Source organism: Camelimonas sp. FR25 (assembly GCF_059740505.1).
Map to the genome: position 1 here is coordinate 1 of NZ_JCAWFG010000045.1, position 115,343 is coordinate 115,343.

Below are 115,343 nucleotides of genomic sequence, written 5' to 3' on the forward strand. Positions count from 1 at the left end.
CATGGTGTTACAACCAGCGGGACTGGAGGCGTCAAAAGACATTATCACCGCCAATTACCTGAAAGATCCGACTGATCCGCAGTGGAAAGACGATCCGGAAACCAATGAATGGCGCGCCTTCATGGCCAGGCACCATCCAGACGGCAATCTGCTCGATTCCGGCAATGTCTACGGCTATGTCGTCGCCGCAACCGTGACCCGGATGCTGGAGAAAGCCGGCGACAACCTGACCCGTGACGGCATCATGAAACAGGCCGCCAGCCTCGACTTCCGCGTGCCGATGCTGCTGCCTGGCATCAAGCTGCACACCACGCCCACCGATTACTACCCGCTGAAGAGCCTGCAACTGCAACGTTTCAATGGCAAAGTGTGGGAGTTGTTCGGTGAAGTAATCACCCCCTGACGCCAGGATGCGACGATGCTGACGCATCCGCATCCTGCCATGCTCAGGCGCCGCACGGGCCTAACCAGAACCCAATGGGTCATACGCATCGGGTTCTGGTTTGACGCAACAACCGCGCGCGGTTGGACTGGCGAGCCGCCCGCGCCTTATTGGCCATGTGCATGACGCGGCCTTGCGCCTGAAGACAGGCGGATCGGCCTCCCACAGGATAATGAATACTTCGCCCCGCCTGGACACCCGGCCCTGTCGCGACATCCACCCGAGGCGCCCATCGCCACCCCGTTTCCGAAGAAGTGACGGCGCGTGATCACCGTTACTCAAGTCGTCCGGCTGATCCCGGCGCGCTGTTTGCGACGACGCAAGCATCAACCTCGTACAGGCGGCATAGCGCGACCGGCGCCGTGAACATTTTGCCGCAAATACAATGTTCAAGGCTTTTAAATTTTCGGGCGATACGAAAAATACGCGCAACAACTGGACATTCGCGGCCATCGGCCATTAGATCGGGCGCACACCACAACTGGGCGTTAATTTAACAGGCCCAGTATTGTCTCACCACGCCAGCTTTCCTGCAGACAGCGCCGATTGTCGGCGGCGCCAGGGATTGGCGCATGCGCGGCTCGTTGAGCACGCCAGCCTGATGTTCGCGTCCATGTCACATGCCTCCCCCCTGGTTTATCGGCCCGATATTGATGGTCTGCGCGCTGTCGCCGTGCTGTCCGTCGTGGTGTTTCACGCTTTTCCGGCGATCGCGCCAGGTGGTTTCACCGGCGTCGACGTGTTCTTCGTCATCTCTGGCTTTCTGATCTCGAGCATTATTTTCCAAGGTCGGGATAGCGGCGATTTCAGCTTCGGCATTTTTTATGCCCGACGCGTGCGGCGCATTTTCCCGGCCCTCGCTGTGGTGTTGCTGGCGAGCCTTGTCGCGGGCTGGCTGCTGTTGTCAGCCGACGAGCTCAATCAGCTGGGGCGCCATGTCGCCGCTGGCGCTGTATTCCTGTCGAATGTCGCGCTGATGGGTGAGGCCGGATATCTTGACCGCGCCGCCGACATCAAGCCATTGCTGCACTTGTGGAGCCTCGGCATTGAAGAGCAGTTCTATATTTTCTGGCCGTTACTGCTGTGGGGCGTGTGGAAAATCAGGCGGTGGGCGCTCTGGCTGATCCTTGTCGTCGCCGCGCTGTCATTCTACGCCAATGTTTATCTGATCACGCGCGAGCCCGTGGTGGCGTTCTATGCGCCGTTCACCCGCTTCTGGGAGCTGATCTGCGGCGGCCTGCTGGCCTGGGTGATGCGGTATCGCCAACCGCAATTGAGCGGGCGAACGGCAGACATTCTGTCAGCCGCCGGTTGCGCCCTGCTCGTCTTCGCCTATGCCGGCATTCGCAAGGACATGCATTTCCCCGGTTATTGGGCGGCGATCCCTGTCGCCGGCGCGGTGCTGATCATCGCCGCCGGACCTGGCGCATGGCTCAACGCCCGCATCCTGTCGTCGGCGCCAGCGGTGTGGATCGGCCTGATCAGCTACTCGCTGTATCTGTGGCACTGGCCGGTGCTGACCTATTTGCGCATCATCTACGGCAAGGCCCCGCCTGTCAGCGTGCGCCTGCTGGCGGTGGCGGCCTCCATCGGCCTGGCGTGGCTCAGCGTTCGCTACATTGAATCGCTGTTCCGTCGCAGCGAACTGGGCTGGCGACGCACCGTGGCGGCCCCGTGCCTCGCCCTGGCCAGCCTCGCCTGCGCCGGTCTGCTGGCAAGCAGAGTGGACCTGATCGCCAGCCATGGCGCCGAGCAGCTGGCGCACGTGCGCCGCGGCTACCAGCACGCATTGGGGCCATCGCTTTACTGGTTTGAAGGCAAGAACAACTGGCTGTTTTTGGGCGACGGCCATGACAATACGGTCGCCAAACTGAAGCTGGCGCTGGAGCCCGACCCGGCGCAGCTTACGACGCTCGCCAGTCAGTTGCAGCAGATCACCGCGACGGCCGCGCGCTATGGCGCAGGCGTGGCGCTGCTCATTGGCCCCAACAAGTCCAGCATCTACCCGGAGCATCTGCCGGACCGGCTGCGCCCTTCGCCTATCCGCTACATCGACCTGGCGCTGGCCCCGCTGCGGCAGATCGCCAATTTGCGCATCCATGAGCCCACCCAGGCGCTGCACGCCGGCAAGGGCGATGGCCTGCTCTACTATCAGACGGACACGCACTGGAACCCGAAAGGCGCGTGGCTGGCGTTTCGCGGCCTCGCAGAAATGGTCGGCGCCCCGACGCCGCAAGTGACCTTCACCCCGGCGGCGCCGCGCCCTGGCGACCTCATCGACATCTCCGGCCGCAAGGATTTTCCGCCAGGCCACAATGACAGCTGGGGCGTGAATTTTGATCCACCTGCGCACTGGCAGGAACAGCCGCTGCCTGGACCTGCGGGGACCCCGTTCGGCCCAGTATCTCTTTCGCGCAATGACAACGCCCCGTCAGACACGTACGTCTGGATGGTCGGCGACAGCTTGACCACCGGGCTGCGGCCCTATTTCAACGCGACCTTCCGGCAGGTGCGCTATGTCGGCCACTGGGGGCACAGCCTGGCGTCCCTGCCTGACATGCTGGAGAAGGCAGATCGCAAGCCAGACCTCATCGTCATATGCCGGGTTGAGCGTTCCTTCTGACGATGCGGCCCGGGCGCGGTCGCTCGTGGCCATAAGGGGCCAGAAAGTGGAAAGGCCCGCAGCGAACTGCGGGCCTTCACTATGCATCAGCCGTAAGCTTTCGCGCCAGCTGCTCCCGGGTAGGAGCGGACGCTGCGCCAACCTCAGACGAGATCGAAGCGGTCGGCGTTCATCACCTTCGTCCAGGCCGCCACGAAGTCCTTTACGAACTTCTCGGCGTTGTCGTCCTGGGCGTAGATCTCGGCATAGGCGCGCAGGATCGAGTTCGAGCCAAACACGAGGTCGGCGCGGGTCGCCGTCCACTTCACTTCGCCGGTCTTGCGGTCGCGAATGTCATATTTGTTCGCGCCGGTCGGAACCCAGCTGTAGTTCATGTCGGTCAGATTGACGAAGAAGTCATTCGTCAGCGCGCCGACACGATCGGTGAACACGCCATCCTTGCCGCCGGCGTAATTGGCGCCCAGGGCGCGCAGGCCGCCGACCAGCACGGTCATCTCGGTGGCGGTCAGCCCCAGCAGCTGGGCCTTGTCGAGCATCAGCTCTTCCGGACCAACGATGAAGCGCTCCTTCTGGAAGTTGCGGAAGCCATCAGCCACCGGCTCCAGCACGGCGAAGGATTCGACGTCGGTCTGCTCCTGGGTGGCGTCGCCACGACCCGGCGCGAATGGCACGCTGACATCGAAGCCAGCAGCCTTTGCGGCCTGCTCGACGGCGACATTGCCAGCCAGCACGATGACGTCAGCAATGCTGGCGCCCGTGTCGGCGGCGATCGGCTCCAGCGCGGCGAGCACGCGGGCCAGACGCGCCGGCTCGTTGGCGGCCCAGTCCTTCTGCGGCGCAAGCCGGATACGGGCGCCATTGGCGCCGCCGCGCTTGTCGGACCCACGGAAGGTGCGGGCGCTGTCCCAGGCGGTGGCGATCAGATCAGCCGCCGGCACGCCAGCCGCCAGGATACGGGCCTTGACCGCGACGACGTCGTAGTCGGTCGCGCCTGCCGGCACCGGATCCTGCCACAGCAGGTCTTCAGCCGGCACGTAAGGGCCGACATAGCGCGACTTCGGACCCATGTCGCGGTGGGTCAGCTTGAACCAGGCGCGGGCGAACGCATCCGAGAACGCGTTGAAGTCGTTGCGGAAGCGCAGCGAGATCTCGCGATAGATCGGGTCAACCTTCAGCGCCATGTCGGCGTCGGTCATCATCGGGTTGTGGCGGATCGCCGGATCTTCCACGTCAGCCGGCTTGTCGGCGTCGGCGATGGCCACCGGCTCATACTGCCATGCGCCCGCCGGCGACTTGCGCAGCTCCCACTCGTGGTTGAACAGCATCTCGAAGAAGCCATTGTCCCAGACGGTCGGATGCGTGGTCCACGCGCCCTCGATGCCCGAGACCACCTGGTCGCGGCCAATGCCACGGCCCTTGGTGTTCATCCAGCCGAGGCCCTGGAACTCCAGATCCGCGCCTTCTGGCGCAGGGCTGAGGTTGGCGGCGTCGCCATTGCCATGGCCCTTGCCGATGGTGTGACCGCCAGCGGTCAGCGCCACGGTCTCCTCATCGTTCATGCCCATACGCGCAAAGGTCTCGCGCATCATGGCGGCGGTCTTCAGCGGGTCAGGCTGGCCGTTGACGCCTTCCGGGTTGACGTAGATCAGGCCCATCTGCACGGCGGCGAGCGGGTTCTCCAGCGATTTGGCGTCGTTGACGTCGCCATAGCGCGTGTCGGACGGCGGCAGCCATTCCTTCTCGTCGCCCCAATAGGTGTCCTTCTCGGGGGCCCAGATGTCTTCGCGGCCAAAGGCGAAGCCGAAGGTCTTCAGACCGGCCTTCTCATAGGCGACGGTGCCGGCGAAAGCGATCAGATCGGCCCAGCTGACGCGGTTGCCGTACTTCTTCTTGATCGGCCACAGCAGGCGACGCGGCTTGTCGGTGTTGGCGTTGTCCGGCCACGAGTTCAGCGGGGCGAAGCGCTGGTTGCCCGTGCCGGCGCCGCCGCGGCCGTCGGTGTTGCGGTAGGAGCCGGCGGCGTGCCAGGTCATGCGCGCCATGGCGCCTACATAGCTACCCCAATCGGCCGGCCACCAGTCCTGGCTGTCGGTCATCAGCGCCAGAAGGTCAGCACGCAACGCCTCAACGTCGAGCTTCTTCAGCTCTTCGCGGTAGTTAAACTGGCCGCCGAGCGGATTGGTCTTGGCATCGTGCTGATGCAGGATGTCAAGGTTCAGTGCATTCGGCCAGAAAGCGGTGACGGAGGCGCCGGTGGTGGTCATGCCGCCGTGCATCACCGGGCATTTGCCCGCGTTGCGGTTGTCCTGGTTGTCCATGTTCATCCCCTTCGTCAGGCCGCGGCCAAGAACCGCTGGCTTCGCTGTGCCGTGCTTTGTCTGGAGCGGTTCTAGCCCACGCGACCAATAATAGGAACTTGAATTTTCAAATCAGCTTGATAAGCTTACCTTATGATTTCGCTCAAGCACCTGCGCTACTTCGCCGCCCTCGCCCAGCACAGGCATTTCGGCCGGGCAGCGGAGGCATGCGCCATCAGCCAGCCGGCGCTGTCCCTGCAAATCCGCGATCTGGAGGAGCAACTGCAGGCGCAGCTGGTTGAGCGCGATCACCGGCAGATCCGGCTGACCAGCCTTGGCGAATCCTTCGCCATTCGCGCCGGCGAGATCCTGCAATCGGTGGATGAGCTGGAGGACCTGGCGCGCGCCTCCGGCCAGGGGCTGATCGGCAAGCTGCGCATCGGCATGATCCCCACCGTGGCCCCCTACCTGCTGCCGTCGGTGCTGAAGCAGCTGATGACGCTGTTTCCGGGCGTCGACCTGCGCCCGCGCGAGGCCGTGACGCAAAAACTCATCCGCGATCTCAATGACGGCGTGCTTGACTGCGCCGTAGTGGCACTGCCGGTCTCCGAGCCGCTGCTGCACGAGCACCGGCTGTTCGACGAGGAATTCATCCTGGTGCGCCCGGCCGCCGACAGCGACATGCCGCCACCTGATCTGGAGGAACTGCGCGAGATGCGCCTGCTGTTGCTGGAAGAGGGGCACTGTTTCCGCGCCCAGGCGCTGAGCTTCTGCAATATCCGGCCGGGGGTGGTGAAGGATCTGATGGAAGGCTCGTCCCTGTCGACGCTGGTGCGCATGGTCGACGCCGGCATCGGCGTCACGCTGATTCCTGAAATGGCCGCCCCCAGCGAAACCGCCAGCGCCGACGTCCACATCACCCGCCTGCCCGCCCCAGGTCCCAGCCGCACCATCGGCATGATCTGGCGCAAGACCAGCCCGCTGGCCGATCACTTCATCCGCATCAGCGACGTCATCTGCGAAGAATACGCAACCCTACGCCGCGCCGCCGCCTGAGCGCCTGACAGGAGGCCTGGTTGCGCGACGACAGGCGATGAAGCCAGGCCAAACGCCCGGACCAACCAATCAATTTGTGGAATTGATACAACCGCTTCGCCAGCACAACGATCACACGCGCCGCCATATGGCGACCGGATCAAGCAAGGCGCGTGGCGCTCCCAAGGGGACTCGAACCCCTGTTTTCGCCGTGAGAGGGCGACGTCCTGGACCGCTAGACGATGGGAGCCGCTGCGGTGAGATGGCGTATAGCCAGCCTTTCGCGTGGTTTCAAGCGGTTTCCGCGTTTTCCTGTGCACAGGCGGCGCTCTGACGTTGGGATAAGAGCGCAGGGACCGCGATTTTGCTCAACATTTCCGTGGCTTGCCGTTGGCTGCGCAACACGCAGGTGCGCTGGCGCCCGACAGCCGCATGCCGCATGTGCATTGCGCATCGCTGCGGCAACGGTGGTCGCGGCTGCTGTTGCGGGCGGAGCCAGGGCGGCGGCGGACATCAGGCTACACGTTCAGGTTCAATTCCTGCGCCGCATGCTCTAATGCTGCGGCTCAATGGCGGTCGCCCTCAGGTGACGCCAGCGGCGTCCACCAATAGCGGCGGCTTCCGCTACTCCGATAAATGCACGTCACGATGCCGCCTGATCCAGGCTGGCGCGGGGCTCCGAGCAAAGCTGGAACTTACCTTGGCGAGCCGACGCAAGACGATCACTGAGGCTGACGACAGGCAGGATGCGGCGCCGGCTGCAGCGCGCAACGCGCCAGCGCCCACCGATATCGCGCCTGGTCAGCAAGTCTGCGTGACGGTGGAGGAAGCGGGAAGGCTTGACCGCCTGCTGGCCAGCCATTTCCCTGAGCTGTCGCGCAGTCGTTTGCAGCAGGTTGTGCGGGCTGGCGGCGTGTCAGTTGATGGCGTGGTGGTGGCGACGCCGTCGGCCAAGGTGACCGCAGGGGCGACGCTGGCGCTGGCGCTGCCCGAGCCGGAGCCGGCGCTGCCTGTCGCCCGGGCTATACCGCTCGACATTCTCCATGAGGACGCGGACCTTATCGTGCTCAACAAGCCGGCGGGCATGGTGGTGCATCCGGCCGCCGGGCACCATGACGACACGCTGGTCAACGCCCTGCTCGCCCATTGCGGCGACAGCCTGTCGGGCGTCGGCGGGGTGCGTCGGCCTGGCATCGTCCACCGACTCGACAAGGACACGTCCGGCGTGATGGTGGTGGCCAAGCATGATCGCGCCCATCAGGCGCTGTCGGCGCAATTCGCCGACCATGGTCGCAGCGGGCCGCTGCAACGCGCCTATCTGGCGCTGGCCTGGGGCGCGCCGCAGCCGGCGCGTCTGACCATCAGCAAGCCGCTGGCGCGCAGCGTGCACAATCGCGAGAAGATTGTCGTGGTCAAGGAGGGCGCGGGCCGCGAGGCGATCACCCATGTCAGCGTGGAGCATCATTACGGGCCCTTCGCAAATGACGCCAGCAAGCAACGGGAACCGGTGGCGTCGCTGGTGCGTTGTTCACTCGAGACCGGTCGCACCCATCAGATTCGCGTGCACATGGCGGCGATCGGCCACCCCCTGCTCGGCGACCCGCTGTATGGGGCCGGCTTCAGCACCCGCGCGAACAGATTGCCGACAGAAGCGCAACAGGCGCTGCAACTTCTGGGTCGACAGGCGCTACATGCCTGCCTGCTCGGTTTCGCCCATCCGACCAGCGGCGAGACCATGACATTTGAAGCGTCGCCGCCTGACGATCTGGCGACGCTCATCGCCATACTGGACGCTGCGCTTTCGGATTGATCCACGCCTGCCGAGCAAGGCGTGTGCAAAGACCGCGAGCCCAGAGCGGGCCAAAGCCACCCACCTCGTCGGCCGCCGCGGCGGCCCGCGCACGATCCGTGAGGTGCGGCAGCGCACCGCACAGCCGCCGGCAATCGCTAGGTTTAGAGCGGGCAGACGGCTGCCAGCGCCAGCGTCACAGCTGACGCCGCAGAACGCACGACCTCGACGGTCCAGGGCCTGCGCCACGTTATGGTGGCGATCCGGTCAATTTTCAGCCATTCTGGACGGAGACCATTACGTTCTGCGGTCGGCCACAACGGCGACCGTACATGCGCCTGCCCGAAGGGGGGCGCGAAAGGAGTGTGCTATGGCCACCACATCGATGCCAGTTCTTGCGAACGAAGGCGGACTTTCGCGCTATCTCGACGAAATCCGCAAGTTTCCGATGTTGCAGCCCCAGGAAGAATATGACCTCGCCAAACGCTGGCGAGATCAGGAGGATCGTGAGGCTGCGCACAAGCTCGTTACCTCACATCTTCGCCTGGTCGCCAAGATCGCCATGGGCTACCGCGGTTACGGCCTGCCGGTGGCTGAGGTGGTGTCCGAGGGCAATGTCGGCCTGATGCAGGCGGTGAAACGCTTCGAGCCCGAGAAGGGCTTCCGGCTGGCCACCTACGCCATGTGGTGGATCAAGGCGGCGATCCAGGAATATATCCTGCGCTCCTGGTCGCTGGTGAAAATGGGCACCACCGCCAATCAGAAGAAGCTGTTCTTTAACCTGCGCAAGGCCAAGAGCCGCATCTCCGCGCTGGAAGACGGCGACCTGAAGCCTGAACATGTGGCGTATATCGCGACCCAGCTCGGCGTGCCTGAGCAGGATGTAATCGACATGAACCGCCGCCTCGGCGGCGACGCCTCGCTCAACTCACCGCTGCGCGCCGGCGGTGAAGGCGATGGCGAATGGCAGGACTGGCTGGTGGACGACAGCGCCAGCCAGGAACATCTGCTGGTCGAGCAGGAAGAGAAGGACAATCGCCATCTGGCGCTGACCCAGGCCCTCGACGTGCTCAATGAGCGCGAACGGCGCATCTTCGAGGCCCGCCGCCTCGCCGATGATCCGATCACGCTTGAGGAGCTATCCGGCGAGTTCGGCGTCTCCCGCGAGCGCGTGCGCCAGATCGAGGTGCGGGCGTTTGAGAAAGTGCAGGAGGCGGTCAAGCGCTCACTGGCCGGCATCGAAGGCGGCGACGTCCGTAAGCGTCCGCAGCTGGCGACGCGTTAACCGGGACCGCCTGGCAGACACGACTATTCGGCGACACACGCCCAGCAAAAAGCCCGCCAGTCGCGGGCTTTTTTTCGTGGATCAAGCTGGGCGGCGCGCAGATCGGCGTGGAGAGCTAACGCTGACAAGGCGATAGCCTCGCCCTGCGCCCGTAAGCAAACCTCGCGGCGACGCAGGTCCGGCGTCGGGCTCAAGCGCCCTGAAACCTTATTGCGCTGGCGCCCAGGAGCCGAAGGCTTCGTTCAGCACCCGCTGACCTTCCGCGCCCTTTTCGAGGGCGATCACCGCGCGGCGGCCATTGTCATAGCGAACCGGCAGATCAATCCACGGGCGGTTGCGGATCAGGTCGACGTTGCGTTCGATATCGTTGGGCAGATTGGACAGGCCGACCAGGAACACCGATTCCGACACCGCCACCGGCAGGCCGGCCAGCGGCACCCCACGGGCGTTCTCTTCGGTCTTGAACTGAGGCACGCCGACGTCACGGATCACGCGCCCCTCGCCTTCGGCGGTGCGGCGGAAGGTCAGCTCCATCAGATGCGAGGCTGGCAGCGCGGCGTCATTGTTCTTTCGCATGGTGATCAGCAGGTCGAGACCGGCCTCGGGGATGCTGACATCAGCCCGGACCACGTTGTCTAGCGGCTTGTTGTCGCCAGGATTCTCCGAATCCATGCGCCATTTCACCGAACCCTGCAGCACGCGCGGCGTCTGCGGATTGTCAGGCGATTCCTCATAAAGGATGGCGCGTTGCACGCCTTCCACCGCCTGGCCGGGCTGGGCGGCAGGCTGGTTCTGCGTGGCGCCATCCACCCGCTGGGCGAATTTCTGATCCGACGACGGATCCGTCGGGGCTGCAGGCGCCGGATCGGCGACCTGCGGCGTCGGGGCGTTCACCTTGTTGGCCCAATAAGCGACGCCAGCGACGCCGAGCAGGGCGACAGCGAGCACGCCGCCAATGATGAGATTGCGGCGGCCATTGCCGGAGGCGGCAGGGGCCGGGGCGCGCAAGCCGGTCTCTTTACCTGCGGCGTCGCTGCTTGCGGCGTCAGAGCCAGAACGCGCCGGGGCGGCGACGTCAGCGGCGGGGCGCGGCGCAGACGCGGCTGAGGCTGCCGCAGCAGCAGCCCCGGCAGCAGCCGGAGCTGCGCCCGATGGACGAATAGCGGTATGCCCCAATTGCGACGGCGGCGGCTTTACGCCTGCCTCGGACACCGTCTGCTGGGCGGGCGGCGAGCCTGCGCCGGACAATGGGGCGGCGACGCCAGGGCGCGCGCCAGGCGTGGCGACTGTAGGACCGTGCGTAGCGCCAGCTCCAGCAACGCCCGGCTGGGTCGCCGGTGACGGCGTAGCGGCGGGCGGCGCCGGCGGCGGCGCAGGGCGCACCGGCGGCGTCACGGACGGCGCGGATTGGGCTTGCGGCGGCGTGGCGGCAAGTGGCGACGAGGCAGCAGGAGGCGGCGCGGCGGCAAGCGGCAGCTGGGGGGCAAGAGGCGGCTGGGGGACCTGCGGCGACGCAGCGGCGGCGGCAGGCGAAGGCGCAGCAACCTGCGCCGCCTGCTCACGCTCGATGCGGGCGATCACCTCATTGAGCGCCGACAGCTCGTGGGCGATATCCTCCTCGGCCAGCGGCGGGTCGATGCCCCGCAGCTGGGCGATAAGCACATCCCTAGCGCGCGCAAACAGGGCGTTGCGCGCTTCAGGTGTATTGTCCGGCAGGCCGCGGATGGCCCGATCCAACAGAGGATAAAAGTCCGCCATGGCTGCTGGAATCGCTCCCGCCTGTCAGGATGTCAACCCTCGAATGGATTGTGCACCAGGATGGTATCATCGCGCTCAGGGCTGGTCGACAACACCGAAACCGGCGCGCCGACGAGCTCTTCAATGCGGCGGACATATTTGACCGCCTGCGCAGGGAGCTCCGCCCAGCTGCGGGCGCCGGCGGTCGATTGGGACCAGCCTTCGATCTCTTCATAGATCGGCTTCACGCGCTCCTGCTCGGCCTGACCAGCCGGCAGATAGTCGATTCGCCGACCGTCAAGATCATAGCCCACGCAGACCCGGATAGTCTCAAATCCATCCAGAATGTCCAGCTTGGTCAGAGCCAGGCCGTGGATGCCCGACGTGCGCACGGTCTGGCGCACGAGGGCTGCGTCGAACCAGCCGCAGCGACGCTTGCGCCCGGTGTTGACGCCGAATTCCTTGCCGCGCGTGCCGAGCAGCTCGCCGATCTCATCGTTGAGTTCGGTCGGGAACGGGCCGCCGCCGACGCGGGTGGTGTAGGCCTTGGCGATGCCCAGCACATAGCCGATTGCCGACGGGCCAAGACCCGAGCCGGTCGCAGCCTGGGCGGCGACGATGTTCGAGGAGGTGACGAAGGGATAGGTGCCGTGGTCGATATCGAGCAGCGCGCCCTGGGCGCCTTCGAACAGGATGCGGCGGCCATCGCGACGCATGGCGTCGAGGCGGGCCCAGACGGTGTCGACGAAGGGCAGGATCTTCGGCGCGATCTCGGCCAGGGCGGCGATCAGCTCGGCGCCGTCGAGTTCGGCGATGCCAAGGCCACGGCGCAGCGCATTGTGATGCGCCAGCAGGCGCTCCACCTTGGCCGGCAGCGCGCCGATGTCGGCGAGGTCGACGACGCGGATGGCGCGACGGCCAACCTTGTCCTCATAGGCCGGGCCAATACCACGCTTGGTGGTGCCGATCTTGAGGCCTTCGGAAGCGCTCTCGCGCAGCTCGTCCAGCTGGCGGTGCAGCGGCAGAATCAGCGTGGCGTTGTCGGCGATCTTCAGATTGTCCGGGGTGATCGCCACGCCCTGGCCGGTGAGCTTGGCGATTTCCTCGACCAGGTGCCATGGATCGACCACGACGCCATTGCCGATCACCGACAATTTGCCCTTGCGCACGATGCCCGAGGGCAGAAGCGCCAGCTTGTAGGTCACGCCGTCGATGACAAGGGTGTGGCCGGCATTATGGCCGCCCTGAAAACGCACGACGACGTCGGCCTGCTCCGAGAGCCAGTCAACGATCTTGCCTTTTCCTTCGTCGCCCCACTGGGCGCCCACCACCACGACATTGGTCATCGCGAACTCTCTGATTGTCCGATCGTCCGGAGGTCCATGTGCTAATGGCCTCCACAAAAAAACCCCGGCGCAAGGCCAGGGTCTTGCACCTCCCTTTCCTTCATTCGGCCGCCGAGGTCAAGGGCGGATGCGCCGAGGCGTCGCCACCGCCATTGCGCGGCGACGTCCCATCGGTGGTCGCCCCGGGGCAGCGCAGGGCGCCGCCATGCAGAGGATTTTTCGGGCGCCGCTGGCGCGGATTGCGCCGCGCCGCGCCCCGGGGACGCAAGGCTACGCCCGAGGACGGCGGCGCCGGGCGTAGCTGGGGCGATCTTCCGTGCGGCGGCGACGTGGCCGAACGCGCTCTCCTGCCGGCAGTAGCGCCAGGGCGAAAGCATGCGCCTTATGGCGGCGCGCGCCCGAGTGTGCGACGTTCTGCCCGAACCCTTTCCGAGCTAACACTAAACCTGCGCCCAACCACACGTCGAACACCGCCGGGGTCATGTCGTCATCAGTCGCCGCCCCGCCAACATGTCGCCAGCCTGTCGTCAACAGCGTAAGCCCGGTGCTGCGAAACCACAGCCAAAGGCGCTGCGCGGCTCGCAACCCTTAGGCTGCGACATCCAGGCATGCAGCCGATCGGTACATGTTTGAGACAGGAGCCTGGCCACATAAGTTCGAAGCCCAGCCACATGTTGGGTTCGAGCGGTCGCGTGATGGCCTGACCGCCACCGCCAAACCATTGTCGCGCTCTCGCCCAGCCCCCCTTGCCCAGCTCTCTTGCCTCCGCTCTCTTGCCCCAGCTCCTCGCCAAGGCCTTGCCCATGACCGCCCTCCGCCGCATCGGCGCTGCATTCTATTCCAACGGGCCGCTGCTGCTCGTCATCACCACGCTGATCTGGGCGGGCAATGCGGTGGCGAGCCGCCTGGCCCCTGGGCACATTTCGCCGATGCTGCTGACCTGCCTGCGCTGGACCATCGTGCTTTGCCTGATGGCGACGTTTTTCCGCGGCGCAATTATGCGTGAATGGCGCGTCATGGCGCGGGCGTGGCCGACGGTGCTGTTTCTTGGCGCGGTCGGCTACACCATGTTCAACGCGCTGTTCTATGCGGCGGGCACCTATACCAGCGCCATCAACCTCACCCTCTTCCAGAGCAGCATGCCGGCGATGATTCTTGTCGGCAGCGTGTTCATCAACCGGGCGCGGGTGACGCCGGTGCAGATCGCCGGCCTCGTGATGACCATGGCCGGCGTCGCCATCGCCTCAAGTCATGGCGATCTGGCAAGCCTGCGCCAGCTCGATCTGAATTTTGGCGACGTGCTGATCCTCATCGCCTGCGTGCTTTACGCCATCTATACGGTGGGGCTGGGCAAGCGACCGGCGGTCACCGGCCCCACGCTGTTCGCTGGCATGGCGCTGGCGGCGTTTCTGACGTCGCTGCCGCTGGTGGCCGGGGAGATCGCGCTCGGCCGGGTAATCTGGCCCACCGACTGGCAGGGCTTGAGCATCTTGCTGTTCATCGCGATCTTCCCGTCGCTGTTCTCGCAGATGTTCTACATGCGGGCGGTCGAACTGATCGGCCCGGACCGCAGCGCGGTTTTCCTCAATCTGACGCCGGTGTTCGGCGCAGCGCTGGGCGTGCTGATGCTGGGCGAACGCTTCGGGCTGTATGAGGCGGCGGCGATCGCCCTGGTGCTGGGCGGCATCTTTTTATCGGAGAAGCTCGGACGGCCGCGCCGGGGCTGACGACGCGCCAGGGCGTCTGGGCGCCTGGTCGTCGCGCTGGAGCGGCGCAGGGGCGGCCGGTTCGGTCCGGCGCGCCCTGACAATGCGCGTCGTGTTATACCAGCACCCGATGAGCGTGACTCGTCGGGTTCAGGCTAAGCCCTTGCGGCGCCTGAGCATTTCAGGATGCGGATGCGTCAGCATCTTCGCATCCTGGTATTATGGCTTCAGCCGCATCTGCTCCATCATCTCCGGCGTCGCCTTGCCCTCGCGGAACACCGCATTGCCGCGCAGCACCGGCTCGCCATCGCAGGTGATGATGCATTGGGTGTAGAGGAAGCGGTCGACGTTGCGGATGACCTCGGTGCGGCCCTCAATCCAGCCGCCGCGCTTGCCGCCGCCGAGGAAATCGCAGGTCAGCGACACGGTCATATGGAAGCCCTGCAGGTCTTCCTGGTGCTTGCCGGCGATGGCCATCTGGATGTCGGCGAAGGTCAACATCATGCCGCCGTGGCAGATGCCGGCGATATTGCAATGGCGTTGCTCGACGTAGAAGCCGAGGTTGAGCACGCCATTCTCGTGCTTCATGGCGAACGGGCCAGTGAGCGCCAGAAAGTCGTTATACGTGCCGACGCGCAGCAGTTTGAAGCCCGGCGGCAGCGGACGCGCGGGGGCCGCCGCGTCTGCGAGCGGCGCCTCGCCGGCAAGGGCCGTCGCCTCGGCCACGGCGGAAGATGCAATTGAAACCGTCATGACTGCGGCGTTACCTTCCGGCCGCGCGCCGGTCAACTGACGCGGGCGCACGCCGCCCCCGCGCGCACCGGTCAGCTGGCCGCTACAAGGGTCGGCCCTTGGGCAACCCATTTGCGCAGAGCCCGCGGACGGCCGCCGGCTCTGCGATCATAGCGCTATCTGAGACAGGTCAGTTCTCGCTGGCCACCACTGTCCCAGCGGCGGCGCTGCTGCGATATTGATCCGGCACCGCCTCATCGGTCGGCTCGGCGTCGAGCATCGGGCCGTTATATTTCAGCACCACGACGCGCGTGCCGGTCGGGACCTGGCTGTGCAGATGGATAATGTCCTGATTGAGCAGGCGGATGCAGCCGCTGGACAGCGACAGGCCAATGGTCGACGGATCATTGGTGCCATGGATGCGATACAGGGTGTCGCGACCGCCCTGGTACAGATATAGCGCGCGCGCACCCATCGGATTTTCCGGACCACCCGGCATGCCCTTCGCCCACGGCCGCGCCTTGGGGTCGCGCTTGACCATGGCGGCGGGCGGCGTCCAGGTCGGCCACACCGCCTTGCGGGCGATCGTCGCCGCGCCGTTCCAGCGGAAGCCCTCGCGGCCAACGCCGACGCCATAACGCATGGCCTTGCCGCCCTCACGCACGTGATACAGGAAGTGATTGGTGGGATCGACGACGATGGTGCCCGGACGCTCCTGGGTCGGATAGTCCACTTCGCGGCGCAGGAACTGCGGATCGACCGTCGCCAGGTCGAGCGCCTCGATCTGGAAGCGTCCGTCGTCAACCGGCCCGTAGATCCTTGCGTAATAAGGATCGACCGGTGGCGGCGCGGCCAGCTCCGGGCGCGAACGGTCAGCGCAGGCCGCCAGAAATAGTGGCGTGGCCAGCAGGAAACGGCGACGATCAATCATGCTCTCGGGTCCTGGATTGCGGCCAGGGCGCAGGGCTGACTGGAGCCCGCGCGCGCCCTGACCAGTGATGTGCGTCCACCTGAACGACGCCGCGCGCCAGGGCTGGCTGCGGCAAGCTCGTTTCAGGCGCTGGCCGGCCTGCCTGTGACGGAACCATGGCGACCGGGACGCGACGTGGCGAAAATGAGCCCGAGCATTCCCAACCCATTGAGGCGAGATTGCGTTGACGCAACGTCTTGAGATCGCTTCAGTTCATGACGTTGCCAAATGGCAACAATGGCGCGATCGGCGACGTTGCGCCGCTTTGGTTGCATCAAGGTCAAATCTGCCTGCAACTGCGGCGCAAAACAGGAGCGCCCCGGGCCATGGGTCCAGGGCGCTTGCGTCAGCCTGCGCCACCGGCGCGGGCGCGATCAGTAAGACCGCTTACTGGCCAGTGAAGGTCGGCTTGCGCTTGCCGAGGAAGGCCGAAATGGCTTCCTCATGGTCAGCGGTGGCGTGCGACAGCGCCTGATAGGCGGCGGAGAGATCGAGCAGCGCCGGCAGCGAGGTCTCCTGGCCCTTGCGGATCAGCGCCTTGGTCATGCGCACCGCATGCGGCGGGTTGGCGGCGATGCGCGCAGCCAGGCTGCGGGCGGCGTCGAGCAGCTCCGCGTCGGGCACTACCTTCGACACGAGGCCGATCTCCCGCGCCTCGGCGGCGTCGACCATATCGCCGGTCAGCGCCATCTCGCAGGCCTTGGAGTAACCAACGACGCGCGGCAGCAGCCAGGCGCCGCCGTCACCGGGGATGATGCCGAGCTTGACGAAGCTCTCGGCGAATTTGGCGCTCTCACCGGCGATGCGGATGTCGCACATGCAGGCCAGGTCACAACCGGCCCCGATGGCGTGGCCATTGACGGCGGCGATCACCGGCACTTCGAGCTTGTCGAAGGCCAGCGGGATGCGCTGGATGCCGAGCTTGTAATTGCGCCGCGTCTGGGCTGGCAGCTTGTCGGACAGGCCGCCCTCGCCGCTCATCTTCTTGACGTTGCCGCCCGACGAAAACGACGGGCCGGCGCCAGTGAGAATGGCGACGCGCACGCTCATGTCCGCGTTCATGCGGGCGCAGGCGTCCTCCAGCGCGTCGATCATCTCTTCGGAGGAGATGGCGTTGCGCACGTCCGGCAGGTTCATGGTGAGCGTGACGATTGGGCCATCCTGGGCGTAATCGAGCGGCGACTGCATGGGGCTTCCTTCCAGTTGACGGGGCCAGCGCGCGGCGCCCAGACCCTGTGGCCTGGCAAGCTCGCGACCGGCGAAAGATGGGGCGCATGAACGCCTGAGCGGCGGCTCATGCCCAGACGCCGGGGCCTTACGCCCCGGGCGCGGTACGGGGTGATGCGTGACGATCAGCGCAGGCCGAGGCCGCGCGCGATCATGCCACGCAGGATCTCGCGGGTGCCGCCACGCAGCGAGAACGACGGGGCGTTGAGCACGGTGTGGGCCAGCACGGCGACGAAATCGCTGGTGGATTTGGCGTCTGGCTCGGCGGCGATGAGGTTGCGGGCGATCTCGGGGATCTCCTGCTCGACCAGCGCGCCCAGATCCTTGACCAGCGCCGCCTGGATGGCCGGGTCATCGCCGCGCTGCAGCATGCCGGCCACCGAGCGCGACAGCCGCCGCAGCGTGTAGATGTGGGCCACCAGCCGGCCGATGGCGATGCGCGCCGCCGGCGACGGGTCTGGTCCCAGCGCCCGCACCAGCTCGACCAGCAGGGTGAACGACGACAGGAAGCGCTCAGGCCCGCTGCGCTCCAGCGCCAGCTCGCTGGTCACCTGCTTCCAGCCGTCGCCAGGCTTGCCCAGCACCGCCTCATCCGCAATGAAGGCGTCGCGGAACACCACTTCATTGAAGTGATGCTGGCCGGCGAGATCAATGATCGGGTTGATCTCGACGCCGGGGGTGTTCTTGAGGTCGACCAGCATCTGGGTCAGACCCTCATGCCGGTTGGCGGTCTGCTCCGCCGTGCGGCACAGCAGGATCATGTAATGGGCGATATGGCCACCGGTGGTCCACACCTTGGTGCCATTGACCACCCAGCCGCCGTCCGTCTTCACCGCGCGGGTGCGGACCGAAGCGAGGTCGGAGCCGGTGTCTGGCTCGCTCATGCCGATGCAGAAATAGCACTCGCCGGCCGCGATACGCGGCAGGATGGCCTGCTTCTGCGCATCTGTGCCTGCCTTCATGATCAACGGCCCGCTCTGGCGGTCGGCGATCCAGTGGGCGGCGACCGGCGCGCCGGCGGCGAGCATCTCTTCGAGCACCACATAGCGCTCGAGCGCGCTGCGCTCATGGCCGCCATATTGCTTCGGCCAGGTCATGGCGATCCAGCCACGTTTGCCCATCTTGCGGCTGAACTCCGGATCCGAACCGTTCCACGAATCCGCCTTTTTAAACGGTGGGCGGTTGGCCAGTTCGACTTTCAGGAACTCACGGACCTCGGCGCGGACCTTCTCGGCGTCTTCTGACACCGGCGGCGGGGCGAAACTGAGCGCATCCATGGCTCAACTCCCTCAATTGTTCTTATGGGATCAGGCGGCGGTCAGCATGGCCCACAGGCCATCTGCGCCAGCGGCGACCGCCCGGTCGCCCAGCTGCTGTTGCCAGAAGGCGTCATTGCCAAACTCATCGCGCCACGACCACAGCCGCTGCGTGCTGAAGTGCAGCGCGTGCTCGGCGGTGAAGCCGATGGCGCCGTGCACCTGATGGGCGATGTTGCAGCCGATGGAGGCGGCCTCGCCGGCCCGCGCCTTGGCGGCGGCGATAGCCATGGCGGCGGCGCCCTGTTCCGCCGCCTCAATGGCGGCGTCAGCCCCGGCGGTGGCGGCGGCGGCCTGACCAGCCAGCGTGGCCAGGGAATGCTGAATCGCCTGGAACTTGCCGAGCGGCTTGCCGAACTGGCTGCGCTCCTGGGCGTATTGCACCGACAGCTGCAGAATGGTCTGCATGGCGCCGGCCATCTGGGCGCTGCGCGCGGCGGCGGCGATGGCGTAGACATCGGCGGCGTCATGGCGGGCCACGCCGGCGGCTTCGGCGCGCGCGGCGGCGAAACGCACGTCGTCGCGCGGTTCATGCGCCAGATTTTCGGCCTCGGTCAGCGAGACATGGGCCAGCGGCACAAGCGCCGTCACCGGACCCTCAGGCCCCTGGGCGACAGCCACCACGCCGCCGCTGGCGTGGCGGGCGTATGGCACGCGCGCCACCGCGCCCGTAATATGCCAGCCGCCGCCATCCATGGCCGCCACGAGGGTTTCGCCTGGGCGGGGCACGGCGATGGTCAACGGGCCGTCGGGGACGACGATACCGGCCTCGCCGAGGAGATGGGCGGCGATCAGCGTCTCGGCCAAAGGCGCGGGAACCGAAAAGGCGCCGGCGGGAACCAGCAGGGCGAGCGCGTCAGCCAGATCGGCGCCGCTGCCGCCAAAATCCTCTGCGGCGGCGGCCTTGGTCAGGCCAGCCTCCACCATGGCGTCCCACAAGGCGCTCTGAAACGTTCCGGCCGCCGCCGCCCGCAGCAGCTCCGGCGTGCAATAATCCCTGAACAGCCGGGTGGCCGTGTCGACGAACATGTCGCGCATGTCGCTCATCGGGCTTCCTCTTCCTGATGACGTCTTGCAGGCGCGCCTGGCCGTGGCCAGCTCGCGCCCGATCTCATTGTTGCGGACAGCAAGGACCTCGCGAAATGACTGTTCGCCAGGCGTGCAACCCGATGCGCCTCACGGCGCGACCCGCTCCATCTAGCACGACTGTGGCGCTCAAAATCCAGCGTTTTTGGACATTCCAGCCATGTGATCGCCGCCAGGGCGCCAGGCGCGTCGCGTCCCGTCAGGCGTGATGAGGCCAGGCGCTGCGCCGCCAGAGCGCGGACTGGCCGCGACGGCGCACGATCTCGCTGCACGGCTGCGCTGCCCGCAATGTGACGCACATCACGGGCGCCGTCCGTCCGGCGCCGTCTGCGGAAACGGTTTCGCCGCCTCGCAACATGTTCTAAAGCGCAGTCACGTCAGGCCGCATTGGCTGGCGCACGATGCTGCGCCCGGCCACTGCGACCAGAGCAAAATGACAACGATATGCGAGGGAGCAACGTCATGGGCATCCAGAATCCGCCGCCAGAGCATGAGATCGCCTTCAGCGACGACGGCGGCGCGACCCCATGGGCGGTGACGGCGGGCGGCGAGATCATCGCCCGGTTTCGCAGCGAAGAGCTGGCCATGGCCTGCGCCGATGCGCTGGATTCAGCGCGCATGCAGGAGGAGCTGCCGCCGCCTGGCGAAGGCTGGGAGATGATCCGCAGCCGTGGCTTCACCCGTCACGCCGGCCCCATCTGGCATCGCCGCGACGCCAATGGCCTGATCTTCGGCTTCCGCGCCTTGCCCAAGCACCGCAACCGCAATGGCGTGATCCATGGCGGCATGATCATGACCTTCATCGATCGCATTCTCGGCGTGGCCATCGTCGATGATGCGCCCGAGATTCGCCCGCACGCCACCATCCAGCTCGACACGCATTTCGTCAGCGGCGCCAAGGTCGGCGAGTTTGTCGAGGCCCGCTGCGAACTGGTGCGCGCCACCAAGGCCGTCGCCTTCGCCACCGCCACGGTCTTCGTCGGCGACCGCATCGTCGCCAAGGCCCAGGGCATGTGGAAGCTGCGCGAACAGGGGTGAGGCGCCGCCTCAATCGCTGGCGCTGCTCTCCCAGGCGGCGTGGCGGACGCCGGGCTCGGCCTCAAGGGCGGTGACGATGGCGTCCATCTCCGACGGGTTCACCGAATTGGCGGCCAGGATGGCGACGATGCCGACGTCGCCATTCTCGTGCCGCGCCTCGCGAATGTCCGCCAGCGGATAATGCGCGGCGCGCAGGCGCTGGCCGAGCAGCTCGCGGATTGGACCAGCGTCCTCGGGCGCGGTCATCACCGTCACCTCAATGGTCAGCTCGGCGCTCTCCTCATTGACCGGGATGCGGTTGATGGCGTTGACCAGCGGCCGCAGCAAGGTGTTGCCGCAGATGACGAACAAAGTGATCAACACGGCCTCAGCCAGCAGATCGACGCCCGCCGCCGCGCCGACCGCCGCCGAGCACCACAGCGTGGCGGCCGTGTTGAGGCCGCGGACGTTCATGCCCTCTTTCATGATCACGCCAGCGCCGAGAAAGCCGACGCCCGAGACCACATAAGCGATGACCCGCAGCGATTCCTTGTCGCCAGCGATCCGCGCCGCCACATCGACAAAGGCCGCCGCGCCCACCGCCACCAGCACATTGGTGCGCAGGCCGGCGGAGCGCAGACGAAACTGGCGCTCGACGCCGATGATGGCGCCGCAAATGAACGCCGCCAGCAGGCTGACGATGGAATCGATAAATGGCAGCAGCTCAAACGTCTGGATAAAGCGCATCACTCGGTCTTTCCGCCGTGGCGTCGCCACCGCACAGGCATCGCAGCATCGCCCTTTTGTCCCAAGGCCAGATCCGGCGCCGGAGCGCTCACGAGGCCACAGAGCCAGGCTGTCCGACGTGGACGGCGCGCACAAAATCGGCCGGCGGCAGGCGTGTCGGCATCTGGTCTGTTGGGGCGATAATCCGGCCTGACGACAGGCCTGTGTCAAGCCGCGCGCCATATACAGCCTGTGCGCTACAGCTTGCGCGACGCCGCGCCGTCACGCCGCCCCACCGCCCGGAGCGGGCGGCGGCCAGCCGCGTCATTCCGGTAAGGTCACGGCGAACAGCTGCTGCGCCGCCTGCAACCGGCTGACCAGCGCCGCCGCGTCGCCGCTGGCGGCCTGGATGCGCCACAGCCCGCCCGGACGGGGCCCGTCGACGATGCGCAACCGATTGGCTGCGAGCCAGGCCTCCACTTCGCTCATGGATACGCCCGGCTGGAAACGCACCATGGCGTGCGCCGCGCCGCTTTGGGTCACGCCGCCTGGGTTCACGCCGGTTGGGTTCACGCCGGTTGGGGCCGCGCCGCTTCGGGCGGCGCCCGCCGGCTCGGGGGCCGACGCGGTGACATAAGGGGCCTGCGGCGCCGTGCGCGACAGCAATTGCAGCAACAGGCCGGACTGGATGATGGCGATGACCGCCAGCGCCGCCACGGCGAACCCCCAGGCGCGTGGCGCGGCGCCATGCGACGCAGCCCGCCCACGCGGCCCGAATAGTCGCGCCAGAAAACCGCCCTGGGCCGGGCCAGCGGCGGCTTTTTGCCGGGCGGTTGCCTCAACCGGCGCCTCTTCAGCGTCGATGCGGGCGAACAGCCGCTCCATGGCGGCGAGCGACGGCGGCGCGATGGCGGCGTTCAGCGCTTCGGTTTCGCGACGCTCCTCGCCGACCAGCTCCAGCCGGCGGCGCGCGCCGGGGTCGTTGGCCAGCCGCGCCGCGACAGCCTGCATCTCTTGCGGCGGCAGCTTGCCGATGGCGTAGAACGGCAGCGCCAGATCCAGTTCATCGTCGCTCAGCGGCGCGCCTTGCGCGGTCGCGGGGCGGCTACGATCAGCATCATTGGTCATGGCCATCCCCTGTCGACGCCCGCTTCGGCGAGCAGGCCCGCGAGGCGCTTGCGCGCATGAAACAGGCGGGTCTTCACTGTATTTGGCGGAATGCCAAGGATGCGGGCGACCTCATCGACGCCCTGCTCGTGGTAATAGACAAGGTCAATGACCTCGCCATGTTCGCGGCTGAGCCGCGCCAGACAGGCGCGCATCACCGCCGCCTTGTCGGTTTTCTGGGCGATCACTTCCGGGTCGTCGGCGTCGTCAGCCATCGCCTCCGCCATCTCCGGCTCCAGCGCATCGGTGGTGCGCTTGCGGAAATGCGACAGGGCCTTGAACCGCGCCATGCCCAGCAGCCAGGTGGTGACGCCCGAGCGCCCCTCGAAGCTGCCAGCCTGGCGCCAGACGTCGAGAAACACGTCGGAGGTCAGTTCCTCAGCCGCTGTCTCATTGCGCGTCATCCGCACCAGAAAACGATGCACGCGCACATGGTGGCGCTGATACAGCGTCGCCATCGCCGCCCGGTCTCCCGTCGCGATGCGCTGAATGACGATCTCGTCCGTAAGGCCTTCCACCGCGCCCCCCGCCCAGAGCTGCGCCGCTGCGTGCTCGCCCGCCGCCTTGCGCCTGCCCCTGGGGCCAGAGGCTAGAACAGGTCCGACGCAATTTGAACCGGAACCTGTCGCCTTGGTGGCCGCCGGGCGGCGTCAGACCGGGACGCCGCCCTTGTGCAGGCCAGTCGCTGGCCAGTGCCTCGCCAATGGCTGGCAAAGGTCTGCAAAGCAGCAGATGAATGGCCTGCAAGCCGCCGGTCAGTAACAGTGACGACGCATCACCACATCGCCCCAGCGGTTGACGGTCGGCCGCATCACGCAGCGCGGGCCACGATGATGGCCATAATAGCCATGGTGGCGCGGGCGGTGGTGATGGCCCCAGCGCGGGCCATGGCCGCGATGATGACCGTAGCCATGGCCATGCCCGTGGCCATGGCGGTAGCCGTGCGGCTGGGCTTCGGCGGGCGCCGCGCTCACCGCCAGGCTGCCAGCGGAGGCGATGCCAAGACCGATGGCCAGCGCGATGGCGCGGACGGCGCGGTTAGCGAGAACCGTACGGAAAGCATTGTTCAACATGACATATCTCCCAGTGTAGGGTCATTTCCGGCCTTGTCGGGCCAGTCCCGCAATGTCTGGCGGCGAAGCCCAGGTCGCTCATCAGGTCGCTCATCGACCTGGTCGCCGCCGCTCACGCGTCGGGTACATCGACCGGCTGTTTCCGGCCGCCCATGACAGTGGGTCGTGGCCGACGCCGATCTGGTTCACCTGGTCGCCGCATTATTTTTGCGACCCAATCCGCCAGCGTAATTTCCGGCCAGGCCGGCCGACCGGGCACGAAGCAGCGGCCAACAGGCTCCGGCCAACCTGACGGCGGCTCACTGGCGAGGGGCGCGACGCCGGCGGGCCTCGCGTGCGTGCGCGCCCGTTGGCGCCATTTCGTGCCTGTTCTCTGCCTTTGCAGGGTCAACGCGCGCCGACCCGATGAGGTTTCGCGGAAAATTTATTGGCCTTGACTGAACCTGCCTGCAGTTCGCCGCGACAAAACCATATGCGGTGGACAATGATTGACGTCGCTGCACCCCATGGCAGGAGACGACCATGACGCCCCACAGGCTTTCCCAGGCTGCCTATCGTGCGCTGCGCCCATGCGTGGCCATCGCCATGCTGCTGGCGCCGGCGGGCGTCGCCCTCGCTCAATATGACGGACGGCGTGGGCCAGATGGTTATGGCGCGCCTGGCTATGGCCAGAGCGAACGACCGCAAGAGTTCAGGCGCGATTTCGAGCGGCGCGGTCGGGATGGCGGCCCGGGACGGGAGCAATACCGGCGCGACGACCCTTACCGAGGGTCGCGCGAAGGTGAGCGCATGCAGCGCGAGCGACCGGAGGACTGGCGACGCGGCGAAGACCGCCAGCGCCAGCAGCGCGGCGACCGCCCCCATCCGCACGACTGGTCTGACCGGCCACGGCGTCCGCCGCCCGGCGCCGGGCCAGAGCGGCGACCGGATTATTATCCCGAGCACCGCCCGCGACCGTGGCAGCCGCGGCCTTACCCCTATCCGCACCGGCCGCACGGCTACGATCCGGACTGGCGGCCCGCCTATCCGCCGCCGCCCCCGCCGCCCCCGATCTACGACGGCCATATTGAGGACATTGACGCGCCGCCGCCGCGCCGGCCGGCGCTGCGCCCGCGACCCGAACGGGCCGTTACGCCGACCCCGCCGCCGCGCCGACCTCCCACGCCGCCGCCTGCCGCCCCTGCGCCGCCACCCCGCGCCGACAGCGGCGCGCCGACACAGGGCGAAACCCGCATAGCGCCGTCAGAGGTGGTGGTCACCATCGCCAGCGCCGACCCGCGCCTTGGCCAGAACCTCGCCCGCGCCGAGCACCTGCAACTGGTGAAGGCGCAGCCGCTGGCGCTGACCGGCGTCACCATGGCGCGCTATCGCATTCCAGACCGGCGCAGCGTGCGTGACGTCATCCTCAAGCTGGAGCGCGACAGCCGGGTGCTGTCGGCGCAGCCGAACTATCTTTACACGCTCAACGCCGGGGCCAGCGCGACCGGCAATTCTGACTCAGCCAGTACGCCTGCCCCAGCCGCCGCGGCGCAAGACACGCAACAGGCCGGCCCGCAAGGTGCTGGCGCATCGACTGGCTCATTGGTGAGCACGTCAGAGGGCGGGTCCCAGGGCGCGCCTGCACAGCCGGCCTCAGCCGGCGGCGCCCTCGCCGCCTCGCAATATGGTCTCGCCCGGGTGCGCGCTGGCGTCGCCCATGTCAGCGTCCGTGGCGACGGCGTGCTCACCGCTGTCATCGATTCCGGCGTTGACGCGGGGCATCGCGAATTGCGCGGCGCCGTCCTGCGCTCCGTCGATGTGGCCGCTGCTGCAGCGGAGGCCACAGGCAAGGCGGCTGGCGCGTCCAAAGGCAAGGCCGCAGCGGCCGCTCCGAAGCCTGACGCCCATGGCACCACCATCGCAGGAGTGATCGCCGCCCGCGACCAGATGCGCGGCGTCGCCCCGGCGGCGCAGATTCTGGCGTTGCGCGCCTTCGAGACGGGAGAGAGTGGCGCGCGCAGCGGCGCCTATGGCTCGACCTTCGCCATTCTGCTGGCGCTGGATGAGGCGGTGAAGGCCAACGCCCGCGTCGTCAATATGAGCTTCGCCGGCCCGCGTGATCCGCTGCTGAGCAAGGCGCTGGCGGCTGCTGACGCCAAGGGCGTGGTGCTGGTGGCGGCGGCGGGCAATGGCGGCCCTGAGGCGCCGCCCGCCTTTCCTGCGGCGGACGCCCATGTGATCGCCGTCGTCGCCACCAATGCCGGCGACGAGCGCGTCGCCAGCTCGGCGCGCGGGACGCACGTGGCCCTCGCCGCCCCAGGCGCGGACATCATCGGCCCCAAACCCGGCGACGCCTATCAGTTCGCCACGGGCTCGTCGCTGGCCGCCGCCCATGTCTCGGGCGTGGCGGCGCTGATGCTGGAGGCCAATCCGAAACTGACCCCGGCGGCGTTGCGCAAGATCCTGATGGAGACGGCGCAGGACCTTGGCCCGACTGGCCGCGATCCTGAGTTCGGCGCAGGCCTGGTCGACGCCGCCAAAGCCGTTGCGGCGGGCAAAAAGCTGGCTGAAGCCCCCGCCACTAACCCGGCTGGCGCCGGTGACATGGTCAAGGGCGAGATTGTCGACGTGCGGCCCGAGCCCGCGCCGAATTAGGCCACGACAGGCGCGCGTGGCGCAGGCAGCGTTACAAGCCTTGTTGAGACAACGCCCCGGCGCTTCCTGCGCCGGGGCGTTTGTGTGTCAGGGACGCATGGCGAAAGCGCTGCGACCGGTCTCCAGCGTCGGCCAGGCCAGATTGACGAAATCCACCAGCAGGGGCCTGGTCTCGCGCGGGTCGATGATCTCCTCCACCCAATAGCTTTCGGCGCTGCGGAACGGCGAGCGCAATTTGTTCAGGCGGTCTTCGATCTCGGCCATTTTCGCTTTGGGATCCGCCGCAGCCTCAATGTCAGCGCGATAGGCCGCCTCAATGCCGCCCTCCAGCGGCAGCGAGCCCCAGCGCCCTGATACCCAGGCGTAGCGGAAGCCGAAGCGGCCGGCGGGCTTGTGCACCGCGCCGGCGACGCCAAAAGCGTTGCGCACGATCATGGTGCACCACGGCACCGTGGTCTGGTTCATGGCGGCCAGCGCCCGCACGCCCCAGCGAATGGTCGCCGCCTTCTCGGCCTCGAGCCCAATCAGGAAGCCGGGGCAGTCGAGCAGATACACCACCGGCAGATGGAAGCTCTGGGCCAGATCCATGAAGCGGATGGCTTTTTCGCAGGCATCCGCCGTCCAGGCGCCGCCGTAGAAATACGGGTCCGACGCCATCACCGCCACCGGCTTGCCGTCGATGCGGGCAAGGCCGGTGATCAGCGAGCGCCCAAACATTTTGCCCAGCTCGAAGAAGCTGCCCCTGTCGACCACCGCCTCAACGATGGGACGCATCTTGTAGACCTTGCGGATATCGCGCGGGATGGCGTTGAGCAGGCTGGCCTCGCGCCGCTCAGGATCGTCGGTCGGCGCGATCACCGGCGGCAGCTCGTGCACCGAATTGGGCAGATAGGACAGGAATCTGCGGGCGGCGGCGAAGGCCTCTTCCTCGCTGTCGACCGCCATGTCGATGGCGCCGGAGCGGGTCTGGATTTCCCAGCCGCCAAGCTCCTGCTTGCCCAGCGTCTCCGCCGTCTGGCCGAGCCGCGCCACCAGCGGCGGCCCGGCGACGAACATCGCCGACGTCTTGGTCATCACCGAAAAATGCGTTGAGGCGAGCCGCGCTGCGCCAAGGCCTGCAACCGAGCCGAGGCCGAGCCCGATCACCGGCACCTCTGCCAGATTTCTGGTCATCAGATCGAAGCTCTCGCCGCCGCCGATGCCGCCAGGCAGATTGGCCCGGCCCTTGGTCTCGATGGTCTTGACCGAGCCGCCGCCGCCCGAGCCCTCGATGATGCGGAAGATGGGCATGCGATAGGCGGCGGCCATCTGCTCGGCCATCATGGGCTTGGCGGCGATGGAGGCGTCGGCGGAGCCGCCGCGCACGGTGAAGTCATCGCCGACCACCACCACCGGGCGACCGTCGACGCGGGCGCGACCGAACACGCAATTGGACGGCGTGAAGGCCTCCAGATTGTTGCTGGCGTCATATTCGGCCATGCCGGCGGTGGCGCCGGTCTCATGGAAACTGCCGGCGTCGACCAAATGATCGACGCGCTCGCGCACCGTCAGGCGGCCGCCGTCATGCTGGCGTTTGACCTTGTCCGGCCCGCCCATTTCCTTCGCCAGCGCCTCGCGCCGGTGCAACTCGTCGACTTCCGCCTGCCAAACCATCGTGACGCTCCTCCACCGGCCAGAGCCGGACGTGCGCTCCGGCCAAAGCCGGATACGGCGCGACTGGCGACTTTGCGCCGCCAGTCCGCTGCTGCGTTTCCTCCGGGCCTTGATGGCCCCGCGCAGGCCTGGCTGGCCCGCGTCATTGTGCGATTCCGTTATACAAAATCTCATTTCACTTGCCAGCGCCAGTGCATCGCGCCATCGTCATGTTGTCGCCGGCGCAGAACCGGCGCAGCGCCATTCCGCCACGAACTCTCCCAGCAGCCGCAGCAGGTTTCGCCATCAGCCGTGATGGGCCGGAACACCGCAGCACGGTCGTTGGGTTGTCTGGGCGTTCAGCGGGCGGCGCGGACAAGGGGAGAACCGCTACCGTCGCGCCAGACGACGGGGCGTTCCGGACAGCCTTGCGCCCGTTATGGCGCAGCGCCGCCGGGGAGACAGGGCGCAGATCTGCGAGCGACACGTCGCCGGACCTCGCCTTTGAAACGCGAAGGACGGCCACATGCCTTTGACAGGCTTGCGGGTGCTGGAGGCTGGCGCGTTGCCAGCCGGCGCCTATCTCACGCGATTGTTGGCCGATCTCGGCGCCGAGGTGGTGAAAATCGAACCGCCGGGGCGTGATCCGCTGTTCAGCCAGGCGCCGTTCGCCGGCCCCGCGCCCGCGATCAACGCCGGGGCAGACGACGCTGGGGCGATTGGTCAGGCGCCGGGAGCGGGCCCAGCCGCGCCCGTGGGGGCGGCCTACGCCTTCCTCACCGCTGGCAAGACCTCTGTGGTGATGCAGCCGGACAGCGCCGCCGACCGCGCCACGCTCGACCAGTTGATCGCCGGCGCCGACGTGCTGGTGTGTTCGGATGGCGGGCCGCTGGCCGTCGACGCCGCCGCCATCGCCACCCGTCATCCGGGCCTGATCATCTGCGACGCCTCATGGTTTGGCCGCAGCGGTCCTTACGCCGGCTGGCAGGGCGCCGACGCCGTCTGCCGGGCGCTGGCCGGGGTGGTGGAAAATGTTGGCCGCGTCGACGGCCCGCCGCTGGCCGCGCCGGAGTTTCAGGCGCTGGTGACGGCTGGCGTCTCCGGCTTCATCGCGGTGATGGCGGCGCTCTATGGCCGCCAGCGCCATGGCGGCGGCCAGGCGCTGGAACTGAGCGTGTTCGAGGCCTGCATCGCCCATGCCGAATATCAGTGCGCCGATGGCTGGCTGCGCGGCGCCGGCTTTCCGCGTGGCGGCGTCAACCGCTTCGCCCCCACCTATCCGCTGGGCGTCTACACCGCCGCTGACGGCTGGATCGGGCTGACCGTGGTGACGCCGGCGCAATGGCGCGGCTTTTGCGACATGCTCGATCTCGGTCACTACGCCGATCGCGCCGACCTGGCCAATGGCGAGATGCGGCTGAAATTCGCCGATGAGCTCGACGCGGCCTTTAACGCCAAGCTGTCGCAGCGGCCGATGGCGGCATGGTTCGCTGAGGCGCTGCGGCGCCGACTGCCGATCGTGCCAGTGTGGCGCATGGATGAGCTGGCGGACAATCCGCAGTTCCGGGCGCGCGGCGCCATCGTCGATATCGACATCGACGGCCAGCGCGCCACTGCCCCCGGCTGCCCGCTGGCGCTGACCCGCACGCCGCCGCGCCGGGGCGGGGTGCTGCGCCCGCCACAGCCAGCGCCGTGCTGGGACGCCCGCCCGCAAGCGGAAGCTGCGACCACGCCGCCGCTGGCCGGGGTCACCGTCATCGATCTGTCCATGGGCTGGGCCGGGCCGCTGTGCGGGCGGTTTCTCGCCGACTTGGGCGCCGACGTGATCAAGGTCGAGGCCTGCCGCTATCCGGACTGGTGGCGCGGCGTCGACGCCACCGAAGAGGTGTTTCGCGAGCGGCTGTATGAGAAAGCCGGTCGCTTCTGCGCCATGAACCGCAACAAGCGTGGGGTGACGCTGGATCTGACCCATCCGGATGGCGTGGCGGCGTTGAAGCGCCTCGTCGCCAGCGCCGATGCGGTGATCGAGAATTACGCCGCCGACGTGCTGCCCAAGCTGGGGCTGGATTACGCCACGCTCAGCGCCGTCAATCCCCGCCTCGTCATGACGTCGATGTGCGCCTTTGGCGCGGGCGGCCCGTGGCGGCAGGCCCGCGCCTATGGCTCGACGCTGGAGCAGGCGTCTGGCCTGCCGACGGTGACCGGCGAGCCTGAGGATCCGCCGACCATGGGCCACATCGCCTATGGCGACGCCACTGGCGGGTTGAATGGCGCGGCGGCGACCATCGCCGCGCTGTATCATCAATGGCGCACCGGCGAGGGACAGCACGTCGACCTGTCGCAGGTGGAGTGCCTGATGCCGATGACGGCCCCGGCGATGATCGCCGCCTCGCTCGGCGGGGCTGCGCCGCGCACTGGCAGCCGCCACCCGGCCCATGCGCCGCACAATTGCTACGCCTGCCAGCCCGATACAGAACCCCGCGCCTGGCAGGTGCAGGGCGTCGCCATGCCCGCCGCCACCGATCCGCCGCCAGGGGCGCGGCAGGAGGGCTGGCTGGTGATCGCCGTCACCAGCGACGCCATGTGGCGCGCCCTCGCCGCCACGATTGAGCGCCCCGATCTTGGCCGCGACCCAGGCCTCGCCACCGCAGCCGGCCGCAAGGCGCGCGAGATTGAAATCGACGCCGCCATATCCACCTGGTGCGCGCAACGCTGCGCAAGCGACGCCATGGCCGCCCTGCAACGGGCGGGCGTGGCGGCGGGCGTCGCCCGCCCGGCGCTGGATCTGTACAACGACCCGCAGCTCAACGCCCGCGCCTATTGGCGCATCCGCCAGCGGGCGTGGATCGGCGACTTCCCCACCGCCTCGACGCCGTTCCGCCAATTGGGCGCGGCGGAGGCGCCGCCCGTGCGCCGCCCGGCGCCGACGCTCGGCCAGCACAGCGTCGAGGCCCTGCGCGAGGTGGCGGGCCTTACGGAAACGGAGATCGACGCCCTGTTCGCCAACGCCATCACAGGCGAGGACATGCTGCCGCCACGGCCGCGCAGCATGGCGGCGGAATAGCAGACCAGCGACGCGCGCATCGGGGAGCATTCGCGCTGGGAGCACGCGGGGCGATCAGCGTGGCGCCTCGGCTGCGGTCAACCGCAGCAAGGATCCGGCGCCAGCAATCGACGACAACCAGCCTTGTGCAAGGAGGCAAGACTGCAAACGCATACGCATCCTGACAGGCTCAGGCGGCGCGCGGGCTGGGCCAAATTGCAATGCGTCTTACACGCCACAATTTGGCATGAGCAGGACAAGGGAGCGCCATTGATCGCATGCCGCCATTTGGGGATGGCGCAGCATTTCATTCAAACTGACAGTGTCCAGACCAGCGCCAGTCACAACCAGCGCATGAACCGCTCGATACTGAGCTGATCATCCCGGGCTTCCCGTGATCTGATCACAGTCTGAACCAGCAGATGCGTCATGTGATGATCAGGCGCGCACGGCCAGACAGGGCGGCGAAGCGCGACCAGCGCGCTCCAATGTGAGCAGCGCGTGCGCCGCTGGCGCGTCACTGTCCACCCAGGGGACCCTGCCCATGCCCTGTATCGATATTCTGGCGTCGCTGGCGCTGCTCGCCGCCGCCGCGACGATCTTCCTCGCGCCGCGGCTGACGCCGTGGCTACTGGCGCTGGCGCTGCTGATCGCCGCGCTGGCCACACGCATCACACTTCCGGCGCTCGCCTGCTTCGCCGCCCTCGGACTTGCGGCGTTTCTGGCGCGTTTTCCGCAAAATGGGCCATTGCGTGTGCTCGGGCATCTGCTGTTCATCGTCAAGGCGGCCGGGCTGATGACGCATCTGTGGCCGGGCTTCGCCAATATCAAACTGTCGGGGCCAGTAGTGGTGTCGCCAGGCGCTGTGCCCACCTCGTTCTATCTCAATTTCGACAAGCCGCTCATCGCGTTCTGGATCGCCATCTGGTGCGGATGGGCGCTGGTCGACAACGCGCAGCCTGACTGGTGGCGCAGCGCCCTGCTGTGGGGCGTCGTCACCATCCTCGTCTGTCTCGGCCTGGCGCTCATGCTCGGCCTGGTCGCGTGGTCGCCCGGCGGGCCGCCCGACCCGCTGATCGTGCTGCTGGTCAATCTGTTGCTGGTGTGCGTGCCCGAGGAACTGCTGTTTCGCGGCTATCTGCAAGGAGGCCTCACCCGGCTGCTCGAGCGGTTCACCGGAGCAGGGCCACAAGCGGCGGGCCTGATTGCGCTCGTGGCGGCGGCAGGGCTGTTCGGCCTCGCCCATCATTCAGCCGGCTGGCGCTATATGATTGTCGCCAGCCTCGCCGGGCTCGGCTATGGCCTGGCCTATCGCGGCGGCGGCGTTCGCGCGGCGGTCATCGCGCATTTTGGCCTCAACGCCACCCATATGCTGCTGTTCACCTACCCCATGCTGGCCTCGACGCCGTAAAGCGCTGCCAGCCACTGCCGAAGTTTTCCTCGTCCTGAGCCTGTTCTGGCTGATCCTTTGTTCCGTCTGAAGCGAAAGCGCTCTAAAAGAAGCGCGAACAATGGTTGCGCGCACAACAGCGTGCGCCGCTAACGCGAAGCGCAGCAGCCACGGGCGGCGCGCCAGGGGAGGACAGGAACATGACCGTCAACCGGCAATGGGTGCTGCGGCGCCGTCCCGACGAGAACATGGTGCAGGGCGATCTGGAGCTGGTGGAGAAGCCGCTGGCCGCGCTCGGTGATGGCGAAGTGCTGTGCCGCAACATCTATCTGTCGCTGGACCCCACCCATCGCATCTGGATGAGCGACCGCGACCAGTATCTGCCGCCGGTCGAGATCGGCCAGCCCATGCGCGGCGGCGTCATCGCCGTGGTCACCGACAGCCGCTCGCCGATGTTCAAGCCCGGCGACATCGTCAAGCCGATGGCTGGCGTGTGGGGCGACTACACCCACACCACCGACAGGCTGCTGCGCAAGATGGACGACCTCGGCGGCGCGCCGCTGACCGCCTGGATGAGCGTGCTCGGCAACACCGGCCTCACCGCTTATTTCGGCCTGATGGACATTGGCCAGCCCAAGGCGGGCGAGACCGTGGTGGTTTCCGCCGCCGCCGGCGCCGTCGGCTCCATCGTCGCCCAGCTGGCGAAGCTGCAGGGCTGCCGGGTGATCGGCATCGCTGGCGGGCCGGACAAATGCGCCTGGCTGCGGGATGATCTGAAGCTCGACGGCGTCATTGACTACAAGAATGAAGACGTGCCCGCGGCGCTCGACCGGCTTTGCCCCAATGGCGTCGACGTCAATTTCGAGAATGTCGGCGGCCCGATCATGGACGCCGTGTTCAGCCGCATGAACGACTTCGGCCGCATGCCGCTGTGCGGCATGATCTCGACCTATAATGGCGAGGGGCCGGTGGCCGGCCCGACCGATTTCAGCCGTATCCTGATGCACCGGCTGCTGGTGAAGGGCTTCATCGTCATCGACTATTTCCCACGCATGAAGGAAGCCATGGACGTGCTGACGCCGCTGGTGCGCGACGGCAAACTGCAATGGAAGACCCATGTGGTGAAGGGGCTGGAAAACGCCGCCGACAGCCTGAACCTGCTGTTCTCTGGCGGCAATGACGGCAAGCTGCTGGTGCAGATCAGCCCCGAGCCGTAAGCGGCGCCATTGCGCATGGCGCGCCGCCCGCACGTATCAGCCTGGCCGGTCAATCTGGTCAGGGTCTGATCCTGATGCAGCGGGCGAGCTATCCAGATCAGCGCGGGCGCGCAGGCACAAGGCGCGCCCGCGCGACCAGCCATCAAACAGGGGAAACGACCGGTGGATCTGCAACTCAAGGACAAGGTGATTTTCATCGCCGGCGCCAGCCGTGGCATTGGCCGCGGCATCGTCGACACGCTGCTGGCCGAAGGCGCCCGCGTGGCCATGACGGCGCGCGGCGCAGAGGCGCTGGAAGCGGCGCGCGCCGAACTGGCCGCGCAATATGGCGCCGACCGGGTGTGGGCGATGGCGGGCGACATGCGCCAGAGCGACGTGATCGACACGGCGCTGGCCCGGGTTGAGGCCGAGATGGGCCCAATCTGGGGCGCCGTAGCCAATGTCGGCCTGCACCCCTGCCCGCCAGGTTTCGAGGTCGATGACGAGACCTGGGACGCCGGCATGATGCAGAATCTCGATTCTGCCTTCCGGCTGGCGCGCGGCGCGCTGCGGCTGATGACGCCGCGCAAGCAGGGCTCGGTGCTGATGATCTCGTCGATCGCCGGGCTTGGCGCGCTTGGCACCACGCTGACCTATGGCACCTCCAAGGCGGCGATGAACCATCTCACCAAGGAGCTGGCCCGCATCGCCGGCCCATCAGACGTCCGCGTCAACGCCATCGCCCCAGGCAATATCATTTTCCCTGGTGGCGACTGGGAAGCGCGCGCCAACGGCGAGCGCGCCGACGCCTGGAACAAATGGATCAGGCGCGAGGTGCCGCTCCGCCGCTTCGGTCGCCCGGAAGAAATCGGCGCCATGGCCGCCTGGCTGCTCAGCCCGCTGGCCAGCTTCGTCACCGGCGCCGTGGTGCCCGTGGACGGTGGCCAGACGCGGTAAGCCGCGACAGCTGGGCTGGCGTAGCGAGTGGGCGCCGGGCGGGCGTCAGACCTGCGCCGCCACACTCGCTTGCTGCCCAACGCTTGCCGCAGCTCACTTGCCACCGCTCACTTGTCACTGCTCACCTGCAGCCGCTTGCTTGCAGCCACGCACCTGTAGCCGTCATGGTCGGGCTTGACCCGACCATCCACGTCTTCGCCGTCGTGACAAACACCGCGACGTAAAACGCGTGGATGCCCGCGACAAGCGCGGGCATGACGGTTGGGGCGGAGTTGCGCGGGTTGATGGCTGGGGCGCCTCCAGCCACTGCCGTGGGCGCCGCTGCGATCGGCTTCGAGGCGCATCAGCTTCGCGGCGGCACGAGAGACACGCAGCGCGCGACGGGCACAGCAGCAGGCAGGCGCCACGCTGCGTCCTAACGCCGCCACGTCGCCTTCGGCGCTCTTCCCTCACATTACATGCCGACGCCGCCATCAGCCTCGATGATCTGGCCGGTGATGTAGTCCGACTCCGGCAGGCAGAACAGCAGCACCGCGCCAGCTGCGTCGTCGGGCGTGCCGCCGCGGCGCAGAGGCGTCTGGGCGTAGAGGCCGTCGAGCAGTTCGCGCGTCAGGCCGACCCTGTGGCGGCGGCCAGCCACTTCGATGGAGGTTTCGCCCTCGATCACCTGGGTCAGTCGGGTCTCGATCAGGCCGAAGGCCACGGCGTTGACGGTGACCCCCAGCGGCCCCCATTCGCGCGCGAGACTCTTGGTCAGGCCAATCAGGCCAGCCTTGGCGGCGGAATAGCCAATCTGCTTCCAGGCGCCATGGGTGCCGGACACCGATGAGATATTGACCATCTTGCGCGTGAAGCCACGCCCGTCCGCTTGCTCCTGGCGCGATCGCCCGGCCAGCCACGGCGCCCAGGCCCGGGCGATGCGAAACGCCGCCTTGAGGTGGACCTCCTGCATGGCGTCCCATTGCTCGTCGGTGCTGTTGGCGATGCCAGCGTTCCAGATATAGCCAGCATTGTTGACGACGATATCGGCGCCGCCCAACCCGTCGGTGGCCGCCTGGATGAAGCGTTCAGCAAAATCAGGCCGGGTGACGTCGCCGGGGAAAGCCAGCGCCCGGCCGCCCGCTGCGCGGATGGCCGCCGCCGTTTCATCGGCGGGGGCCGCGTCGAGGTCATTGACCACGACAGCCGCGCCCTCCCGCGCCAGTTTCAGCGCCAACGCCGCGCCAGCGCCCCGTCCGGCGCCGGTCACCAGCGCCACCCTGCCCTCAAGGCGTTTCATCCCTGTCTCCCTTTGCGTTCTGTGTCGACTGCGCCTCGAGCAGGCGGCCGCGCGCCAGAAAAATGGCCGGTCGCGCCACACGCGACCGGCCTTTGAACGGCTCAGAACTCCATGGCGCACGATGCGCCCGGCCCAGCCTCAGTCCACATAATCCCAGCTCTCGCCGTTGAACTTCTGCAGCTTCATGTAGGTAATGATCGCGTAGTCATCCGGCGTGGTGTTGATCGAACCTTCCGGCAGCAGGAAGGGGTTTTTGTAGTCCTTGATATTCGCCGCCTGCTTCATGATGTTCTCACGCGTCAGGTCGTCGCCGGCCTTCTCCAGCACATGCTGCAGCGTCATGGCGTAAGCAATGCCAGACATGTACAGCGTGTCGGTGACGTCAGCATTCGGCATGTTCTCCTTCATCCAGGAGAGATACCATTTGATGGTCTCGTCATCCTTCCACTTCGGATCGGTCGGATCCTTGATGAAGCCGGCGGTGAGCACGCCCTTGGAGTTCTCAAGACCAGCGGGCTTCAGCGTGGCGCCGACCGAGGCCGAACCAAGATGCAGGAAGGTGGCTGGCTTCCAGTTCAGATCGGCCAGCTTGGAAATGGCCTGGGCGGTCTGCTTGGAATAGGCGAACAGAAATAGCGTATCGACACCGGCGTTCTTCAGGATCACCAGCTGGCTGTCGATGGTCGGGTCGGTCGCCTGGAAGCTCTGGGTGCTGACGATCATCTTGTCGGCCTTGTCGCCAAGACCTTCGCGCAGACCTGTCAGCAAATCCTTGCCATAGTCATCATGCTGATACAGCACGCCGATTTTCGCGTTCGGATTGGTCTTCAGCAGATGCTTGGCGTAGAAGGCCGATTCCTTGTTAAGCGCCGGCTGCCACCCCATGGTGTAAGGGAATTTCTTGGGATCGTTGAACGCCGAGGACCCAGCCGCGATGAACAGCAACGGCACCTTCTTGGCGTTCAGATAAGGCCGGATCGCCATGTTGATGGGCGTGCCGAGGTTGCCGAAAATCAGCGCGACCTCGTCCTTTTCCACCAGGGACCGGACGTTCTCGACAGCCTTTGGCGGCTGGAAACCGTCGTCACGACTGATGAAATTGATCTTGCGGCCGTTGATGCCGCCCTTCTTTTCATTGAGCCATTTGAAATAGGCCGCCTCGGCCTGTCCCAGACGTCCATAAGCCGACGCAGGGCCACTATGGGCGATGGTCTGGCCGATCTTGATCTCTTTCTCCGACGTGCCAGGGCCGTATTTGGCCTGGGCCATCGCGGAGCCTGCACCGAAGCCAACTGCAGCGACAAGCGCGGCCGCGCCCAACCACGCGCGGGCGCGCGAGCTAAAGTCTGACATGAATTCCTCCCAAGCGTCGGCGGGGCATTATAGGCGCCCCGCCTGTTCGCTTGCAGTAATCAGATCAGACTGTCAGACATTGTCAATCCACGAAGTCCCAGCTCTTGCCGTTAAACTTCTGCAAACGCATGTAGGTGACGATGGCAAAATTATCCGGGGTGGTGTTGATGGCGCTTCCCGGCAGCAACAGGTCGAGCTTGAAATCTTTGAGATTGCCGACCTGCTTCATGATGTTCTCACGGGTGAGGTCGTCGCCGGCCTGCTTCAGCACCTGCTCCAGCGTCTGGGCCGCGGCGAAGCCCAGCATGTACAGCGCGTCATTGGTATCGGCGCCTGGCATGTTTTCCTTCATCCACGCCAGCCATTCCTTGACCGCCGGATCATCCTGCCACTTGGGGTCGCTCGGGTCCTTGTAGAAGCCCGCGGTCATCACGCCAGTCGATTTGTCGAGACCAGCCGGCTTCAGCGTCGCGCCGACCGAGGCCGAGCCAAGATGCAGGAAGGTGGCCGGTTTCCAGTTGAGGTCCGCCACCTTGCTGATGCCCTGGGCGGCCTGCTTGGCGTAAGTGAACAGCATCAGCGTGTCGGCGCCGGCGTTCTTCAGGATCACAATCTGGCTGTCGACGGTAGGGTCGGTCGGCTGGAACGCCTGGGCGCTGACAATCATCTTGTCAGCCTTGTCGCCAAGCCCATCCTTCAGACCGTTCAGCATGTCCTTGCCGAAATCGTCGTTCTGATACAGCACGCCGATCTTGGCGTTGGGATTGGATTTCAGCACATGCTGGGCGTAAAATTTCGCCTCATCATGCAAATTGGGCTGCCAACCCGTCGTCCACGGGAATTTCTTGGGATCGTTGAACGCAGAGGAGCCCGCCGCATTGAACAGGTGCGGCACCTTCTTGCCGTTGAGATAGGGGCGGATCGCCATATTCAGCGGCGTGCCCAGCACGCCGAAAATGAGCGCCACTTCGTCGCCCTCCACCAGGGAGCGCACATTCTCAATGGCCTTGGGCGGCTGGTAGCCGTCATCGCGGCTCAGGAAGGTGATCTTGCGGCCGTTGATGCCACCCTTCTTGTCGTTCAGCCATTTGAAATAGGCGGCCTCCACCTTGCCAAGATTGCCATAGGCCGACACCGGGCCGCTATAGGCGATGGTCTGGCCGACCTTGATCTCCTTGTCTGTCACACCCGGCCCATACTTGGGCTGGGCCATGGCGTCGCCGGAAACAAACGAAGCGGCCGCCAGCAAAGCGGCCGCTCCCAGCCACAGGCGGGTCAGCGTTCCACGGTTACTCATCTCATCCTCCCAGGCAGGGCGGGCGTCTGTCGCGCCCATCATCTCGACCTGGGAGGATCAGAACATGTTATATCATATTGTCAATCCATCAGCCGCCAGCTCTGGCCGTCGAACTTCTGCAGCTTCATATAGGTCACCACTGCATAGTTATCCGGCGATGTGTTGACTAGGCTGCCTGGCAACAGCACCTCGGAGCGGAAGTTCTTGATATTGGCGACCTGCTTCATGATGTTCTCGCGCGTCAGGTCATCGCCAGCCATACGCAAGACGTGCTCAAGCGTTTGCGCCGTTGCGTAACCAGAGATGAACAGCGAGTCGCTGATGTCCGAGCCCGGCATGTTCTGCGCCATCCACGCCTTGAAGGTCTTCATGCCTTCATCATTGTCCCACTGCGGATCGACCGGATCCTTGATGAAACCTGCGGTCATGATGCCCCTGGCGTTCTCAAGGCCCGCCGGCTTCAGCGTGGCGCCGACCGAGGCCGAGCCGAGGTGCAGGAAGGTCGCGGGCTTCCAGTTCAGCTCCGCCACCTTGGCGATCGCCTGGGCGCCCTGCTTGGGGTAGGTGAACAGCATCAGCGTGTCGACGCCGGCGTTCTTCAGGATCACCAGCTGGCTGTCGACGGTCGGGTCGGTGGGCTGGAACATCTGGGCGCTGACGATCTGGCCAGCCTTGTCGCCGAGACCCTTTTTCAGGCCAGCCAGCATGTCCTTGCCGAAATCGTCGTTCTGATACAGCACGCCGATCTTTGCGCCTGGCATATTCTTGACGATGTGCTGGCCGTAGAACTTGGCCTCGTCATGCAGGTTCGGCTGCCAGCCGGTGGTCCACGGAAACTTCTTCGGGTTGTTGAAAGTAGGCGAACCGGCCGCATTGAACAGGTGCGGCACCTTCTTGCCGTTCAGGTAAGGGCGGATGGCGGTGTTGAGCGGGGTGCCAAGCACGCCGAAGATCAGCGCCACCTCATCGCCCTCAACCAGCGAGCGCACGTTCTCGATGGCCTTCGGCGGCTGATAGGCGTCGTCGCGGCTGATATAGGTGACCTTGCGGCCGTTAATGCCGCCCTGGGCCTCATTGAGCCAATTGAAATAGGTGGCCTGGGTCTTGCCCATGGCGCCAAAAGCCGAAGCCGGACCGCTGTAGGCGATGGTCTGGCCGACCTTGATCTCCTTGTCGGACGTGCCGGGGCCGTATTTTGGCTCGGCGGTAGCAGCGGTTGCGCCCAGCATCAGGGCTACGCCGGCGAGCAACGCCGGAGCGCGCAGCAGCTTGATCATCCTTGTCCTCCCCGCGGGTCCAGGTCCTGGCCCGCGCCAACTCTCAGGCGCGCCTTCGGGCGCCCTGTCATCTGAAACAGCACAGGGTGTTCGCCCTCCCGCATAGGGAGGCCGTCCGCCCGTGCGCACGACATGTTTCCGTCCCTTGCATGACGTTGCGCTGGCCTCGCGCCTCAGGCGCGCCAGCGGCGAACGTCAGCATCACCGCGCGCCTGCCCCCTCCGGATCCAGACTGCGCAGCCACGTGACGCCCTCCCATTCTGTGTGGGATGAGGCGCCCGCGCCGCCGCCCCTGTGCCGGGCGGCGTTAACATGGGCCTGATACCAGAACCCGATGAACGTAACTCATCGGGTTCTGGCTAAGCCCGTGCGGGGCCTGAGCATTTCAGGATGCGGATGCGTCAGCATCTTCACATCCTGGTATGAGACGACAGCCCGGGCCAGACCCAGGCCGCCTTGCGCATTGCAGGCCGCGGGACGCCCCAGCATCTCGCGGCCCCGCATCAGGCCAGCATTTCGTGCTCGTGAAAGCTCAGCGCCCTTCGAGGCCCGCCGCCCGGCGATAGGCGGCGTAATTGGGCTGATCGACGCTGAGCTTCTCGAGGGTGGCGGCGTAAAGGTGTTCCGCCACCTCCGGCGCCGTTCCGTCCACCGCGCCACTGCGTATGGCGGCGGCGAGCGCGGCGTTCAGCGTCTCAAGATCCCCCTGCTGGCCGAGCAGCGCACCCAGCCGGCCCAGTTCGGCGGCATTGGCGCCGGGCTCCTGGGCCAGCTGGCGCAAGGCCAGATCGATGGCGTTGGCGGCGACGCGGACGTGGAAGCTGACCGAGGCTGGCGCAACTGGCAGCAACTCATTGCGCATCCAGTTGGCGACGGCGGTCAACACTTCCTGCGGCGTGGGTTGGTCCTGCATGGCTCCTCCAGCCGGCGTTCAGAGTTTGGCGCCGGCCTGGCCGGCCGGTCGGGGAACAATCAGATTGAGCAGATCAATCTCCGTCTCAGAGGCGCGGCGGGCGATCATCGCCCGCTCGACCCCGGCGTCGAGGCCAGAGCGGAAGGTGTCGATCATCGCCGAGCAGCTGACGCCCCAATTGAGCGATCCCATCACCTCCCAGAACCGCACCTGCTCCGGATCCACCCGTACGCCGCCAGCAGCTTCATAGCCGGCAAACATGTCCTCGCGCGAACCGAAGCCGCCCGCCGGTTTGTCGAGCTCGCCGAAGCGCCAGGAATTGACGCAGACCCAGGCCAGATCCTCCATCGGATCGCCGAGATGGGCGATCTCCCAGTCGAGCACGGCGCGCACGCCATCGGGGCCGATGATAAGATTGCCATTGCGGAAATCGCCATGCACCAGCACCGGAGTCGCCGGATCGGCGGGGCAACGCTCATGCAGCCAGCGAAACGCCAGCTCAAACACCGGCTTGTGCTGGCCAAGGCTGCGCCAGCGCCGCTCCAGATCAGCGAGCTTGCGCTGCGCCGGCGCCAGTTTCAGCGGCGGCAATCCTCTCACATCAACCTGGGAGATGCGGGCGAGAATCTCGCCGCACTGGCGCGCCAGAAAGCTGCGGGCGTGGGCGAACTCCGCGTCGCGCAAAATCTTGCGGGCGATGGTCTCGCCCAGCACCCGCCGGGTGATGAAGCCGCGGCCAACGCCATCAGCCTCGCCGAGCACATGCACCACCTCCGGCACGGGCACGCCCTGGACGGCGGCGGCGCGGATCACCGCAGCCTCCGTCTCCAGGCCAGCGGCGCCTTCAGCCTGGCGCCAGCCGCCAGGGGCGCGGCGCAAGATCAGTTCGGCCTCGCCGCCGCCCACAGTGTGGAACGCCCACGTCTCCTGGCTGGCCCCGCCCGACAGGCGGGTCATGCCGGCGACGGCGGTCGCCCCGGGCGCGAGCTGGCTGGCGATGCGCGACAGACCTTCGGTGAGGAAAGCCGCCTCCTCATGGGTGGTGCGGGCCGGAGCCGCCGCCTGCGGCGCCGTCATTCGGCGGCGTCCTGTGGCCACCACGGATACTGGCTCGGCATGTCGGTGGATACCTTGCCGGGGAACTGCGGCTTGCGCTTGTCGAGGAAGGCCTGCACGCCCTCGCGCACGTCGCCATGGGCGCCGCGCTCCATCGACATCGGCCCGTCAATATCCAGCAGATGGGACGGATCGGGCTGGCAGGCGTAGCGCCACAGCAATTGCCGGGTCAGCGCCACCGACACCGGCGAGGATTCCGCCGTCATCTCAATGGCGATGGCCTTGGCGCGGGCCAGCAAATCCTCCGGCGCAGTGACCTCCTCAACGAGGCCGCCACGCAGCGCCTCATCGGCGCCAAAGGTGTTGCCAGTGATCGACCAGCGCAGCGCCTGCGGCAGGCCGACGATCTGCGGCAGGAACCAGGCGCTGCCCGCCTCCGGCACCAGGCCGCGCCGGGCGAAAATGAAGCCGATCTTGGCGCTGGACGAGCAGATGCGCACATCCATCGGCAGCGTCATGGTGGCGCCGACGCCGACGCAACCGCCATTGATGGCGGCGATAGACGGCTTGCGGCAGTTCATGATGGCGTGGACGAAGCCGACGCCCGAGGCCTTGCCTGGCTTCGCCCCCGCAAGTCGCTGGCCGAAATTGGTCGCGCCATGCGGATCGGTGGTGTCGAAGCTCTTCGCCCCCGCCGACACATCGGCGCCGGCGCAGAAGGCGCGGCCCGCGCCGGTGACGACCACGGCGCGCACGCTATCATCCATGTCGGCGCGGGTGAAGGCGTCCGCCATCTCGGCGCCCATGATGCCAGTGAATGCGTTGAGCTTGTCGGGACGGTTGAGGGTGATGACCATCACCGGGCCGTCCTGCTCGCACAGGATCTGCGTGTATTCCATGACGCCCTCTTCGCCAGGCGCCGTCACAGCCAGGCCTGGCCTTGTGACGAAGTTCGCGCTTCGCCCGTTTCCTCGGCACGGCCGTTTATCCAGCCGTATTAGTCATTGCGTCCGGTTATATTTTCCCGACGCCGCTGAAGTCAAACGTGGCCTGCCTCACGGGAAGGCCACGCTGGCGCTGGCCGCGTCCGTGGCGACCAACCATGTGTGGGCAGGCGCGCCGCCCTGACTCTGGCATCTGGCGCCGGATTCCGGCGTCAGATCAACGCGGTGCGTCAGATCGAGCGGCCCACGCCCGACCAGAAGGGCTCACGCAATTTGCGCTTGAAGATCTTGCCGGTGTCCTCGCGCGGCAGCGTGTCGGAAAACTCGATGTGGCGCGGGATCTTGTAGCTGGCGAGGCGCTGGCGCAGGTCGGCGCGCACGCCGTCCGCGTCGAGGTCAGCGCCTTCCCTGGGCTGGATGAAAGCGCAGACCTGCTCGCCATATTCCGCATCCGGAATGCCGAACACGGCGCAATCGGCGACGCCAGGGGTGCGCATCAGCTCCGCCTCGATCTCCGCCGGATAGATATTGGTGCCGCCAAAGATGATCATGTCGCTGGCGCGGCCCGACAGATACAGGAAACCATCCTCATCGAAATAGCCGACGTCGCCGGTGGCGATCAGGCCGTTGCGATCGCTCTTGCGGCGCTTGGCGTCGTCGCCGTGATAGGTGAAATCCGGATAGGTCGGCCGCACGCACACCACCTCGCCCGACTGGCCAGGCGGCAGCACATTGCCGTCCTCGTCCATGATCACCACGGTGGTGCCCGGCACCACCTTGCCGACGGTGCCAGGATGATCGAGCCACTCCTGGGCCGAGCACAGCGTGACGGCGCCGACTTCGGTCGAGCCATAATGCTCGGAGATCACCGGCCCCCACCAGTCGATCATGGCGTGCTTGACGTGCGGCGGGCATGGCGCGCCCACATGCATCACATGCACCACGGACGACAGATCGTATTTGCGCTTCGTCTCCTCCGGCAGGGCCAGCATGCGCACAAACATGGTCGGCACCGCCAGCACATGGCTGATCCTGTGCTGGTCGATCAGCTGCAACATGCGCTCCGGATCGAACTTCGGCTCAACGATCAGGTTCACGCCCATGCCGAATGAGGCGTAGAGCCAGCCATTGGGGCTTGAGTGATAGGCCGGCCCGGGGATCAGCATGGTCGCTTCGTTGAGCGGCCGGGGCCAGTCGGCGAAGCCGCCGACAATCGACAGCACCTCGCCGATCGATACCTGCTCTTCCGGGGTCGGTGGGTTGCGACGCACGCCCTTCGGATTGCCGGTGGTGCCGGAGGTGTAGATCATCGAGCCTGGCGAAGTCTCGAACGGCGGTTCCAGCGGCGTGAGCGAAGCGAGCCAGCTGGTCCATTCCACCACGCCCTCGGGCACGGCCGCGTCGGCGTCGCTGACCCGGTAGCCAGCGCGGAGATTGTGCGGGGTCTCGGCGACGATCACCACCACGCCTTCAGGAACCACATGCCTGACCACGCGATACAGATCAGCGTGGATCACAAGGGCGCGCGCGCCGGAATCCAACAGCACATGCTTCGCCTCGTCAGCGGTGTTGTGCCAGTTGACCGGGGTGACATAGGCGCCGATCAGGCCGGCGCCCACGGTGGCCTCGATCATCTCGAAGCAGTTGCGCATGTAGACGGCGATGACATCGCCGCGCCCCAGCCCCAGATTGCGCAGGCCGCGCGCCACCTTTTCCGCTGCGTTGACGATCTGCGTTTTGGCGCGGACATCGTCACCGATCCGCACCGAGGATTCGCCCTGCTCCGCGCCTTGCGCCTGCGTCGCCATCCCTAAACTCCACCTGTTGTCGCGCATTGTTGCGCTTGTCTGTTACCTGGGGCCCGCCAGCCGCCATGGCCGGCGGAGCCTGCCGTGCTTTTGCCGTTCAGCGGCCGGTGAACACCGGCTCGCGCTTCTCGAGGAAGCTGCGCACGCCCTCGCGATGATCCTCGGTCGCGAACAGGCGATAGATGACGTCGATGGCCCAGCCGCCGATCTCGCGCGGATCGCCGCCATGGGCCTTGCGCAGGCCTTCCTTCATGTAGCGCAGGGCCAGCGGCGGGTTGGCGGCGATGCGCCCGGCCAGCGCCATGGCCCGGTCCATCAGCTCCGCATGCGGCGCCACCTCGCTGACGAGACGGATGCGCTCGGCTTCGGCGGCGCTGATCACATCGCCGGTGTACAGCAGCCGCGCCGCCATTTCAGGCCCGACAATCGCCGGCAGCCGCAACAGGCCGCCCACGTCGCAGATCAGACCGCGACGGATAAACAGCTCGGCGAATTTGGCCTTCTCTGAGGCGATGCGGATGTCGGCGTAAAGCGCCAGCTCCATGCCCCAGCCCACCGCCGCGCCATTGACGGCGGCGATCACCGGCACAGAGCACTCCAGCGCCGACAGCGCCGCCGGCGTCGGCGGGCGACGCGACTGCACGTTCAGCGGCGGCGCCGCCGGCTTCTCGCCGGTCATCATCTCCTTGACGTCCTCGCCGGAGCAGAACGCCGGGTCGGCGCCAGTCACCACCACGCACCGCACGTCGTCATCGGCTGAGGCGGCGGCGAAGGCCGACTGCACCTCATCATAGGCCCGCCGGTTCAGGGCGTTATGCCGGTCCGGACGGTTGAGGGTGACAACGGCGATATGGTCGCGCACCTCATAGCGCACATGGATGAAGTCGCTGGGCGGCACGATCGGCGGAATGGTCATGGACGTTATTCCCGATGTTATTGTTGTGTTCTGGCGGCGCGGCGGGACCCTTGCCCCGCCACACCGCTGCTTGTCCGTCGCCGCAGCCAGGCGCGCTGGCGCGGCGCACGATCATGCCAGGATGCGAAGATGCTAACGCATCTGCATCCTGCAATGCTCAGGCGCCGCACGGGCTTGGCCAGAACCCGATGAGTGAAGCTCATCGGGTTGTGGCATCAGTCGTACATTTTCACCGCATGCTGCTGCACCGGGCCGATGGGGTCAAAGCTTTCGCCGTTGAACTTCATCAGCTGCATCTGGGTGATCGGGAAGTAATTGGTCGGGCTGGTGTTGACGGTGATGCCGTCGAGCAGCAGGCCCGGCTTCACATCCTTCAGGCTGGCCGCCTGCTTCATAACGTTTTCACGCGACAGGTCATCGCCGGCCATCTCCAGCACCTTGTGCACCAGCTTGATGCACATGTAGCCGTAAGCGTTCTGGTTATTGGTGGCGTCGCCTTCCGGGTACCACTCCTTCATGAAGGCGAAATATTCCTTCACATCAGGATCATTGGCGTAACGCGGATCGGTCGGCTCCTTCAGCGAGGTGGAGGTGACGATGCCCCTGGCGTTTTCAATGCCAGCCGGCTTGAACACCATCGGAATCGAGGCGCCGGTGGTGTTGACGATCTGCAGATCAGGCTTCCAGCCCAGTTCCGCCGCCTTGCGGATGGCCTGGGCGGCGAAGCGCGGCGTCGACAGATTGACGAACACATTGGCGCCGGAGGCCTTGAGCTTGGTCATCTGCGAATCGATGGTCGGCTCGGAATTGTCATAGGTCGCGGTGGCCACGACATATTTGTCGTAGTCCTTGCCCATGGCCTTGCGGAAGCCCTCGAAGATGTCCTTGCCGTAATCGTCGTTCGGATAGAGCACCGCGACCTTGGCGTTGGGGAATTCCTTGCGGATATAGTCCGCATAGATCGCCGCCTCGACGTGATACACCGAGGTGGACAGCCCCATGGTCCACGGATTGTTCTTGTAGTCGCCGAATTTGGTGGCGCCGGTGGCGGCGAACAGCTGCGGCGTCTTCTGGGCGTTCATATATTTCATGATCGCCGAATTGGGCGGCGTGCCGACCGCCTGGACGATGGCCAGAACACCGTCCTGCTCCACCAGCTTGCGCGCCTGCTCCACCGCTTTCGGCGGGCTGTAGGCGTCATCGTAGGAGATGAACTCCACCTTGCGGCCATTGATGCCGCCCTTGGCGTTGAGCATGCGGAAATACGCCGCCTGGGTCTTGGCGAAGGCGCTATAGGCCGATGCAGGACCGCTATAGGGCGCCAGATTGCCAATCTTGATCTGCGGCTTCTCCGCCGCCAGCGCCGCCCCGGGCGCGCCCGCCCATGCGGCGAGCGCAAGGCCTGTGGCGAACAGGCCCAGCGCCGCGCGCCGGGTCAGTCCTGCCTGAATATGCGAAACATGATGCGCCACGCGCGCGTCGCGCCGTAGCTGTCGCCCCATCACCATCTGTGCCTCCCCTTGCGCCCTGCCCCTTTTCGTCGATGCGCTTGCCGGATGGTTCCGGTTCACGCTACGGCTTGTCTCCGGCTGCAGGGTGGGGCCGCATAAGGCTGTGCTCCACCCTGCGTGTCTGGTCGCGGACCAGTGCACGCGCCCATCGCCCCCATCGCCTGCGCGCTGGAGCGCCAGGCGGGCCGGAAAGACGGGACACGCCGGAGCAGACCTCTTTCGGGGGCTTCCTGCGCATTTTTGAAACGTGATATAAAACTGTATCAGCGTCAATGCGGATTTGTCGGCATGGGTGCACAGATTCCGCCGCGTCCCCAGGAGCCGGGGATGGCGCGACCAGGTGAGGGGGAAACAATGGACCAGCAAGTCCAGGCGCCGCAGGTCCATGCGCCGCTGGGTCGCCGTGAGGCGGCGAAAGCCGAGCGACGCCAGCGCATCGTGCGCGCGGCCCGCGAGTTGATCAGCGAGACCGGCGACGCTGGCCTGTCAATGCGGGCGCTGGCCGCCCGCGCAGGCGTCAGCCTCGCCACCCCCTACAATCTGTTTGGCTCCAAGGGGGCTATTCTGCTGGCGGTGCTCGAGGATATTCGCGGCTTCGGGGCCCAGTTCTCCCGCTACGCCGGCCTGACCCCGCTCGACCGGGTGCTGAAGGCCGCCGAGATCGCCGTGAGCTATTACGAGCAGGATCCGGATTTCTATCGCGTGCTGTGGAGCAGCATCCTGCGCGCCACCGCCGCCGAGGAGCGGCGCATCATCTTCAACCCCAAGCGCACGGCGTTCTGGATCGGCCTGCTGGATGTGGCGAAGGCCGAAGACTGGCTGCTCGACGACATCGACACCGGGGTGATGATGGCCAATCTCGACTACATCTTCCGCTCGGTGATGCTGCACTGGATCAATGGCGAGCTCGACCTGCGCGGCCTGCAGCCAGGCGTCGGCTATGGCTTCGCTCTCGCACTGCGCGGCGCCGCCACTGACGCGGGCCAGGCGCTGATGCTGGAGCGCGCCCTCGCCTTCCAGCGCGACCTCAAACCCTGGGTCGCCACAGCGGCGACCTCAAGCTGACGCCAGCGCCCGCTCGGCCTGAATAATCGGGCATAGGTCTAGCCCGTGCGGCGACCGGGCGATTCAGGCCGCCGATGCGTCAGCATCTTCGCGGCCTGGCGCACGCAGGCGCCAGACCCGTTTGCCCACGGCGCGCGCGTTAGCGGCCGGTGAAGGCCGGAGCGCGCTTCTCGACGAAATGGGCGACGCCCTCCTTGAAGTCCTCGCTGTCGAAGGAGCGGAGCATCTCGGCGTCGGCGATTTCCCATGCCTCATCGAGGTTCTGGAACATCGCGTCATAGACCTGGCGCTTCATCACGCCGATGGAGCGCGGCGAGGCGTTGGTCGTGAGGTCGCGGGCGATGGCCTTGACGGCGTCGAGGAAGCCTTCGGCTGGCAGCTTGCGGGCGAAGCCGAGGCGCTCCAGCTCCGCCGCCTCCACGGTGCGGGCGGACATCAGCAGATCCAGCGCATTGGTCAGACCCACGATGCGCGGCAACATCCACGACACGCCATGCTCGGCGATCAGGCCGCGTCGGGCGAAGGCGGTGGTGAACTTGGCCCCCTCAGCCACATAGCGGAAGTCACAGAACGACGAGAAGCAAACGCCCATGCCGGCGATCGGGCCATTGATGGCGGCGAAGATCGGCTTCTCGACCCGCAGCATCCACGAGAAGCGGCGGTTATAATTGGCGTCGATGCCGGTGGCGTTGGAACGGCCTGCGTCCTTTTCCTCTCCCTGGCCCGACCGCTGGCCGGTGCTGATGCCTGACAGCAAATTCATGTCGGCGCCGGCGCAGAAGCCACGCCCGGCGCCCGTAATGATGATGGCCCGCACATTATCATCGGCGGCGGCGGTCTCGCTGGCATGGCGCAGCTCGCCCTCCATATGCCGCGTCCAGGCGTTGAGCCGATCGGGCCGGTTCAGGGTGATGACGGCGACGCGATCTTCAACGGCGTACAGGATCTCGGAATAGCCCATGGTTTCACTCCCTGGCCTGACCGGTTCTTGTCGCGACCGGGGCAGGCGTCTGTCCTTGCGCGCAAGTATCGCCCGCAGCCTGGGCCCGGCGCAACCACAGCAGAGACTTGGGCGAACGACGCCGCATGCAAGCAGCACAGGGCGGGAACTGCCAGGCAGGCCAACATGGGGACGAACGCCTGGGTTAGGCCAGCCAAACAAAAAGGGCCGGGAGATCAACTCCCGGCCCCTCAAAGATCATGCTGTGATCTGGCTCAGGCCGGATCAGGCAGCTTCTTCCAGATGCGCTTCTTGGTGAAATAGGTCAGGCCGGCGAGCAGGATCAGGAAGATCATCGCCTTGAAGCCCAGGGCCTTGCGGGCCTCAAGCTTCGGCTCGGCCGTCCACATCAGGAACGCAGTGACGTCGCGCGAGTACTGGTCGACCGTCTCGGGCGCCTGCGGCTTGCCGTCCGGGCCCTTGTAATCAACCTGGCCGTCATTGATCGGCTTGGGCATGCCGATGATGTGACCCGGGAAGAACTTGTTGTACGCTTGGCCAGGGCCAATCGGCTGCGTGAAGTCCGCAGGCTTCTCGACGTAGCCGGTCAGCAGGGCGTGCAGATAGTCCGGACCGGTCTCGGCATATTGCGTGAACATGTCGAACACAAAGGTCGGGAAGCCGCGCTCATAGGTGCGCGCCTTGGCCATCAGCGACAGGTCCGGCGGGACAACGCCGCCATTCGCCGCCGCAGCTGCGTTGTTGTTCGGGAACGGGCTCGGCCACGGATCGGCCGGGCGGGCGGGCCGCTCGAACATCTCGCCGGCGTCGTTGGGGCCGTCCTGCACCTTGTACTCGGCGGCCAGCGCCTTGACCTGGCCTTCAGTAAACAGCGGGCCGCCTGGCTCCGACAGGTTACGGAAGTGGACGTACTTCAGCGAGTGGCAGGCGGCGCAGACTTCGCGGAACACCTTGAAGCCACGCTGCAGCTGCTGCGGGTCGAACTTGCCGAACGGGCCAGAGAACGACCAGCTTTCCTGCGGCGGCTGCGGGCCAGGGGCCGCAGCGTTCACCGGTGCAGACAGGGCGCCCAGAACCACCGCAAACGCGCCGGCGGTCAGGAGTTTCGTAACGTTCATTTGACGATTCCCCTTCACGTCTCAGGCCTTGGCCGTGGCGTCGCCAGACTTCGCGCTCTTCGCCTTGCGGGCGAGCACGTCCTCGGCGATGGAGCCAGGCAACTGGCGCGGCGTTTCAAACAGCCCCAGCAGCGGCAGCACGACGATGAAGTATGCGAAGTAGAAGGCCGTCAGGATCTGCGCGGCGAGGGTGTAACCACCTTCCGCCGGCTTCGCGCCCAGCCAGCCGAGCACCACGGTGGTGGCGACGAACAGCCAGAAGAAGATGCGGAAGATCGGACGATAGCGACCCGAGCGGACCTTGGAGGTGTCCAGCCACGGCAGGGCGGCGAGGATCAGCACCGCCGCGAACATCAGCAGCACGCCGCCGAGCTTGGACGGAATGGCGCGGAGGATCGCGTAGAACGGCAGGAAGTACCATTCCGGAACGATGTGAGCCGGGGTCACCGCAGCGTTCGCCTCGACATAATTGTCGGCGTGGCCGAGGTAGTTCGGGATGTAGAACAGGAACCAGGCGAACAGGATCAGGAAGAACACCACGCCCACGGCGTCCTTGACGGTCGCATAAGGGGTGAAAGGAACGGTGTCCTTGCGGATGTTCTTGACCTCGACGCCGGTCGGGTTGTTCTGGCCGACGTGGTGCAGCGCCCAGATGTGCAGGCCGACGACGCCAGCGAGCATGAACGGCAGCAGGTAGTGCAGCGCGAAGAAGCGGTTCAGGGTCGGGTTGTCCACCGCATAGCCGCCCCACAGCAGGGTGACGATCCAGGTGCCGACGCCAGGAATGATGTCGTCGAAGGCCGAGAACAGGTTGGTGATGACGGTGGCGCCCCAGAACGACATCTGGCCCCACGGCAGCACGTAACCCATGAAGGCGGTGGCCATCATCAGCAGGAAGATCACCACGCCGAGGATCCACAGCACCTCACGCGGCGCCTTGTAGGAGCCGTAGTACATGCCGCGGAAAATGTGGATGTACACCGCGATGAAGAACATCGAGGCGCCGTTGGCGTGCATGTAGCGCAGCAGCCAACCGAAGTTGACGTCGCGCATGATTGACTCGACCGAAGCGAACGCCAGCTTGGCGTTGGCCGTGTAGTGCATCGCCAGCACGACGCCCGTCACGATCTGCACCACCAGCATCATCGAAAGGATGGCGCCGAAGGTCCAGAAATAGTTCAGGTTGCGCGGGACCGGATAAGCGACCGCCGACGAGTGCGTAAGGCTGATGATGGGCAGCCTTGCTTCGAGCCACTTCGCAAAGCCGCTCTTGGGGACGTAAACAGAATGGCCTTCCATAATGGTCGCCTGCTCCAGAAAGGGTCGTTGCGCCTCAGCCGATCGTGATTTTCGAGTCGGAGACGAAGGTATAGGGCGGAATCGGCAGATTGATCGGCGCCGGTCCCTGGCGGATACGGCCCGAGGTGTCGAACACCGAGCCGTGGCATGGGCAGAACCAGCCCTCGTACTGACCCTGATGGCCGAGCGGCACGCAACCCAGATGGGTGCAGCTGCCGTACACGACCAGCCACTGGGCGTGGCCTTCCTTCACGCGCGCCGAGTCGGGCTGGGGATCCTTGAGGCTCGCCAGATCAACCTTGGCGGCGGATTCAATTTCCGCCTTGGTGCGGTGACGCACGAAAATCAGCTTGCCGCGCCAGAACAGCTTGACGATCTGACCCTCGGCGATGGGACCGAGGTCCACATCCACAGGCGCGCCCGCGGCGATGGTCGCTGCGTCAGGCTGCATCTGGGTGATGAAAGGCCAGGCTACGGCGGCGGCGCCGACAGCTCCGACGGCCCCGGTAGCGATGAGGAGAAAGTCGCGCCGGGTTGGCTCGGCGGAATTAACTGTCTCGGCCACAATCGGCTCCTACAAAAGTGGACGGCGCCCTGCGACACGCCCTGCCGCCGCGCCTTCACATCTTCGCCCCAAAACGGGCTCAGTGCCGGACCGGACGACGGATGTCACACGAAACATCCACGCCAGAAACCGCGCGCAACGACAAGTGTCGCCATGCGTGGCTCTTTGGCATGCTTCAAAAGTGGTGTCCATACCAGCACAGACGGCCTGCCGCTGCCAAGCGCCGGGGTGAAAGTCCATGACGGACCATGCCCGCCCTGTCTTCGCGCCAGCTCAGGCGGCAAACGGACGGCCTGCAAGGACTTCCTGGATCACGCCCTGTTTCGGCCACACTCGGAGCTTCCGTCAACAGAAAACCGCCTGCGTCATTCCGCGCCACCCCGCTGTGCGCTCCCAAGGATGCGCCCGCCATCCGCCTCGCGCCTCCCCTTGGAAGCTCCTCACATGCATGAAAGTGATGGTTCACGCGCTGCCTGAGGGCGTTGCCGGGGCAGGCGGCGCCGCCACAGCCGGGTCAGGCTGCGACGCCGCGCCGCTGCCTCAGGCGGTCGCCGCAACTGGCTTGACGTTGGGGTAAAGCAGGGCTGGCGCGCGGGCCGCCAATCCGCTGACTCACATCAAGTTGGGCTAACGTGTATGGCACGGCGGTCCTGTGGCGCGTCACGGGCCGTTGCCAGCCGCTGGCGCATGAGGTCGCCACCGCCGCGCCTGGGGAAAAATGACGCGCCCCTCGCCGATGGCGGCGAAGGCGCAGGCGGGCTAAACCTGCGCCATGCGCTTAGCCCTGTTCCAGCCGGATATTCCACAGAACACTGGCGCCATTTTGCGCCTCGGGGCCTGTCTTGGCGTCGCCGTCGATATCATCGAGCCCGCCGGCTTCCCGGTGACCGACCGGCATTTCCGGCGTTCAGGGATGGATTATCTCGATCTCGTCACGATCGCGCGACACGACAGCTGGCGCGCCTTCCACAGCGCCCATGCGGCGCGCGGCGGTCGCCTCGTGCTGGCCAGCACCGTGGGCTCGACCCCCCTGCCCGCCTTCACCTTCCGTCCCGACGACACGGTGGTGCTCGGCCGCGAAAGCGCCGGCGCGCCCGATTACGTGCATGCGGCCGCCGACGCGGTTGTGCACATCCCCCTCGCCCCCGGCCTGCGTTCGCTGAATGTGGCGATGGCCGCTGCGATATTCGCCGCCGAGGCGTTGCGCCAGACCGGCGCATGGCCTCAGGCGCAGCCAGCGCCCGCTGCTGGCCCAGCCTCCGCGCCATAACGGCGCTCTATCGGGAGAACCCACGTGACCAATCCTGCAAGCAGCCCTGCAGCCTCCCAGCTGCCTCCTGCGGAGACGCTTGACGGTTACAAGGAGCGGGCCGCGCGCTGGTTCGCGCAACTCCAGGACAAGATCTTCGCCGCCCTTGAGCAGATCGAGGACGAGGCCACGGGGCCGTTTGCGCCCGAGATGGACCCGGACTTGCGCGCCAGGGGCGGCCGCTTCCAGCGCACCCCGTGGACCCGCACCGATCACACCGGCGCCCCGGGCGGCGGCGGCGTCATGGGCATGCTGAAGGGCCGGGTGTTCGAGAAGGCCGGTGTGCATGTCTCGACCGTGCATGGCGAATTCGCCCCGGAGTTTCGTGGCCAGATCCCTGGCACCGACCAGAACGCCCGCTTCTGGGCCGCCGGCCTGTCGCTGATCGTCCACCCATGGAACCCGCAAATTCCCACCGTGCACATGAACACGCGCTTCGTCTGCACCTCAAAGCCATGGTTCGGCGGCGGCGCTGACCTCACGCCCATGCTGGCGGAGCGCCGCAGCCAGGACGACGCTGACGCACAGGCCTTCCACGCCGCCATGGCCCAGGCCTGCGCCGCCCATCCGCACGCCGATTATCCGCGCTACAAGGAGTGGTGCGACGACTATTTCTGGCTGAAGCACCGCAACGAGCCGCGCGGCATCGGCGGCATCTTCTATGACTATGTCTGGAACGATGATTTCGACGCCGACATGGCCTTCACCCAGAGCGTCGGCGAGGCCTTCGTCGACATCTACCCGGCCATCGTCCGCGCCAATCTCGACAAGCCCTGGCGCGAGGATGAGCGCATCGCCCAGCAGACCCAGCGCGGCCGCTATGTCGAGTTCAACCTGCTGTATGATCGCGGCACGGTGTTCGGCCTGAAAACCGGCGGCAATATCGCCTCGATCCTGTCGTCCATGCCGCCGACGGTGCGCTGGCCGTAAGGCGCAAGTCGCAAACTGCTACTCGCTACTCGCAAGCCGCGCCCGCAACTCCGCCAGCGAAGACCCTGTCGCTGGCGCGCTTATCATTGCGCCAGGCCAGAGCCGCCTACCAGGCGCCGTCGAGCCGCTCCAGACCCTGCTGGTCGGCCAAGGCCAGAGCCTCACGGGCCGGCAGCAGCGCCGCGCCGCCGTCCGACGGCGCCAGCGGAACAAACACCGGCAGGTCCGCCGCCAGCTCGCACAGCGGCGCAAGCGCAAAGGCGCGCTCGCCGAGGCGCGGATGCGGCAGGGTCAGCCGGGCGGCGTCCACCCGCACGCCGTCGTAATCCAGCACATCGATATCAATCGGGCGCGGGCCCCAGCGCCGGGCGTCCGGGGCGTCGCGGTCGCGGCCGAGCCGCCGTTCGGTGGCGAGGCAGACGTCGAGCAACGCCTCCGGGGCCAGCGTGGTGCGCAGGGCGACGCAGGCGTTGAGGAATGGCGGCTGGTTGACGTCGCCCCACGGCGGCGTGCGCCACAGCGACGACCGGCCTGTGACTGCGATCTGCGGATGCGCGGCGAGCAGACCCACCGCCTCGCCAAGACGCGCCGCCACATCGCCGACATTGCCGCCAAGTCCGAGATAGGCCGTGGCGCTCATGACCACGCCTGCCGGGCGCACGGCGTGCCGGCGCGGCGTTGAGCTGCCCCCCGCGGGCCTGTCGCTGTCAGGCGCATGTCAGCCCCCCTCCTGCGCCGCGCGCGCCTCGGCGTCGGCCAGTGCGGCGGCCGGGTCCATGACGCCGCGCACCACCCGGAACATGTCCTGGTGCGCCGCCACGTCATGGGCGCGGATAATGTCGGCGCCACAGGCCAGCGCCAGGGTGTGACAGGCCAGGGTGCCAGCCAGCCGGTCCTGCACCGGGCGCCCGGTGAGCAGGCCGATGGTCGATTTGCGTGAGGCGCCGACCAGCACCGGCAGACCGTAATAGCCCTTCAGCTCCGCCACCCGGCGCACCGCGTCCAGATGCTGGGCGCGCGCGGCGCCGAAGCCAAAGCCAATATCGAGCACGATGCGCCCCTCCGAGATGCCCGCCGCCATGGCGATCTTCAGCGAGGCGTCGAAGAAGCGATGGAACAGCTCCATGATGTCGACGTCGGGCTCGACGGTTTCGGCATTGTGCATGATCACCACCGGCGCGCCATGGTCGGCGGCGACGCGGGCGATGTCCGGATCGCGCTGCAGGCCCCAGATATCATTGACGATATCGGCGCCAGCCTCGAGGGCGGCGGCGGCGGTCTGCGCCTTCCAGGTGTCGATGGAGATGGCGACCTCCCGGCCCGCCTGACGCAACGCCTGGCGCGCCGCGCGAATGGCCGGGGTCACCCGGGTGATCTCTTCTGGCGCCGGCGTCTCGGCGTAACCTGGGCGGGTGGATTCGCCGCCAATATCAATGATGTGCGCGCCTTCATCCGCCATGGCGACCGCATGCGCCGCCGCACGCTCAGGGGCGTTGAACTGACCGCCGTCGGAGAAGGAATCCGGCGTGACATTGAGCACGCCCATCAGCAGCGGCCCTGGCGGCAGCCCATCGACCGGACGTGGGCCGAGCGCCCCAGAGGCGGCGCGATGGCGCCCGGCGCGGCGGGAGGATGCAGAGGGGGCGGATGCGGAAGGGGCGGATGCGGAAGGGGCGGATGCGGAAGGGGCGGATGACGGTGAGTTGCTCATGACGCGGCGTTTGCTCCGAAAGCGCCCCACTGTCCAGTGGCCGCGACCCCGATGGCCGACGAACAGGGCCGGGCATCCAGGGCCCCGCCGCCATTCAACCTTGCCTGCCTGCGCCCGATCACACGGGGCGCGCGGCGCCTTATGTGGTTCAGGGCGCGCTTCTGGCCTGGCGCAGCTGCGCCGCCCGGTGCAGCGTCAGATCGCGGGCGCGTTGCAGCAGCGCCACATCGACGGGCTCGGCGACGCCCTTGACCTCGAAGGCGGCGACGCGCGCCTCTGGCCCGTCGAGGTCGACGCCAGCCGCCGCCGCCAGGGTGGCCGAGAACGCCAGCTGCACATTCTCCTGTTTGGCGATGGTCTCGATCCGGCTGGCGACATTCACCGTGGGGCCGATCACGGTTACGGCGGCGCTGTCACGCCAGCCGATGCGGCCCACCACCAACGGCCCGAAATGCACGCCCATGGCGAGGCGCAGCGGCTCGGTCAGCTCATCGGCCAGATCGGTGTTGAGCTGGTCGAGGGCCAGATCGATCTCACGCGCCGCCGCCAGAGCGTTGCGGGCGGCGTCGCGCCCGTCGAACAGCGCCAGCAGGCCATCGCCCATATATTTGTCGATGCGCCCGCCGGACTGCTCGATCGCCAGCCCCAAGGTTCCGAAGACGCGATTGAGCACGAACACCGTGTCATAGGGCAGCCGGGTCTCGCTCATGCGGGTAAAGCCCCGGATGTCGGCGAACAGCACGGCGAACACCCGCTCGACGCCCGCCGCATCCTGGGGGGCGCCGATATGGCCCATGGCGCCGCGTTGAGGGGCCAGCAGCCGCAGCACGGTGAGCGCGCCGCGGGGCCGCGCCTGGCAGGCGAGGCGGACATCGGCGTCGGCGCCGATCGCCCGCAGGGTGGCGAGCTCGGTTTCATCCGGCGGCGACAGCTCATGCATGCCCTGGATAATGCGCACACGGCATGTGGAGCAGCGGGCGCGGCCGCCGCACACCGAATGGTGCGGCACGCCATTGGCCCGGCTGATTTCCAGAATGGTGGCGCCACGCCGCGTCTGCACGCTGGGGCCGGCGAGATATTGCACGGTGATGGTTTTGCGGGTCAGCCGGGCGGCGAGCAGCCGGCCCGCGTATATGGCCACGGCCACGGCCAAAAGGGCGTAAAACCAGCGGCGCGCCGCCTCGCGCCAGTCGCCGAGCCGCGTCTCCGCGGCGGCGTCAGGCCAGTTGCTGGCGCTGCGCAAGGCGTCGCGGGCAGCGGGATGAACCAGGGCCTCGGCGGCGTCGCGACCCTCGGCGACAAAGCCGGCCAGCGCCAGCGCCGGGACCAGCACCGCCAGCGACAGCAGCATGGGCGACCAGCGTTCGTACCAGCCCTCCTGACGCAGCCACATGTGCAGGCCGAGGCAGCCATGCAGCCATACCAGCAGCAGCAGCGCCGACTGGTTGACGGCTGCGCCAGGCCACAGCCGCGCCAGCTCATAAGCGTAGGTGTCATTGACGCCATAGATGCTGGAGGCGACGCGGGTGTTGACGATATGCGGCAGCAGCAAAAATGGAATGGCGACGCCAGACAGCAATTGCGCCCATTCCCAGGGGCGCAGGCGAAAGCCGCTGCGGGTGGCGATGCGGGCCAGCGCCAGCGCCACATGGGTCAGCAGCGCCAGCCCGAGCACCGCCCCGCCGATATTGGAGCGGGTGATGGCGGTGCGCCACAACCGCGCCGCCTCCATGGCCTCAAGGCTGATCAGCCCAAGCGCGGTGTTGAGAAAATGCGTCGCGGCGAAGAGAAACAGCACCATGCCCGACGCCAGCCGCAGCTTCTGGGTCGGTGAGCCGAGCAACAGGCTGTTCATCTCACGTCCTCCAGCCAGCGCTTGCCATGGTGATCAGCGCGCCCCCGGGGGGCGGCCATCGCTTTTGTTTGAAAGGCCTGCGCCCGGCCAGGGCCTCAGGTCAGGAACGAGGAGACATGTCGCTTCAGACGCCCGTGGCTGCAGCGTCCGGGCCTGGGTCTGGCTGCGACGGCTGCACGAACCAGTAAAGCAGCACCAGCGAGCCGATCACCGTGAGCGCCAGCAGCTGCCACCAGCCGGTGCGGCCGATGTCATGCAGCCGGCGCGCGCCCACGGCCAGCGACGGCAGCACGAGGCCGAGGGTGGCGATGGCGCTCATCACCCCATCCGCCGTGCTCCAGATCGCCTGGTCCACCACCTGGGCGAGCACCCCCACCGTGAAGGTGAACAGCGTGAACCACCAGAATTCGCTGCGTGTCGCGCGGCCATGGAAGGTGGCGTATTTCGACAGGCAGGTTGAGACCGCGTCAGCAAAATTCATAGTGCCCCCCAGACAGGCGCCGTAGCCCATGCGCCATCAGGCCATCAGGCTGTCCGGCGCGCCACACACGCAAACGAACCTGCGGCCGAATCAATCATCGGCGCCGCCCGGCGCCAGCGGATTCTAGAACATACTCAGCCCTGGCTGAACCGGATCATGGCCGCGGGCCGCCGCGCAAGCGCGCAAGTCCGTGCAGTGCGGCGAAGCGCCAGCGCCGCGGCGGCGCCTGGACCGGCGCCGGAAAGCGCAGCTCCGAAAAAGCCGGACCGGTCGTGGCCGGCGGGCTCCAGACCAGCGCGCCGCCCAGCGCCCGCGCCACGCGTCCGGCGACGCGCTCGCTCATCAGCCGATGCGCCTGCGTCGACCACGAGGGCGGCTGGCCGCGAAGCCAGCGCACGCCCAGCACCGCCTCGCCTCCGTCGATCTGCAGGCTGACCTGCAAGGGCCCTGCCTCCGCCGCGTGCTCGCGCAAGGCGAGGAACAGCAGGTCGGCCAGCACCAGGCAGACGCGGGTAAAATCCTCATGATCGATCGCCATGGGCGCGATGCTGATGGCGCCGCTCAGATCATGGCGGCGCTCGACCCGCACCAGCTCCTGGCACAGGGCGGTCATCACGCCTGTCAGGTCGACGCCGTCGCGGGCCACCCTGCGGCGCAGCAGATCCTCGACCCGGGCGGCCATCATCAGCCGCTCGCGCGCCACATGGGTGGCCTGCTCCAGTTCGGCGCCTTCGATCATTCGCATCAGCGTTGCGGCGGTGCGCGCATTGCGGCTGAGCCAGCGGCTGAGCGCCCCCGACAGCGCCAGCTCGTGCTCGGCCTGGATTTCCTTGCGGGCGTTGCTGCGCCCCTTGCGGTTGAGCAGCCAGTAGATCACCCCGCCCGAGATGGCGAAGCCCGCCAGAAACAGCAGACCATTGGCGGAAAAGCCCAGGGTGAAATCCAGCGGCGGCTCACGGATCATCAGCCCGGCGATGACGACGGCGACCAGCAGCACCACCGCGCCGGCCGCAGCCCCTGCCGTGGCGGTGGCGACGGCGATGGCCGGGAAATACGCCAGCAGCGGCAGGCCCACGATGGCCGAGCGCAACGGCAGCACAAAGCCCAGCGGCAGGATGATGCAGGCAAGGGCGATCAGCGCCTGGCGACGGGGATCGGCGACGTCCATCAGCGCTCCCAGGCGGCTGGCGGAGGCTCGCCGCCATCGAGCAGCCCCAGCAATTGCTGCGCCAGCGCCAGCGCCGTCGCCCGATCCAGCGCCACATACACGGGGTCGAGGCTGTCGAAGCGCGGATCGAAACGCAGATGCAGCGCGCCGTCGGCGCCGGCGCCGCTCACCGTGGCCGCCGCCATGTCGATGGTGACGCGCAGGCCGCCGCGCGGCGCTGTGGAAGCGGCCGGGGCGGGAAAAGCAGGGGCAGCCGCTGCCGTCAGCTCAAGCTGGGCGGCGCGTTGCAAGGCGGCGAGGTCGAAATCCGGCGCGACAAACGCCGGGGGCGTGGCCGGTGGCGGCGCGGTGGCGCAAAATGGATCGCCGCCGCAGAAGCTGTCATCAGCCGCGCCAGAAACCGGCGCCAGCCATGCCTGGAGATCCGCATCAAGGCTGAGATCAGGCCCGCTGATGGTGAAATCGCTGTCCGTCTGCCGCAGCGGCTGGCTGGCCACTGGCGCGACGGCGCCGACCCGCGCCAGCGCCTCGACCGGATCGACCGGCGCTGCTGTGGGTCTGCGCGCGCTTTCCTCAGCGCCAGCGGCGGCGCCAAACGTCTGCACTGTTGGGGACAGGGTGACGCGCATTGCGGAACTCCTCGGCGCAGCGCCAGAAATTCCACCACACCATCTCCACACTTACGCCAAAGTTTGCCGCACGTCTGCAAGGCTTGCCGCGACATTCACGACTATGCGCCCTGCACTGACGTAATGGCAGTTGAGGCATCTGGCCCGACAGCGTGCGCGATATCCTGACTGCCGCAACGGGGCGACCGCACCGCGGCGCCACGCCGCCGGTCTGGCGCGCGATGGGCGCGCAACCGCACGCGCTGGCGCCCGGGCGTTCAGTCCTGGCCGACGCCCACCATGGCCGCTGTTCCACGGATAATCTCGAAGGTCAGCAGCGGCCCCTGGCGCAGCATGGCCGCCAGTTCACAGCCGTTCTCATGGGCCATGTGTGGGATATCGATGGCCGCCATCGGATCGGTGCAGCGCACGCGCAGCCGTGCGCCTGGCGGCATGGAGGCCAGCGCCCGACGCGTGTGCAGCACTGGCAACGGGCATTTCAGTCCCCTCAAATCCAGTTCTTGCGCGTCTGCCGCCGTCATCGCCCCTCTCCATCCTGTCCGTGACAAGCCCAAGGTCACCCGTCGCGCCATACTGCGCGCCCAATTTGTGTGCCGCCTCTTGTGCGTCCCCCCAATCTGCGGCGGCCATGTGCTCAGCTTCCGTTCGCGCCATGGTTCGCGCATCTGTCGCACCGCGACCGTAGCCGGGCTGGCGGCGACTGATGTGGGGGCGCCATGCTCCGGGCGACTCCCCTGGGGGGGTGAATATGTTAACCAGGGCGGGGCCGTCAAAGCGCATCTGCGCAAAAACCGCCGGCGCCGGGCGCATCGACACTTGACGGGCGCCGCAGGTCCGGAACTAGTGAGGCGCATTCGCCCGGCGACCACCGCGCGGCGGCCCGCGCCTGCGCGGCGCGGCCAGGCGGAGCGCCGTCGCGCCGACGCCCTGCATGGTTTGCCGCCGCAGCCCGGGCGCAACCGGCGCCCTATTCATAACCAGCGTCGCCCATTGGAAGGCGACGCCGGGCAGGAAGCATCGCCAGGAACCCGCAGAATGTCGCAGCCGATCAGTCCGGAAGCCGCCGCCCGCCTCGCCGCCTTGCGTGGCGAGATCGACCGCATTGACGCCGACATGCACGCCGCGCTGATCGCGCGCAGCCAGATCATCGACGAGCTGATCACCGTCAAGAGCACCCAGGCGTCTGGATCCGCCTTCCGCCCCGGCCGTGAGGCCTCCATGATGCGGGCCATCGCCGAGCGCCACACCGGCTCGCTGCCGCTCGACACCGCCGAGGGCATCTGGCGGGTGATCATCGCCACCTTCACCTGGCTGCAGGCGCCGTTCAGCGTGCATGCCGACACCAGTGCGGGCGATGGACCGATGCGGGACAGCGCCCGTTTTCATTTCGGCTTCACCGTGCCCTACGTCCCGCATGGCAGCGCCGCCGAGGTGATCGCGGCGGTGGCCGGCTCGGCTGGCGACCTGGGCATTTTCCGCGCCGATGGCGGCGCGGCCTCGCTGCCGTGGTGGGAATCACTCACCGGCGAGGCGACGCCGAAGATCATCGCCCGGCTGCCGTTCATCGAGCGCCCCGACCATCCGGCGGGCACGCCGGTCTATGTGGTGTCGCGTCCGCTGGCGGACGCCGCCGTGCGCGAGACCATCCTCTACGCCGCCCGGGTTGAGCGCTGGCGCGACGACGCCGGCGCCGCCATCGCCGCCCTTGGCGCCGAGGTGATCGGCAGCGCCGCAGCGCCCCAGGGCCTGTCGCTGCTGCTGGCCGCTCCTGGCGATCTCGCCGCCGCGCGGCTCGCCGAGGCGCTACCGGCCCCGGTCAGCAGCCAGCCGCAATTGACCGAGGTCGGCAGTCACGCCAGCCGCTTCCGCATCGGCTAGAGCACTTCCGATCGTCCGGATCGGCTCATGCCCCGCTTTCCATGCAGGGAGCAAATTCCCGTCGATCAAACGATTCTGTTTGATCGCAGAGCGCTCCAGGGCGCGCGCCTGACCTGGACCGCCTGCCTGGCGTCCGCGCATGGCGGCGCTGGCGCGATCCACGCCGATTTCGCGCGGTCGCGGCAAAAAACGCAGGTTCCGTCGCGCGCAAACTGGGTTAAAGCTGCGCGCGTCCAATTGGAGTTCACGCTGATGGCCAATGCAGAGGCCCGCCCTACCCCGCGTCCCGGGGTGCTTTCCATCGCCCCTTACGTGCCAGGCCGCAGCGAAGCGCCTGGCGTCGCCAAGGTGTACAAGCTGTCGTCCAATGAGACGCCGCTGGGTCCGAGCCCGCGCGCCATTGAGGCGTATCGCAACGCGGCGGATCATCTGGAAGCCTATCCGGATGGGGCGGCGACCAAATTGCGCGCCGCCATCGGCGCCCGTTATGGCCTCGATCCCAACCGCATCATCTGCGGCGCCGGCTCGGACGAGCTGCTGAACCTGATCGCCCACACCTATATCGGCCCCGGCGATGAGGGCCTGTTCTGCGCCCATGGCTTCCTTGTCTACAAGATCGCCATCACCGCCGCCGGCGGCGTGCCCGTGGTGGCGCCGGAGACGCATTACACCACCGACGTCGACGCTTTGCTGGCCGCCGTCACCGCGCGGACCAAAGTGGTGTTCGTCGCCAATCCGAACAATCCGACCGGCACCTATATTTCGCACGCGGAGATGTCGCGCCTGCGCGCCGGCCTGCCGCCGCATGTGCTGCTGGTGATCGACGCGGCCTATACCGAATATGTCCGTGCCAATGATTACAGCTCGGGCCTCGAGATGGCCGCCAGTCTTCCCAACGTGCTGATGACCCGCACCTTCTCGAAGATCCATGGCCTCGCCGCGCTGCGCATTGGCTGGGCGTTTGGCCCTGCGGAGGTGATCGACGCGCTCAACCGCGTGCGCGGTCCGTTCAATGTCAGCGCGCCGGCCATCGCCGCAGGCGTCGCGGCCATGGAGGATCTGGAGCACGAGCAGAAGGCCGCCGCCCATAACCAGACATGGCTGGCCTTTGTCACAGAGGAACTGCGCGCCCTGGGTCTTGAGGTGACGCCCAGCGTCGGCAATTTCGTGCTGATCCATTTCCCCGACGCCCCAGGCAAGACCGCCCGCGACGCCGACGAATTCCTGGTGAAACGCGGCCTCGTGCTGCGCGCCGTCGGCTCTTATGGCCTGCCCAACGCCCTGCGCATGACCATTGGCTCGGAAGAAGCCAACCGGCTCACCGTGGCGGCGCTGCGGGACTTCCTGGCCCAGGCATGAGCGCGCAGCTGACTGCGAGCCCGACGACAGGCGCCCAGCCTGTCGTCGCAAGGCTGGCCATTATCGGCATCGGCCTGATTGGCTCCTCGATCGCCCGGGCGGCGCGGCAATATGAGCTCGCCGGCTCCATCGCCATCGCCGACGCCAATCCGGAGGCCGTGGCCACCGCGCAACGGCTGGGGCTGGGCGATGTCTGCGTCGCCGATCCGGCGGTGGCGGCGGCTGACGCTGATCTGGTAATCCTGTGCGTGCCTGTCGGCGCCATGGCCGCCGTGGGCGCCGCCATGGCCGGGGGGCTGAAGCCTGGGGCCATCGTCTCCGACGTTGGTTCGGTCAAGGGCAGCGTCGTGGCGCAGCTGGCGCCCACCCTGCCCGCAGGCGTGCGCCTCGTTCCGGCCCATCCGGTGGCCGGCACCGAGAACTCCGGCCCTGAGGCTGGCTTCGCCACGCTGTTCCACAACCGCTGGTGCATCGTGACGCCGCCCGACGACGCCGATGGCGCGGCGGTGCAGACCGTCGCCGACTTCTGGTCGGGCATGGGCGCCAATGTCGAGACGATGAGCCCGGAGCGGCACGATCTGGTGCTGGCGGTGACCAGCCACCTGCCGCACCTCATCGCCTATAATATCGTTGGCACAGCGGCTGATCTGGAGCAGGTGACGCAGCAGGAAGTCATCAAATTCTCGGCCGGCGGCTTCCGCGACTTTACCCGCATCGCCGCCTCTGACCCGACAATGTGGCGCGACATTTTCCTGAACAACAAGGATGCTGTTCTGGAGATGATCGGCCGCTTCAATGAGGATCTGGCGGCGCTGGCCCGGGCCATCCGCTGGGGCGATGGCGACGCGCTGTTCGAGCTGTTTTCGCGGACCCGCGACATCCGCCGCAGCATTATCGACAGCGGCCAGGAGACCGCAGCGCCCGACTTCGGCCGGCGGCACGAGCCTGAAGAGGGCGCAGACGACTGATACCAGAACCCGATGAGCATGACTCATCGGGTTCTGCCCAAGCCCGTGCGGCGCCTGAGCATTTAAGGATGCGGATGCGTCAGCATCTTCGCATCCTGGTATGACCGGCGCCCCATCGCTGTATGCGCCAATGCAACAAAGCCCGGCAGGCGACTGTCGGGCTTTTGCGTGGGAGATGGGCCAGCGCCACGGGGACGCCAGCCAGAGCAGTCTGGGTCAGTACAGCGGCGGCAGGCGCAGCACCGGGAACGGGCCGACCATCAGCTGGCCATTGGCCAGCACCAGCGGCGGCAGGGCCATCAGGCGCGGGCCAGTCTGGCCATCGGGCCCTGTCTGGGCGCCCTGGGCGGCATCCGCGCCGCTGCGGTTCTGGCCGCCCAACATGGCGAGGCCGCCGGCCAGCAGGCCGCCGACGCCGCCAGTGCGACGCCCGGTGATACGCGCCAGCAATTCAGACACACCCGCCGCCTGCACCTCAAGCTGACCGGCGGGACGACGCTGATTGTCGACGCCGAGCTTGCCGCGCGCCTCAATGATCTGCGCCCCGCGCGTCAGCTTGAGCAAGGCCACCCGCAGCTGGCCGCCAGCGTCGCGCCAGGCGTCGAGCTGGGCTGGCCCCGCGCCACGGCGGAATAACAGCGCATGATTGAGCCACCCCTGGAACTCGACGGTCAGGCTGTCCTGATTGCCAAAGAACGCGTCAATGACCGGCGAGGTCAACCGCGACAGATGCGAGGCCACGTCCCACAGATCCTCCGCTGCGGGCGCTGAGGGGTCAGGCCGCACATGCATTTCCCAGGCGTCGGCCTGGCCAAGCACCTGTTCGCCGCCCGTGGCGTCGATGACGGTGATCACTGGCCGCTTCATCATCACCGACAGGCGCGAGAACGCCTCGGAAGTGCGGCGCACGCTCATCGACAGGCCGGTCCAGCCGACGCGCAGCATCTCGCCGCCATCACCGCGCCGCACCGTCACCGGGCCAACAAAGTTCAGCGCCACCAGATTAGGATCATAGATCTGCGCCACGGCCTGCAGGCCAGCCATCTCGCCGGAGACGCGCTGGCCATCGACAACGCCGGTAAAGGTCGGCCTGTTACAGCTGATCTCAAAGCGCAGCGGGAAACCGGCGATGGCGCGTTCGGGGCACGACCATTGCCGGCCCTGCGCCGCCTCGCCGGCCATCCAGTCGTCCATCGCCGTCTCGACGCGGTCGCGGGCCACGAACCAGAAGATGCCAATGCCAATGGCGATCAGCAACAGCAGGATATAGGGGAGGAACAGCCCGAGCCGCGAGCGGCGCTTCCTGCTGCCTGGCGGGTTCGCCGGTTCTGCTGCTTCGTTCACGCCATGCTCCTCTCGCGCCTCTGGGTCGCGCCCACCAAATCATCTGCGGCCCGGGATTTCCAGTCACCGCTTGCGCCTGCCGCCATTGCGTGACACCTGCTGGCGCACGTGTCGCAGTCGGCATGGTTGGTACGGCTGCGATGATCCGCTTTTCGACCGCCGTGCGGCTTGCGTTGCGGATCGCAGCACGGGCCTGACCGCTCTGGCACAAACGTTTGGCGCAATAACGGCGCGAACGGGCCACGCCGACAGGCGCATGCTGGCGGCGGCGCATGAACTGGCGCGCGGCCTCCGCCATCGTTTTGGCCAGAAAGCTGGTGTAGCTGGCGGCGCGCAAGGGTTAAGGCGCATGTGGGCTCTGGCGTGTGTGGTCACGGCCCGCATCCCAGCGCTGCCTGCGGCGCCTCACACCGGACGTTACGCGTCACGCCTGCCGTGGAGGGCGTCGCGCGAGGTCCGCCAATCGGAGCAACACATGACGGGTGAAGCGTCGGGCGATCTGTGGGTGTTTGGCTACGGCTCGCTGATGTGGCGGCCTGGCTTTGACTTTGTTGAGCGACGCGCCGGACTGGTGCGCGGCTATCACCGCTCGCTATGCGTCTATTCCTTCCACCATCGTGGCACGCCGCAGGCCCCTGGGCTGGTGATGGGGCTGGATCGCGGCGGCTCCTGCCGCGGCGCGGCGTTCCGCACCTCGGCGGCGCAGCGCGACGACACCATCGCTTATCTGCGCGAGCGCGAGCAGGTGACGTCGGTGTATCTGGAGCGCTACGCCCAGACCGTGCTCGATGACGGCCAGACCGTGCAGGCGCTGGTCTATGTGGTCAACCGCCAGCACGAACAATACGCCGGCCGCCTCGATGTGTCTCACGTCGTTGATATCGTGCGGCGCAGCAAGGGCGTCTCTGGCTACAATCCGGACTATGTGCGCAACACCCAGCAGCATCTGGCGGAGATGGGCGTGCGCGATCCGTGGCTGGAGGACGTGGTGCGCCGCCTCGACGCCGACGCCGTGACCGAATACGCGGCAGACGCCAGCGTCTGACAGGGCGTGACTGATGCTGTTCGGTCAAACGGCGGCAAGGGGCGGGCCCCTGTCAGGCTCAGGCGACCAGATCGCTCAGCATGCGCTGGCGGGCCTGGCGGTCATGCGCCAGCAAATGCACGTGCAGCTCCGTCGCGCCGGCGCCACGCATGGCGTTGATCCAGCGATGCAACGCCGCTGTGGTCGCCTCGCCGCTGTCGCAGCCATCAATCAGCGTCGGCGCGCCGGCGCCATTGCGCCGCACCGCCAGCAGCAGGGCGCTGTCGTAATCCAACGCCAGGTCGGCCTCGTCGAGCGCGTGAATGGTGACGATGTAGCGCCGGCCAGAGCGGCCGAACCAGGCGCGGAAATGCTCTGACAGGCCCTCTCCCTCCAGCGCCAGAAAGCCCTCATGCGGCGCGGGCTGCGCCGCCTTGGGCACGGGCTTCCGGATCGCCTTCGGTTCGGTCGTCTGTGTCGCCTGAATGGCGCGGCCAGCTGTCGACCAGGGCGCGGCGGCCGGGGCAGACCCTGGCGAGGATAACCCACGCACGGCGCAAGGCTGGGGCGCGCTGCTGGCGAGGCGTGAACGCCCCTGCGCCGGCGTACCGGCCCTGAACTGAAATCGTCCCGGAAATGCGATCACGGAGGCCATGACGCCCTCCCCGCCAACATAGTTAATCTGGAACGAAAAGAGAACAAATTTGACGGCAGGTCAATGATTGTCGTCAGAACGCCTGCTTCACATTATTTTATATAATAAGTTCAATAGATTACGACATATCGCAGCGCCATCCGGGAGCGGGGCGTCGGCCCGGAATACGGCGACGCCGACGCAAGAACTGACGCCGAATCATCGCTTTTGGCCTCAACGCCGACGGCGGCCCTCGTGCAGCAAGGCGTTGCTCGGCGGCTCGATCGCCGCGATCAGCGCCGGGATCACGGCGCGGCGGTCGAGATCGGCGGGCAGCAGCGGCAGCACCTCGATGACGGCGACGCCTGGGTTGAAGGCGAGGCTGCGGCGCGGCCAGAACAGGCCGGTGTTAAGCGCCACCGGCAGGCACGGCGCGCCGAGCTGCCGGTACATCTGCACGACGCCTGGCTTGTAATCCGGCGCGGCGCCTGGGGCGGTGCGGGTGCCTTCGGGGAAGATGATGATCTGCGAGCCGGCGTCCACCGCGGCTTTCGCCTCATGCATCATCGCCCGCAGCGCCGAGGCGCCGGCGGCGCGGTCAACGCCAATATGGCCCATGCGGGTGATGTACCAGCCAAACAGCGGGATGCGCGTCAGCGATTTCTTCAGGATAAACACCGGGCGCTCAAACACCAGCAACAGCGCCAGCGTCTCCAGCGCCGACTGATGCTTGGCGGCGACCAGCAGCGGGCCCCGCGGCACGGTGCCGGTGTTGCGGAACTCCACGCGGACGCCAGCGGTGAGCCGCAGCAGCCACAGGGTGCAGCGCACCCAGGCGCGGATCACCTTCATGAATACATCGCGGCCCATCAGGGCGAACGGCAGCACGGCCACGGTCCAGATGGCGGTGTTGAGATAGAAGGCGACGAGAAAGGCGATGGCGCGCAGCTTGGGCATGTGGCGGCGGGGCTCCCTGTTACGCCGCCCAGGCGGACGTGCGGCTGGCGCCGCGGTGACGACGCGACCGCAACTTGCCTGCGCAGATGGCGTGAGCAGCGGCTTTCCATGTCAGCCGCCGTCCGTCAACCGCCGCGCGCGTCGCCGCCCCTGGTCATCAGCCACAACGGCCGTCAGCCGGACGCACGACGCCTTGGCGCAAGGTGACGCCATCACCGCAATGGCCGAACATGACGGAGCGCCCACGCGGTTGCGCCAGGCCTGCGACGCCTGCGGAAGACTGGTTAGCGAAGGAAGGTGTTCTGCAACAGCGGCTTGCGGCCGCCGGCCATCAGACGCATCGGCGCGAACTCAGGGTCGCTCTCAATGCTGGTGCGCACGAGGGCCACGAGATATTTGCCGTATTCCATCAGCAGCATGCGGGCTGAGGCAGGGCTGCGCCACCAGGCGTCCGGATCAATTGAGCCATTGACCACTGCGTGCGGCGTCAGCTCGTAATCCTGCAGGATGCTGCGCAGTTCCACGAGGGCGCGCGGCATGTGGTAATTGCTGGTGACGACGATCAGGCTGCGCATGTCGTGCTCGCGCGCCCAGCGCCGCGTTTCAATGGCGTTGCCAATGGTGTTGCGCGCCAGATAGCCCAGATCGATGCAGCAGTTGAACAGCTTGGCCGCTTCGGGATTGTTCAGCGCCAGCTGGGCGCGTGTCGTCTTCTCATAGACGCCGGAAACCAGCAGGCGCCGGGCGTGCCCCGCCGCCAGCAGCGACATGGCGCCGTCAACGCGCTGGGCGCCCCCGGTCAGCACCACAATGCCGTCGGCCGGAGCCAGCAAGGGCTCGCCAGAGCGTGGCACCGCCGCCAGAAAAAAGAAAAAGCCGACGATGATCCCGACCACGCCAAGCGTGAAGGCAAGCGCCCCCACGCGGGCGGCGAGGCGTGCGCCAGTCCGGACAGCCTGGCGCAACCGCCGGGCCGCCGCATCGACCGCCATGGGCGACCGCAGACGGAAACGGCTTGCCGGCCACCCCCCATCCAACGTCGCGCCTGCTGTCCATCGCATCAGCATCATCACGAAGCCATTATGCCCCAGAATGCGGCATCGTGAAGGCAGATTGGTTAATATGTTGTTAACAATCACATTTTCCGGTCAAGCGCTTGTCACTTCAACCGCGTGACGCCGCGAAAATCACTCAAGCTCACGCAAGTGACGGCTGACGGTGACGCGTGACATGACGGCCGTCACGGCGGCGACGATGACCGCAATCGCCAGCACAGCTGCGTAACCCTGCCAGCCGATGTCGAAGGCGCCGAACAGCGCCTCAAGCTGCTCGCCCCCGGGCCCGGACCGCCAGACACCGGCGGCAACACCCAGCGCGGCCACCAGGGCCAGCGCCACGACGCCGCCAACCAGGCCGCCGCGTAGCCCAAGCCACAGGAAGCGCGACTGGAACTGGCGGGCGATGTAGCGGTCATTGGCGCCGACGAAGTGCAGCACCTCAACGATCTCGCGATTGCCATCCATGGCCCCGCGCGTGGCGAAAGCCACGGCCAGCGCCGCCGCCACCAGCACCAGCACGACGATCAGCGCGCCGATAATCACCATGGTGTTCGACATGGCCGCCAGCCGCGACACCCAGGCGCGATGATCATCGAGCGAGGCGGTGGGCACCTCCTCCAGCGCCTTGCGCAGGGCTGGTATGTCCGGCTTGGCGTTACTGGCGAGGCGCAGCACCATCAGCCGCGGCACCGGCAGTTCGGCAAAACCGAGCGAGCCGCCCAGCCACGGCTCGAGCAGCCGTTCCGCGTCGCGACGGGAGAACACCCGCACCTCGGCGACGCCCGGCGCGGCGCGGGCGATGGCCGCCGCCTTGTCGACATCCGCCTCAATATTGCGTTGGGCGACCGGGCGCACCTGGACGGTCATCTCGCGCGCCACATCCGTCTGCCAGTCGGCTGAGGCCCGCGCCATCAGCACGGCGGCGCAGGCGGTCAGCGCCGCCAGAAAGGTCAGAATGGCGATGACGATCACCAGCGCCCGCCCGGCGATCGAGCCAGAGGGCACCAGCGGCTGGCCGCGGCTGAGCGCCATCTGCCCGGCCTCAGGCGCCGTTGCGGCGGGCTTCGCCGGCGGCGGATTGCGAAGCGAAGTCGAACGCTTGTCGCTCATTGCAGGTCCATGGCGCCAGAGAGGTGACGTCGCGCCCGGGCGACAGACGCGCGGCGCGAGGAAGCTGAGGCCGGGGACGCGCAATGGGGCAGAAGCGCCCCTGCGCCGGCCACGGTCGTGGAGAAGGCTGCGCGCTCAGTCATAGATGTGCAGCCGCCCTTCCCCCAGCACGAGCCGGCGCGCGTCGACCTGGTCCATCAATTGCAGGTCGTGGGTGGCGATCAGCACCGAGGTGCCCAGCCGGTTGAGTTCAATGAACAGGCGCAGCAGCCGGCGCGCGAGGCCGGGATCGACATTGCCGGTCGGCTCGTCGGCCAGCAGCATCTCCGGGCGCCCGATCAGCGCCCGGGCGATGGCGGCGCGCTGCTTCTCACCGCCCGACAGCACCGGCGGCAGCACATGCATGCGCTCGCCCAGCCCGACCCAGCGCAGCAATTCCACCACCTCATTGCGGTAGGAGGATTCGTCCTTGCCCTGCACGCGCAGCGGCAGCGCCACATTCTCATAGGTGGTGAGATGGTCGAGCAGGCGGAAATCCTGGAACACCACGCCCATGCGCCGGCGCAGGCCGCTGAGGGCGTCGCCATTGATATGCGACACATCCTCGCCGAACACGCTGATGAAGCCACGCGTCGGCTTCAGCGCCAGCAGGATCAGCCGCATCAGCGTGGTCTTGCCGGCTCCCGATGGGCCGGTAAGGAATTGGAACGAGCCTGGTTCGATGGAAAACGTCAGGTCGCGCAGCACCTCCGGCCCCATGCCGTAGCGCAGCCCGACATTCTCAAAATGCACCACCGCCGGACGGCGCGCCGCCATGCGCGCGTCCACCGGGGCGGCTGTCGTGTCGGCGATCCTGCCATTGGGCGTCTGCTGGTTCGCCTGCCGTGGGTCGGGACGGTTCATGCAGATTCCAGGGTAAGACCAGGGATGGGCGCAGGCGCGACGCGCCGCAAGTTGCGCACGAGTCTGACGGCATCGGCGCCTGCGCGCAAGCGGCCCGCCGCGCGGCGAAAGCCCGCCACGAACCGCAGCCCGGAGGCTGACATGAAGGGGGACGCCAGGGGGTCGCACGCCACAGGCCAGGCTCCTTGCGCAAGGGTTCTTGCCGAAGGGTTTCAGGTTGCGACCGCATACAGCCGCCAACAGGGAGGCGCGCACGCCCGCGCTGGCGACATGCGCCTACAGCAACGTCAGATGGCGCGAGCAGCCGCCCGGCTGGGCATCCGCACAAACCTCACACGCGCCATGAATCGCTGGCTTGCCGGACGCCGGAGCGCCCTGCGTCGCCACAGGCACAAGGAATGTGGTGAGAATGGGGAAATGTCCAGCGTATCTGGCGCCGCCGCCGCTTTCCACACGGTGGCCCCACAGGCGCCGCAGGGCTTTTCAGGCGTGTCTGGCCGGGGCTGGGACGTGCAGGGTGCGCGTTAGCGGCGGCGCGACACGCCGATGCGCGCCGGCGCCGATTTGCCCCCCTGGCGCGTGAGCTGTAGCGTTTGTCCCAGGCGCCTCGCCACGGCGATGGCGTCAGGCCGGGGCATTTGACGCCTCAAGCATTTCGCCTTTCGCCTTTTCAACCTGGCGCAGCTTGCGACGGCAGATGGAGACACAATGCATGGTTATTTCGGCGGAGAAGCAGATCCGGGTTCTTTTCAGCGCAGAGGATATCGCCGCGCGCAACCGCGAGATCGCCGCCGCCATAGCTTGGAGCAAACCTGTCGATCTGCTGGTGGTGCCGGTGCTGAAGGGCTCCTTCATGTTCGCCGCCGATCTTTTGCGTGAGATGCACGCCGCCGGTCTGGCGCCGCAGGTCGAATTCCTGCAACTGGCCAGCTATGGCGCGGGCACAAGCTCCTCTGGCCAGGTGACCATGCTGCGCGATCTGGACAGCAGCGTCGCCGATCGCGACGTGCTGCTGGTCGACGACATCCTCGAATCCGGCCGGACGCTGGCTTACGCCAAGGATCTGCTGGTGGCGCGCGGCGCCCGCAGCGTGCGCTGCTGCGTGCTGCTGGAGAAGCCCGGCAAGCGCGCCGTCAGCATCACGCCCGATATTGTCGGCTTCCAGTGCCCCGACGTGTTCGTCGTCGGCTATGGCATGGACGTGGCCCATTCCTGCCGCGAGCTGCCGTTTGTCGGCGTGATCGACGCCTAGCGCTGCAGCGGCCGGCGCGTCTGGTTGGGCCAGGGCGGGGAGAACATGGGAGCATGCAAGCCAGCAAACCGGGCCGCGCCTTCCCAAACGGCGATGCCGCTGGCGGGCGAGCCTGGCTAAAGCGGAGGCCGCATTGTCCCTGCAATCCCCTCACCGACGAGCATCATGCACAAACTGTTCCTGGTCGCGGCCGCCACAGCCGCCATTGGCGGCTGCGCCTCCCGCGCTGACAATATCGAGGCGGCCTATGTGTCGCCGCTCAGTTATCGCGCCCTGTCCTGCGCCGACATCAGCGCCGAGGCGCGCCGCGTCTCAGCCCGCGCCGGCGAGATGTTCCGCAAGCAGAACCACAAGGCCGCCATCGACGCCGCCCTGGCTGGCGGGGCGGCGCTGATCTTCTGGCCAGCGGCGTTCTTCATCAAGGGCGAAGGCGCCTCCGCCGCCAATGTGGCGCAGATCAAGGGCCAGATGCGGGCGCTTGAGCAGGCCTCGGCCGCCCAGGGCTGCGGCCTGCGCTTCGACCAGCGCAATCCGCAGCGGATCATCCGGAAATGACCTGACACAAACGCCCGCCGGGGTGATCCGGCGGGCGTCCTGCGCCTGTGACAGGCGACATTTTGCAGGCGTGCGAGAATGCTGACGTGTCAGCGGCTCATACCAGCATGCGAAGATGCTGACGCATCCGCATCCTGAAATGCTCAGGCGCCGCACGGGCTTGACCAGAACCCGATGAGTCATACTCACCGGGTTCTGGCATCAGCCGTTCAGCTTCCAGATCGAGAAGGTCAGCATGGTGGCGAAGGCGACCCAGCCGAGCAGCGGCACGAGGCACCAGGCGGCCACCTTGTCGAGGCGACGAAACACCGACAGCGTCAGCACGATGAAGAACAGCTGGATGACGATATTGATGACGCCAGCCAATGGGCTTTGCATGCCGAAGAACATCCACGACCAGGCGGCGTTGAGCGCCAGCTGGATGTAGAACAGCGTCACGCCGATGCTTTTGCCGACCGTGTCCGACGGCAGCCGCAGCACCCGCCAGATGGCGAAGGCCATCAGGGCGTAGAGCAGCGTCCACACCGGACCGAACACCGCATTCGGCGGGTTGAAGTGCGGCTTGCGCAATTCGGCGTACCAGGGCTCCAGATTGGGGAAGGTGGCGATCTGGCCGAGCACCAGGGTCAACAGCACTGGTGCGATGGCAATCACATAGAGCTTCCACGGCGCCATGGGCGCGCGGGTCGCTGGCGCCCCCGCCGGGGTTGGCGTTGCGTTATCCGCGCTGTCGTTCATCACTTGGCCTTTCTGTCTCTGGCGCCGCAGGCTCGCCTGCCGCCACGCCCGCCGTCACGCGCCCCGACGGGTCCGCGTGCATTGGCTGCGGCGGTTCCGCGTCCCGCCCGCATATGTCCGGCGGCGTCACATCCGCCTCATAAAAAACGCCCCGGGCTCCCCCGGGGCGTTCACATGCGCCGTCAGCGACGTGTCAGCGCAGGCGCTCGAGCACGCTCACATAATTGGCGACAGCCGCGCCGCCCATGTTGAAGATGCCAGCCGTGGTCGCGCCAGGGATCTGGATACCGCCGGCTTCGCCGGTCAACTGCATGGCGCACAGCGCATGCATCGACACGCCGGTGGCGCCGACCGGGTGACCCTTGGCCTTGAGGCCGCCCGAGGGGTTCACCGGCAGCTTGCCGTCCTTGTAGACCCAGCCCTCGTCAAGCGCGCGCTTGCCCTGGCCTTCCGGCGTCAGGCCCATCGCTTCATATTCGATCAGCTCGGCGATGGTGAAGCAGTCATGGGTCTCGACCAGCGACAGCTCGTCGATCTTCATGTTGGCCTGGGCCAGCGCCCGGCTCCACGCCTCGGTGCAACCCTCGAACTTCAGGATGTCGCGCTTCGACATGGGCAGGAAGTCCTGCACATGGGCCATGCCACGGAAGCCGATGGCGCGCTTCATGCCCTTGGCGGTCTCGCCGTCGGCGATGATCACGGCGGCGGCGCCGTCAGACACCAGCGAGCAGTCAGTGCGCTTCAGGGGACCGGCGACGAAGGGGTTCTTCTCGCTCTCATTGCGGCAGAAGTCGAAGCCGAAGTCCTTGCGCATCTGCGCGTAAGGATTGTCGACGCCGTTCTTGTGGTTCTTGGCGGCGATCATCGCCAGCGCGTCATACTGCTCGCCGTGACGCTCGAAATAGGCCTGGGCGATCTTGCCGAACACGCCGGCGAAACCAGCCTGGGTCTCGCCATCTTCCTTGAGATAGGAGGCGCGCAGCAGGTTCTTGCCGACCTGCGGGCCAGGGGTGGTGGTCATCTGCTCGACGCCGACCACCAGCACCACCTTGCCAGCCTTGGCGTTGATGGCTTTCACCGCCTGATGCACGGCGGCCGAGCCGGTGCCGCAGGCGTTCTCGACGCGCACGGTCGGCTTGAAGCGCAGGCCGTCGTCAGCCTGAAGCACCAGAGCGGCGGTGAAATCCTGCTCGGAGAAGCCGGCGTTGAAGTGGCCGAGATAAATCTCGTCAATGTCCTTCGGGCCGACGCCAGCATGCTCCATGGCTTCGCGCGCCACGCGCACCACCAGGCTCTCTACGGTCTCGGTATCGAATTTGCCGAACGGCGTGTGCGCCCAGCCCACGATTGCAGCGGTCATCGTCAGTCCCTCGTCAGTTCACGCTGGCCCACCAGGACCTGCGCGCGCCCGGAAGCCCGGGTAATCCCGGCCGGGTGCTGGCCGGCAAACCGGCCAGGCGCCATGGGGCCGCCCCTCGCGCAAACGCGGCGGCCCGGTCACGGCATGTCCGGCGCTGTACTCGATGTGTATCTGCACATCGTCACATTCAATCGCACCATAGTGGTTTCTGTCGTCAATGAAAACGCCCCGCCGCCGCAACAGCATGGCGATGGCGGCGCGAAGCCCGACGCTGCGCCGGGGCGGCGCCGCCCCAGCGCCGCTGACGCCGGTTCAGAACGGGCAATCCGGCGCGTCAAACCGGTAGTTCAGGCCGAGCGAGATAATATTGGCGCTGGCTCTCGCGCCGCCGCTCCACGGCAGGCCGGCGTATTGTGGATGGCCCTTGATGATATGGATTGGCGCGTTGCGCTCCAGCAGATGGGCATAGGCGAGGTCCAGGCTGAGCGCCGGATTGATCCGCCAGCCGAGACCGAGCGACAGCCAGACCCGGTTGACGTCAGGCAGACGCACGTCGCGCGCCCGCTGGCCCACCGGCGACCATTCATAGCCGAGGCCGCCGCGCAGCTGCAGCGCTTGCGAGAATGCGTATTCCACACCAAGCGCAACCATGTAGCCGTCGCGCCATGCGAAGGCCAGATCATGCGCCACCGCGCCCCTGACCCGCACCGGGATGTGACCAAGCCGGCTCCAGTTGCTCCATTCGAAACCGCCTGACAGGGTCCATTGCGGGTTGAGCCGCTGGCGCACGCCGACGCTGAGCACTTCGGGCGTGTTGAGCGGGGCCGTCGCCGGCAGCGTCGCCATGACCCCCGCGACCGGCGACGGCGCCGACATCTCGCCGGACAGGGCGTGGCGGATGCTGGAGCGGAAGCCGACGCCAATGACGGCGCCAGGCCGCAGCGTGATGGTCGCGCCCAGCATATAGCCAAGACCCCAGCTCTCCGCCGCGAGAGCGCCCGAAGCCGCGCCGGGCATGACCGATGTGGCCTGGGTCAGGCGGACGTCGATGAACTGCCCGGTCACGCCTGCGCCTATGGCGAGCCAGTCATTGATGCGCACGCCGAGCATGGGGGAAGCGGCGACGCCCATGACCCGCGAGCTGCGGCCATAGACCTGGCCCGACCAGTTGAAGGGCGATTTGGTGGCGAGACCATATGGCGCGCCCGTCGACAGGCCGAGCCACAGCCGATCGCTGAGCTGCCAGGCCACGACGCCCGCAGCCAAAAGGCCGTTGAGGCCGATATCCCTGCCAGGCCCCAGCCGCCATGTCGGCGTCGTCGCATCGGCGGTGATCCTGCCGCGCGGCAGCACGCCGGTCATGGCGCCGCTCATGGTGAACCCGGAAAAATCCGTGATGATCGCCGGGTTCCAATAGGCCGACGTCAGGCCGCTGCTCCCCGCCGCCACGCCAGCGAAGGAGAGCCCGAGGCCGCTGGCGCTCTGCTCGCGCAGGCCAAAGCCCCCGGCCAACGCCGCCTCGCCCTCAACCAGCGCGCCGCCGGTCAGCGCGCCGCAGGTCAGCGCCGCCGCCACCACCATGGCGCGGGCCACGCGCCACGCCCTGCGCCGCGACGTTCCGCCCGCCGCGCTCCCCGCTCTGTCCGCCTTGTTCATCACCGCGCCTCCGATCCCCCGCCCACGCGGAAGGTGCGTCGCGGCGGCGCCGGGCGCCAATTCGCAAGTGGTGACGCGTTTTGGCGTTTTTGCGCAGCCAAACCCGGCGCTGGACAGCACAAACGCAAGCAATTCGCGGCAGATCGCGCAGTTTGACCCTGATGCGAACATGCTGACGCATCCGCATCCTGACAGGCTCAGGCGCCCGTACGCCTGTCCTGGCGCACCAGTTAAGAGGCCGTCAGCGCCAGGTCATCAGCAGCACGGCGACGCCGAGGACGATCAGCGCTGAACCCAGGTACTCGCGCAGGCTGAGGCTCTCGCGGAACACCCGCCGCGACACAACTTGCGCGAACACCACCTCCAGCAGCGCCAGCGTCCGCACATTGGCGGCGCTGGTCAGCGAAAAGCCGATGAACCAGAATTGCGAGGCCAGCGCCCCCATCAGGCCGGCCGTCAGCGAGGCGCGCCAGACCCGCACACTGCCAAAAAACGCCGGACGGTCGAACAGCCCAAGCCACAGGCCGAGGATCAGACATTGCATGCCGAGGCTGGTGACCAGCGCCGTCGAGGCGCGGATGACAAAGCTCCCGTCCTCCAGCGACAGGATGGCGCCGCGAAACCACACCGACGACAGAGCAAACAGCGCCGCTGAGCCGACGCCCGCCGCTGGCGCCGACCAGTCGCCGCGCTCGCCAGCCATCAATTGCGCCGCCTTGCCCTTTTGCGGGTTCAGCGACATCAGCACGACGCCGGCGCTGGCCGCCAGCACCCCCGCCCACGAGGTGAAGCCAAGGTGATCGCCGAGCACCAGGACGCTGAACAGCGCCACCAGCACTGGCTCGGTCTTGGTGTAAGCGATGCCGGTCGCGAAGCTGCGCTGACTGATGGCCCACAGCATCAGCGCCGTGCCGAAGATCTGCGCCACCGCGCCGCCGAAGGCGAACAGCAGAAAAGCGCCGTTAGGAGCGGCGGGCGGCGCGCCGCTGGCGAGGCAGACCAGCAGAAGGAACAGGCAGGCGAAGGGGAAGCCATAAATAAAGCGCACCTGGGTGGCGCCCGCCGCGCCAATGGCCCCGACCAGCGCGCCCTGCATGGCGTTCCGCGCCGTCTGGGCGGCGGTGGCGGCCAGGGTCGCGGCGATCCAGATCGTTGCCCCGCCCAGCATCACGGCGCCCTCCCCTCGCCGCATTCAATAGCTACGGCCATGCTGTATGATCCTGATTTCGGGACGGCGCGCCGGTTGCGCCCTCGCCTGATAAAGCATGATGCGTGCGCGTGCACGTGCGGCGCGCGCACTGTCGCCTCATGAGGCGTCCACGCGCCTCGCGCGCTCCGGGTTGGCGGCATCGAAACGCAACCGATGGCGTTTTGGGCGCAGCCTGATCTGCCGCCTGGGTTCCCGCCGGGCTGCGGGCGGCTGGACGGGCGGCGCATCAGCGGGCGTCGATCTGGCGCGGCCGGCAAAAAAGCGTTCGCCTGCCATGGGGCCACGGCGTTAACGTCGTATTCTGCAATCCTCGCCACCATGGCGAGCAACCGCAGGTCGCCTTGGCGTTGCTGCGCCGCGCTGCAAGGGCCTGACCACGATGAATGTGCCACGGATGATGCAACAGCAGCTGAAGCTCCCACTCACGCGCAAGGCCAGACCAGCCGGGCTCACGGCGCGCGCCATGGGCTGGCGTCAGGCAGCCCGTCGCCGCCTTGGCGCGGCGCTGGCGATGCTGGCGACGCTGGTGAGCCTCGCGGGCCTCGCCATCGCCGGCGCCGGAGCCGCCGCGGCCAATCCCATCGTCGTGGTGGATATCGACAGCGGCCGGGTGCTCTACGCGAAACAGGCCACCGACGCCTGGTATCCTGCCTCGGTCACCAAGGTGATGACCGCTTATCTCACCCTGCACGCCCTGCGCAGCGGCAGGCTGAAGCTGGATACGCCGCTGAAGGTTAGCGCCCGGGCCGCATCGGTGCCGCCCTCGAAAATGGGCTTCAAGCCTGGCGTTGAGGTGACGGTCGACAATGCGCTGAAGATGATGATGGTCAAATCGGCCAATGACATGGCGATGGTGCTGGCCGAGGGCGTTGGCGGCTCGATCGAGAACTTCGCCGGCATGATGAATGAGGCGGCCCAGGAACTGGGCATGTACCAGACGCATTTCGTCAATCCGCACGGGCTGCCGGACCCTGGCAACCGCTCCAGCGCCCGCGACCTTGCGGTGCTGGGCCGCACGGCGCTGCGCCAGTTCCCCGAATACGCGCATTATTTCAATATCGAAGCGGTGCAGCTGGGCCGCCGGGTGTTCAAGAACACCAATGGCCTGGTGGGGCGTTACCCGGACATCACCGGCATGAAGACCGGCTTCATCTGTTCGTCCGGTTTCAATGTGATGGCCACGGCGACGCGCGGTAATCGCCGTCTGTTGGTGGTGGTGCTGGGCGCATCCTCGGGGGTGGCGCGCACGCTAATGGCGGCGGCGCTGTTTGACCGGGGCTTCGCCGATAGCGGCTGGGGCGGACCAGGCACGCTGGACACGCTGCCGCTGCCGGTCAGCGCCCAGCCGCCAGATTTGCGCGACCAGATTTGCGGCGCTGGCCGCGGCGCCCGTGGCGAGGAAGAAGCCGAGACCGGCTCGGCCAACCCGACCCCGTTCCTTGCGCTATTTGGCGGCGGTTCGAGCAGCTGGGAGGTTCCGGTCGCCGGGCGCACCCTGCCGCCGCGTGGGCAGTTGCAGACGATCCCGGTGTTCGTCGGTCGTGAGCCGGGGGCTGAACCCGCCGCCGCCGCCGCTGTCGCTGCGGCCCGTCGTGGCCGCCCGCGCGCTGGCGAAACCGCCAGCGCCTATGTCGCCGAGGAGGCGCGGCCCGACGCCGCCAAGGCGCTCGACAAGGTGCGTCGCCCGACAAAACGCCAGCGCCAGCAGGCGGTGATCGACACCGCCGATGACAAGCCAGCGGCCAAAAAGACAGCGAGCCAGACGTCTGCTGGCAAAAAAGCCACTGACAAAAAAGAGGCGGCCAAAAAGACCAGCGGCCAACAGAAGAATGCAAAACCCGCAGGCCGGGACAAGAGCAAGGACAAGGGCGCAGCCAAGCCTGCGACTGAATCGGCGCGCAAGACCACCAGCAGCGGCGGCTGAGCCGCACGCCGGCCGCGTAGCGTCAGCCAGACGTAGATCGCGCCTGACGCAGGGTCATGAGGCGGCGGGCCAGCGTCGCCGCACAGGCAAGGCCTTGGCTGCCTCACCCGGGGCGCCGCTACCGGCCATACACACCCGCTTGCCGCCCTTGCGCGCCACATCCGCTTGCCTTCCGGCGATGAAAGCGCATGCTGCCGCCGCTGGCGCAGCCCCTCGTCAGCTCTGATGATACGGTGACGATGATGGCTGATGACAATTCTGGCGCTCCTACTCAGGCGTCGACCGCTGGCGGCGGCGCGCAACGCCCGACCCCCTTGCCTCTCATTGTCCTCACCGGCTTTCTCGGCGCCGGCAAGACCACGCTGCTCAACCGTTTGCTGCACGATGCGGCGCTGGCCGACACGGTGGCGATCATCAATGAATTCGGCGATGTCGGTCTCGACCATCTGTTCGTCGAAGCGGCGGATGAGGGGCTGGTGACGCTGTCCGCTGGCTGCCTGTGCTGCACGGTGCGCGGCGATCTGGTGGCGACGCTGGAGGATCTGCTGCGCAAGCGCGACAATGGCCGCATCGCGCCCTTCCGCCGCGTGGTGATCGAGACCACGGGCCTTGCCGATCCTGCCCCCGTGCTGCAGGCGGTGCTACGCCATCCCTATCTACAGATGCGCTATGCGCTGGCCGGGGTGGTGACGCTGGTCGACGCGGTCAATGGCGAGGCGACGCTCAAGGCCCATGCTGAGGCGGTGAAGCAGGCGGCGGTGGCCGACCGGCTGGTGCTGACCAAGACTGACATCGCCACGCCCGAAGCGGTGACAGGCCTGCGCCAGGCGCTGCGTCGGCTCAATCCCACCGCGCGCTTCATCGATGCAAGGGCTGATGGCGTCGATGGCCAGCTGATCGCGGGTCTCGGTCCATTTGGCGTCGACGGCAAGATCGCTGACGTCCGCGCCTGGCTCGACGCCAGCGACGCGGACGCTGGTCACAGGCGCCATGACCATGCGCATGATCATGATCATGACGGCCCCTGCCATGCCGGTTGCGGACATGCGCACGATCAGGCGCATGGGCATGGGCATGAGCATGCGCACCACCATCATCATGGCGAAGGTCATGACGGGCATCACCACCATGACGTCAGCCGTCACGGCGCCGACATCCGCACGGTGTCGCTGGTCGATGAGCGGCCGGTGAGCCTCGCCGTGTTCGAGATGTTCGTGGATCTGTTGCGCTCAGCCCATGGCCCGGATCTGCTGCGGGTCAAGGGCCTCGTCAACATCGCAGAGCATCCGCAACGGCCGGTGGTGATCCATGGCGTGCAACATGTGTTCCACCCGCCGGTGACCTTCGACGCCTGGCCCGACGCCGATCATCGCACGCGCATCGTCTTCATCGTGCGCGGCATGCCGGAGGATTTCCTGCAGCGCATGTGGGGGGCGTTCACCGGCAAGCCCGCCATCGACGCCCCGGACCTGGCGGCGCTCATGGACAATCCGCTGGCGCCAGGAGGCTTCAGCTTCACGCCGTCCGCCGCGCCGAAGCGCGGCTGACGCGCCGGTCGCGTCAGCCGGCCTTCGCGGGCCGGCTACGCTTCCCCAAAGGCAGGAACCACACCAGCAGGCCTGCCAGCGGCAGGAAGGCGCAGATGCGGTAGACGGTGGCGATGCTGGTCATGTCGGCCACATGGCCGAGCAGCGCCGCGCCAAGGCCGCCCATGCCGAAGGCAAAGCCAAAGAACATGCCGGAGATCATGCCGACGCGCCCTGGCATCAGCTCCTGGGCGTAGACGACGATGGCCGGGAAGGCCGAGGCCATGATGAAGCCGATAATCATGGTCAGCGCCGGGGTCCAGGCGAGGCTCGCCCATGGCAGCGCCAAAGTGAACGGCGCTGCGCCGAGGATGGAGAACCAGATCACAGGCTTGCGGCCGAAATGGTCGCCCAGCGGCCCGCCGGCGATGGTGCCGGCGGCGACGGCGGCCAGATACAGGAACAGATAGAACTGCGCCTGCTGCACGCCGAGATGGAAGCGGTCGATCAGGAAGAAGGTGTAATAGGTGCTGATCGACGCCGTGTAGAAGAATTTCGAGAAGATCAGCACGCCAAGGATCACCAGCGCCAGGGTGAGCTGGCGCTGGCTGAGCGGGCCGACGCGCGACGGCGTGACGCCGCTGGCCCGGGCGATGGCCACCTGGTCGCTGTACCAGCGGCCGACCAGCGCCAGCACGATGATCGCCAGCAACGCCACCAGCGAGAACCAGGCCACGCTGCCCTGGCCATAGGGCACCACGATAATCGCCGCCAGCAGCGGACCGATGGCGGTGCCGGCGTTGCCGCCGACCTGGAACAGCGACTGGGCGAGGCCGTGACGACCGCCAGACGCCATGCGCGCCACGCGCGAGGCTTCCGGATGGAACACCGCCGAGCCCAGCCCAACGAGGATCGCCGCCACAAGGATGATGGCGTAGCTCCAGGCCACGGCGAGCAACAGCAGGCCAAGCAGGCTCGCCCCCATGCCGATGGCGAGGGAGAACGGCAGCGGCTTGCGATCGGTATAGATGCCCACCACCGGCTGGATCAGCGACGACACCGCGTAAAAGCAGAAGGTGATCAGGCCGATCTGGCCAAAATCCAGCTGAAAATCGCGCTTCAGCACCGGATAAATCGCCGGCACCACCGACTGGATCAGATCATTGAGCAGATGCGACAGGCTGATGGCGCCCAGCACGTGGAAGGCGGCGCCATTGGTCGTGGCCGGGGCGGGCTTGTCAGTGACGGCGCTCATCGAGGGCTCCTGAACCTGAGCTGACTTTCTGTGAGCGCATGATCCGGCCATCGCGACGTGGATGATGTCTCAAGTTGATTGGTCCTGATGAACCGGTTTGCTCCGACATGGCGAACTGGTGAAAACAGCCCGGTGTGCGAGGCATATCATGGGCAAGAATGCGGAATGGCTCGGTGAAGGCGACACGGCGCGCCAACTTCCACGGAATTTTCTGCAGGACAACGCGCCGGGCCGGCAGGATTGATCAAGCGCAAGGCAAATTCAACGGCCTGCACTGCATGCAGGCCAGATGCATGACAGCCCTGCATACCATGCATTCATCGCAAGGCAGCGCTCTTGTGGCCGTAGCATTGGTCCCGGGTCCTGTCGCCGCAACCGCTGAAGGGCCGGCGGCGAACCGGGCGTAAGGTCCAGTGGGTTTGGCGGCGCCTGCCATCGCCATAAAAAGAAACGGTTTGTTCACCATAAGCAGATCATCCTGCACGGTATTGGGCGACGATTTGCACCCCGCAGTCATTCCGCCGCCCAAAGCCCTGCAGCCATGTGATGTGCGGCGCGCCCGGCCTGCGTCGTCGCAGACTGCATCCGGACATGCCTCGCCAGGTCGCGCCAGGCGCCGTCCCAACCGGTTGAGTTTCCATGAGCGACGCCCGTTTTGCATCCCGACGCCCTCTGCTGGTGCTGACAGCGGCCTGCGCTGCGCTCGTCGCGCCTATGCTGACGACCGCCCAACCTGGCCAGGCCCAGCCTGCAGCGTCGCAGCGCGCCGGCGCCTTCAAGGCGACCTATGGCCTGTCGCTGGCCGGTGTGAGCATCGGCGCCGCCAGCCTCGTCACGCGGGTTAACGCCAGCGGCGCCTATGAGCTCGATCTGCACGCCAAGCTGACCGGGCTCGCCGGCGTGCTGGTCAGCGGCAAGGGCGGCGCCCGCTCCACTGGCCGGGTGAGCGGCGAGCGCGTTCTGCCGGAGACGCTGGCGGTGGTCGCCTCCACCGCCAATGACAAGCGCTCCTTACGCATGGCCTTCTCCGGATCCAGCGTCAGCGCCATCGAGATCAACCCGCCGCTGGAGGACTGGGAGCGCCCGGACCGTATCGCGGTGACCGCCGCGCACCGCCAGGCGGTGATCGATCCGCTGAGCGCGCTGCTGATGCCGGCGCCGGGGCGCAACCTTGCCGAGGCGTGCAACCGCACCATTCCGGTGTTCGACGGCGCCACCCGCTTTGATGTCGCGCTTCGCTACAAATCCACCGTAACCATCAACCAGGCCGGCTACAGCGGCCCGGGAATCGTCTGTACAGCGCGCTACCACCCGATTTCAGGCCACAGGCCGCTGCGCTCCATGACCAAATTCATGCAGGACAACACCGACATGGGGGTGACGCTGATCCCTGTCGGTGACACGGGGCTCTACGCCCCCTACCGCATCCACATCCGCACCACGCTCGGCCTGTCGGTGATGCAAGCGACGCGCATTCACATGGATGGCCTGCAATCGGCCGCTGCTGACAGGCGCGGCGCGGAGGGCCGTCGATAGGCCGCGCCACGCTGAGGCCTGCCAGGCTTCATGGCCGCGCCCAGTCCGCCTCCGCACAGGCGCGGCGCGGGTCAGGCCGCGCGTCGTCCCAATGGGGCGCCGCGACCATATGTCGACAGCCATGCCCCGCGCGGCGTCTCGCAACAGGAGTGAAGGCCAGCAGGGCGGCAAGCGTGGGCGCCTGACCGGAGACGCCGGCGGGCGCTTCCGAGCGCTTTCAGATCAGACACCACCAATCGGGCGATCAAAGTTCGCGCACTGCATGGGGATGGCGGTCATGCGCCGATCCTGACAGAGCGGAACATACTCTGGCGCCAGCGCTCACGACCAGTCTGGCGCGCATTACGGCAGGCAATCGCGCCTTTTCCGATGGGCGACGGCGCGACGTTCTGGGCGCAGCCAAGCGCCTCCTCGCCGTTTCTGCTGTCCGGGCGCGGGCCGGACATTTATCAACTACTTGTCAGAAACCTGGCCCATCCCGTCCGTGTGCTCGTCGCGACGGCCAACAGTCATCCGCCGCGCGTCGCCATCTTGACCTAGCGGCAAACAGCTCTGAAGCGCTTGCCCAATTCCGCTGCATCAGTTAGCTGCCGTCACCTCCTGGCTGCTTTCGGCGCCGCTTCGGCCGCGCCCGCCGCGGCCACGGGCGGTTACGTTGGGAGTGGCGGTGAAAAGTCAGGCGTAAACCTGATTTTTTACAGTCAAGCTGAAGATATTCACAATGAATTTACTCCTGTGGCGGACAACGTCACAGGCAGGGTCTTGCATTGACCATGATATGGCCCGCAAGCCTTAAACAGTCCCACCCGGCGCGTTTTGCGCTGCCCCGGAGCCTGCATGCGCGCAGTACCGCCGCCTGACCCCATGCGATTGCCCGCGCCATCCGGCGCGCGCCGCTGCGGTGGCGTCGCGGCGACAGCGTGCTGGCCCGCCGCGCTGCGGGACGTCGCATCATGAGCCTGGCGAGACGCACGCGGGATGCGGTGACCTCGCCCGTCGGACAGTTCATTGTCGCCGCCGTCCTCGCGGTGATCCCCACGCTGCCGCAGCTTTATCTGGCCTCGTCGCTGATCGGCGCGCCAATGATGCTGTATTTGCCGGCTATCGCGGTCGCCCGCCACCTGGCCGGCCGCTGGTCCGGCGTCTTCGTGGCCATTGTCGGCTCGCTGGTCTGCGCCTCGCTGATCTTCACGCCGCCATGGAATTTTACCCTCGGCCACACGTTCCAGGGCTATCTGCTGCTCGGGCTGTTCATTGTTGGCGCGGCGATCATCCTCATGCTGATGGAGAATGATGGCGATTACGCCGCAGCGCAGCGCGCCGATCTGGATTTCCTCGCCGCCGGCGCCGAACGCGCGCAACCCGACAGCCAGAAGCTGTCGGCGCGGTCGGTGGCGTTGCACGCGCTGAACTCGTGGATTCAGAAGAATATTTCAGTCACCGCCCGCTCGTTGCGGCTCTACCGGCGTGGCGCCGCGCCAGCCCACATCCTCGCGGCGCCCGGTATGGAGGAGCGACACCAGGCGCTGCGCAGCATCCATGCGATCATCGGCCGCCTGCCATTTGACGAGGAGCGGGCGCCGGATCTGCTGGAGCGCGTCAGCCGGCTGACGCTGGCCGACGCCGGATCGGGACGCATCCGCCTCGACATGGGAGCGCCGTGGGCCTTCCGGCCGGCGCATGAGCACCAGGTGCACGCCTTCCTGATGGTGGCGGAAATCCTGTGGGAGCTGGCCCTGTCGATCCCCGATGGCGGCAGCATCAGCCTCACCATCCAGAACCAGGGCGAGCACGCCGCAATCCACATCAGCATCAGCGAAGGCATGCTGGTGCGCGACGAACGCACCCATTATCTCAGCACCACCGCCACGACCATCGTGCACAAGCTGGCGCGCGATGTCGGCGCCCGCTACGAGCGGATCAGCGAGACCGAGCGGATGCTGATGGTGCCGCACGACTGAGGCGATCCATGCGCCGCTGCCCCCTGTTCTGGGACCGGCGCACGTCTTCTGGGACGGCGCGCGTCTGGGCGGACAAATAGCGCTGCCGAACGGCTGCGGCCCATTGCGCACAACGGGCGGCGCCCCCCAAGGGCAAGGGCAAGGGCAAGGGCGGCGGCGTTATACCAGCATCCGACGGGTATGACCCATCGGACGCTGGTCAAGCCAAGGCGACGACCGGGCCTTTCAGCTCGCGGATGCGCCAGCATCTTCGCGGCCCGGTATTAGCGCCGCGCGCCCAGGGTCAGGCGAGCGTCAGCCTGCGCGCGCCATCGGCCATGACCCAACGCAACTGCTCACGCTCCACCAGATAATTGACGTGCGCCAGCACCTCGCTGAAGGCGAAGCTCATCTGGTGCGGGTCCAGCTCCCGGTCGAACATCACTGGCACCAGTTCAGCCGCTGAATGCGGTCGCCTGGCGCAGGCGCTGAGAATGATGGCGCAACGCTGGGCATGATGAGCCTCCAGCGCCTGCAACCTCGTGTGCAGCCCACGGAACGGCAAATTGTGCCCTGGCAGCACCAGCGCGTCGGCGTCGATGGTCAGCTCCAGCTCGCGCAGCGAGCGGCGATACAGCCCGAGCGGATCCCCCTCCGGGTCCATCGCCCATACGGAAATATTGGGCGTGATCTTGGCCAGCACCTGATCGGCGCCCAGGAACAGGTTCTCGTCACGGCAATACAGCATCACCTGCTCCGCCGCGTGGCCACCGCCCGTCAGCACCTCAAAGCTGCGCTTGCCGACGCGTAGCCGTTCGCCCGCCGCCAGCCGGCGGAAGGTGTGCGGCAGCGGCGTGACCATGCGCAGATAGCCATGGCCCTGCCGCACCACCACGTCCGTCGCGTCCTCGGCGAGTCCGTGATCGAGATAGAACTGCCGGAACGGCCCCTCGCCCATCTGGTCCGGATTGAGCGCGATATAGTGGCCTTCAAGATACTCGGCCTGGCTCATCAGCAGCTTGAGGTTAAAGCTGTCGCACAGCCAGCCGGCGAGACCGATGTGATCGGGGTGGTGATGCGAGACGATCAGGCGGGTCAGCGGCTTGCCAGCCAGAGGCCCGGCCAGCAGTTCCTGCCATTGCGCCCGGGTGTCGTCATTGGCGATGCCGCAGTCGAACACCGCCCAGCCGTCGCCGTCCTCAAGGAAATAGACGTTGACGTGATTGAGGCTAAACGGCAGCGCAAAGCGCGCCCACAACAGGCCTGGCGCGATCTCAATCGCCTCGCCCCGACCCGGCGGTTGCAGGAAGGGGAAGTTGAGAAGCGGTTCGAGCTGCTGCAGGTCCATGGTCGTCCATTCTTGTAATCTTGAGGGCCCCCGTCGCATGGGGTGACCCCACGGCGCAGGCCCAGCCCTGTCGCAGTTGGCTACAGCCTGACAGGCACGCCGGGCGGCGCCACGCCGATCGTTGCGTCATGACAGTAGAAGCGTGGCGCCAGGCCAGCTAGTCCGTCAACATCATGATTAAAACCGCCGCCCCCTGTCGGGCGCATGGCACGCGGCTGGCGACAGGCTGACCGGGGATTGGACGGGCGCCCCGGATCACCGGCGCAGGAGAACTGGCAGGGCCCGGAAATGGCTGTCCCTGACCACGGGCGACAGCGGAGGCGGGGCGGGGCGACGCCTGGTTTTGCCAGCAAACCGCAGATGTCGCACCCATGCACGGAAGCTGGCTCAGTCGTCCGAACCTGGTCGGCCACGGCCGCTCTTGATGTTGCTGCGGCGGGTTTTTTCATCGAGGCGCCGCCGTTGCGATGATCGCGTTGGCCGGGTCGGGCGGCGCGGCGGCGGCGGCGGCTCGGCGGCGGCGCGGGCCATGTCGCCCAGCCTTTCGCGAGCGTCGGCGCGATTGCGCTCCTGGGTGCGGAAGCGATTGGCCTTGATAATGATCACGCCGTCGCGGCTGGCCAGATGGCTGGCGATCTGCAGCAGCCGCTCCATCACCCGTGGCGGCAAGGACGGTGAGTTGCGCGCGTCGAAGCGCAGTTCCACCGCAGTCGACACCTTGTTGACGTTCTGCCCGCCGGCGCCGCCGGCGAGAATAAAGCGCTCGGACAGCTCATCTTCCGGAATGCTGATCCTGTCCGTGACGATGATCATCGCACAACGCCTGTTGCTTGAGGTGGATCGGGGCGCGACCGCAGCGCCTGATAGCTGTCGCGAGAACGGCGCGGGCGCGCCGCAACAGCCGGACCGCTGCAACAGCGCGTGATGTTGAACGAGCTGCCCCGTGTGAGCCGGCAATGGCGAGACACATCGTCTGTTTGCCCAGCCCCGCAGCCAATACAGGCGGCCGATCAACTGCCGTTCGGCCCGGGCCCAGCCCAGCGATCGTCAGCTGCCCAGATCCAGGTAGCGCGGGCCACGTCGCTTAATACCCCCTTAAACCGCCACATTTAACATCTCAATACGATGTGGCGGATCCCGTTGCGAGGGATCGGCGCATCGGGGCGGAAAGCCTTGATGCGATGGCGAACATTGTGTCCGGGACCCAGAGTTATATGTCGCGTTCAAACGGCCCCAAAGACAGGCTGGAGCCACAGTTCGGTGGGCAGGCCGCTGGCGAGGCTCACCAGGGCAGCGTGTTCGACGGGTTGCGGGTCGAGCCAACTGACGCCCTGCGTGGCGCTGGATCCAGCCGCCGCGACGGGCCCCGCGCCGACAGGACGCACGCCGGCGGGGGCCGCAACGACAGGCTGCGACGGGAGCCAGGTTTTGACGCGTCGGCCCCTGAGCGCACAGATCAAACGCCAGTCCCGCCCGCAATAGCGCGCGAACTGGACGACCGGGGAGCGACAAAACGCGTGGCGAGCAGGCAAAAAAAACCGGCGGGCAGTCGCGGACGCGTCCGGGCGGCGGCGAAGCCGCGACGGCGGCGCTCGTTCATCGGCCATCTGTTCCGCATGGGGCTGACGCTTGGCGGCGTGGCGGCGCTCGGCGTCGTGGCCGTCATCGGCTACCACTTTTCCAAATTGCCGCCGATGGACCAGCTGACGGTGCCCAAGCGGGCGCCGAATGTGGCGATCCTCGCCGCTGACGGTTCGCTGATCGCCAACAAGGGCGACATGGGCGGGCGCGAAGTCAAGCTGTCCGAGCTGCCGCCTTATCTGCCGAAGGCCTTTGTCGCCATCGAGGACCGGCGCTTCTATGAGCATTACGGCGTCGACCCCATGGGCGTCGCCCGCGCGTTGCTGCGCAACGTTTCAGCCGGCGGCGTCGCCCAGGGCGGCTCGACCCTGACGCAGCAGCTGGCCAAGAACCTGTTTCTGACCCAGGACCGCACCTATGCGCGCAAAATCCAGGAACTGATCCTGTCGGCCTGGCTGGAGAGCAAATTCTCCAAGAACCAGATCATCGAAATGTATATGAACCGCGTCTATTTCGGCGCCGGCGCCTATGGCGTCGAGGCCGCGGCGCATCGTTATTTCGGCAAGCCGGCGAGGGAGGTCACGGTGGCCGAGGCGGCGATGCTGGCAGGCCTCGTGCAGGCGCCGGCGCGCCTCGCCCCCACCCGTAATCCGGAAGGCGCGCAGAACCGCGCCCAGCTGGTGCTGGCCGCCATGGCCAGCGAGGGCTTTATCACCGACCAGCAGGCCAAGGGGGCGATCATGACCCCGGCGACGGCGGTCAAGCCTGGCGGAACCCGTTCAGCCAATTACGCCGCCGATTACGTGATGGATGTGCTCGACGATTTCGTCGGCAGCATCGAGCAGGACGTGCAGGTGCGCACCACCATCGACATGCCGCTGCAAATGGCCGCCGAGGCGGCGCTCAATGATGAATTGAGCAAGCAGGGCGGCAAGATGAACGCCCGCCAGGGCGCGGTGGTGACGCTGGCCGAGGATGGCGCGCTGAAAGCGCTGGTCGGCGGTCGCAGCTATGCCGACAGTCAGTTCAACCGCGCCACCAATGCGCGGCGCCAGCCCGGTTCGGCCTTCAAGCCTTTCGTCTATCTCACGGCGCTCGACAAGGGCATGACGCCGCAGGCGGTGCGCGAGGATGGCCCTGTCTCAGTCGGCGGCTGGTCGCCGGCCAATTATTCGCGCCGCTACTCCGGGCCAATGACCCTGCTGACGGCGATGACCCACTCCATCAACACCATTCCGGTCAAGCTGACGCTGGAGATGGGACCCAAGGCGGTGGTGCGCACCGCCCAGCGCCTTGGCATAACGTCGCCGATGGTGGCCAACGCCTCGCTGGCCCTCGGCACGGCGGAAGTGACGCCGATTGAACTGACGGCGGCCTTCGCGCCCTTCGCCAATGGCGGCATCGGCGTGACGCCCTATGTCATTGAAAGCGTCAAGACCACCGACGGCAAGGCGATCTATACCCGCATGCCCAACAGCCTCGGCCCGGTGATCAACCCGCGCATCGAGGGCATGATCAACGCGATGCTGCGCCAGGTCATCACCTCGGGCACCGGCAGCAAGGCCAAGCTGCCTGGCTGGGACGTGGGCGGCAAGACCGGCACGTCGCAGGAGTTCCGCGACGCCTGGTTCATGGGCTTCACCAACCAGCTGGTCACCGGCGTGTGGATCGGCAATGACGACAACAGCCCGATGAAGCGCGTCACCGGCGGCTCGATCCCGCTCGACGTGTGGAACCGGGTGATGCAGGTCGCCTCGCGCAACCTCAAGCCTGGGCCGCTGCCAGGCATTCCATGGACGCCGCAGCAGGTCGCGGAGCCAGGCCTCGTCACGGCGCAGCAAGCTGGTCAGGGCGAAGCCGCGCCAGCGCGCCAGGCGCCGCCGCCACGGCGCGAGCCCAATTTCCTTGAGCGGCTGTTCGGCGGCTGAACTGCTGGCAAGGGCGGCGCCAGGATGGGCGGCGCGAGGATGGGCGCGCGAGGTTGGGCGCGCACGGACTGGCGATTGTCGTGGCGCCAGACCACGGCATGGGCGCGCCGCTGAGCCATGGGACAGCTGGGCCATGGAACAATTGGGTCAAGTTGTGACGCATCCACGCCCGGACATAAGACGCAGGGCGCACAAGTGCGCCCGATCGGCGCCTGCTGGCGCAACATCGCTTAAGGCAATGGACGTTAAGGCGATGGCGCGATGGCGCCCGCAATGGCGCCCGCAGGCGAGCTAGCGCGCCGCCTCCAGTTCGCGAGCGTCATCATTGTCGGCGGCGGGCGCCTTGTCGCGGCCGCTGGCGGCGCCGTAGCGATGCAGGCCGGCGCCATTGGCCTTCAGCCAGTGCTCGGCGGCGTCGGTGTGCGGACACAGGCCATAGACCAGCGCCCAGAACTGCTCTGAATGGTTCATTTCGCGCAGATGGCACACCTCATGCGCCGCCAGATAGTCCAGCACATAGGGCGGGGCCATGATCAGCCGCCACGAAAAATTGAGGCGGCCAGAGGCGGTGCAAGAGCCCCAGCGGGTGCGCTGGTCGCGCAGGGTGATGCTGCGGGCGCGCACGCCGAGCGCCGCCGTATAGCGGGCCACCGCCGCCTCCAGATCCGCCGCCGCAGCGCGCCTGAGCAATTCCTGCACCCGGCGCGGCACATGGCGCGGGTCGCCCCCGGCGATGATCATCATGCCGCCGTCGGGATGTGGCGCAAACTCCGGCGTGCTGCGCGCCGTTGCATCCCAGACAATCACATGCGGCGCGCCGCGCACCGGCGCCACCGCGCCGGGACGAAAGGCGATGCGTTGCGGCACGCGCTTCAGCCGGGTGGCGATCCAGTCACGATGCGCCTCGACAAAGCGCGTCGCTGAATGCACGTCCCCGCGCATCGGCATGGTCAGCGTCGCCTCGCCTGTCACCTGCGACACGCGCAGGGTGAGACGGCGCGCGTCGCGCCGCCGGCGGAGGGCGACGTGGAAGACCTCGACGCCGGACCGCACCGCAATGACGGGGTCTCCAGTGAAGCTTCGCTTGAAGAGTTGCATGGGCTTGGCGGCTACCTGAGAGGGATCACGACCAGAATGTGACCATTGGTATCACGAATATGTGATGATATCCATGTGCTTGTGGGCGGGAATTGTTACAACCGGAGCGTAACAGACGGGCGAGCGCAGGGTAATGGCGCATTCCCGGCTGATCCGCCATAGTGCGAACCGCGCGATGCGGCAATTTCACCTGGGCGACCGCTCCGGGCAAGCCGACGCAGTCTGGACATCTCATGTTGCAAGATCGGGAAGCATTTTCCCAGTCCCCTGGCGCAGGCCGGCTTCGTCTCGACACGCTGGTGCGCCTGCGCTGGCTCGCGGTCATCGGCCAGAGCGTCGCCGTGGTGGGGGTGCATTTCGGCCTCGGCTATCCCCTGCCGTTCGGGCTGTGCTTCCTGCTGATCGCCGTGTCAGCGTGGCTGAACATCGCCTTGCGCATTCGCTACCCGATGAGCCATCGACCTGGCCTTGTGCTGGCCACCGCCCTGCTCGCCTACGATCTGACCCAGCTCGCGGCGCTGCTCTATCTCACCGGCGGGCTGCAGAACCCCTTCGCCATCCTGTTTCTGGCCCCGGTGCTGATCTCCGCCACGACGCTGCCGCCGCGCGCCACCATGGCGCTGGGGGCGCTGTCGGTGCTTTACGCCACCTGCCTGATGTTCTTTCGGCATCAATTGCCGTGGCGCCCAGGCGAGACGCTGGAATTGCCGTTTGTCTACATCATCGGCATCTGGACCTCGATCACCCTCGGCATCGCCTTCACCGCGATCTACGCCTGGCGCGTCGCCGAGGAGGCCCGCACCCTCGCCCAGGCGCTGGCCGCCACCGAATTCGTGCTGGCCCGCGAGCAGCATCTGAGCCAGCTGGATGGCCTCGCCGCCGCCGCCGCCCATGAGCTCGGCACGCCGCTCGCCACCATCACCCTGGTCACCAAGGAGATGGCGCGCGAGGCCCCCGCCGGCAGCCCGCTGGCCGAAGACATCGCCCTGCTGCGCGAACAGGTGGAGCGCTGTCGCGGCATTCTCGGCAAGCTGACCTCGCTGGGGGCGGAGGGCGACGAGAGTCCGCTGGAACAGTTGACCCTGAGCCATCTGGTGGAAGAGGTGGCCGGGCCGCAACGGCCATTCGGCGTGCCGATCACCGTGACCAAACATGGCGAGGGCCCCCAGCCGGTGTGCCGGCGCAACCCTGGCGTGATCTACGGCCTGGGCAACATTGTCGATAACGCCGTGGACTTCGCCCGCAATGGCGTGACCATCGAAGAACACTGGAACGAGCACAGCGTGGTGATCGTGGTGCGCGACGATGGCCCGGGTTTTGCGCCGGAGGTGTTGCTGCGCATCGGCGAGCCCTATGTCACCACGCGCGGCGCCGGGCAGAGCCATGCCGACGAGCCGGCCAGCGGCCTCGGGCTCGGCCTGTTCATCGCCCGCAGCCTGATCGAACGCACCGGCGCCAGCATCGCCACCGCCAACGCCGCAGCGCCCGCCACCGGCGCAGTCGTGACCATTCGCTGGCCGCGCGACACGTTTGAGCGCGGCGTCGCCTGACGCAAAAGCAGCGCACAAGGCCTTCCGTTTCCGACGCGAGGCCGCCCGACCAGACCACTGCGCGCGTTTCGCCCCCGCTGGCTTGCGCAAGTCCCCACGCCGGGAGCTGCGACAAAGTACACATGCGCGACAAAATGCTTTAAAGACGTGCGTCAGCGCGTCGCTATCCCGGTGATGGCGGCGGCCGCGCCAGGCGAGGCGCGGCGCAAGGCGCTTGATCGCGGGTCACGGGGGGCGGCGTGACGACCCGCGAGACCGATGGCGAGGCCTGCGCGCGCCCTGTGGCGCGACGGGCTGCGGCACGACATGCCTGGCGCACAGGAATGCGTGACCGTTGCTTGAATCCACCCGTCTTTTCACCGTGGGGCGCGACCCACCGGCTGCGAAGCGCAACCAAGGATAGGGCAGAACTTCTGGGCAAAAGGCGGAGTTACTCCCTCGACGTGTGGACGACGCCTGTCGGCCCGCGACTCCCCGCAAGCCCGGCGCGCCCGCCACGCAGGTGACCCATGACCCTGGAACAGCTTTCTGATTTTCCCCACGCGCCCGAAGGCGACCGGAGCCTGCTGATCGTTGACGACGACCGGCCGTTCCTGACCCGGCTGGCCCGCGCCATGGAAAGCCGGGGCTACCAGGTGCGCACGGCGGAATCGGTGGCCGATGGCATCGCCGCCATCGAGGACAGCGCCCCCGCCTATGCGGTGATCGACATGCGCCTCGGCGACGGCAATGGCCTGGAAGTGATCACCAAGCTGAAGGAACGTCGCGCCGACGCGCGCGGCGTCATCCTGACCGGCTATGGCAATATCGCCACCGCCGTGACTGCGGTGAAGCTCGGCGCCTTCGACTATCTGGCCAAGCCGGCGGACGCCGACGAGGTGCATGCGGCGCTGATGGCCCTGCCCGATGGCCGCGCCACTCCGCCGGAAAACCCGATGTCGGCGGACCGGGTGCGCTGGGAGCATATCCAGCGGGTTTATGAATTGTGCGGCCGCAATGTCTCCGAGACGGCGCGCCGGCTCAACATGCATCGCCGCACCCTGCAGCGCATCCTCGCCAAGCGCGCGCCGCGCTGAACCGGGCGACAGGCTCGCGCCCGCTTGGGCCCCCCGCTTGGGCCCATGGCCCGGCGGCCCAGCTCTGCCGGGTGGATTTGCCAGCAAGCCAGCATGACCAGGCGAAGCGCCTGACATTGTCAGCGTCACTGACGCAGAACGATCAGCGCGCCCGGTGTTTGCGAGGCCTGCGCGGCGACGCCGCGCCTATTCCACCAGCCCCGCCGCGCCATCGGGATCGGCAAGGCGATGCAGACGGCTGGCGGCGGCGCGGGCGAAGCGCAGGGTGACCGCCTTGCGCCGCGCCGGGGCCAATGGATGCGGCGGCCCCGCCCGCAATTGCGCCGCGCCGAAGGCGTCGGCGACGATCAGCCCGACCTCATCTGGCAGGATGTCCTGGGGGAATTCGGGCGCGACCGCGAACAGGAAGCTGTCGCACCAGTCGCGATATTCATGCCATTTGCTGTCGGCGCGATAGTCGGCGAGGCTCGACTTGACCTCGACGATCACCAGCCTGCCGTCGGGCATCAGCGCCATCACGTCGGCGCGGCGCCAGCTCTTCAAGGTCACCTCACACAGGGACACCGCGCCGAGGCTGGCGTAATAGCGCCGGACGCCGCGCTGGATGGCCAGCGCCTGCGGCGACTGGCGGCCATCTGGCGGCAGCAACAGGGCGGCGTCTGCGGTTCCGGTCATCAATCTGGCTCCGGGGCTTAAACCAGGATGCGAAGATGCTGACGCATCCTCATCCTGAAATGCTCAGGCGCCGCCACGCTGGCGCAACCGGGGGGCGCAGCCCGCCATTCAGCACGGCGGCGCGGCAAGGTTGTGGCGACGCGCGCCGCCGCTCGCGTTTCGACGTCCGCCGTCAGCACTCAGCTATGACAGCGGCTTGCCCAGGATCATCGCCGCGCCCTTCTCGGCGATCATCATCGTCGGTGAATTGGTGTTGCCCGAGGTGATCGCCGGCATGGCCGAGGCGTCGATCACCCGCAGGCCGGCGACGCCGCGCACGCGCAGCTGTCCATCCAGCACCGCCATCGGATCGAGGTCGGAGCCCATTTTCGCCGTACCGACCGGATGGAAGATCGTCGTGCCGATATCGCCGGCGGCGCGCGCCAGTTCCTCGTCGGAGTGCAATTGCCCGCCGGGCATATACTCCTCAGGCTGGTAGCGCGCCATGGCCGGCGCGGCGACGATACGGCGCGTCAGGCGGATTGAATCGATCGCCACCTGCACGTCGGCCTCGGCGCTGAGATAGCGCGGATCGATGGCTGGCGGCTCGGCGGCGTTGGTCGAGCGAATATGCACATGGCCGACGCTCTGCGGCCGGAGGTTGGCCACCGAGGCGGTGATCGCCGGGAACGGATGCAGGGGCTGGCCGAAAGCATCGAGCGACAGCGGCTGCACATGGAACTGGATGTTGGCGGTGGCGTGCTCCGGCGACGAGCGGGTGAATATGCCGAGCTGTGAGGGCGCCATGGTCAGCGGCCCGGCGCGCAGCGCCGCATAGCGCAGCGCCATCTCCGCCTTGCGCAGCCAATTGCGATAGTCGGCGTTGAGGGTGCGTACGCCGGAGACCTTGTAAGTCGGGCGCAATTGCAGGTGATCCTGCAGATTTTCGCCGACGCCAGGCAGATTGGCGACGACCTTGACGCCCAGCTGCTGCAAGCGGTGGCCCTGGCCGACGCCCGACAGCTCGAGCAATTGCGGCGAGCCAATCGCCCCTGCCGCCAGAATGACCTCGGCATTGGCATGCGCCACCTGACGCACGCCGTCACGGCTGAAGGAGACGCCCACCGCTTTTGCGCCTTCCATCACCACCCGCTCAACCAGCACCCCCGTCTCCAGCCGCAGATTGGGGCGCCCCAGGACCGGCTTGAGGAAGCCGCGCGCCGCGCTCCAGCGTCGCCCGCGCTTCTGGTTGACCTGGAAATACGACGAGCCTTCGTTGTCGCCGCGGTTGAAATCATCAATCCTTTCGATGCCGACCTGCTCGGCGGCGTCGCGGAAGGCGTCGAGCACGTCCCAGCGCACGCGCGGATATTCGACGCGCCATTCGCCGCCGGCCCGCTGCAGATCATTGGACGGCGCCATGTGATCCTGCATGCGCAGAAAATACGGCAACACGTCGTCCCAGCCCCAGCCAGGCAGGTCGCGCTGGCGCCAGCCGTCGTAATCCGCCGCCTGGCCGCGCATATAGATCATGGCGTTGATCGCCGAGGAGCCGCCGATCACCTTGCCGCGCGGATAATTGAGCGCGCGGCCATTCAGACCCGCCTGCGGCTCGGTGCGGAACATCCAGTCAGAGCGCGGATTGCCGATGGCGAACAGATAGCCCACCGGCACGTGAAACCAGATCCAGTTGTCGCGCCCGCCAGCCTCCAGCACCAGCACCCGGTTGCGCGGGTCGGCCGACAGCCGGTTGGCCAGCACGCAACCGGCCGAGCCCGCGCCGACGATGATGTAATCATAGCTGCCCGCATCCGCCGCTGCGCGCCCAGCGCCTGTCTGCCCGCCCATCCGTTCCTCCGTCGCCCGCTGCGGGGCGTTACGCTGGTCTGTCGCCAGAGCCGCGCGCGCGCCAGGCCCGCAACATCATACCCGCAGGCGCCGGCTGCGCGCTTGTGGCAAGCCCGACCGCCGGCCCGCCCACGAGCCTGGCCCGGCCGGGCCCATTCGCCAACACCGCCCGCGGGCCACATTTCTAACCACTTTTCACCGGGGACGACATGGCAGGGGCGGTCACGCTCTTGCCGCAACCGCCGGGCAGTGCATTGTGCAATCATCAATGCGCTGGCGTTGCGCCGCTGACAACCGGCCTGGCGCCCGCGCGGCGTCGCGCCTGCCACGGCAGGCGCGCTGCTGTCGGACGGCCACGTCGGACGGGGCGGCGCGCTCCAGGCGCACAGCGTCAGAGAGCCTGCTGCGCTTCACGCCGAAGCCGTCAGGCGCCAGAGAGGAACAAGCGCCCATGGAACGCAATCCGGTTCGTCTGGTCTGGCAGAACAGCCGCGGGCTGCACCTGTGGGTGTTTCTGGCGCTGCTGCTGCTGTTCCCGGTGAACTGGCTGCTGCTCGATCTGCCGCGCCTGCTGGTGGACGACGCCGTGCTCGGCCATGCGTTCCGCGAACGCGCCCACGCCCTGTTCCTGCCGTTGATCATCGATCTGCCAGAGAGGCTGTTTGAGCAGGATCTGGTGCTGTTTGAGGGGCTGGCGCTGCAGCGGCAGGACTATTTCCTGGCGGGCTCGATCCTGGTCATCGCGCTTCTGGCGCTGCGCAGCGCGCTGATTTCGGTCATTGCCTCGTTGCGCAGCGCCATCGCCCGGCGCATGGGCGCGTTGCTGCGGCTACGCCTGTTCAACCGGCTGGCCAACACCAGGGGGCTGGGGCAGGACGATGTCGACGACGCCGTACAGCTGGCTGGCTCGAGCATGAGCGCTGTCGCCTGGTTCTTCGGCGATGCGCTGATCGTGCCTGCCATGGCCATCAGCCAGCTGCTGGTGGTGCTGGCCTTCGGCGCCCATCTCGGCATGTACTCCGGCGCCATGCTGCTGGCGCTGACCATCGCCAATGTGGTGGTGATCCTGTGGCTGGCCCGCTCCGAGGGCTGGCTTGAGGCGGAGACGCGCCGGCGCGAGCGCTCGCTGTCGCAGGCGACGCGCGCCGTGGCGCTGCGCTCTCGCGCCATCCAGCTGCATGGCGCTGGCGCGGTCGAGGAAGGCTATTTCCGCTCGCTGCTGCGGCGCCTCGACCAGAGCTGGCGGCCGCTGGCCCGCCAGGTGTCGATCTCGGCTGCGGCGCGTGGCTTCCTGCGGGAGTGTGGGCCGCTTTTGATGATCGCCTGGGGGTGCTGGTGGGTGATCGATGGCCGCCTGACGGTTGGCGGCATGGTGTCCTTGGTGTTCGCCTCGGTGCTGTTGCAGCGCCCGGTGAATGCGCTGGTCAGCTGGCGGCGCGAGCGCGACCACGCGCGCGGCATTTTGGAAGACATTGCCCGCGCCAATGGTTCGCTGCTGGCCCGGCGTCCGCGCGCGGCGGCGGCCATCACCGCCGGCGACCTCGCCGCGCCGCTGGTGGCGGAGGGCGTCGCCGCCTTTGATCCGGCCAGCGGCGTCCGCGTCTCCGGCGTCAGCCTCAGCGCCAATTTGCCCGCCCATGTGGCGCTGGTCGGCGACGCCGGCTCTGGCGCGGAGGTCTTTGCCGGCCTGCTGGGCGGCGCCTTTGACGCCACCGCCGGCGACATCCGCATCGGCGAGCGGCCGCTCCAGAGTTTCAACGGCGCCGATCGCGCCCGCCATATCGCCTATGCCGGCGGCGCGCCGATCGTGTTGGCCGCCAGCGTCCGCGACAACCTGCATTATGGCTGCTCGGTGTGGGACCCGGAGACCGGCGCGCTGGCGCGGGGACCAGATGACGCAGCGTTGCAGGAGGTCATCGAGGTGGTCGGCCTGCAGGACGCCATTTACGCATTGGGCCTGATGGCGCCAGTCGACAATGGCGGCGATGCGCAGATTTCGGGCCGGGTCATCGCCGCCCGCCGCGCCGTGCGCGAGGCGCTGCAGCGCCTCGACGCCGAAGCGCTCGTCGATCCGTTCGATCCGGAGACCTACAATCTGCAGGCCACCGTCGCCGAAAACCTGATGTTCGGCCTGCCGGTCGGCGACACCTTCAGCGAGGCCAATCTCGCCAGCCATCCGTTTGTGCGCGCCGTGCTCGCCGCCGAGGACCTGGGACGGCCGCTGGAGGACATGGGCCTCGCCATCGCCCGCAGCCTGCTGGAAATGTTCGACGGCGTGCCTGACGGGCACCCGCTGTTCCGCCAGTTCTCGTTCTTCCATTACGGCGAACGCGGCGCCTATGAGGAGCTGCTTGACCGCCACACCGATCAGCGGCGACCGCGCGGCGTCACGGCGGCGCGCGACCGCGACATGCTGATCAATCTGGCCTTCCGCTATGTCGAGACCCGGCATCGCCTTGGTCTGCTCAATGAGGCGCTGACCGAACGGATCATTCGCGCCCGCGTGGTGTTCCGCGAATTGCTGCCGCGTGGCCTGGAATCCTCGGTGGCTTTCTATGACCCGGACACCGTGTGCCGGGCCGCCAGCCTCGCCGACAATCTGCTGTTCGGCCGCGTGGCGCACAATATCGCCGGCGCCGAGGACAAGGTGCAGGCGGTGCTCACCGACGTGCTCCGCCAGGCTGGCCTGCAGGATCTGGTGCTTGCCTCTGGCCTGTCCGCCCGCATCGGCCCCGACGACATGCGCGCCATGGCCGGCCGCGAGCATCTGCTCGATCTGGCGCGCTGTCTCGCCCGTCAGCCCGACATGCTGGTGGCGACCGGGGTGACGGAATCCCTGTCGGCGAGCCAGGCCGACGCGCTGTTGCAGCGGCTGCGCGCCCGCATGGCTGACCGCAGCCTGTTCATAACCATGCGCGCCGTTGATCTCGCCGACGACATGCAGACTATTGTCTTTGCACGCGGAACCATGGCCACGGCGACGTCGCGGCTGACGGAATCCGACGCCACCTGAGGGAGAGCACCGCGCCAGCGACGCCATGTGTGCAAGCACACACACGGCCATGCTGGCGGTCACTAGACATTCATGATGGCTGAAGCAGACGTTTCTCCGGCCGGCACTGGCCTCACGCTCCGGTTCTGGGGCGTTCGCGGCTCGCACCCCGTGTGCGGGCCTGACTTTGCGCGCTTTGGCGGCAACACGCCCTGCGTGGAGATCACTGCCTGCGGCCAGCGCTTCGTCATCGACGCCGGCACCGGGCTGATCAACCTCGGCCACACCTTCTGCTGCGACACGGTTCCAGACCAAGTGCATCTGCTGCTCAGCCATCTGCACCATGATCACATCTCAGGCCTGCCGTTTTTCCGGCCGGCGCTCAGCCCGCATTGCGTCATCCATACCTGGTGCGGCAATCTCGACGGCGCTTCCGCCGCTGCGGCGCTGGGCGAGATGTACCAGCCGCCGCTGTTTCCGGTCAGCCTCGACGTGCTGCCGGCGCGTTTCGAACACCACGGCTTTCGGGCGGGCGAAACCATCGAGGTGCAGGGCCTCGCCATCCGCACCTGCCTGCTCAACCATCCATCTGGTTCGACTGCTTACCGCTTCGACTGCGACGGTCGCGCCGTCTGCTACATCAGCGACATCGAGCACGGCGCCAGCGGCCCGGCCGAGGAACTGAAGGCCTTCGTCAAAGGCGCCGATCTGGTGATCTATGATTCGATGTTCCTCGAAGAGGAATATTGCCGCTGCATCGGCTGGGGTCATTCGACCTGGCGTGAAGGGCTGCGCCTGTGCCGCGAGGGCGGCGCCAAAGCCATGGCCATGTTCCATCTGCATCCCGACCGCAATGACGCCAGCTATGACGCGATCGAGGCGGAGCTCAAGGCCGCCTGCCCCGGCTCCTTCATCGCCCGCGATAATCTGACGGTGCATTTCAGCAAGGCGGAACAGGGCTGAACCTGGCCGCCGCATAGCCTGGCGCCCAGCCTCGCCGGGCCGCCTGCGCCGACATTTGCCCGCCCCCTCGCGCCATCTCCAGCTTCCTCTCCCGCCGCGCCGCCTGTATGGGATCGGTGCGCCTCGCCTGTTGATCTGGCGGCATTGTCCGCCGGACGCCTCAGCGGCGCGCGCTCACGACCCCCTGGGCGTGCTCCAGCCATCGCGGCCTGGATCGCGCTGTTGCGACTGGCCGAACGCCAGGCAGGAGATGCGGCTTGCTTTCGATCCTGACCGTCGCCGTGGTGGCGGCGCTTGTCTCCGCCGCGCTGCTGGTCGCCTTGCGACCCCTGTTGCAGCGCTACGCCCTGGCGCGACCTAACGCCCGCTCCAGCCACCGCATCCCCACGCCCCAGGGCGGCGGCATCGCGGTGATCGCTGGCTGTCTTGTGGCGCTGGCGCTGGCCGGCGCCCTGGCGTGGCTGCCGCGCGAATTGTGGGCCGCCACGGGCGCGCTGGCGCTATCGGCGACGTTCATCGGGCTGTTGGGCGCCGTGGACGACATTCGCCCGCTGCCGGTGGCGCCGCGCCTTGCCGGTCAGGCGGCGGCGCTGGTGTTCGCCCTCGCCATGCTGGGCGATGAGGCCCGCCTCGCTCCGGACATACCGCTGCTGGCGGAACGGGCGCTGGAGGTGTTCGCCGGGCTGTGGTTCGTCAATCTCACCAATTTCATGGATGGCCTCGACTGGCTCACGGTGGCCGGCATCGCCCCCATGCTGCTGGCCATGGCGCTGTTCGGCGGCCTCGGCTGGGCGGGCGGCGACAATGCCGTGCTGCTCGGCCTAGTGGCGGCGGCGCTGTTTGGCGGTCTCGCGGGCTTTGCGCCGTTCAACCGCCCGCCGGCCCGGCTGTTTCTCGGCGACGTCGGCTCGCTGGCCATCGGCCTGATCACCGCCTGGCTGCTGTTCCTGGTCGCCTCCGGCGGCGCCCTGACCTCCGCTCTGCTGTTGCCGATGTATTATTGCGCTGACGCCAGCATCACCCTGTGCCGGCGACTGCTGCGCCGCGAGCGCATCTGGGAGGCGCATCGCCAGCACTTTTACCAGCAGGCGGCGGATCGCGGCCTGTCGGCCATGCATGTCACCGGGCTGATCGCCGCCCATAATCTGGCGCTGGCGGTGCTGGCGGCGCTGGCGCTGGCGCCTGGAACCCTGTGGTCGCAGCTTGGCCTGCTGGCCTGCGGCGTCGGCGTCACCGGCGTGCTGCTGGCGCGGCTGGGCGGACGCATGTGAGCAGCCGCCGCCAGTGCGTCGCGCCTTGAGGCGCAGCGGCGCGAACACCACCCAATCTGTGGCCTGCGACGAATTCGGGCGCCGTCACAAGCCGGCGGGGCTATACGAAATTTGTCTGGTCTGAGAATGTCGCCGTAACGCTCTTACGCCGCTACGCTGACGCTTTGCCGCGGAGGCAATCAGGATGCGAAGATGCTGACGCATCCGCACCCTGAAATGCTCAGGCGCCGCACGGGCTTGGCCAGAACCCGATGAGTCACGCTCATCGGGTTCTGGTATAAGGCGACACCGCCCGCTCTTTGGCCCCGCTGACAGGAACCGCCATGCCGCACGCGCGTCCGAGCCGTCTCCCCCTGCTGACGCGGCGCGGCTTCGCCGCCGCTGGCCTGATCGCCGCAGGCGCCATCGCTGCGCTGGCGGCGACCCCGCTTGTGGCGCAGGCCAGTGAGCGCGTCGTCAACATCTACAATTGGTCTGACTATATCGACCCGGCGATGTTGAAGAAGTTCACCGACGAAACCGGCATCCGGGTCGTTTACGACACCTATGACAATAACGAGATTGTCGAGAGCAAGCTGCTGGCGGGCAAGTCCGGCTATGACGTGGTGGTTCCCACGGGTCCGACGGTGCAGCGGATGATCCGCGCCGGCGTGCTCAGGGAGCTGGACCGCAACGCGCTGCCCAATCTCAAGCACGCCTGGCCGGAGATCGCCGGGCGGCTCGCCTCCTACGACCCAGGCAACCGTTACGCCGTCAATTACATGTGGGGCACCACCGGCATCGGCCTGAACCGGAGCATGGTGACGGCGGCCCTTGGCGCTGACGCCGCCCTCGACAGCCTCGACCTGATGCTCGACCCGGACAAGACCGCCAAACTCAAGAGCTGCGGCGTGATGATTCTGGATGCGGCGGAGGATGTGCTGCCCGCCGTGCTGCGCTACATCGGCCGCGACCCGGATTCCAGGGCCCAGGCGGATCTGCAGGCGGCGGCGGAGGCGCTGGGCAAGGTGCGCGGCGATATCCGCAAGCTGCACTCGTCGGAATACATCGCGGCGTTGGCCAATGGCGACATCTGCATGGCCTTCGGTTATTCCGGCGATGTGCTGCAGGCGCGCCGCCGCGCCCAGGAAGCGAAGAACGGCGTCGACGTCATCTATGTGCTGCCCAGGGAGGGCGCGCAGATGTGGTTCGACAATTTCGTCATTCCCGCCGACGCGCCCCACGCCGCCGAGGCGCACGCCTTCATCAATTTCATGATGCGTCCGGACGTCGCGGCGGCCAACAGCAATTTCACCTCTTACGCCAGCGGCAATGGCGACGCCCGCGCCCTTGTCCGGCCAGAAATACTGAACGACGCCAGTGTTTATCCCGATGCAACCGTGATGGCCCGGCTGTTCACCACCACCACCCCGGATGAGCGCAGCCAGCGCGCCATGACCCGGATGTGGACGCGGGTGCGTAGCGGCCGCTGACCCCTGGCAAGGCCGACGCCGCGACAATTGACGGCGGCGTCGCAGGCGACTTGAATGCGCCATTGCATTTTGGCGAGGCGACGCCGATATGGGCGCAGCAGCCAGCTTCTGGCGCATGGCGCTGGTCTGGCGGCAGCCTCGCCGCCGGATCAGGCCGTGTAACTCCTTGTGACCCTTGAGCGGGCCCCGGCCCGATCAGTGATTGACAGCATCGGGCGCCTTCACTAACCGGAACGCTCGCAATTTCCGAAAGAGAGTCTGCCGTGGCAAAGCCGGAACTCGGGACAAAGCGGGTCTGTCCGACCACAGGCCGCAAGTTCTATGACCTTAACAAGGACCCTGTCGTGTCGCCCTATACGGGTGAGACGTTTCCGCGCTCGATGTTCGAGCCGCAGGTAAAGGGCGCGCGCCCGGCTCCTGAGGAAGCCGACGACGAGGAAGCCGATCCGGCGACCATTTCGCTGGAAGAGGCTGACGGCGACGACGCCAAGATCGACGTGGATGTGGACGTCGACGTGGATGACGACGATGCGGTCGACGACACCTTCCTCGAGGAAGAGGAAGACAATGACGACGTCTCCGGACTTATCGACAGCGATATCGACGAAGACGAGGAAATCTGAGCACAACCCGGCGCAAGGCGCTTGTGCTCCGGAGGCGTTCTGACTTATACGCCTCTCATCAACGGCGACCGCCCCAAACGGCCGCCGGACTAAGTGGGGTCATAGCTCAGTTGGGAGAGCGCTTGAATGGCATTCAAGAGGTCGGCGGTTCGATTCCGCCTGGCTCCACCAAATATCTTCTCGGGGTTTGACCCTGAACAGACGACCGGCCGCTGGCCGGTTTTTTTGTGTCTGTTGCCAGAACCCGTGCGGCGCCTGAGTATTTAAGGATGTGGATGCGTCAGCATCTTCGCATCCTGGTATGACGCGTTGCGATGCCCCGCCTCATGCAGGGCGCGCCGCCAGTCGGATTGATCGTCCCCGGCAGTCCTGACCTGGTCCCGCGACGCCGCGCCCGGCGCAATTCCAGAGCATCGCCTGGCGTTTGCAGGTTGAGTGGCGACAGGCGTGGACTGCTGGCGGCGCTGCGACGGCTGCACCCTGGCGCCGCTGTGCTGGAGCCTGACGCGCCGTCCCTTCAGACCTCGGGCATGCAACGCCGCGACCTCATGGGTCTCGCCGCGTCTGACCCGCGCCTGGCGCTCCCCGGCGCCGCGCCGATTTGCGCCATGCGCCTCCGCGTCATCAACAGGCTGGCCCCGCCTTGGGGGAAAAGTGTCGCAACCGCACAGAAGGCGCTTGTGTCCCGGCCTTCCGCTGAGTATACCGCGTTCATCCACGGCGACCGCCCCAAACGGTCGCACGGAAGAGTGGGGTCATAGCTCAGTTGGGAGAGCGCTTGAATGGCATTCAAGAGGTCGGCGGTTCGATTCCGCCTGGCTCCACCAAATCTTCCACCAGGCTTCGCCCTAGACAGACCGGCCGCTGGCCGGTTTTTTTGTGTCCACGTGACGTCCTGGCCGCCGTCGACTGACGCCGCGGGGCGCAGGCAGCGGTGGGCCACCCACTCTGGAGCGGCCTTGCCGCCGCACCCATGCAGCGCATGCAGATAAAGCGGCGACGCTTGCGCCTGGGGCGCTGTTCAGCCGGCGCGATTGCCGCCACGCTGGCGTTATGACCGAACTGATTCCTGCCTCCCTCACCCGCCTCGCCCACGCCTGCGCCGAACAGCTGTTCGCCCGCAAGGAGACGGTCGGCATTTCCGAATCTTCTTCAGGGGGCCTGGTGGCGGCGGCGCTGCTGTCGGTTCCAGGCGCCTCGGCCTATTTCTACGGGGCCAGCGTCACCTATGCCCGCCCGGCTGCCCGCGCCTTCATGGGCATTGAGCGCCTGCCGCCGGGCATTCGCAGCTCCACGGAGCCCTATGCCCGCATCATGGCCGGGCTGGTCAGCGAGCGGCTGGGTTCGGTGTGGGGCCTCTCCGAGACCGGCGCAGCGGGACCAGCGGGCAACAGCTATGGCGATTCCACCGGCCACTCCTGCATGGCCGTCGCCGGCCCTGTCCGCCTGTCGCGCGTGATCAAGACCGGCGTGCCGGAGCGCGAGCCCAATATGGTGCTGTTCGCAGAAGCGACGCTGCAGCTGTTTCTGGAGGCGCTACAACAGGCCTCGGGCTCTGCGCCCCAGGGTCGATAACAACCGCGCCGGCATGGCGCATAAAAAAAGCTCTCGCGCCGTGCGGGAGCCGTTCTTCGCCAATCGGCCGGCTGATGAGGCCAGGGCGGCCACAGCCGCCTCATACCAGGATGCGAAGATGCTGACGCATCCGCATCCTTAAACGCTCAGGCGCCGCACGGGCTTAGCCACAACCCGATGAGTGACGCTCATCGTGTTCTGGTATCAGCGCCCCTCAGCGCCCCGCAGCGCCCTTGCCCAGCGGGCCTAGCGCCACCGGACGTACGTTGCGGAATTCGCCGCGCCTGATGGCAGTGAAGGTGATGATCGTCGCCACCAGGGTCGCCAGCCACCATGACTGGGTGTTGGCGTCGCCGAAGCTGGCGATGGTGAAGGCGCCGCCGAAGCAGGCGACGATGCCGGCGGTCAGCGCCGGATTGTCATGGCGGCGCGACGCCTTGATGGCGTACCAGAGCGCCACGGCCCCAGCCAGCGCCCCGACCACGCCCAGCTCATACCAGATCTCGAACGGCAGGGTGCGCGGCGCGTCAGGCGACAGGAAGCCAGCGACGCGAGCGCGGATGCTGGTGTCGAAGCCATGGCCAGTGAGCATGCGCAGCGGCTCGCGCCCGGTCTCTTCCGCCCACACCCGCAGCGACAGCGCGCCTGGATAGAGCGGGCCGTGGAAGAACTTCAGGAACGGGCGCAGGATCAGCGGGAACAGCGGGGCAAGGGCCAGCAACGCCGGCATCACCACGGCGATCACCCGCACGGCGCGATCGCCGCCAAGCCGGGTGATGGCGTAGAGCGCAGCGCCCACCGCCACCGACAGCAGCGCTGCGTTCTCCGGCATGACGCAGGTGGCGATGGCCACCACCGCCAGCAGGGCGCAGGCGCCGAGGATGCGGCGACGTGAGGCCAGCCACGCCACGGCGGGCCACACCAATACGGCGAGCACCACAAGGCCGCGCTCCAACGGATCGGCGTCCATCAGCTCGGCGTTGACGTCCTGGGCGCGAAACGCCCCCAGCGCCAGCGCGCCAAGGGCGCCAATGGCGACGCCGACCGGAATGAGGTGGAGATTGGCGGTGCGGATCCGGTCCGGCAACGCGGCGACGCCAGCGAGGCCGACCAGCGTCATCCAGCCGATCTGCAGCAGCTTCTCCGTCGCCGTCTCGGGAAACGGCGTCCAGGCGATCGACACCACCGCCCAGCCCAGCAGCACCAGCGCGGCCACGCCGCCAACATTCTGGAAGGCGCCGCGCAGGAAGCTGAACGGGGCGCGCGGGGCGCGATCGATCAGGCTGGCGAGGATCAGCAGCGCCACGGCGATCGGCGTCAGGATCACGGCGGCGCGGCGCGACACCACGGCGCCGATCGGCAGCAGGAAGACCAGCGTGAAGAAGCCGACGCGGCGCAGCATTTGCGCGGTGTCGACCGTGGGGTCAAAGCCCGCGCCAGCGCCGCTGGCCCGTGTCGCCGGCTTCGCCGCCGCTCCTGTGGGCGCGGCGCCCTGAAGCACAGGACGCGACGCCGGTTTGGAACTGCCTGGACCCTGCATAGCTGCTTCCGTCTGTAACCACTCGTCTTCGCATAGCGCCGACTGTTGATGGACGCCATGATGGGCGAGCTTCGCCAGGTAAACTTGTCCAGCCTGTTGCAAAAAAGCGCAAATCATGGCGCGCGCAGCAGACCAACAGAAAAGGCCCCGCCAAAGGCGGAGCCCTGCTTATAGCTGGCGCGCATTAACCATAGGTTGCCTTGACGCAGGCGGACCTTTGGTCGCTTTCACCTCATACCAGGATGCGAAGATGCTGACGCATCCGCATCCTGAAATGCTCAGACGCCGCACGGGCTTAGCCAGAACCCGATGAGTCACGCTCATCGGGTTCTGGTATCAGCCCAAACGTCGCCTGCCGACGGGCGGAGGCGCCGTGCGGGGCGCGACCAGGGAGGCGGATGCTGCGCCCCCCCGCCTAGCGCATCGCCCTGCGGCTCAGTTCCTGGCGGCTCAGTTTTTGGCGGCTCAGTTCTTGCCGTCGCGCAGATAATTGATGATGCCCGAGAAATCGGAGCCGCCAAATCCGGCTGCGGCGAAGCGCTCATACAGGGCCGCTGCGGCGGCGCCCATCGGCGTCGAGGCCCCGGCGCTGGCGGCGGCGTCCTGCGACAGCTTCAGGTCCTTGAGCATCAGGTCAACGGCGAAGCCTGGCTTGTAACCGTTGTTGGCCGGTGAGGTCGGCACCGGGCCGGGCACCGGGCAATAAGAGGTGATCGACCAGCACTGGCCGGACGAGGTCGAGGCCACGTCATACAGCGCCTGATGCGACAGGCCGAGCTTCTCGCCCATGGCGAAGGCTTCGCAGACGCCGATCATCGAAATGCCGAGGATCATGTTGTTGCAGATCTTGGCGGCCTGGCCGGCGCCGGCGTCGCCGCAATGGACGATCTTGCCGCCCATCACCTCGAGCACCGCCTTGCCGGCGTCGAAGGCCGCCTGGGAGCCGCCGACCATAAAGGTCAGGGTGCCGGCCGCCGCGCCGCCGACGCCGCCGGACACCGGGGCATCAAGCGCGATCTTGCCAGCCGCGGCGGCGATCTCATGCGCCTTGCGGGCGCTGTCGACGTCGATGGTCGAGCTGTCGATGAACAGCGCGCCTGCCCTGGCCAGCGGCAGGATCTGCTCCCAGACCGCCAGCACCAGTTTGCCGTTGGGCAGCATGGTGATGACGATGTCGGCGCCATCGACGATGTCGGCGGCGTTCTCGGCGACGCTGACGCCCTGGGCTGCGGCGGCGTCACGCGAGGCGGCCGACAGATCAGCGCCGCGCACGGTGTGGCCAGCCTTGACCAGATTGGCGGCCATCGGGCCGCCCATGTTGCCGAGACCGATGAAAGCAATGGTGCTCATGATTTACTCCCGGAAGCTCCGGCCAGGCCGGCCTGTTTTGGTTTTGTGGGCGACCGCCTCGCTCAGCGACCGACCAGCGCGCGGGCGACGATCACCCGCATGATCTCATTGGTGCCCTCAAGGATCTGGTGCACGCGCAGGTCGCGCACGATCTTCTCGACGCCATATTCGTGCAGATAGCCGTAGCCGCCGTGCAGCTGCAGCGCCTCATTGGCCACATTGAAGCAGGCGTCGGTGACGAAGCGCTTGGCCATGGCGCACAATTTGGTGGCGTCCGGCTCCTTGCGATCGAGCGCGGCGGCGGCGCGCCACAGGAAGCTGCGCGCGGCCTCAAGCTCAATCGCCATGTCGGCGATGCGGAACTGCAGCGCCTGGAACTCGTCGAGCCGCTTGCCGAAGGCCTTGCGCTCATTGAGGTAGGCCAGCGACTTCTCCAGCGCCGCCTGGGCCCCGCCCAGCGAGCAGGCGGCGATGTTGAGGCGGCCGCCGTCAAGGCCAGCCATGGCGATCTTGAAGCCATCGCCCTCCGCGCCGAGGCGGTTGGCCACCGGCACGCGGGCGTTGTCGAAGATCACCTGGCGCGTCGGCTGGGCGTTCCAGCCCATCTTGCGCTCATTGGCGCCGAAGCTCAGGCCAGGCGTATCCTTTGGGATCACCAGGGTGGAGATGCCCTTGGCCCCCTCGCCGCCAGTGCGCACCATCACCACGTAGACGTCGGTGTCGCCGGCGCCGGAAATGAACTGCTTGGCGCCGTTCAGCACGTAATCGTCGCCGTCACGTACGGCTTTGGTCGACAGGGCGGCGGCGTCCGAGCCGGCGCCGGCCTCGGTGAGGCAGTAGCTCGCCATCCATTCCATGGTGGTTAGCTTCGGCAGCCACTGCAGGCGCTGGCTTTCCGTGCCCCAGGTGTCGATCATCCACGACGCCATGTTGTGAATCGAAATAAAGGCGGCGACGGCAGGGCAGCCGGTCGACATCGCCTCAAAAATCAGCGCGGAATCGAGCCGGGTCAGGCCAGAGCCGCCGACGTCCTCACGGATATAGACGCCGCCCATGCCAAGCGCCGCCGCCCCGCGCATCTCCTCTACCGGGAAGTGCTTTTTCTCATCCCATTCCAGCGCATGCGGGGCGATCTGCTCGCTGGCGAAGGCCCGGGCCATGTCACGGATGGCGACGTGATCCTCGGAAAGGGCGAAAAACGGCGTGGTCTGGCTCATGGCTGCGTCTCCAGCGCGCCCCTGGGCGCGGCGCTCCCCCTGAAGCGGTCGTTACGACAGGCGTGCGCGCCCCGACGGAGAACCGCCGGGGCGCGCTCAATTATAGCGGCGCGGATCAGTCCATCGTCGGAATGACGAACTCGGCGCCTTCCTTGACGCCCGACGGCCAGCGCGAGGTCACGGTCTTGGTCTTGGTGTAGAAGCGGATCGAATCCGGGCCATGCTGGTTCAGATCGCCATAGCCCGAACGCTTCCAGCCGCCGAAGGTGTAGTAAGCGATCGGAACCGGGATCGGCACGTTGATGCCGACCATGCCGACATTAACCTTGGCGGCGAAGTCGCGGGCCGCGTCGCCGTCGCGGGTGAAGATGGCGACGCCATTGCCATATTCGTGCTCGGACGGCAGGCGCAGGGCCTCGTCATAATCCTTGGCGCGCACCACCGACAGCACCGGGCCGAAGATCTCTTCCTTGTAGATCTTCATGTCCGTGGTGACGTTGTCGAACAGGCAGCCGCCCATGTAGAAGCCGTTTTCATAGCCCTGGAGCCTGAAATCGCGGCCGTCGACGACGAGCTTGGCGCCCTCGTCAATGCCCGACTGCACGTAGCCCTTCACGCGCTCCAGCGCGTCGCGGGTCACCAGCGGGCCGTAGTCGGCGGTCAGGTCGGTGGACGGGCCGACGCGCAGCGCCTCGACGCGCGGGATCAGCTTTTCCATCAGGCGGTCAGCGGTGGCCTGGCCAACCGGAACAGCCACCGAGATCGCCATGCAGCGCTCGCCAGCCGAACCAAAGCCAGCGCCGATCAGCGCGTCGACGGTCTGGTCCAGATCGGCGTCGGGCATGATGATGGCGTGGTTCTTGGCGCCGCCGAAGCACTGGGCGCGCTTGCCGGTGGCGGCGCAGCCCTGGTAAATGTACTCCGCGATAGCCGACGAACCGACGAAGCCAACGGCCTTGATGTCCGGGTCCTGCAGGATGGCGTCGACCGACTCCTTGTCGCCATTGACGACGTTGAGCACGCCAGCCGGCAGGCCAGCCTCAAGCATCAGCTCGGCGAGGCGCATCGGCACGCCCGGATCGCGCTCGGACGGCTTCAGGATGAAGGCATTGCCGCAGGCGATGGCCGGAGCGAATTTCCACATCGGGATCATCGCCGGGAAGTTGAACGGCGTGATGCCGGCGACGACGCCGAGCGGCTGGCGCATCGAATAGATGTCGATGTTGGGACCTGCGCCTTCGGTGTACTCGCCCTTCATCAGGTGCGGCACGCCGATGGCGAACTCCACCACTTCCAGACCACGCTGGATGTCGCCCTTGGCGTCCGGAATGGTCTTGCCATGTTCACGGGCCAGCAGCTCGGCGAGGCTGTCGTATTCGGCCTGGGCGAGCTCAAGGAACTTCATCAGCACGCGGGCGCGGCGCTGCGGGTTGGTGGCGCCCCAGGCGAGCTGCGCCTCACGGGCGTTCTCCACGGCGGCGCGCAGCTCGGCCTTCGTCGCGAGGGCGACCTTCGCCTTCACTTCGCCGGTCATCGGCTCGTAAACGTCGGCGAAACGGCCCGACGTGCCAGCGACATGCTTGCCGCCGATGAAATGGCCATAGGTGTGCATGGCGACCCTCTCAGTTTGCTGCCGCATCCAGGCGACAGTCATCGCATTTTCACCGTGGCGCGCCAGCCGGGCGGGCCAGACGCCGTTAAATCCTGGCCAGGCCCCGGCGGCCTGAAACCAGCCGCCGTCCAGGGACGAGGCGCGGGGAAGGCCGTCACGGGGGGACCATGTGCCGGAGAACTATGATCCAGCGCCAGGCTTTGCGCCACCGTACGACCGTCGCAATTGCGTAGCTTCACTATCATTGCCAATTGCGCACCGCTATATGGTTTTATGAATGACTGCGGTGCGAAAATGCGCACACGGCGGCGACGCCCTGTATCTGGCGCGCTGATCCTGCCCCCAGGCCCCACCTTGAAGGTCACGGCATGAAATTCGACTGGGACGACCTGCGCTATTTCCTCTCCGTGGCCCGCGCTGGCCGGCTGACCGTGGCGGCGAAGCGGCTGGGCGCCGACCACGCCACCGTGTCGCGCCGCATCAGTTCGCTGGAGAGCGCGCTGAAGGCCAAGCTGTTTGAGCGCCGCCCGCATGGCTACCAGCTCACCGCCCAGGGCGAACGGCTGCTCGCCAATGCCGAAGCCATCGAGACCCACGCCCTCGCCGCCCAGAGCGAGATCGGCGGCGCCGATCTGTCGCTGTCTGGCGCCGTGCGCATTGGCGCGCCCGATGGCCTGGGCGCCATGTTCCTCGCGCCGCGCATCACCGCGCTGGCCGAGCGCTATCCCGAACTGGAGATCCAGCTGGTGGCGATGTCGCGCATTCCCTCGCTGAGCAAGCGCGAGGCCGACATCGCCATCTCGCTCAATCCGCCGCGCGAGGGCCGCATCGTCGCCCGCAAGCTCGGCGATTACGATCTGGCGCTCTACGCCTCACCCGACTATCTGGCCGCCGCGCCGCCAGTGCGCACGGTCAACGATCTGTTTGCCCATCGCATCGTCGGCTACATCGACAATCTGATCTATTCGCCTGAACTCGACTATCTCGACGAAGTCGCCAAGGGGCTCAGGCCGCGCATCCAGAGCTCCAGCATCCTGGCGCAGCTGGCGGCGACCGAGGCCGGGGCCGGCATATGCGTGCTGCCGCGCTTCATGACCGGCGACGCCCGGCTGCAGCGGGTGCTGGCCGATCAGGTGACGCTGACCCGCTCGTTCTGGCTGATCGTCCACGCCGATCTGCGCGACGTCGCCCGCATCCGCGCCACCATGGATTTCCTCGTCCGCGAAATCCGCGCGGCGCGCGACGTGCTGCAACCCGCCGCGCCCTGAGTAGCGGCGCAGGCTGGAAAACGCTCCGACCGGCGCGCCGCCGCTATACATAACACAACTTACGTTATTCAATGCTCCCGCCCTGCGGGGCGCCGACCGCAAAGCGGCGGACGATAAGGGTTTGGGGAGGACATTATGGATCACGCTCATGACGCGCGCGGCGGCGGCCGCTTCGCGCGCACTTTCATGTCTGCTTGTCGCGCAGGCGGCGTCGCCACGGTTGCAGCTGGCCTCGTCGCAGCACTGGCGCTGGCTGGCCCGGCCCACGCCCAGCCGGCGGCGACGCCGGGGGTGACCGACACTGAAATGGTGATCGGCAATATGGTGCCCTACAGCGGCCCGGCCTCGGCCTATGGCGTGCTGGGCAAGATCCTCAGCGGCTATTTCCAGCGGGTGAACGACAATGGCGGCATCAATGGCCGCAAGGTGCGCTTCCTCTCCTATGACGACGCCTACAGCCCGCCCAAGGCGGTGGAGCAGGCGCGACGGCTGGTGGAGCAGGATCAGGTGTTGCTGATCGCCGCCCCGCTGGGCACCGGCAATAACACCGCCATCATGAAATATATGAACGCCCGCAAGGTCCCACAGATCATGCTGATGTCGGGCGGCGCCAAGTTCAGCTCGGACCCGCAGGCCAATCCCTGGACCATGCCGTTCAACGTGTCGCTCGACACCGAAGGCCGCATTTACGCCAGGCACATCCTGGAAAAATATCCCAACGCCAAAATCGCCGTGCTGTATCAGAACGATGACTTCGGCAAGGATCTCAACAAAGGTCTGCGCGAGGGCCTCGGCGAGAAGGTGTCGATGATCGTCGCCGACGCGCCTTATGAGCTGTCTGATCCGACCGTTGATTCACAGATGGTCAAGCTGAAGGCGTCGGGCGCCGATCTGTTCGTCAATCTGGCTTCGCCACGCTTCGCCGCCCAGGCCATTCGCAAGCTCGGCGAGATGGGCTGGAAGCCGGTGCAGATCATCAATAACGCCGCCAATTCAGTGCAGCAGGTGCTGCAGCCCGCTGGCCTCGCCAACGCCCAGGGCGCCATCACCACCGGCAATTTCAAGGACCCGGGCGATCCGCAATGGGCCAATGACCCCGCCGTCAAGGAATGGGAGGCGTTTGTCGCCAAATATGTGCCGGAAGCGCCCAAGGACAGCAGCTTCGCCATCGGCACCTATGCGGTGGCCCAGACGCTGGAGCACATCCTCAAACAGGCCGGGCGCGATCTGAACCGCGACAGCGTCTTGAAGGCTGCGGCCAGCCTGGACAATTTCGCCCCCACGGTCATGCTGCCGGGCATCACCATGAACACCTCCGCCACCGACTACCAGCCGATCGAGCAGAGCCAGTTGCTGGTGTTCGAGAACGACCGCTGGAAGCCGCTGGGCGGGATCATTTCCGCTGGCAAGCGCTGATAGCTTTCCGGCCAGGTTGGCGCGGCGGGCTGTCTGGCGGGGAAAGACGTGGATGCCCGTGACGAGCACGGGCATGACGGCCTGGGGTGGTGGCGGCGGGTGGCCAAATGGTTGGCGGCGTGGTTGGCGGCGCTCCAACGCGCGGGACGCCATCGCGTGAACCGCTCCGGCTGACGCCTCAGCCTCTTACATGCCCGCCACTTGTATGCGTGCCACTTGCATGCGTGACTCTTGCATGCCCGTGTCTGGCCCGGGCATGCACGCACAACCGCGCCGCCCTGGCCATAAAGCGCCGGCCCGCGCTCGCGTGACGCCAGGCCGCTGGGCCGCTGGGCCGCTGGGCCGCTGGGCCGCTGGGCCGCTGGGCCGCTGCTGCGCGCCACACGGAAAATGCGCAACATTCGCAATACTTGCCCTTGATAGCGTTGACCTGGGCGCCCATTTTGCGGCGGGCGCGCGCCCTGCGCGACCAATCCCTTACCGAGTTCCAGGAACACCATGTCAGCGCCTGATCCGACGCCGCATTCACCCGGGCCCACGCCCACGCCCGTGACGCCGCCCCAGCAGCAATTGTCCCCGATGGCCCGCGTGATCTTTGGCTCGCGCTGGCTGCAATTGCCGCTGTATCTGGGCCTGATCGTGGCCCAGTGCGTCTATGCGTTTTTGTTCCTCAAGGAACTCTATCACCTCGTCATGCACGCCTTCGATTTCACCGAGCAGCAGATCATGCTGGTGGTGCTCGGGCTGATCGACGTGGTGATGATCTCCAACCTGCTGATGATGGTGATCATCGGCGGCTATGAGACCTTCGTGTCACGGCTGAAGCTGGAGACCCATCCCGACCAGCCGGAATGGCTGAGCCACGTCAACGCCAGCGTGCTGAAGATCAAGCTGGCCATGGCG

At 67.1% G+C, this 115,343-nt stretch carries 90 protein-coding genes, 3 tRNA genes and 1 pseudogene (1 of these 94 running past the window's edge); 39 read left to right on the plus strand and 55 right to left on the minus strand.

The annotated features are described in order from the left end of the window. A pseudogene (locus tag AC6A67_RS05645) lies at window positions 1-403 on the plus strand (ABC transporter substrate-binding protein); the annotation flags it as partial. A 652-nt stretch (window positions 404-1,055) separates the two neighbouring features. Beyond that, entirely contained in the window at window positions 1,056-3,065 is a 2,010-nt protein-coding gene (locus AC6A67_RS05650) for an acyltransferase family protein (RefSeq protein WP_498035577.1), read from the plus strand. Window positions 3,066-3,208: 143 nt separating this feature from the next. Here AC6A67_RS05650 and katG read toward each other — a convergent pair whose 3' ends face one another. Then, the gene (gene katG / locus AC6A67_RS05655) at window positions 3,209-5,383 is read right to left on the minus strand and encodes a catalase/peroxidase HPI (protein WP_498035578.1); all 2,175 of its coding nucleotides are present in this window, start codon (window positions 5,381-5,383) and stop codon (window positions 3,209-3,211) included. A gap of 132 nt (window positions 5,384-5,515) precedes the next feature. Here katG and AC6A67_RS05660 point away from each other — a divergent pair, with 132 nt between their 5' ends. Further along, complete coding sequence (locus AC6A67_RS05660; protein ID WP_498035579.1) at window positions 5,516-6,418, plus strand: LysR substrate-binding domain-containing protein; 903 nt, start codon at window positions 5,516-5,518, stop codon at window positions 6,416-6,418. Between the two features lie 153 nt (window positions 6,419-6,571). On the opposite strand, the gene AC6A67_RS05665 is transcribed toward AC6A67_RS05660, so the two are convergent. After that, a tRNA-Glu gene (locus AC6A67_RS05665) sits at window positions 6,572-6,647 on the minus strand. A gap of 540 nt (window positions 6,648-7,187) precedes the next feature. Here AC6A67_RS05665 and AC6A67_RS05670 point away from each other — a divergent pair. Further along, window positions 7,188-8,207 (plus strand): RluA family pseudouridine synthase, encoded by a 1,020-nt coding sequence (locus tag AC6A67_RS05670; RefSeq protein WP_498035728.1) that lies wholly within the window; start codon window positions 7,188-7,190, stop codon window positions 8,205-8,207. 349 nt (window positions 8,208-8,556) lie between these two features. After that, window positions 8,557-9,471, plus strand: coding sequence for an RNA polymerase sigma factor RpoH (gene rpoH, locus AC6A67_RS05675; RefSeq protein WP_498035580.1), 915 nt, complete (start codon window positions 8,557-8,559; stop codon window positions 9,469-9,471). Between the two features lie 207 nt (window positions 9,472-9,678). Here rpoH and AC6A67_RS05680 read toward each other — a convergent pair whose 3' ends face one another. Then, window positions 9,679-11,229, minus strand: coding sequence for a hypothetical protein (locus AC6A67_RS05680; RefSeq protein WP_498035581.1), 1,551 nt, complete (start codon window positions 11,227-11,229; stop codon window positions 9,679-9,681). A 32-nt stretch (window positions 11,230-11,261) separates the two neighbouring features. Continuing rightward, a complete protein-coding gene (locus AC6A67_RS05685) occupies window positions 11,262-12,554 on the minus strand; it encodes an adenylosuccinate synthase (protein ID WP_498035582.1) in 1,293 nt (430 codons plus the stop codon). 803 nt (window positions 12,555-13,357) lie between these two features. On the opposite strand from AC6A67_RS05685, the gene AC6A67_RS05690 reads away from it, so the two are divergent. Then, a complete protein-coding gene (locus AC6A67_RS05690) occupies window positions 13,358-14,281 on the plus strand; it encodes a DMT family transporter (RefSeq protein ID WP_498035583.1) in 924 nt (307 codons plus the stop codon). Window positions 14,282-14,479: 198 nt separating this feature from the next. Here the strand turns inward: AC6A67_RS05690 and AC6A67_RS05695 are convergent, their stop codons facing one another. From AC6A67_RS05695 to AC6A67_RS05715, 5 genes are all read right to left on the minus strand, one after another. Further along, a complete protein-coding gene (locus AC6A67_RS05695; RefSeq protein ID WP_498035584.1) occupies window positions 14,480-15,013 on the minus strand; it encodes a PaaI family thioesterase in 534 nt (177 codons plus the stop codon). 169 nt (window positions 15,014-15,182) lie between these two features. After that, a complete protein-coding gene (locus tag AC6A67_RS05700) occupies window positions 15,183-15,923 on the minus strand; it encodes a L,D-transpeptidase (protein WP_498035585.1) in 741 nt (246 codons plus the stop codon). A 426-nt stretch (window positions 15,924-16,349) separates the two neighbouring features. Next, window positions 16,350-17,150, minus strand: a complete 801-nt coding sequence (locus AC6A67_RS05705; RefSeq protein ID WP_498035586.1) for a crotonase/enoyl-CoA hydratase family protein — start codon at window positions 17,148-17,150, stop codon at window positions 16,350-16,352. A 164-nt stretch (window positions 17,151-17,314) separates the two neighbouring features. Then, window positions 17,315-18,466 carry an acyl-CoA dehydrogenase family protein gene (locus AC6A67_RS05710; protein ID WP_498035587.1) on the minus strand — a complete coding sequence of 384 codons (1,152 nt, stop codon included), beginning with the start codon at window positions 18,464-18,466 and terminating at the stop codon, window positions 17,315-17,317. A 30-nt stretch (window positions 18,467-18,496) separates the two neighbouring features. After that, window positions 18,497-19,552, minus strand: coding sequence for an acyl-CoA dehydrogenase family protein (locus AC6A67_RS05715; protein ID WP_498035588.1), 1,056 nt, complete (start codon window positions 19,550-19,552; stop codon window positions 18,497-18,499). Window positions 19,553-20,053: 501 nt separating this feature from the next. Between AC6A67_RS05715 and AC6A67_RS05720 the strand changes: the two genes are divergently transcribed. Then, window positions 20,054-20,629 carry a PaaI family thioesterase gene (locus AC6A67_RS05720; protein WP_498035589.1) on the plus strand — a complete coding sequence of 192 codons (576 nt, stop codon included), beginning with the start codon at window positions 20,054-20,056 and terminating at the stop codon, window positions 20,627-20,629. Between the two features lie 9 nt (window positions 20,630-20,638). Here the strand turns inward: AC6A67_RS05720 and AC6A67_RS05725 are convergent, their stop codons facing one another. From AC6A67_RS05725 to AC6A67_RS05740, 4 genes are all read right to left on the minus strand, one after another. Continuing rightward, the gene (locus AC6A67_RS05725; RefSeq protein ID WP_498035729.1) at window positions 20,639-21,355 is read right to left on the minus strand and encodes an MgtC/SapB family protein; all 717 of its coding nucleotides are present in this window, start codon (window positions 21,353-21,355) and stop codon (window positions 20,639-20,641) included. Between the two features lie 303 nt (window positions 21,356-21,658). Then, window positions 21,659-22,462 carry a hypothetical protein gene (locus tag AC6A67_RS05730; RefSeq protein WP_498035590.1) on the minus strand — a complete coding sequence of 268 codons (804 nt, stop codon included), beginning with the start codon at window positions 22,460-22,462 and terminating at the stop codon, window positions 21,659-21,661. After that, window positions 22,459-23,019: a sigma-70 family RNA polymerase sigma factor gene (locus AC6A67_RS05735; RefSeq protein WP_498035591.1), complete on the minus strand. Its 561-nt coding sequence runs from the start codon at window positions 23,017-23,019 to the stop codon at window positions 22,459-22,461. The genes AC6A67_RS05730 and AC6A67_RS05735 overlap by 4 nt, the downstream gene beginning before the upstream one ends. A 237-nt stretch (window positions 23,020-23,256) precedes the next feature. Beyond that, on the minus strand, window positions 23,257-23,574 hold the full coding sequence (locus AC6A67_RS05740) for a hypothetical protein (protein ID WP_498035592.1): 318 nt from the start codon (window positions 23,572-23,574) through the stop codon (window positions 23,257-23,259). Between the two features lie 522 nt (window positions 23,575-24,096). Between AC6A67_RS05740 and AC6A67_RS05745 the strand changes: the two genes are divergently transcribed. Continuing rightward, window positions 24,097-26,208 carry a S8 family peptidase gene (locus AC6A67_RS05745; RefSeq protein WP_498035593.1) on the plus strand — a complete coding sequence of 704 codons (2,112 nt, stop codon included), beginning with the start codon at window positions 24,097-24,099 and terminating at the stop codon, window positions 26,206-26,208. A gap of 87 nt (window positions 26,209-26,295) precedes the next feature. On the opposite strand, the gene AC6A67_RS05750 is transcribed toward AC6A67_RS05745, so the two are convergent. After that, on the minus strand, window positions 26,296-27,861 hold the full coding sequence (locus AC6A67_RS05750; protein ID WP_498035594.1) for an acyl-CoA carboxylase subunit beta: 1,566 nt from the start codon (window positions 27,859-27,861) through the stop codon (window positions 26,296-26,298). A 505-nt stretch (window positions 27,862-28,366) separates the two neighbouring features. On the opposite strand from AC6A67_RS05750, the gene AC6A67_RS05755 reads away from it, so the two are divergent. The 4 genes from AC6A67_RS05755 to AC6A67_RS05770 all read left to right on the plus strand — a co-directional run bounded on the left by AC6A67_RS05755 (window position 28,367) and on the right by AC6A67_RS05770 (window position 34,426). After that, the gene (locus AC6A67_RS05755; RefSeq protein WP_498035595.1) at window positions 28,367-30,904 is read left to right on the plus strand and encodes a CaiB/BaiF CoA transferase family protein; all 2,538 of its coding nucleotides are present in this window, start codon (window positions 28,367-28,369) and stop codon (window positions 30,902-30,904) included. Window positions 30,905-31,427: 523 nt separating this feature from the next. Beyond that, window positions 31,428-32,294, plus strand: a complete 867-nt coding sequence (locus AC6A67_RS05760; RefSeq protein ID WP_498035596.1) for a CPBP family intramembrane glutamic endopeptidase — start codon at window positions 31,428-31,430, stop codon at window positions 32,292-32,294. A 179-nt stretch (window positions 32,295-32,473) separates the two neighbouring features. Then, entirely contained in the window at window positions 32,474-33,490 is a 1,017-nt protein-coding gene (locus AC6A67_RS05765) for an NADP-dependent oxidoreductase (protein ID WP_498035597.1), read from the plus strand. Between the two features lie 162 nt (window positions 33,491-33,652). Continuing rightward, complete coding sequence (locus AC6A67_RS05770) at window positions 33,653-34,426, plus strand: SDR family NAD(P)-dependent oxidoreductase (RefSeq protein WP_498035598.1); 774 nt, start codon at window positions 33,653-33,655, stop codon at window positions 34,424-34,426. A gap of 454 nt (window positions 34,427-34,880) precedes the next feature. On the opposite strand, the gene AC6A67_RS05775 is transcribed toward AC6A67_RS05770, so the two are convergent. The 10 genes from AC6A67_RS05775 to AC6A67_RS05820 form a co-directional block, all read right to left on the minus strand. Then, window positions 34,881-35,705, minus strand: a complete 825-nt coding sequence (locus AC6A67_RS05775) for an SDR family NAD(P)-dependent oxidoreductase (RefSeq protein WP_498035599.1) — start codon at window positions 35,703-35,705, stop codon at window positions 34,881-34,883. A 138-nt stretch (window positions 35,706-35,843) separates the two neighbouring features. Then, on the minus strand, window positions 35,844-37,058 hold the full coding sequence (locus tag AC6A67_RS05780; protein ID WP_498035600.1) for an ABC transporter substrate-binding protein: 1,215 nt from the start codon (window positions 37,056-37,058) through the stop codon (window positions 35,844-35,846). Between the two features lie 82 nt (window positions 37,059-37,140). Then, window positions 37,141-38,355, minus strand: coding sequence for an ABC transporter substrate-binding protein (locus AC6A67_RS05785; protein WP_498035601.1), 1,215 nt, complete (start codon window positions 38,353-38,355; stop codon window positions 37,141-37,143). 80 nt (window positions 38,356-38,435) lie between these two features. Further along, window positions 38,436-39,632, minus strand: a complete 1,197-nt coding sequence (locus AC6A67_RS05790; protein WP_498035602.1) for an ABC transporter substrate-binding protein — start codon at window positions 39,630-39,632, stop codon at window positions 38,436-38,438. A 532-nt stretch (window positions 39,633-40,164) separates the two neighbouring features. Beyond that, window positions 40,165-40,545 carry a DUF6285 domain-containing protein gene (locus AC6A67_RS05795; protein ID WP_498035603.1) on the minus strand — a complete coding sequence of 127 codons (381 nt, stop codon included), beginning with the start codon at window positions 40,543-40,545 and terminating at the stop codon, window positions 40,165-40,167. A gap of 18 nt (window positions 40,546-40,563) precedes the next feature. Then, the gene (locus AC6A67_RS05800; protein ID WP_498035730.1) at window positions 40,564-41,502 is read right to left on the minus strand and encodes a phosphotransferase family protein; all 939 of its coding nucleotides are present in this window, start codon (window positions 41,500-41,502) and stop codon (window positions 40,564-40,566) included. 116 nt (window positions 41,503-41,618) lie between these two features. Next, window positions 41,619-42,500, minus strand: a complete 882-nt coding sequence (locus AC6A67_RS05805) for an enoyl-CoA hydratase-related protein (RefSeq protein ID WP_498035604.1) — start codon at window positions 42,498-42,500, stop codon at window positions 41,619-41,621. 275 nt (window positions 42,501-42,775) lie between these two features. Then, a complete protein-coding gene (locus tag AC6A67_RS05810) occupies window positions 42,776-44,353 on the minus strand; it encodes an AMP-binding protein (protein ID WP_498035605.1) in 1,578 nt (525 codons plus the stop codon). Between the two features lie 97 nt (window positions 44,354-44,450). Next, complete coding sequence (locus AC6A67_RS05815) at window positions 44,451-45,269, minus strand: enoyl-CoA hydratase/isomerase family protein (RefSeq protein ID WP_498035606.1); 819 nt, start codon at window positions 45,267-45,269, stop codon at window positions 44,451-44,453. Window positions 45,270-45,484: 215 nt separating this feature from the next. Continuing rightward, complete coding sequence (locus tag AC6A67_RS05820; RefSeq protein WP_498035607.1) at window positions 45,485-46,777, minus strand: ABC transporter substrate-binding protein; 1,293 nt, start codon at window positions 46,775-46,777, stop codon at window positions 45,485-45,487. A gap of 357 nt (window positions 46,778-47,134) precedes the next feature. Between AC6A67_RS05820 and AC6A67_RS05825 the strand changes: the two genes are divergently transcribed. Next, window positions 47,135-47,845: a TetR/AcrR family transcriptional regulator gene (locus AC6A67_RS05825; protein WP_498035608.1), complete on the plus strand. Its 711-nt coding sequence runs from the start codon at window positions 47,135-47,137 to the stop codon at window positions 47,843-47,845. Between the two features lie 139 nt (window positions 47,846-47,984). Here AC6A67_RS05825 and AC6A67_RS05830 read toward each other — a convergent pair whose 3' ends face one another. From AC6A67_RS05830 to petA, 4 genes are all read right to left on the minus strand, one after another. Next, window positions 47,985-48,806: an enoyl-CoA hydratase gene (locus AC6A67_RS05830; protein ID WP_498035609.1), complete on the minus strand. Its 822-nt coding sequence runs from the start codon at window positions 48,804-48,806 to the stop codon at window positions 47,985-47,987. Between the two features lie 254 nt (window positions 48,807-49,060). Further along, on the minus strand, window positions 49,061-49,924 hold the full coding sequence (locus AC6A67_RS05835) for a cytochrome c1 (RefSeq protein ID WP_498035610.1): 864 nt from the start codon (window positions 49,922-49,924) through the stop codon (window positions 49,061-49,063). A gap of 21 nt (window positions 49,925-49,945) precedes the next feature. Beyond that, a complete protein-coding gene (locus tag AC6A67_RS05840) occupies window positions 49,946-51,223 on the minus strand; it encodes a cytochrome b (protein ID WP_498035611.1) in 1,278 nt (425 codons plus the stop codon). 34 nt (window positions 51,224-51,257) lie between these two features. Beyond that, window positions 51,258-51,788, minus strand: a complete 531-nt coding sequence (gene petA / locus AC6A67_RS05845; RefSeq protein WP_498035612.1) for a ubiquinol-cytochrome c reductase iron-sulfur subunit — start codon at window positions 51,786-51,788, stop codon at window positions 51,258-51,260. Window positions 51,789-52,560: 772 nt separating this feature from the next. Here petA and AC6A67_RS05850 point away from each other — a divergent pair. Together AC6A67_RS05850 and hemF are read left to right on the plus strand one after the other, a co-directional pair. Next, the gene (locus tag AC6A67_RS05850) at window positions 52,561-53,058 is read left to right on the plus strand and encodes a tRNA (cytidine(34)-2'-O)-methyltransferase (protein ID WP_498035613.1); all 498 of its coding nucleotides are present in this window, start codon (window positions 52,561-52,563) and stop codon (window positions 53,056-53,058) included. A gap of 24 nt (window positions 53,059-53,082) precedes the next feature. Continuing rightward, entirely contained in the window at window positions 53,083-54,027 is a 945-nt protein-coding gene (gene hemF, locus AC6A67_RS05855; protein WP_498035614.1) for an oxygen-dependent coproporphyrinogen oxidase, read from the plus strand. A gap of 106 nt (window positions 54,028-54,133) precedes the next feature. Here the strand turns inward: hemF and folK are convergent, their stop codons facing one another. The 7 genes from folK to AC6A67_RS05890 form a co-directional block, all read right to left on the minus strand. After that, complete coding sequence (gene folK / locus AC6A67_RS05860; protein ID WP_498035615.1) at window positions 54,134-54,667, minus strand: 2-amino-4-hydroxy-6-hydroxymethyldihydropteridine diphosphokinase; 534 nt, start codon at window positions 54,665-54,667, stop codon at window positions 54,134-54,136. A 78-nt stretch (window positions 54,668-54,745) separates the two neighbouring features. After that, the gene (gene folP / locus AC6A67_RS05865; protein ID WP_498035731.1) at window positions 54,746-55,573 is read right to left on the minus strand and encodes a dihydropteroate synthase; all 828 of its coding nucleotides are present in this window, start codon (window positions 55,571-55,573) and stop codon (window positions 54,746-54,748) included. Window positions 55,574-55,886: 313 nt separating this feature from the next. Then, on the minus strand, window positions 55,887-57,593 hold the full coding sequence (locus AC6A67_RS05870) for an adenylate/guanylate cyclase domain-containing protein (protein ID WP_498035616.1): 1,707 nt from the start codon (window positions 57,591-57,593) through the stop codon (window positions 55,887-55,889). Between the two features lie 124 nt (window positions 57,594-57,717). Then, complete coding sequence (locus tag AC6A67_RS05875; protein WP_498035617.1) at window positions 57,718-58,074, minus strand: DUF805 domain-containing protein; 357 nt, start codon at window positions 58,072-58,074, stop codon at window positions 57,718-57,720. Between the two features lie 154 nt (window positions 58,075-58,228). Further along, window positions 58,229-59,242 carry a hypothetical protein gene (locus AC6A67_RS05880; RefSeq protein WP_498035618.1) on the minus strand — a complete coding sequence of 338 codons (1,014 nt, stop codon included), beginning with the start codon at window positions 59,240-59,242 and terminating at the stop codon, window positions 58,229-58,231. Then, window positions 59,242-59,871, minus strand: coding sequence for a hypothetical protein (locus tag AC6A67_RS05885; protein WP_498035619.1), 630 nt, complete (start codon window positions 59,869-59,871; stop codon window positions 59,242-59,244). The genes AC6A67_RS05880 and AC6A67_RS05885 overlap by 1 nt, the downstream gene beginning before the upstream one ends. Before the next feature lie 257 nt (window positions 59,872-60,128). Beyond that, entirely contained in the window at window positions 60,129-60,392 is a 264-nt protein-coding gene (locus AC6A67_RS05890; protein ID WP_498035620.1) for a sulfurtransferase TusA family protein, read from the minus strand. 514 nt (window positions 60,393-60,906) lie between these two features. Between AC6A67_RS05890 and AC6A67_RS05895 the strand changes: the two genes are divergently transcribed. The 3 genes from AC6A67_RS05895 to AC6A67_RS05905 all read left to right on the plus strand — a co-directional run bounded on the left by AC6A67_RS05895 (window position 60,907) and on the right by AC6A67_RS05905 (window position 64,076). After that, a complete protein-coding gene (locus AC6A67_RS05895) occupies window positions 60,907-61,749 on the plus strand; it encodes a chorismate mutase (RefSeq protein ID WP_498035621.1) in 843 nt (280 codons plus the stop codon). Between the two features lie 252 nt (window positions 61,750-62,001). Then, window positions 62,002-63,108 carry a histidinol-phosphate transaminase gene (gene hisC / locus AC6A67_RS05900; protein WP_498035622.1) on the plus strand — a complete coding sequence of 369 codons (1,107 nt, stop codon included), beginning with the start codon at window positions 62,002-62,004 and terminating at the stop codon, window positions 63,106-63,108. Beyond that, window positions 63,105-64,076 carry a prephenate/arogenate dehydrogenase family protein gene (locus tag AC6A67_RS05905; RefSeq protein ID WP_498035623.1) on the plus strand — a complete coding sequence of 324 codons (972 nt, stop codon included), beginning with the start codon at window positions 63,105-63,107 and terminating at the stop codon, window positions 64,074-64,076. The genes hisC and AC6A67_RS05905 overlap by 4 nt, the downstream gene beginning before the upstream one ends. Window positions 64,077-64,292: 216 nt before the next feature. On the opposite strand, the gene AC6A67_RS05910 is transcribed toward AC6A67_RS05905, so the two are convergent. Further along, entirely contained in the window at window positions 64,293-65,420 is a 1,128-nt protein-coding gene (locus tag AC6A67_RS05910; RefSeq protein ID WP_498035624.1) for a DUF2125 domain-containing protein, read from the minus strand. A gap of 475 nt (window positions 65,421-65,895) precedes the next feature. On the opposite strand from AC6A67_RS05910, the gene AC6A67_RS05915 reads away from it, so the two are divergent. After that, window positions 65,896-66,465 (plus strand): gamma-glutamylcyclotransferase, encoded by a 570-nt coding sequence (locus AC6A67_RS05915; protein ID WP_498035625.1) that lies wholly within the window; start codon window positions 65,896-65,898, stop codon window positions 66,463-66,465. A 58-nt stretch (window positions 66,466-66,523) separates the two neighbouring features. Here the strand turns inward: AC6A67_RS05915 and AC6A67_RS05920 are convergent, their stop codons facing one another. From AC6A67_RS05920 to ftsE, 5 genes are all read right to left on the minus strand, one after another. Continuing rightward, window positions 66,524-67,099, minus strand: a complete 576-nt coding sequence (locus AC6A67_RS05920) for a hypothetical protein (RefSeq protein WP_498035626.1) — start codon at window positions 67,097-67,099, stop codon at window positions 66,524-66,526. Between the two features lie 213 nt (window positions 67,100-67,312). Next, window positions 67,313-68,035 (minus strand): lysophospholipid acyltransferase family protein, encoded by a 723-nt coding sequence (locus tag AC6A67_RS05925; protein ID WP_498035627.1) that lies wholly within the window; start codon window positions 68,033-68,035, stop codon window positions 67,313-67,315. 284 nt (window positions 68,036-68,319) lie between these two features. Continuing rightward, on the minus strand, window positions 68,320-69,027 hold the full coding sequence (locus AC6A67_RS05930; protein WP_498035628.1) for a YdcF family protein: 708 nt from the start codon (window positions 69,025-69,027) through the stop codon (window positions 68,320-68,322). Window positions 69,028-69,222: 195 nt separating this feature from the next. Further along, window positions 69,223-70,203, minus strand: coding sequence for a cell division protein FtsX (locus AC6A67_RS05935; protein WP_498035629.1), 981 nt, complete (start codon window positions 70,201-70,203; stop codon window positions 69,223-69,225). 135 nt (window positions 70,204-70,338) lie between these two features. Further along, window positions 70,339-71,019, minus strand: coding sequence for a cell division ATP-binding protein FtsE (gene ftsE / locus AC6A67_RS05940; RefSeq protein WP_498035732.1), 681 nt, complete (start codon window positions 71,017-71,019; stop codon window positions 70,339-70,341). A gap of 799 nt (window positions 71,020-71,818) precedes the next feature. Here ftsE and hpt point away from each other — a divergent pair. Beyond that, a complete protein-coding gene (hpt, locus tag AC6A67_RS05945; RefSeq protein WP_498035630.1) occupies window positions 71,819-72,358 on the plus strand; it encodes a hypoxanthine phosphoribosyltransferase in 540 nt (179 codons plus the stop codon). A gap of 165 nt (window positions 72,359-72,523) precedes the next feature. Then, window positions 72,524-72,913 carry a hypothetical protein gene (locus AC6A67_RS05950; protein ID WP_498035631.1) on the plus strand — a complete coding sequence of 130 codons (390 nt, stop codon included), beginning with the start codon at window positions 72,524-72,526 and terminating at the stop codon, window positions 72,911-72,913. A 201-nt stretch (window positions 72,914-73,114) separates the two neighbouring features. Here the strand turns inward: AC6A67_RS05950 and AC6A67_RS05955 are convergent, their stop codons facing one another. The 4 genes from AC6A67_RS05955 to AC6A67_RS05970 form a co-directional block, all read right to left on the minus strand. Continuing rightward, window positions 73,115-73,651: a TspO/MBR family protein gene (locus tag AC6A67_RS05955; RefSeq protein ID WP_498035632.1), complete on the minus strand. Its 537-nt coding sequence runs from the start codon at window positions 73,649-73,651 to the stop codon at window positions 73,115-73,117. Between the two features lie 193 nt (window positions 73,652-73,844). Beyond that, the gene (locus tag AC6A67_RS05960) at window positions 73,845-75,011 is read right to left on the minus strand and encodes an acetyl-CoA acetyltransferase (protein ID WP_498035633.1); all 1,167 of its coding nucleotides are present in this window, start codon (window positions 75,009-75,011) and stop codon (window positions 73,845-73,847) included. 312 nt (window positions 75,012-75,323) lie between these two features. Beyond that, the gene (locus AC6A67_RS05965) at window positions 75,324-76,667 is read right to left on the minus strand and encodes an OmpP1/FadL family transporter (RefSeq protein WP_498035634.1); all 1,344 of its coding nucleotides are present in this window, start codon (window positions 76,665-76,667) and stop codon (window positions 75,324-75,326) included. Between the two features lie 241 nt (window positions 76,668-76,908). Continuing rightward, window positions 76,909-77,835, minus strand: coding sequence for a DMT family transporter (locus AC6A67_RS05970; protein ID WP_498035635.1), 927 nt, complete (start codon window positions 77,833-77,835; stop codon window positions 76,909-76,911). 436 nt (window positions 77,836-78,271) lie between these two features. On the opposite strand from AC6A67_RS05970, the gene AC6A67_RS05975 reads away from it, so the two are divergent. Together AC6A67_RS05975 and AC6A67_RS05980 are read left to right on the plus strand one after the other, a co-directional pair. Next, entirely contained in the window at window positions 78,272-79,801 is a 1,530-nt protein-coding gene (locus AC6A67_RS05975) for a D-alanyl-D-alanine carboxypeptidase family protein (protein ID WP_498035636.1), read from the plus strand. A 242-nt stretch (window positions 79,802-80,043) separates the two neighbouring features. Further along, complete coding sequence (locus AC6A67_RS05980; protein ID WP_498035733.1) at window positions 80,044-81,348, plus strand: CobW family GTP-binding protein; 1,305 nt, start codon at window positions 80,044-80,046, stop codon at window positions 81,346-81,348. 13 nt (window positions 81,349-81,361) lie between these two features. Here the strand turns inward: AC6A67_RS05980 and AC6A67_RS05985 are convergent, their stop codons facing one another. Continuing rightward, entirely contained in the window at window positions 81,362-82,582 is a 1,221-nt protein-coding gene (locus AC6A67_RS05985) for an MFS transporter (protein ID WP_498035637.1), read from the minus strand. Between the two features lie 639 nt (window positions 82,583-83,221). On the opposite strand from AC6A67_RS05985, the gene AC6A67_RS05990 reads away from it, so the two are divergent. Then, window positions 83,222-84,118, plus strand: a complete 897-nt coding sequence (locus tag AC6A67_RS05990) for a DUF3108 domain-containing protein (RefSeq protein WP_498035638.1) — start codon at window positions 83,222-83,224, stop codon at window positions 84,116-84,118. 953 nt (window positions 84,119-85,071) lie between these two features. Continuing rightward, window positions 85,072-86,079, plus strand: coding sequence for a hypothetical protein (locus AC6A67_RS05995; RefSeq protein WP_498035639.1), 1,008 nt, complete (start codon window positions 85,072-85,074; stop codon window positions 86,077-86,079). Between the two features lie 283 nt (window positions 86,080-86,362). Here AC6A67_RS05995 and AC6A67_RS06000 read toward each other — a convergent pair whose 3' ends face one another. Beyond that, complete coding sequence (locus AC6A67_RS06000; protein WP_498035640.1) at window positions 86,363-87,406, minus strand: MBL fold metallo-hydrolase; 1,044 nt, start codon at window positions 87,404-87,406, stop codon at window positions 86,363-86,365. 387 nt (window positions 87,407-87,793) lie between these two features. Beyond that, the gene (gene arfB / locus AC6A67_RS06005) at window positions 87,794-88,219 is read right to left on the minus strand and encodes an alternative ribosome rescue aminoacyl-tRNA hydrolase ArfB (protein ID WP_498035641.1); all 426 of its coding nucleotides are present in this window, start codon (window positions 88,217-88,219) and stop codon (window positions 87,794-87,796) included. Window positions 88,220-88,923: 704 nt separating this feature from the next. On the opposite strand from arfB, the gene AC6A67_RS06010 reads away from it, so the two are divergent. Next, window positions 88,924-90,915 (plus strand): transglycosylase domain-containing protein, encoded by a 1,992-nt coding sequence (locus AC6A67_RS06010; protein WP_498035642.1) that lies wholly within the window; start codon window positions 88,924-88,926, stop codon window positions 90,913-90,915. Window positions 90,916-91,206: 291 nt separating this feature from the next. Here AC6A67_RS06010 and AC6A67_RS06015 read toward each other — a convergent pair whose 3' ends face one another. Beyond that, window positions 91,207-92,013 (minus strand): M48 family metallopeptidase, encoded by an 807-nt coding sequence (locus AC6A67_RS06015; RefSeq protein WP_498035643.1) that lies wholly within the window; start codon window positions 92,011-92,013, stop codon window positions 91,207-91,209. 233 nt (window positions 92,014-92,246) lie between these two features. Between AC6A67_RS06015 and AC6A67_RS06020 the strand changes: the two genes are divergently transcribed. Next, a complete protein-coding gene (locus tag AC6A67_RS06020; protein ID WP_498035644.1) occupies window positions 92,247-93,563 on the plus strand; it encodes an ActS/PrrB/RegB family redox-sensitive histidine kinase in 1,317 nt (438 codons plus the stop codon). A gap of 509 nt (window positions 93,564-94,072) precedes the next feature. Then, window positions 94,073-94,639 carry an ActR/PrrA/RegA family redox response regulator transcription factor gene (locus tag AC6A67_RS06025; RefSeq protein WP_498035645.1) on the plus strand — a complete coding sequence of 189 codons (567 nt, stop codon included), beginning with the start codon at window positions 94,073-94,075 and terminating at the stop codon, window positions 94,637-94,639. A gap of 186 nt (window positions 94,640-94,825) precedes the next feature. Here the strand turns inward: AC6A67_RS06025 and AC6A67_RS06030 are convergent, their stop codons facing one another. Both AC6A67_RS06030 and AC6A67_RS06035 read right to left on the minus strand, forming a co-directional pair. Further along, window positions 94,826-95,314: an MmcB family DNA repair protein gene (locus AC6A67_RS06030; protein WP_498035646.1), complete on the minus strand. Its 489-nt coding sequence runs from the start codon at window positions 95,312-95,314 to the stop codon at window positions 94,826-94,828. Window positions 95,315-95,497: 183 nt separating this feature from the next. After that, entirely contained in the window at window positions 95,498-97,141 is a 1,644-nt protein-coding gene (locus tag AC6A67_RS06035; RefSeq protein WP_498035647.1) for a GMC family oxidoreductase, read from the minus strand. 451 nt (window positions 97,142-97,592) lie between these two features. Here AC6A67_RS06035 and AC6A67_RS06040 point away from each other — a divergent pair, with 451 nt between their 5' ends. The 8 genes from AC6A67_RS06040 (at window position 97,593) to AC6A67_RS06075 (ending at window position 106,037) form a co-directional block, all read left to right on the plus strand. After that, window positions 97,593-100,154: an ABC transporter ATP-binding protein gene (locus AC6A67_RS06040; RefSeq protein WP_498035648.1), complete on the plus strand. Its 2,562-nt coding sequence runs from the start codon at window positions 97,593-97,595 to the stop codon at window positions 100,152-100,154. 75 nt (window positions 100,155-100,229) lie between these two features. Continuing rightward, on the plus strand, window positions 100,230-101,096 hold the full coding sequence (locus AC6A67_RS06045; protein ID WP_498035649.1) for an MBL fold metallo-hydrolase: 867 nt from the start codon (window positions 100,230-100,232) through the stop codon (window positions 101,094-101,096). Window positions 101,097-101,353: 257 nt separating this feature from the next. Continuing rightward, window positions 101,354-102,367, plus strand: coding sequence for an MraY family glycosyltransferase (locus tag AC6A67_RS06050; protein ID WP_498035650.1), 1,014 nt, complete (start codon window positions 101,354-101,356; stop codon window positions 102,365-102,367). Window positions 102,368-102,753: 386 nt separating this feature from the next. Then, the gene (locus AC6A67_RS06055) at window positions 102,754-103,839 is read left to right on the plus strand and encodes a polyamine ABC transporter substrate-binding protein (protein ID WP_498035734.1); all 1,086 of its coding nucleotides are present in this window, start codon (window positions 102,754-102,756) and stop codon (window positions 103,837-103,839) included. 263 nt (window positions 103,840-104,102) lie between these two features. Further along, entirely contained in the window at window positions 104,103-104,462 is a 360-nt protein-coding gene (locus AC6A67_RS06060; protein WP_498035651.1) for a TIGR02300 family protein, read from the plus strand. A gap of 95 nt (window positions 104,463-104,557) precedes the next feature. After that, window positions 104,558-104,633, plus strand: a tRNA-Ala gene (locus AC6A67_RS06065). A 580-nt stretch (window positions 104,634-105,213) separates the two neighbouring features. Next, window positions 105,214-105,289 (plus strand) — tRNA-Ala (locus AC6A67_RS06070). Between the two features lie 226 nt (window positions 105,290-105,515). Continuing rightward, entirely contained in the window at window positions 105,516-106,037 is a 522-nt protein-coding gene (locus AC6A67_RS06075) for a CinA family protein (RefSeq protein WP_498035652.1), read from the plus strand. A gap of 214 nt (window positions 106,038-106,251) precedes the next feature. Here the strand turns inward: AC6A67_RS06075 and AC6A67_RS06080 are convergent, their stop codons facing one another. From AC6A67_RS06080 to AC6A67_RS06095, 4 genes are all read right to left on the minus strand, one after another. Continuing rightward, window positions 106,252-107,577 (minus strand): peptide ABC transporter permease, encoded by a 1,326-nt coding sequence (locus AC6A67_RS06080; protein WP_498035653.1) that lies wholly within the window; start codon window positions 107,575-107,577, stop codon window positions 106,252-106,254. Window positions 107,578-108,042: 465 nt separating this feature from the next. After that, on the minus strand, window positions 108,043-108,927 hold the full coding sequence (gene mmsB, locus AC6A67_RS06085; RefSeq protein ID WP_498035654.1) for a 3-hydroxyisobutyrate dehydrogenase: 885 nt from the start codon (window positions 108,925-108,927) through the stop codon (window positions 108,043-108,045). Window positions 108,928-108,989: 62 nt separating this feature from the next. Then, window positions 108,990-110,144 carry an isobutyryl-CoA dehydrogenase gene (locus tag AC6A67_RS06090; RefSeq protein WP_498035655.1) on the minus strand — a complete coding sequence of 385 codons (1,155 nt, stop codon included), beginning with the start codon at window positions 110,142-110,144 and terminating at the stop codon, window positions 108,990-108,992. 115 nt (window positions 110,145-110,259) lie between these two features. Continuing rightward, window positions 110,260-111,756 carry a CoA-acylating methylmalonate-semialdehyde dehydrogenase gene (locus AC6A67_RS06095; protein WP_498035656.1) on the minus strand — a complete coding sequence of 499 codons (1,497 nt, stop codon included), beginning with the start codon at window positions 111,754-111,756 and terminating at the stop codon, window positions 110,260-110,262. 368 nt (window positions 111,757-112,124) lie between these two features. Here AC6A67_RS06095 and AC6A67_RS06100 point away from each other — a divergent pair, with 368 nt between their 5' ends. The 3 genes from AC6A67_RS06100 to AC6A67_RS06110 form a co-directional block, all read left to right on the plus strand. Further along, window positions 112,125-113,024: a LysR family transcriptional regulator gene (locus AC6A67_RS06100; RefSeq protein WP_498035657.1), complete on the plus strand. Its 900-nt coding sequence runs from the start codon at window positions 112,125-112,127 to the stop codon at window positions 113,022-113,024. Window positions 113,025-113,210: 186 nt separating this feature from the next. Beyond that, the gene (locus AC6A67_RS06105) at window positions 113,211-114,440 is read left to right on the plus strand and encodes an ABC transporter substrate-binding protein (RefSeq protein WP_498035735.1); all 1,230 of its coding nucleotides are present in this window, start codon (window positions 113,211-113,213) and stop codon (window positions 114,438-114,440) included. 498 nt (window positions 114,441-114,938) lie between these two features. Further along, on the plus strand, window positions 114,939-115,343 hold the 5' portion of the coding sequence (locus AC6A67_RS06110) for a TIGR00645 family protein (RefSeq protein WP_498035658.1). Its footprint extends 201 nt past the window's final position; the window shows 405 of its 606 coding nt (coding positions 1-405); its start codon is at window positions 114,939-114,941; its stop codon lies off the right edge, out of view.

Bases quoted from the DNA above. Each gene is read 5' to 3' on its own strand.
- AC6A67_RS05650 (WP_498035577.1), top strand. From the start codon at position 1,056: ATGTCACATGCCTCCCCCCTGGTTTATCGGCCCGATATTGATGGTCTG.
- katG (WP_498035578.1), bottom strand. From the start codon at position 5,383: ATGGACAACCAGGACAACCGCAACGCGGGCAAATGCCCGGTGATGCAC.
- AC6A67_RS05660 (WP_498035579.1), top strand. From the start codon at position 5,516: ATGATTTCGCTCAAGCACCTGCGCTACTTCGCCGCCCTCGCCCAGCAC.
- rpoH (WP_498035580.1), top strand. From the start codon at position 8,557: ATGGCCACCACATCGATGCCAGTTCTTGCGAACGAAGGCGGACTTTCG.
- AC6A67_RS05680 (WP_498035581.1), bottom strand. From the start codon at position 11,229: ATGGCGGACTTTTATCCTCTGTTGGATCGGGCCATCCGCGGCCTGCCG.
- AC6A67_RS05685 (WP_498035582.1), bottom strand. From the start codon at position 12,554: ATGACCAATGTCGTGGTGGTGGGCGCCCAGTGGGGCGACGAAGGAAAA.
- AC6A67_RS05690 (WP_498035583.1), top strand. From the start codon at position 13,358: ATGACCGCCCTCCGCCGCATCGGCGCTGCATTCTATTCCAACGGGCCG.
- AC6A67_RS05695 (WP_498035584.1), bottom strand. From the start codon at position 15,013: ATGACGGTTTCAATTGCATCTTCCGCCGTGGCCGAGGCGACGGCCCTT.
- AC6A67_RS05700 (WP_498035585.1), bottom strand. From the start codon at position 15,923: ATGATTGATCGTCGCCGTTTCCTGCTGGCCACGCCACTATTTCTGGCG.
- AC6A67_RS05705 (WP_498035586.1), bottom strand. From the start codon at position 17,150: ATGCAGTCGCCGCTCGATTACGCCCAGGATGGCCCAATCGTCACGCTC.
- AC6A67_RS05710 (WP_498035587.1), bottom strand. From the start codon at position 18,466: ATGGATGCGCTCAGTTTCGCCCCGCCGCCGGTGTCAGAAGACGCCGAG.
- AC6A67_RS05715 (WP_498035588.1), bottom strand. From the start codon at position 19,552: ATGAGCGACATGCGCGACATGTTCGTCGACACGGCCACCCGGCTGTTC.
- AC6A67_RS05720 (WP_498035589.1), top strand. From the start codon at position 20,054: ATGGGCATCCAGAATCCGCCGCCAGAGCATGAGATCGCCTTCAGCGAC.
- AC6A67_RS05725 (WP_498035729.1), bottom strand. From the start codon at position 21,355: ATGCGCTTTATCCAGACGTTTGAGCTGCTGCCATTTATCGATTCCATC.
- AC6A67_RS05730 (WP_498035590.1), bottom strand. From the start codon at position 22,462: ATGACCAATGATGCTGATCGTAGCCGCCCCGCGACCGCGCAAGGCGCG.
- AC6A67_RS05740 (WP_498035592.1), bottom strand. From the start codon at position 23,574: ATGTTGAACAATGCTTTCCGTACGGTTCTCGCTAACCGCGCCGTCCGC.
- AC6A67_RS05745 (WP_498035593.1), top strand. From the start codon at position 24,097: ATGACGCCCCACAGGCTTTCCCAGGCTGCCTATCGTGCGCTGCGCCCA.
- AC6A67_RS05750 (WP_498035594.1), bottom strand. From the start codon at position 27,861: ATGGTTTGGCAGGCGGAAGTCGACGAGTTGCACCGGCGCGAGGCGCTG.
- AC6A67_RS05755 (WP_498035595.1), top strand. From the start codon at position 28,367: ATGCCTTTGACAGGCTTGCGGGTGCTGGAGGCTGGCGCGTTGCCAGCC.
- AC6A67_RS05760 (WP_498035596.1), top strand. From the start codon at position 31,428: ATGCCCTGTATCGATATTCTGGCGTCGCTGGCGCTGCTCGCCGCCGCC.
- AC6A67_RS05765 (WP_498035597.1), top strand. From the start codon at position 32,474: ATGACCGTCAACCGGCAATGGGTGCTGCGGCGCCGTCCCGACGAGAAC.
- AC6A67_RS05775 (WP_498035599.1), bottom strand. From the start codon at position 35,705: ATGAAACGCCTTGAGGGCAGGGTGGCGCTGGTGACCGGCGCCGGACGG.
- AC6A67_RS05780 (WP_498035600.1), bottom strand. From the start codon at position 37,058: ATGTCAGACTTTAGCTCGCGCGCCCGCGCGTGGTTGGGCGCGGCCGCG.
- AC6A67_RS05785 (WP_498035601.1), bottom strand. From the start codon at position 38,355: ATGAGTAACCGTGGAACGCTGACCCGCCTGTGGCTGGGAGCGGCCGCT.
- AC6A67_RS05790 (WP_498035602.1), bottom strand. From the start codon at position 39,632: ATGATCAAGCTGCTGCGCGCTCCGGCGTTGCTCGCCGGCGTAGCCCTG.
- AC6A67_RS05795 (WP_498035603.1), bottom strand. From the start codon at position 40,545: ATGCAGGACCAACCCACGCCGCAGGAAGTGTTGACCGCCGTCGCCAAC.
- AC6A67_RS05800 (WP_498035730.1), bottom strand. From the start codon at position 41,502: ATGACCCGCCTGTCGGGCGGGGCCAGCCAGGAGACGTGGGCGTTCCAC.
- AC6A67_RS05805 (WP_498035604.1), bottom strand. From the start codon at position 42,500: ATGGAATACACGCAGATCCTGTGCGAGCAGGACGGCCCGGTGATGGTC.
- AC6A67_RS05810 (WP_498035605.1), bottom strand. From the start codon at position 44,353: ATGGCGACGCAGGCGCAAGGCGCGGAGCAGGGCGAATCCTCGGTGCGG.
- AC6A67_RS05815 (WP_498035606.1), bottom strand. From the start codon at position 45,269: ATGACCATTCCGCCGATCGTGCCGCCCAGCGACTTCATCCATGTGCGC.
- AC6A67_RS05820 (WP_498035607.1), bottom strand. From the start codon at position 46,777: ATGGTGATGGGGCGACAGCTACGGCGCGACGCGCGCGTGGCGCATCAT.
- AC6A67_RS05825 (WP_498035608.1), top strand. From the start codon at position 47,135: ATGGACCAGCAAGTCCAGGCGCCGCAGGTCCATGCGCCGCTGGGTCGC.
- AC6A67_RS05830 (WP_498035609.1), bottom strand. From the start codon at position 48,806: ATGGGCTATTCCGAGATCCTGTACGCCGTTGAAGATCGCGTCGCCGTC.
- AC6A67_RS05835 (WP_498035610.1), bottom strand. From the start codon at position 49,924: ATGAACGTTACGAAACTCCTGACCGCCGGCGCGTTTGCGGTGGTTCTG.
- AC6A67_RS05840 (WP_498035611.1), bottom strand. From the start codon at position 51,223: ATGGAAGGCCATTCTGTTTACGTCCCCAAGAGCGGCTTTGCGAAGTGG.
- AC6A67_RS05850 (WP_498035613.1), top strand. From the start codon at position 52,561: ATGCGCTTAGCCCTGTTCCAGCCGGATATTCCACAGAACACTGGCGCC.
- folK (WP_498035615.1), bottom strand. From the start codon at position 54,667: ATGAGCGCCACGGCCTATCTCGGACTTGGCGGCAATGTCGGCGATGTG.
- folP (WP_498035731.1), bottom strand. From the start codon at position 55,573: ATGGGCGTGCTCAATGTCACGCCGGATTCCTTCTCCGACGGCGGTCAG.
- AC6A67_RS05870 (WP_498035616.1), bottom strand. From the start codon at position 57,593: ATGAACAGCCTGTTGCTCGGCTCACCGACCCAGAAGCTGCGGCTGGCG.
- AC6A67_RS05875 (WP_498035617.1), bottom strand. From the start codon at position 58,074: ATGAATTTTGCTGACGCGGTCTCAACCTGCCTGTCGAAATACGCCACC.
- AC6A67_RS05880 (WP_498035618.1), bottom strand. From the start codon at position 59,242: ATGGACGTCGCCGATCCCCGTCGCCAGGCGCTGATCGCCCTTGCCTGC.
- AC6A67_RS05885 (WP_498035619.1), bottom strand. From the start codon at position 59,871: ATGCGCGTCACCCTGTCCCCAACAGTGCAGACGTTTGGCGCCGCCGCT.
- AC6A67_RS05890 (WP_498035620.1), bottom strand. From the start codon at position 60,392: ATGACGGCGGCAGACGCGCAAGAACTGGATTTGAGGGGACTGAAATGC.
- AC6A67_RS05895 (WP_498035621.1), top strand. From the start codon at position 60,907: ATGTCGCAGCCGATCAGTCCGGAAGCCGCCGCCCGCCTCGCCGCCTTG.
- hisC (WP_498035622.1), top strand. From the start codon at position 62,002: ATGGCCAATGCAGAGGCCCGCCCTACCCCGCGTCCCGGGGTGCTTTCC.
- AC6A67_RS05905 (WP_498035623.1), top strand. From the start codon at position 63,105: ATGAGCGCGCAGCTGACTGCGAGCCCGACGACAGGCGCCCAGCCTGTC.
- AC6A67_RS05915 (WP_498035625.1), top strand. From the start codon at position 65,896: ATGACGGGTGAAGCGTCGGGCGATCTGTGGGTGTTTGGCTACGGCTCG.
- AC6A67_RS05920 (WP_498035626.1), bottom strand. From the start codon at position 67,099: ATGGCCTCCGTGATCGCATTTCCGGGACGATTTCAGTTCAGGGCCGGT.
- AC6A67_RS05925 (WP_498035627.1), bottom strand. From the start codon at position 68,035: ATGCCCAAGCTGCGCGCCATCGCCTTTCTCGTCGCCTTCTATCTCAAC.
- AC6A67_RS05930 (WP_498035628.1), bottom strand. From the start codon at position 69,027: ATGGCGGTCGATGCGGCGGCCCGGCGGTTGCGCCAGGCTGTCCGGACT.
- AC6A67_RS05935 (WP_498035629.1), bottom strand. From the start codon at position 70,203: ATGAGCGACAAGCGTTCGACTTCGCTTCGCAATCCGCCGCCGGCGAAG.
- ftsE (WP_498035732.1), bottom strand. From the start codon at position 71,019: ATGGCGGCGCGCCGTCCGGCGGTGGTGCATTTTGAGAATGTCGGGCTG.
- hpt (WP_498035630.1), top strand. From the start codon at position 71,819: ATGGTTATTTCGGCGGAGAAGCAGATCCGGGTTCTTTTCAGCGCAGAG.
- AC6A67_RS05950 (WP_498035631.1), top strand. From the start codon at position 72,524: ATGCACAAACTGTTCCTGGTCGCGGCCGCCACAGCCGCCATTGGCGGC.
- AC6A67_RS05955 (WP_498035632.1), bottom strand. From the start codon at position 73,651: ATGAACGACAGCGCGGATAACGCAACGCCAACCCCGGCGGGGGCGCCA.
- AC6A67_RS05960 (WP_498035633.1), bottom strand. From the start codon at position 75,011: ATGACCGCTGCAATCGTGGGCTGGGCGCACACGCCGTTCGGCAAATTC.
- AC6A67_RS05965 (WP_498035634.1), bottom strand. From the start codon at position 76,667: ATGAACAAGGCGGACAGAGCGGGGAGCGCGGCGGGCGGAACGTCGCGG.
- AC6A67_RS05970 (WP_498035635.1), bottom strand. From the start codon at position 77,835: ATGCTGGGCGGGGCAACGATCTGGATCGCCGCGACCCTGGCCGCCACC.
- AC6A67_RS05975 (WP_498035636.1), top strand. From the start codon at position 78,272: ATGATGCAACAGCAGCTGAAGCTCCCACTCACGCGCAAGGCCAGACCA.
- AC6A67_RS05980 (WP_498035733.1), top strand. From the start codon at position 80,044: ATGGCTGATGACAATTCTGGCGCTCCTACTCAGGCGTCGACCGCTGGC.
- AC6A67_RS05985 (WP_498035637.1), bottom strand. From the start codon at position 82,582: ATGAGCGCCGTCACTGACAAGCCCGCCCCGGCCACGACCAATGGCGCC.
- AC6A67_RS05990 (WP_498035638.1), top strand. From the start codon at position 83,222: ATGAGCGACGCCCGTTTTGCATCCCGACGCCCTCTGCTGGTGCTGACA.
- AC6A67_RS05995 (WP_498035639.1), top strand. From the start codon at position 85,072: ATGAGCCTGGCGAGACGCACGCGGGATGCGGTGACCTCGCCCGTCGGA.
- AC6A67_RS06000 (WP_498035640.1), bottom strand. From the start codon at position 87,406: ATGGACCTGCAGCAGCTCGAACCGCTTCTCAACTTCCCCTTCCTGCAA.
- arfB (WP_498035641.1), bottom strand. From the start codon at position 88,219: ATGATCATCGTCACGGACAGGATCAGCATTCCGGAAGATGAGCTGTCC.
- AC6A67_RS06015 (WP_498035643.1), bottom strand. From the start codon at position 92,013: ATGCAACTCTTCAAGCGAAGCTTCACTGGAGACCCCGTCATTGCGGTG.
- AC6A67_RS06020 (WP_498035644.1), top strand. From the start codon at position 92,247: ATGTTGCAAGATCGGGAAGCATTTTCCCAGTCCCCTGGCGCAGGCCGG.
- AC6A67_RS06025 (WP_498035645.1), top strand. From the start codon at position 94,073: ATGACCCTGGAACAGCTTTCTGATTTTCCCCACGCGCCCGAAGGCGAC.
- AC6A67_RS06030 (WP_498035646.1), bottom strand. From the start codon at position 95,314: ATGACCGGAACCGCAGACGCCGCCCTGTTGCTGCCGCCAGATGGCCGC.
- AC6A67_RS06035 (WP_498035647.1), bottom strand. From the start codon at position 97,141: ATGGGCGGGCAGACAGGCGCTGGGCGCGCAGCGGCGGATGCGGGCAGC.
- AC6A67_RS06040 (WP_498035648.1), top strand. From the start codon at position 97,593: ATGGAACGCAATCCGGTTCGTCTGGTCTGGCAGAACAGCCGCGGGCTG.
- AC6A67_RS06045 (WP_498035649.1), top strand. From the start codon at position 100,230: ATGGCTGAAGCAGACGTTTCTCCGGCCGGCACTGGCCTCACGCTCCGG.
- AC6A67_RS06075 (WP_498035652.1), top strand. From the start codon at position 105,516: ATGACCGAACTGATTCCTGCCTCCCTCACCCGCCTCGCCCACGCCTGC.
- AC6A67_RS06080 (WP_498035653.1), bottom strand. From the start codon at position 107,577: ATGCAGGGTCCAGGCAGTTCCAAACCGGCGTCGCGTCCTGTGCTTCAG.
- mmsB (WP_498035654.1), bottom strand. From the start codon at position 108,927: ATGAGCACCATTGCTTTCATCGGTCTCGGCAACATGGGCGGCCCGATG.
- AC6A67_RS06090 (WP_498035655.1), bottom strand. From the start codon at position 110,144: ATGAGCCAGACCACGCCGTTTTTCGCCCTTTCCGAGGATCACGTCGCC.
- AC6A67_RS06095 (WP_498035656.1), bottom strand. From the start codon at position 111,756: ATGCACACCTATGGCCATTTCATCGGCGGCAAGCATGTCGCTGGCACG.
- AC6A67_RS06100 (WP_498035657.1), top strand. From the start codon at position 112,125: ATGAAATTCGACTGGGACGACCTGCGCTATTTCCTCTCCGTGGCCCGC.
- AC6A67_RS06105 (WP_498035735.1), top strand. From the start codon at position 113,211: ATGTCTGCTTGTCGCGCAGGCGGCGTCGCCACGGTTGCAGCTGGCCTC.